The organism is Serratia sp. M24T3 (assembly GCF_000257645.1).
In the GTDB taxonomy this organism is placed as follows: Bacteria; Pseudomonadota; Gammaproteobacteria; order Enterobacterales; family Enterobacteriaceae; genus Rouxiella.
Genome location: NZ_AJHJ01000001.1, coordinates 288,357 through 403,031, shown reverse-complemented (window position 1 = coordinate 403,031; position 114,675 = coordinate 288,357). Strand labels below are relative to the sequence as shown.

General features: G+C 49.9%; 110 protein-coding genes and 1 pseudogene (2 of these 111 running past the window's edge). 60 read left to right on the top strand and 51 right to left on the bottom strand.

Annotation, left to right across the window (positions count from 1 at the left end; genetic code table 11):
* From SPM24T3_RS01680 to SPM24T3_RS01670, 3 genes are all read right to left on the bottom strand, one after another.
* Nucleotides 1-280 carry the 5' portion of a hypothetical protein gene (locus SPM24T3_RS01680; RefSeq protein WP_037377328.1) on the bottom strand. The gene continues 218 nt to the left of window position 1, outside the view, so the window shows 280 of its 498 coding nt (coding positions 1-280); it begins with the start codon at nucleotides 278-280; its stop codon lies beyond the left edge, outside the window.
* Between the two features lie 153 nt (nucleotides 281-433).
* Nucleotides 434-2,152 (bottom strand): nitrilase-related carbon-nitrogen hydrolase, encoded by a 1,719-nt coding sequence (locus SPM24T3_RS01675; RefSeq protein WP_009634947.1) that lies wholly within the window; start codon nucleotides 2,150-2,152, stop codon nucleotides 434-436.
* Between the two features lie 199 nt (nucleotides 2,153-2,351).
* Complete coding sequence (locus tag SPM24T3_RS01670; protein WP_009634946.1) at nucleotides 2,352-3,254, bottom strand: LysR family transcriptional regulator; 903 nt, start codon at nucleotides 3,252-3,254, stop codon at nucleotides 2,352-2,354.
* 139 nt (nucleotides 3,255-3,393) lie between these two features.
* On the opposite strand from SPM24T3_RS01670, the gene SPM24T3_RS01665 reads away from it, so the two are divergent.
* Nucleotides 3,394-4,140 carry an SDR family oxidoreductase gene (locus SPM24T3_RS01665; RefSeq protein ID WP_009634945.1) on the top strand — a complete coding sequence of 249 codons (747 nt, stop codon included), beginning with the start codon at nucleotides 3,394-3,396 and terminating at the stop codon, nucleotides 4,138-4,140.
* A 38-nt stretch (nucleotides 4,141-4,178) separates the two neighbouring features.
* Here the strand turns inward: SPM24T3_RS01665 and SPM24T3_RS01660 are convergent, their stop codons facing one another.
* Complete coding sequence (locus tag SPM24T3_RS01660) at nucleotides 4,179-5,105, bottom strand: carbon-nitrogen hydrolase family protein (RefSeq protein ID WP_009634944.1); 927 nt, start codon at nucleotides 5,103-5,105, stop codon at nucleotides 4,179-4,181.
* 74 nt (nucleotides 5,106-5,179) lie between these two features.
* Here SPM24T3_RS01660 and SPM24T3_RS01655 point away from each other — a divergent pair, with 74 nt between their 5' ends.
* Complete coding sequence (locus SPM24T3_RS01655; RefSeq protein ID WP_037377327.1) at nucleotides 5,180-6,145, top strand: LysR family transcriptional regulator; 966 nt, start codon at nucleotides 5,180-5,182, stop codon at nucleotides 6,143-6,145.
* Nucleotides 6,146-6,148: 3 nt separating this feature from the next.
* Here the strand turns inward: SPM24T3_RS01655 and SPM24T3_RS01650 are convergent, their stop codons facing one another.
* On the bottom strand, nucleotides 6,149-7,057 hold the full coding sequence (locus SPM24T3_RS01650) for a DMT family transporter (protein WP_009634942.1): 909 nt from the start codon (nucleotides 7,055-7,057) through the stop codon (nucleotides 6,149-6,151).
* Between the two features lie 186 nt (nucleotides 7,058-7,243).
* Here SPM24T3_RS01650 and SPM24T3_RS01645 point away from each other — a divergent pair, with 186 nt between their 5' ends.
* The 3 genes from SPM24T3_RS01645 to SPM24T3_RS01635 all read left to right on the top strand — a co-directional run bounded on the left by SPM24T3_RS01645 (nucleotide 7,244) and on the right by SPM24T3_RS01635 (nucleotide 9,397).
* Nucleotides 7,244-8,128 (top strand): helix-turn-helix domain-containing protein, encoded by an 885-nt coding sequence (locus SPM24T3_RS01645; RefSeq protein WP_009634941.1) that lies wholly within the window; start codon nucleotides 7,244-7,246, stop codon nucleotides 8,126-8,128.
* Nucleotides 8,129-8,207: 79 nt separating this feature from the next.
* Entirely contained in the window at nucleotides 8,208-8,780 is a 573-nt protein-coding gene (locus SPM24T3_RS01640) for a GNAT family N-acetyltransferase (protein WP_009634940.1), read from the top strand.
* Nucleotides 8,774-9,397, top strand: coding sequence for a glutathione S-transferase family protein (locus SPM24T3_RS01635; RefSeq protein WP_009634939.1), 624 nt, complete (start codon nucleotides 8,774-8,776; stop codon nucleotides 9,395-9,397). Before SPM24T3_RS01640 ends, SPM24T3_RS01635 begins: the two co-directional genes overlap by 7 nt.
* 60 nt (nucleotides 9,398-9,457) lie before the next feature.
* On the opposite strand, the gene SPM24T3_RS01630 is transcribed toward SPM24T3_RS01635, so the two are convergent.
* Nucleotides 9,458-10,573, bottom strand: coding sequence for an SDR family oxidoreductase (locus SPM24T3_RS01630; RefSeq protein WP_009634938.1), 1,116 nt, complete (start codon nucleotides 10,571-10,573; stop codon nucleotides 9,458-9,460).
* Between the two features lie 473 nt (nucleotides 10,574-11,046).
* Between SPM24T3_RS01630 and SPM24T3_RS01625 the strand changes: the two genes are divergently transcribed.
* Complete coding sequence (locus SPM24T3_RS01625) at nucleotides 11,047-11,895, top strand: PA4780 family RIO1-like protein kinase (RefSeq protein WP_009634937.1); 849 nt, start codon at nucleotides 11,047-11,049, stop codon at nucleotides 11,893-11,895.
* Here SPM24T3_RS01625 and SPM24T3_RS01620 read toward each other — a convergent pair.
* From SPM24T3_RS01620 to SPM24T3_RS01610, 3 genes are all read right to left on the bottom strand, one after another.
* Nucleotides 11,892-12,620 (bottom strand): substrate-binding domain-containing protein, encoded by a 729-nt coding sequence (locus SPM24T3_RS01620; protein WP_009634936.1) that lies wholly within the window; start codon nucleotides 12,618-12,620, stop codon nucleotides 11,892-11,894. The genes SPM24T3_RS01625 and SPM24T3_RS01620 overlap by 4 nt on opposite strands.
* Nucleotides 12,620-13,684: an ABC transporter substrate-binding protein gene (locus SPM24T3_RS01615; protein WP_086013206.1), complete on the bottom strand. Its 1,065-nt coding sequence runs from the start codon at nucleotides 13,682-13,684 to the stop codon at nucleotides 12,620-12,622. Before SPM24T3_RS01615 ends, SPM24T3_RS01620 begins: the two co-directional genes overlap by 1 nt.
* A 116-nt stretch (nucleotides 13,685-13,800) precedes the next feature.
* Nucleotides 13,801-14,433 (bottom strand): LysE family translocator, encoded by a 633-nt coding sequence (locus SPM24T3_RS01610; protein ID WP_009634934.1) that lies wholly within the window; start codon nucleotides 14,431-14,433, stop codon nucleotides 13,801-13,803.
* 167 nt (nucleotides 14,434-14,600) lie between these two features.
* Between SPM24T3_RS01610 and SPM24T3_RS01605 the strand changes: the two genes are divergently transcribed.
* Nucleotides 14,601-15,437, top strand: coding sequence for a glycerophosphodiester phosphodiesterase family protein (locus SPM24T3_RS01605; protein ID WP_009634933.1), 837 nt, complete (start codon nucleotides 14,601-14,603; stop codon nucleotides 15,435-15,437).
* A gap of 1 nt (nucleotide 15,438) precedes the next feature.
* Entirely contained in the window at nucleotides 15,439-16,224 is a 786-nt protein-coding gene (locus tag SPM24T3_RS01600) for an inositol monophosphatase family protein (protein ID WP_009634932.1), read from the top strand.
* Between the two features lie 54 nt (nucleotides 16,225-16,278).
* Here the strand turns inward: SPM24T3_RS01600 and SPM24T3_RS01595 are convergent.
* Nucleotides 16,279-16,617 (bottom strand): annotated as a pseudogene (locus SPM24T3_RS01595) (nuclear transport factor 2 family protein).
* A gap of 170 nt (nucleotides 16,618-16,787) precedes the next feature.
* On the opposite strand from SPM24T3_RS01595, the gene SPM24T3_RS01590 reads away from it, so the two are divergent.
* The 3 genes from SPM24T3_RS01590 (at nucleotide 16,788) to SPM24T3_RS01580 (ending at nucleotide 21,088) form a co-directional block, all read left to right on the top strand.
* Nucleotides 16,788-17,456, top strand: a complete 669-nt coding sequence (locus SPM24T3_RS01590; RefSeq protein ID WP_009634931.1) for a glutathione S-transferase family protein — start codon at nucleotides 16,788-16,790, stop codon at nucleotides 17,454-17,456.
* A 405-nt stretch (nucleotides 17,457-17,861) separates the two neighbouring features.
* A complete protein-coding gene (locus tag SPM24T3_RS01585) occupies nucleotides 17,862-19,229 on the top strand; it encodes an NCS2 family permease (RefSeq protein ID WP_009634930.1) in 1,368 nt (455 codons plus the stop codon).
* 212 nt (nucleotides 19,230-19,441) lie between these two features.
* Nucleotides 19,442-21,088 carry a Na+/H+ antiporter gene (locus tag SPM24T3_RS01580; RefSeq protein WP_009634929.1) on the top strand — a complete coding sequence of 549 codons (1,647 nt, stop codon included), beginning with the start codon at nucleotides 19,442-19,444 and terminating at the stop codon, nucleotides 21,086-21,088.
* Nucleotides 21,089-21,151: 63 nt separating this feature from the next.
* Here SPM24T3_RS01580 and SPM24T3_RS01575 read toward each other — a convergent pair whose 3' ends face one another.
* Complete coding sequence (locus SPM24T3_RS01575; RefSeq protein WP_009634928.1) at nucleotides 21,152-22,063, bottom strand: LysR family transcriptional regulator; 912 nt, start codon at nucleotides 22,061-22,063, stop codon at nucleotides 21,152-21,154.
* A 125-nt stretch (nucleotides 22,064-22,188) separates the two neighbouring features.
* On the opposite strand from SPM24T3_RS01575, the gene SPM24T3_RS01570 reads away from it, so the two are divergent.
* On the top strand, nucleotides 22,189-22,632 hold the full coding sequence (locus SPM24T3_RS01570) for a CidA/LrgA family protein (RefSeq protein ID WP_009634927.1): 444 nt from the start codon (nucleotides 22,189-22,191) through the stop codon (nucleotides 22,630-22,632).
* Nucleotides 22,625-23,314: an LrgB family protein gene (locus SPM24T3_RS01565; protein WP_009634926.1), complete on the top strand. Its 690-nt coding sequence runs from the start codon at nucleotides 22,625-22,627 to the stop codon at nucleotides 23,312-23,314. The genes SPM24T3_RS01570 and SPM24T3_RS01565 overlap by 8 nt, the downstream gene beginning before the upstream one ends.
* A gap of 92 nt (nucleotides 23,315-23,406) precedes the next feature.
* Here the strand turns inward: SPM24T3_RS01565 and SPM24T3_RS01560 are convergent, their stop codons facing one another.
* The 5 genes from SPM24T3_RS01560 to lpxP all read right to left on the bottom strand — a co-directional run bounded on the left by SPM24T3_RS01560 (nucleotide 23,407) and on the right by lpxP (nucleotide 28,985).
* Nucleotides 23,407-24,168, bottom strand: a complete 762-nt coding sequence (locus SPM24T3_RS01560) for an amino acid ABC transporter ATP-binding protein (RefSeq protein WP_009634925.1) — start codon at nucleotides 24,166-24,168, stop codon at nucleotides 23,407-23,409.
* 8 nt (nucleotides 24,169-24,176) lie between these two features.
* Nucleotides 24,177-25,286, bottom strand: coding sequence for an amino acid ABC transporter permease (locus SPM24T3_RS01555; protein ID WP_037377299.1), 1,110 nt, complete (start codon nucleotides 25,284-25,286; stop codon nucleotides 24,177-24,179).
* 9 nt (nucleotides 25,287-25,295) lie between these two features.
* Nucleotides 25,296-26,474 (bottom strand): amino acid ABC transporter permease, encoded by a 1,179-nt coding sequence (locus tag SPM24T3_RS01550; RefSeq protein ID WP_009634923.1) that lies wholly within the window; start codon nucleotides 26,472-26,474, stop codon nucleotides 25,296-25,298.
* A 92-nt stretch (nucleotides 26,475-26,566) separates the two neighbouring features.
* Complete coding sequence (locus SPM24T3_RS01545; protein WP_009634922.1) at nucleotides 26,567-27,592, bottom strand: amino acid ABC transporter substrate-binding protein; 1,026 nt, start codon at nucleotides 27,590-27,592, stop codon at nucleotides 26,567-26,569.
* A 469-nt stretch (nucleotides 27,593-28,061) separates the two neighbouring features.
* Nucleotides 28,062-28,985 (bottom strand): kdo(2)-lipid IV(A) palmitoleoyltransferase, encoded by a 924-nt coding sequence (gene lpxP, locus SPM24T3_RS01540; RefSeq protein ID WP_009634921.1) that lies wholly within the window; start codon nucleotides 28,983-28,985, stop codon nucleotides 28,062-28,064.
* A gap of 510 nt (nucleotides 28,986-29,495) precedes the next feature.
* On the opposite strand from lpxP, the gene SPM24T3_RS01535 reads away from it, so the two are divergent.
* On the top strand, nucleotides 29,496-29,696 hold the full coding sequence (locus SPM24T3_RS01535) for a hypothetical protein (protein ID WP_009634920.1): 201 nt from the start codon (nucleotides 29,496-29,498) through the stop codon (nucleotides 29,694-29,696).
* Between the two features lie 142 nt (nucleotides 29,697-29,838).
* Here the strand turns inward: SPM24T3_RS01535 and fis are convergent, their stop codons facing one another.
* The 10 genes from fis to msrP form a co-directional block, all read right to left on the bottom strand.
* Nucleotides 29,839-30,135, bottom strand: a complete 297-nt coding sequence (gene fis, locus SPM24T3_RS01530) for a DNA-binding transcriptional regulator Fis (RefSeq protein WP_004097144.1) — start codon at nucleotides 30,133-30,135, stop codon at nucleotides 29,839-29,841.
* A 21-nt stretch (nucleotides 30,136-30,156) separates the two neighbouring features.
* On the bottom strand, nucleotides 30,157-31,122 hold the full coding sequence (gene dusB / locus SPM24T3_RS01525) for a tRNA dihydrouridine synthase DusB (RefSeq protein WP_009634919.1): 966 nt from the start codon (nucleotides 31,120-31,122) through the stop codon (nucleotides 30,157-30,159).
* A 426-nt stretch (nucleotides 31,123-31,548) separates the two neighbouring features.
* Nucleotides 31,549-32,433 carry a 50S ribosomal protein L11 methyltransferase gene (gene prmA / locus SPM24T3_RS01520; protein ID WP_009634918.1) on the bottom strand — a complete coding sequence of 295 codons (885 nt, stop codon included), beginning with the start codon at nucleotides 32,431-32,433 and terminating at the stop codon, nucleotides 31,549-31,551.
* Entirely contained in the window at nucleotides 32,408-33,880 is a 1,473-nt protein-coding gene (gene panF, locus SPM24T3_RS01515) for a sodium/pantothenate symporter (RefSeq protein WP_009634917.1), read from the bottom strand. Before panF ends, prmA begins: the two co-directional genes overlap by 26 nt.
* Nucleotides 33,870-34,118 (bottom strand): YhdT family protein, encoded by a 249-nt coding sequence (locus SPM24T3_RS01510; RefSeq protein ID WP_009634916.1) that lies wholly within the window; start codon nucleotides 34,116-34,118, stop codon nucleotides 33,870-33,872. Before SPM24T3_RS01510 ends, panF begins: the two co-directional genes overlap by 11 nt.
* A gap of 113 nt (nucleotides 34,119-34,231) precedes the next feature.
* Nucleotides 34,232-35,575, bottom strand: a complete 1,344-nt coding sequence (gene accC / locus SPM24T3_RS01505) for an acetyl-CoA carboxylase biotin carboxylase subunit (RefSeq protein ID WP_009634915.1) — start codon at nucleotides 35,573-35,575, stop codon at nucleotides 34,232-34,234.
* An 11-nt stretch (nucleotides 35,576-35,586) separates the two neighbouring features.
* Complete coding sequence (accB, locus tag SPM24T3_RS01500; RefSeq protein WP_009634914.1) at nucleotides 35,587-36,048, bottom strand: acetyl-CoA carboxylase biotin carboxyl carrier protein; 462 nt, start codon at nucleotides 36,046-36,048, stop codon at nucleotides 35,587-35,589.
* Between the two features lie 30 nt (nucleotides 36,049-36,078).
* The gene (gene aroQ / locus SPM24T3_RS01495) at nucleotides 36,079-36,531 is read right to left on the bottom strand and encodes a type II 3-dehydroquinate dehydratase (RefSeq protein WP_009634913.1); all 453 of its coding nucleotides are present in this window, start codon (nucleotides 36,529-36,531) and stop codon (nucleotides 36,079-36,081) included.
* A gap of 238 nt (nucleotides 36,532-36,769) precedes the next feature.
* Complete coding sequence (gene msrQ / locus SPM24T3_RS01490) at nucleotides 36,770-37,378, bottom strand: protein-methionine-sulfoxide reductase heme-binding subunit MsrQ (RefSeq protein WP_009634912.1); 609 nt, start codon at nucleotides 37,376-37,378, stop codon at nucleotides 36,770-36,772.
* Nucleotides 37,378-38,379, bottom strand: coding sequence for a protein-methionine-sulfoxide reductase catalytic subunit MsrP (msrP, locus tag SPM24T3_RS01485; protein ID WP_009634911.1), 1,002 nt, complete (start codon nucleotides 38,377-38,379; stop codon nucleotides 37,378-37,380). The genes msrQ and msrP overlap by 1 nt, the downstream gene beginning before the upstream one ends.
* Before the next feature lie 307 nt (nucleotides 38,380-38,686).
* Between msrP and csrD the strand changes: the two genes are divergently transcribed.
* The 8 genes from csrD (at nucleotide 38,687) to tldD (ending at nucleotide 51,242) form a co-directional block, all read left to right on the top strand.
* The gene (gene csrD, locus SPM24T3_RS01480; RefSeq protein ID WP_009634910.1) at nucleotides 38,687-40,624 is read left to right on the top strand and encodes an RNase E specificity factor CsrD; all 1,938 of its coding nucleotides are present in this window, start codon (nucleotides 38,687-38,689) and stop codon (nucleotides 40,622-40,624) included.
* A gap of 347 nt (nucleotides 40,625-40,971) precedes the next feature.
* Nucleotides 40,972-42,015 (top strand): rod shape-determining protein MreB, encoded by a 1,044-nt coding sequence (gene mreB, locus SPM24T3_RS01475; RefSeq protein WP_007891976.1) that lies wholly within the window; start codon nucleotides 40,972-40,974, stop codon nucleotides 42,013-42,015.
* 222 nt (nucleotides 42,016-42,237) lie between these two features.
* The gene (gene mreC / locus SPM24T3_RS01470) at nucleotides 42,238-43,236 is read left to right on the top strand and encodes a rod shape-determining protein MreC (protein ID WP_009634909.1); all 999 of its coding nucleotides are present in this window, start codon (nucleotides 42,238-42,240) and stop codon (nucleotides 43,234-43,236) included.
* Nucleotides 43,233-43,721, top strand: coding sequence for a rod shape-determining protein MreD (gene mreD / locus SPM24T3_RS01465; protein WP_009634908.1), 489 nt, complete (start codon nucleotides 43,233-43,235; stop codon nucleotides 43,719-43,721). The genes mreC and mreD overlap by 4 nt, the downstream gene beginning before the upstream one ends.
* 7 nt (nucleotides 43,722-43,728) lie before the next feature.
* A complete protein-coding gene (locus tag SPM24T3_RS01460; protein WP_009634907.1) occupies nucleotides 43,729-44,322 on the top strand; it encodes a nucleoside triphosphate pyrophosphatase in 594 nt (197 codons plus the stop codon).
* The gene (rng, locus tag SPM24T3_RS01455; protein ID WP_009634906.1) at nucleotides 44,312-45,781 is read left to right on the top strand and encodes a ribonuclease G; all 1,470 of its coding nucleotides are present in this window, start codon (nucleotides 44,312-44,314) and stop codon (nucleotides 45,779-45,781) included. The genes SPM24T3_RS01460 and rng overlap by 11 nt, the downstream gene beginning before the upstream one ends.
* A 96-nt stretch (nucleotides 45,782-45,877) precedes the next feature.
* Nucleotides 45,878-49,714: an AsmA2 domain-containing protein YhdP gene (gene yhdP / locus SPM24T3_RS01450; protein ID WP_009634905.1), complete on the top strand. Its 3,837-nt coding sequence runs from the start codon at nucleotides 45,878-45,880 to the stop codon at nucleotides 49,712-49,714.
* A gap of 82 nt (nucleotides 49,715-49,796) precedes the next feature.
* Nucleotides 49,797-51,242, top strand: coding sequence for a metalloprotease TldD (tldD, locus tag SPM24T3_RS01445; protein ID WP_009634904.1), 1,446 nt, complete (start codon nucleotides 49,797-49,799; stop codon nucleotides 51,240-51,242).
* A gap of 300 nt (nucleotides 51,243-51,542) precedes the next feature.
* On the opposite strand, the gene aaeR is transcribed toward tldD, so the two are convergent.
* Complete coding sequence (aaeR, locus tag SPM24T3_RS01440) at nucleotides 51,543-52,475, bottom strand: HTH-type transcriptional activator AaeR (RefSeq protein ID WP_009634903.1); 933 nt, start codon at nucleotides 52,473-52,475, stop codon at nucleotides 51,543-51,545.
* 150 nt (nucleotides 52,476-52,625) lie between these two features.
* Nucleotides 52,626-52,871 carry a hypothetical protein gene (locus tag SPM24T3_RS25685; RefSeq protein WP_192807925.1) on the bottom strand — a complete coding sequence of 82 codons (246 nt, stop codon included), beginning with the start codon at nucleotides 52,869-52,871 and terminating at the stop codon, nucleotides 52,626-52,628.
* On the opposite strand from SPM24T3_RS25685, the gene aaeX reads away from it, so the two are divergent.
* From aaeX to aaeB, 3 genes are read left to right on the top strand one after another with little or no spacing between them, the layout of a single operon-like run.
* Entirely contained in the window at nucleotides 52,783-52,986 is a 204-nt protein-coding gene (gene aaeX / locus SPM24T3_RS24450; protein ID WP_009634902.1) for a p-hydroxybenzoic acid efflux pump operon protein AaeX, read from the top strand. The two genes, SPM24T3_RS25685 and aaeX, sit on opposite strands and share 89 nt — an antisense overlap.
* 7 nt (nucleotides 52,987-52,993) lie before the next feature.
* Nucleotides 52,994-53,926: a p-hydroxybenzoic acid efflux pump subunit AaeA gene (aaeA, locus tag SPM24T3_RS01435; RefSeq protein ID WP_009634901.1), complete on the top strand. Its 933-nt coding sequence runs from the start codon at nucleotides 52,994-52,996 to the stop codon at nucleotides 53,924-53,926.
* 10 nt (nucleotides 53,927-53,936) lie between these two features.
* Nucleotides 53,937-55,895 carry a p-hydroxybenzoic acid efflux pump subunit AaeB gene (gene aaeB / locus SPM24T3_RS01430; protein ID WP_009634900.1) on the top strand — a complete coding sequence of 653 codons (1,959 nt, stop codon included), beginning with the start codon at nucleotides 53,937-53,939 and terminating at the stop codon, nucleotides 55,893-55,895.
* A gap of 67 nt (nucleotides 55,896-55,962) precedes the next feature.
* Here the strand turns inward: aaeB and SPM24T3_RS01425 are convergent, their stop codons facing one another.
* Nucleotides 55,963-57,609: an APC family permease gene (locus SPM24T3_RS01425; protein ID WP_050956128.1), complete on the bottom strand. Its 1,647-nt coding sequence runs from the start codon at nucleotides 57,607-57,609 to the stop codon at nucleotides 55,963-55,965.
* 376 nt (nucleotides 57,610-57,985) lie between these two features.
* On the opposite strand from SPM24T3_RS01425, the gene SPM24T3_RS01420 reads away from it, so the two are divergent.
* From SPM24T3_RS01420 to SPM24T3_RS01410, 3 genes are all read left to right on the top strand, one after another.
* Complete coding sequence (locus tag SPM24T3_RS01420; protein ID WP_009634898.1) at nucleotides 57,986-59,446, top strand: NAD-dependent succinate-semialdehyde dehydrogenase; 1,461 nt, start codon at nucleotides 57,986-57,988, stop codon at nucleotides 59,444-59,446.
* An 89-nt stretch (nucleotides 59,447-59,535) separates the two neighbouring features.
* Nucleotides 59,536-59,925: a ribonuclease domain-containing protein gene (locus tag SPM24T3_RS01415; protein WP_237712955.1), complete on the top strand. Its 390-nt coding sequence runs from the start codon at nucleotides 59,536-59,538 to the stop codon at nucleotides 59,923-59,925.
* A 5-nt stretch (nucleotides 59,926-59,930) separates the two neighbouring features.
* Entirely contained in the window at nucleotides 59,931-60,209 is a 279-nt protein-coding gene (locus tag SPM24T3_RS01410; protein ID WP_009634896.1) for a barstar family protein, read from the top strand.
* Between the two features lie 206 nt (nucleotides 60,210-60,415).
* Here SPM24T3_RS01410 and yjgA read toward each other — a convergent pair whose 3' ends face one another.
* Nucleotides 60,416-60,964 carry a ribosome biogenesis factor YjgA gene (gene yjgA / locus SPM24T3_RS01405; protein WP_009634895.1) on the bottom strand — a complete coding sequence of 183 codons (549 nt, stop codon included), beginning with the start codon at nucleotides 60,962-60,964 and terminating at the stop codon, nucleotides 60,416-60,418.
* 161 nt (nucleotides 60,965-61,125) lie between these two features.
* Between yjgA and pmbA the strand changes: the two genes are divergently transcribed.
* From pmbA to SPM24T3_RS01345, 12 genes are all read left to right on the top strand, one after another.
* Entirely contained in the window at nucleotides 61,126-62,466 is a 1,341-nt protein-coding gene (pmbA, locus tag SPM24T3_RS01400; protein ID WP_009634894.1) for a metalloprotease PmbA, read from the top strand.
* Nucleotides 62,467-62,652: 186 nt separating this feature from the next.
* A complete protein-coding gene (gene cybC / locus SPM24T3_RS01395) occupies nucleotides 62,653-63,039 on the top strand; it encodes a cytochrome b562 (RefSeq protein WP_009634893.1) in 387 nt (128 codons plus the stop codon).
* Between the two features lie 297 nt (nucleotides 63,040-63,336).
* Complete coding sequence (locus SPM24T3_RS01390; RefSeq protein ID WP_009634892.1) at nucleotides 63,337-63,657, top strand: PRD domain-containing protein; 321 nt, start codon at nucleotides 63,337-63,339, stop codon at nucleotides 63,655-63,657.
* 57 nt (nucleotides 63,658-63,714) lie between these two features.
* Nucleotides 63,715-64,080, top strand: coding sequence for an SFCGS family glycine-rich protein (locus SPM24T3_RS01385; protein WP_009634891.1), 366 nt, complete (start codon nucleotides 63,715-63,717; stop codon nucleotides 64,078-64,080).
* Nucleotides 64,080-64,376, top strand: a complete 297-nt coding sequence (locus tag SPM24T3_RS01380; RefSeq protein ID WP_009634890.1) for a DUF4312 family protein — start codon at nucleotides 64,080-64,082, stop codon at nucleotides 64,374-64,376. The genes SPM24T3_RS01385 and SPM24T3_RS01380 overlap by 1 nt, the downstream gene beginning before the upstream one ends.
* A gap of 80 nt (nucleotides 64,377-64,456) precedes the next feature.
* On the top strand, nucleotides 64,457-65,233 hold the full coding sequence (locus tag SPM24T3_RS01375) for a DUF4311 domain-containing protein (protein WP_009634889.1): 777 nt from the start codon (nucleotides 64,457-64,459) through the stop codon (nucleotides 65,231-65,233).
* 13 nt (nucleotides 65,234-65,246) lie between these two features.
* The gene (locus tag SPM24T3_RS01370) at nucleotides 65,247-65,894 is read left to right on the top strand and encodes a DUF4310 family protein (RefSeq protein WP_009634888.1); all 648 of its coding nucleotides are present in this window, start codon (nucleotides 65,247-65,249) and stop codon (nucleotides 65,892-65,894) included.
* Nucleotides 65,895-65,932: 38 nt separating this feature from the next.
* Nucleotides 65,933-67,072 (top strand): amidohydrolase/deacetylase family metallohydrolase, encoded by a 1,140-nt coding sequence (locus tag SPM24T3_RS01365; protein ID WP_009634887.1) that lies wholly within the window; start codon nucleotides 65,933-65,935, stop codon nucleotides 67,070-67,072.
* Nucleotides 67,056-68,174 (top strand): DgaE family pyridoxal phosphate-dependent ammonia lyase, encoded by a 1,119-nt coding sequence (locus tag SPM24T3_RS01360; protein WP_009634886.1) that lies wholly within the window; start codon nucleotides 67,056-67,058, stop codon nucleotides 68,172-68,174. The genes SPM24T3_RS01365 and SPM24T3_RS01360 overlap by 17 nt, the downstream gene beginning before the upstream one ends.
* Nucleotides 68,171-68,911: a KDGP aldolase family protein gene (locus SPM24T3_RS01355; protein WP_009634885.1), complete on the top strand. Its 741-nt coding sequence runs from the start codon at nucleotides 68,171-68,173 to the stop codon at nucleotides 68,909-68,911. The genes SPM24T3_RS01360 and SPM24T3_RS01355 overlap by 4 nt, the downstream gene beginning before the upstream one ends.
* 56 nt (nucleotides 68,912-68,967) lie before the next feature.
* Nucleotides 68,968-70,167: a lactonase family protein gene (locus tag SPM24T3_RS01350; protein WP_009634884.1), complete on the top strand. Its 1,200-nt coding sequence runs from the start codon at nucleotides 68,968-68,970 to the stop codon at nucleotides 70,165-70,167.
* Nucleotides 70,168-70,180: 13 nt separating this feature from the next.
* The gene (locus tag SPM24T3_RS01345) at nucleotides 70,181-72,097 is read left to right on the top strand and encodes a transcription antiterminator (RefSeq protein WP_037377295.1); all 1,917 of its coding nucleotides are present in this window, start codon (nucleotides 70,181-70,183) and stop codon (nucleotides 72,095-72,097) included.
* A 47-nt stretch (nucleotides 72,098-72,144) separates the two neighbouring features.
* On the opposite strand, the gene npr is transcribed toward SPM24T3_RS01345, so the two are convergent.
* From npr to SPM24T3_RS01290, 11 genes are all read right to left on the bottom strand, one after another.
* A complete protein-coding gene (gene npr / locus SPM24T3_RS01340) occupies nucleotides 72,145-72,417 on the bottom strand; it encodes a PTS phosphocarrier protein NPr (RefSeq protein ID WP_009634882.1) in 273 nt (90 codons plus the stop codon).
* A 27-nt stretch (nucleotides 72,418-72,444) separates the two neighbouring features.
* On the bottom strand, nucleotides 72,445-73,299 hold the full coding sequence (gene rapZ, locus SPM24T3_RS01335; protein WP_009634881.1) for an RNase adapter RapZ: 855 nt from the start codon (nucleotides 73,297-73,299) through the stop codon (nucleotides 72,445-72,447).
* Nucleotides 73,300-73,345: 46 nt separating this feature from the next.
* A complete protein-coding gene (gene ptsN / locus SPM24T3_RS01330) occupies nucleotides 73,346-73,816 on the bottom strand; it encodes a PTS IIA-like nitrogen regulatory protein PtsN (RefSeq protein WP_009634880.1) in 471 nt (156 codons plus the stop codon).
* Between the two features lie 132 nt (nucleotides 73,817-73,948).
* A complete protein-coding gene (hpf, locus tag SPM24T3_RS01325) occupies nucleotides 73,949-74,236 on the bottom strand; it encodes a ribosome hibernation promoting factor (protein WP_009634879.1) in 288 nt (95 codons plus the stop codon).
* A gap of 23 nt (nucleotides 74,237-74,259) precedes the next feature.
* Complete coding sequence (rpoN, locus tag SPM24T3_RS01320) at nucleotides 74,260-75,693, bottom strand: RNA polymerase factor sigma-54 (protein WP_009634878.1); 1,434 nt, start codon at nucleotides 75,691-75,693, stop codon at nucleotides 74,260-74,262.
* Nucleotides 75,694-75,740: 47 nt separating this feature from the next.
* Entirely contained in the window at nucleotides 75,741-76,466 is a 726-nt protein-coding gene (gene lptB / locus SPM24T3_RS01315; protein WP_009634877.1) for an LPS export ABC transporter ATP-binding protein, read from the bottom strand.
* A 3-nt stretch (nucleotides 76,467-76,469) separates the two neighbouring features.
* Nucleotides 76,470-77,036: a lipopolysaccharide ABC transporter substrate-binding protein LptA gene (lptA, locus tag SPM24T3_RS01310; RefSeq protein WP_009634876.1), complete on the bottom strand. Its 567-nt coding sequence runs from the start codon at nucleotides 77,034-77,036 to the stop codon at nucleotides 76,470-76,472.
* Nucleotides 77,014-77,589, bottom strand: a complete 576-nt coding sequence (lptC, locus tag SPM24T3_RS01305) for an LPS export ABC transporter periplasmic protein LptC (RefSeq protein ID WP_009634875.1) — start codon at nucleotides 77,587-77,589, stop codon at nucleotides 77,014-77,016. The genes lptA and lptC overlap by 23 nt, the downstream gene beginning before the upstream one ends.
* Nucleotides 77,586-78,152: a 3-deoxy-manno-octulosonate-8-phosphatase KdsC gene (gene kdsC / locus SPM24T3_RS01300; protein ID WP_009634874.1), complete on the bottom strand. Its 567-nt coding sequence runs from the start codon at nucleotides 78,150-78,152 to the stop codon at nucleotides 77,586-77,588. Before kdsC ends, lptC begins: the two co-directional genes overlap by 4 nt.
* A gap of 44 nt (nucleotides 78,153-78,196) precedes the next feature.
* Complete coding sequence (gene kdsD / locus SPM24T3_RS01295; protein WP_009634873.1) at nucleotides 78,197-79,180, bottom strand: arabinose-5-phosphate isomerase KdsD; 984 nt, start codon at nucleotides 79,178-79,180, stop codon at nucleotides 78,197-78,199.
* Between the two features lie 57 nt (nucleotides 79,181-79,237).
* On the bottom strand, nucleotides 79,238-80,215 hold the full coding sequence (locus SPM24T3_RS01290; RefSeq protein ID WP_009634872.1) for a calcium/sodium antiporter: 978 nt from the start codon (nucleotides 80,213-80,215) through the stop codon (nucleotides 79,238-79,240).
* A 362-nt stretch (nucleotides 80,216-80,577) separates the two neighbouring features.
* On the opposite strand from SPM24T3_RS01290, the gene mlaF reads away from it, so the two are divergent.
* The 10 genes from mlaF (at nucleotide 80,578) to SPM24T3_RS01240 (ending at nucleotide 88,345) form a co-directional block, all read left to right on the top strand.
* Entirely contained in the window at nucleotides 80,578-81,381 is an 804-nt protein-coding gene (gene mlaF, locus SPM24T3_RS01285) for a phospholipid ABC transporter ATP-binding protein MlaF (protein ID WP_009634871.1), read from the top strand.
* A 15-nt stretch (nucleotides 81,382-81,396) separates the two neighbouring features.
* A complete protein-coding gene (mlaE, locus tag SPM24T3_RS01280; RefSeq protein ID WP_009634870.1) occupies nucleotides 81,397-82,179 on the top strand; it encodes a lipid asymmetry maintenance ABC transporter permease subunit MlaE in 783 nt (260 codons plus the stop codon).
* 3 nt (nucleotides 82,180-82,182) lie between these two features.
* A complete protein-coding gene (mlaD, locus tag SPM24T3_RS01275; RefSeq protein ID WP_009634869.1) occupies nucleotides 82,183-82,791 on the top strand; it encodes an outer membrane lipid asymmetry maintenance protein MlaD in 609 nt (202 codons plus the stop codon).
* Between the two features lie 11 nt (nucleotides 82,792-82,802).
* Nucleotides 82,803-83,450, top strand: coding sequence for a phospholipid-binding protein MlaC (gene mlaC, locus SPM24T3_RS01270; RefSeq protein ID WP_009634868.1), 648 nt, complete (start codon nucleotides 82,803-82,805; stop codon nucleotides 83,448-83,450).
* Nucleotides 83,447-83,749 carry a lipid asymmetry maintenance protein MlaB gene (gene mlaB / locus SPM24T3_RS01265; RefSeq protein ID WP_009634867.1) on the top strand — a complete coding sequence of 101 codons (303 nt, stop codon included), beginning with the start codon at nucleotides 83,447-83,449 and terminating at the stop codon, nucleotides 83,747-83,749. The genes mlaC and mlaB overlap by 4 nt, the downstream gene beginning before the upstream one ends.
* Nucleotides 83,750-83,910: 161 nt before the next feature.
* Complete coding sequence (gene ibaG, locus SPM24T3_RS01260) at nucleotides 83,911-84,165, top strand: BolA family iron metabolism protein IbaG (RefSeq protein ID WP_009634866.1); 255 nt, start codon at nucleotides 83,911-83,913, stop codon at nucleotides 84,163-84,165.
* Nucleotides 84,166-84,239: 74 nt separating this feature from the next.
* Nucleotides 84,240-85,502 (top strand): UDP-N-acetylglucosamine 1-carboxyvinyltransferase, encoded by a 1,263-nt coding sequence (gene murA / locus SPM24T3_RS01255; protein WP_009634865.1) that lies wholly within the window; start codon nucleotides 84,240-84,242, stop codon nucleotides 85,500-85,502.
* Between the two features lie 422 nt (nucleotides 85,503-85,924).
* A complete protein-coding gene (locus tag SPM24T3_RS01250; protein WP_009634864.1) occupies nucleotides 85,925-86,389 on the top strand; it encodes an N-acetyltransferase in 465 nt (154 codons plus the stop codon).
* Complete coding sequence (locus SPM24T3_RS01245; protein ID WP_009634863.1) at nucleotides 86,379-87,056, top strand: LuxR family transcriptional regulator; 678 nt, start codon at nucleotides 86,379-86,381, stop codon at nucleotides 87,054-87,056. The genes SPM24T3_RS01250 and SPM24T3_RS01245 overlap by 11 nt, the downstream gene beginning before the upstream one ends.
* A gap of 14 nt (nucleotides 87,057-87,070) precedes the next feature.
* Nucleotides 87,071-88,345, top strand: coding sequence for a cytosine permease (locus SPM24T3_RS01240; RefSeq protein ID WP_009634862.1), 1,275 nt, complete (start codon nucleotides 87,071-87,073; stop codon nucleotides 88,343-88,345).
* Between the two features lie 62 nt (nucleotides 88,346-88,407).
* Here the strand turns inward: SPM24T3_RS01240 and degS are convergent, their stop codons facing one another.
* From degS to zapG, 3 genes are all read right to left on the bottom strand, one after another.
* On the bottom strand, nucleotides 88,408-89,475 hold the full coding sequence (gene degS / locus SPM24T3_RS01235; RefSeq protein WP_009634861.1) for an outer membrane-stress sensor serine endopeptidase DegS: 1,068 nt from the start codon (nucleotides 89,473-89,475) through the stop codon (nucleotides 88,408-88,410).
* Between the two features lie 82 nt (nucleotides 89,476-89,557).
* Complete coding sequence (locus SPM24T3_RS01230) at nucleotides 89,558-90,922, bottom strand: Do family serine endopeptidase (protein ID WP_009634860.1); 1,365 nt, start codon at nucleotides 90,920-90,922, stop codon at nucleotides 89,558-89,560.
* A 77-nt stretch (nucleotides 90,923-90,999) separates the two neighbouring features.
* A complete protein-coding gene (zapG, locus tag SPM24T3_RS01225) occupies nucleotides 91,000-91,404 on the bottom strand; it encodes a Z-ring associated protein ZapG (protein ID WP_009634859.1) in 405 nt (134 codons plus the stop codon).
* Nucleotides 91,405-91,694: 290 nt separating this feature from the next.
* Here zapG and zapE point away from each other — a divergent pair, with 290 nt between their 5' ends.
* The 5 genes from zapE (at nucleotide 91,695) to sspB (ending at nucleotide 95,501) form a co-directional block, all read left to right on the top strand.
* On the top strand, nucleotides 91,695-92,825 hold the full coding sequence (gene zapE, locus SPM24T3_RS01220; RefSeq protein ID WP_009634858.1) for a cell division protein ZapE: 1,131 nt from the start codon (nucleotides 91,695-91,697) through the stop codon (nucleotides 92,823-92,825).
* Nucleotides 92,826-93,143: 318 nt separating this feature from the next.
* Entirely contained in the window at nucleotides 93,144-93,572 is a 429-nt protein-coding gene (gene rplM, locus SPM24T3_RS01215) for a 50S ribosomal protein L13 (RefSeq protein WP_009634857.1), read from the top strand.
* A gap of 15 nt (nucleotides 93,573-93,587) precedes the next feature.
* The gene (gene rpsI / locus SPM24T3_RS01210; RefSeq protein WP_009634856.1) at nucleotides 93,588-93,980 is read left to right on the top strand and encodes a 30S ribosomal protein S9; all 393 of its coding nucleotides are present in this window, start codon (nucleotides 93,588-93,590) and stop codon (nucleotides 93,978-93,980) included.
* A 387-nt stretch (nucleotides 93,981-94,367) separates the two neighbouring features.
* Nucleotides 94,368-95,012 carry a stringent starvation protein SspA gene (sspA, locus tag SPM24T3_RS01205; protein ID WP_009634855.1) on the top strand — a complete coding sequence of 215 codons (645 nt, stop codon included), beginning with the start codon at nucleotides 94,368-94,370 and terminating at the stop codon, nucleotides 95,010-95,012.
* Between the two features lie 3 nt (nucleotides 95,013-95,015).
* Nucleotides 95,016-95,501: a ClpXP protease specificity-enhancing factor gene (gene sspB / locus SPM24T3_RS01200; protein WP_009634854.1), complete on the top strand. Its 486-nt coding sequence runs from the start codon at nucleotides 95,016-95,018 to the stop codon at nucleotides 95,499-95,501.
* Nucleotides 95,502-95,577: 76 nt separating this feature from the next.
* Here sspB and SPM24T3_RS01195 read toward each other — a convergent pair whose 3' ends face one another.
* From SPM24T3_RS01195 to SPM24T3_RS25350, 3 genes are all read right to left on the bottom strand, one after another.
* Nucleotides 95,578-96,996 carry a glutamate synthase small subunit gene (locus SPM24T3_RS01195; RefSeq protein ID WP_009634853.1) on the bottom strand — a complete coding sequence of 473 codons (1,419 nt, stop codon included), beginning with the start codon at nucleotides 96,994-96,996 and terminating at the stop codon, nucleotides 95,578-95,580.
* 9 nt (nucleotides 96,997-97,005) lie between these two features.
* Nucleotides 97,006-101,478, bottom strand: coding sequence for a glutamate synthase large subunit (gene gltB / locus SPM24T3_RS01190; RefSeq protein WP_009634852.1), 4,473 nt, complete (start codon nucleotides 101,476-101,478; stop codon nucleotides 97,006-97,008).
* Nucleotides 101,479-102,077: 599 nt separating this feature from the next.
* On the bottom strand, nucleotides 102,078-102,311 hold the full coding sequence (locus tag SPM24T3_RS25350; protein WP_157135218.1) for a hypothetical protein: 234 nt from the start codon (nucleotides 102,309-102,311) through the stop codon (nucleotides 102,078-102,080).
* Between the two features lie 77 nt (nucleotides 102,312-102,388).
* Between SPM24T3_RS25350 and arcB the strand changes: the two genes are divergently transcribed.
* The 5 genes from arcB to SPM24T3_RS01165 all read left to right on the top strand — a co-directional run bounded on the left by arcB (nucleotide 102,389) and on the right by SPM24T3_RS01165 (nucleotide 112,823).
* Nucleotides 102,389-104,782 (top strand): aerobic respiration two-component sensor histidine kinase ArcB, encoded by a 2,394-nt coding sequence (arcB, locus tag SPM24T3_RS01185; protein WP_009634851.1) that lies wholly within the window; start codon nucleotides 102,389-102,391, stop codon nucleotides 104,780-104,782.
* Between the two features lie 845 nt (nucleotides 104,783-105,627).
* Nucleotides 105,628-106,359, top strand: a complete 732-nt coding sequence (gene mtgA / locus SPM24T3_RS01180) for a monofunctional biosynthetic peptidoglycan transglycosylase (protein WP_009634850.1) — start codon at nucleotides 105,628-105,630, stop codon at nucleotides 106,357-106,359.
* A 1,022-nt stretch (nucleotides 106,360-107,381) separates the two neighbouring features.
* The gene (locus SPM24T3_RS01175) at nucleotides 107,382-109,562 is read left to right on the top strand and encodes a polysaccharide biosynthesis tyrosine autokinase (RefSeq protein ID WP_009634849.1); all 2,181 of its coding nucleotides are present in this window, start codon (nucleotides 107,382-107,384) and stop codon (nucleotides 109,560-109,562) included.
* 337 nt (nucleotides 109,563-109,899) lie between these two features.
* On the top strand, nucleotides 109,900-111,117 hold the full coding sequence (locus SPM24T3_RS01170; RefSeq protein ID WP_009634848.1) for a hypothetical protein: 1,218 nt from the start codon (nucleotides 109,900-109,902) through the stop codon (nucleotides 111,115-111,117).
* 320 nt (nucleotides 111,118-111,437) lie between these two features.
* Nucleotides 111,438-112,823, top strand: a complete 1,386-nt coding sequence (locus tag SPM24T3_RS01165; RefSeq protein WP_009634847.1) for a hypothetical protein — start codon at nucleotides 111,438-111,440, stop codon at nucleotides 112,821-112,823.
* 120 nt (nucleotides 112,824-112,943) lie between these two features.
* On the opposite strand, the gene dolP is transcribed toward SPM24T3_RS01165, so the two are convergent.
* From dolP to SPM24T3_RS01145, 4 genes are all read right to left on the bottom strand, one after another.
* Nucleotides 112,944-113,519, bottom strand: a complete 576-nt coding sequence (gene dolP / locus SPM24T3_RS01160) for a division/outer membrane stress-associated lipid-binding lipoprotein (RefSeq protein ID WP_009634846.1) — start codon at nucleotides 113,517-113,519, stop codon at nucleotides 112,944-112,946.
* Between the two features lie 9 nt (nucleotides 113,520-113,528).
* Nucleotides 113,529-114,119, bottom strand: coding sequence for a DnaA initiator-associating protein DiaA (gene diaA, locus SPM24T3_RS01155; protein ID WP_009634845.1), 591 nt, complete (start codon nucleotides 114,117-114,119; stop codon nucleotides 113,529-113,531).
* 70 nt (nucleotides 114,120-114,189) lie between these two features.
* Nucleotides 114,190-114,561: a YraN family protein gene (locus tag SPM24T3_RS01150; protein ID WP_009634844.1), complete on the bottom strand. Its 372-nt coding sequence runs from the start codon at nucleotides 114,559-114,561 to the stop codon at nucleotides 114,190-114,192.
* A 93-nt stretch (nucleotides 114,562-114,654) separates the two neighbouring features.
* Nucleotides 114,655-114,675, bottom strand: the 3' end of a protein-coding gene (locus SPM24T3_RS01145; RefSeq protein ID WP_009634843.1) for a penicillin-binding protein activator. Its footprint extends 2,049 nt past the window's final position; only the last 21 of its 2,070 coding nucleotides appear in the window; the start codon falls outside the window, past its right edge; the stop codon is at nucleotides 114,655-114,657.

Below are 114,675 nucleotides of genomic sequence, written 5' to 3'. Positions count from 1 at the left end.
CATTTTCAGCTACGCCCGAAAGGCGTGCAATGGCACGGATATTATTGTCTTCACTGTATAATGTCGCACCCGGTAATATGTCATGACGCAGACGATACACTTCATCTTCCACCATCATAATCGCGTTTTCCATTTCATCTGGCGTTGGCGGCTGATGGCGAAAATATCCCAGCGAAGTCAGCTGTGAACCCAACGTAAGCAATTGTAGGTCACCATCAATAAGAACCTGCGTTTCTTCACTGCCAATATGTAGATAAATAGATGAAGAGGTTGATGCCATTCCTTTTTTCTCTCGTAAAGAACTGCCTATAAAAAGCATCGTGCCGCGTGATATCGCGTCTTGAAATAAGGTCAGCTTGCGCATAAATAACTCTATAAAGAAAGATTAAGCAATCTGGCAGAATCTGCCAATTTATCGTGAACCTATTTTCGTTTATTGCGTGCTCGGCAAGCTGGCAATCAGCGGCAAATAACCGTGAGTCTGGCGCATTAATACCAGGTCTTTGCGTCGCACCACGTTGGTTGGATAAGGCGTATCGAGATTACAGGTATCGACAGTTAAAGAAATATCACCCTGTGATTCCACCAACAGACTTTCGTGGCGAGGAAAGGCAAAGGTGTCTGGGCCAAATATCCCGCTTAGCCCCTGATATTTACCTTCTTCATAGACATTGGCGTAAGCCAGATAACAGTTGTTTTCGCCGGCACGAACGCGCGGCAATAGCCAATGGTAGGCGTCAGGCCCGGTTGGGATCGGGTAGTTTTGCGGGCTGATGCTGCCCGCGTGCGCTCCCGGCGTCGGGCCTGCAAGCGCCGCCGGGCAAGCGATAATGTCGCAGCCGCGCAAGGCCAGAATGCGGCCGGATTCGGGGAAGACAAGATCCTCGCCGATCAATAATCCCATTCTGCCACAGGGAAGATCGACAGTGGCCCAATGATCCCCGGCTGTCGCCCATGTCCTTTCCTGTTGATTTAAATGGATCTTTCGATAACTGCCAAGCAAACCAGCAGGGCCAATGGCAACGGCCGTGTTGTAAAGATTGCCTTTGGCCGCCTCGATTATCCCGATTACCAACGTCATTTGCAGAGTGATTGCCAGCTTTGTCACTGCCGCTAATTCCGCGCCATCTAAATGCAAAGCCTGATCGGCATGCTGGAATGCGCCGGTCAGTGACAGCTCGGGAAATACCATCAGTTCGCTGCCATTTTGTCGCGCAGCAGTCGCTAATCGTCTGATTTCAAGAAGATTACTCTGCACGTCATTCAGCGGTTGAAACTGGCCAACCGACACGGTTGACTGTTTTCCTACAGGCAATGGCGAGCGCTGATAAAGGCCGAAGAAGTCCAGCGGATTCCAGGTAAAGCTGTCGTTCATCAGTTCCAGATAGGTTTCTGGACGTCGCTGAGTCACGCGCGAGGCTTTTTCTCCTCGCTGTAGCAGAATTTCGCCTCTCACCACACCATTGCCACTGTCTATGCTGGACTGCACGCTGCCGTCAGGATTAATGATGCAACTACCGCCGCTAAACTGCACGCCTCGCTCCAGCCCCCAGCGATTGCTTTCAACGAGATAACAGTCATTTTCCCAGGCGCGATTGATCCAGTAAGGCGCCGGAGTTCGCTCTGCCAGCCAGTTGCTGATATGGCAGATAATTTCGGCATTCTGCACTCCGGCCAAACGAGCAGTTTCAACAAAGTGGATATCCATGCAAATAAGCATTGCGATTCTGCCGACTGGCGTGTCGAATACCGCATGTCCTTTATCGCCATTGGCTGCCCATTTCGGCTCTGAAATATACGGATGCGTTTTGCGGTGGGTGCCTATTACCCCTTCAGGCCCAATCAGCACCGCCGAGTTGTAATAGAGATGAGTGGTGGCATCGACCTCGGGCATGCCAACCACCAAATAACACTGGTGACGCGCCGCCAGCTCGGCAAAGCGCCGCGTCGTCGCGCCAGGAATGGTGTCTACATAGGGAGCGACCTCTTCGCGGCTTTGCCAGCAATAACCGCTGACCGCCATCTCAGGCATCACCAGCAGTTTCGCGCCTTGTTCGGCGGCCTGCTCGCAAAGTTTCAGCAGAGCCGCGATGTTCTCTTCCTGGCGAAACATCTTAGGTTCGAACTGTATCGCAGCAACGTTCAATGTCATGGTTGATCTCCAGCATGGGGCAGTGGGTTTCATGTCGATAATGAATTGATATCTAATGAATTAGCCATGCGGAGAATTAAGCAATTGTGATGCCAAACAAAAGAGTACGTTTAACTCTATGAATATAAAGTGTTTTTCAAGATAAGGCGCCAGTCAACGCGTTCAGCCAAGAGCAACCTGCTTCAAAACAGAGCAGGCTTTAGGCAGGATAAGTATTAAGCCTGGCAAACTCTTTAATCATCCAGTCGATGAATACGCGTACGCGTGGAGAAAGTTGGCGATTCTGCGGATACAGCACTGAAACTTGCAGCGAACCTGCGGGGAATTGCGGCAAAATATGCACTAAAAGACCTTGTGCCAGATCGGCCTCCACGCCGTAATGTGGAACCTGAATAATGCCTAATCCTCGCCGCGCCGCTTCTTTCAAACTTTCAGAACCACTAACGGAAATACTGGTCAGCAGGCTGATAACTTTTTCTTTTCCTTCAATATAAAAGCTCAACGGCAGAATATTGCCTGAGGCGCTTGAACGGAAACCCACCATTTTATGTTGCTGCAACGATGCCAAATCCTGCGGAAAACCAAATTTTTCAAGATATTGCGGACTAGCACAGGTCACTTCCTGAAAACGGCCAAGCGGTCGGGCTACCATATCACTGTCTTTTGGCTCACCCACCCGGATCACGCAGTCGATGCCTTCGCGTACCAAATCTACCAGCCTGTCGCCCTCACTGACTGCCATTTCAATATCTGGATACAGCGCTAAAAAATCTGTTAGCCCGGGGAAAACAAAATGACGGGCCAGTGCGGGATTGACATCAATACGCAGCAGCCCCTTGGGTTTAGCATCGGCAAAGGCCATTTCAGCGTCTTCGACATCGGCCAGAATACGCAGGCAACGCTGGTAATAGGCTTCGCCATCCAGGGTTGGGCTCACGTGGCGGGTCGTTCGTTGCAGCAAGCGGACCTTCAGGCGAGTTTCCAACTGTTTAATCGCATCGGTCACTGTCGATCGCTTTAAATCCAAACCCTCTGCCGCCTGAGTAAAGCTTCGCAACTCAACGACTCGGGTGAACAGCCGCATGCTGTCGAGTTTATCCATCAGTATGGCCTTTATTGTTCATTATTTTCGGATAGTGAAAACGAATATTGGGGGATTATTCGCCGTAGTTCATAGTGCATGATTTGTTCACCGGCCAGCAAGCCTGGCTTTATCCAATAGCGGCTAGAGGAAAAACATTATGACCATTCAACACGCAGAAAATAAAGTCGCGTTAATAACCGGCGCATCACGCGGTATCGGCGCAGCGATAGCGCAACGTCTGGCCGCAGACGGTTTTAACGTGATTGTTAATTACGCTCGCGGTGCGGCGGAGGCTGAAGCTTTGGTGCAGAAAATTGTTTGGGCAGGCGGAAAGGCGATTAGCGCGCAGGCGGATGTCAGCGATGCTGCTGCGGTGCGTAAAATGTTCGACAGCGCCGAGCAGGCCTTTGGTGGCATTGATGTGTTAGTCAACAACGCCGGGATCATGTCACTTTCCTCGATTGCCGACTTTGATGATTCGGCTTTCGACCGGCTGATCGACATTAATCTGAAAGGCACCTTTAATACCCTGCGAGAAGCGGCAAAACGCCTGCGCCACGGCGGTCGAGTCATTAACTTTTCTTCCAGCGTAGTCGGTTTGTACCAGCCGACGTATGGCGTCTATGCCGCGACCAAAGCAGCAGTAGAGGCGATGAGCAAAGTGTTGACCAAAGAGCTTCGTGGCCGGGAAATTACCGTTAATGTGATAGCTCCCGGACCGACGGCAACTGAACTGTTTCTGGACGGAAAATCACCGCAGCTGGTGGAGCATATCGCCAAACTTGCGCCGCTCGAGCGCCTCGGTCAGCCGCAGGACATTGCCGCCAGCGTGGCCTTCCTGGCTGGCCCCGATGGCGCATGGGTCAATGGACAGACGATCAAAGTTAACGGCGGTATAATCTAGCCGCCAGTCTGTAGATACTCTCTCTGGGGATATCTTTTTTAATCCTCAATATAGCGCAGGTTCTTTTTTGCTCGTTGATCAACCTCAAGACTGAAAATATCGGGGCGAGAATAGTGACCAACCGGGTCGAAATCGTAGCGCGCGCCAACCAAATCATCGGTGTTGATCTCGGCAGTCAGTAGCCCTGATTCGCCTTTAAATGGACCCGCCAGCACATCGCCCAGCGGGCCGACAATCACCGAGCCACCGTTGATCAACGGGCGTTGGTCGTCCCAGTGTTTAACCTTGATGCCAAGCTGAGCCGGCGAGGACTGAAACTGGCAGGCGCCGACGACAAACATTCGCCCTTCGTGAGCGATATGGCGCATCGAGCATTGCCAAATATCACGCTCATCTACTGTCGGCGCACACCACACCTCAACGCCTTTGCCGTACATCGCCATGCGCAGCAGCGGCATATGATTTTCCCAGCAAATAGCGCTGCCGAGGCGGCCCACCTTGGCGTCAACAACCGGCAAAGTAGATCCGTCGCCCTGGCCCCAAATCAGTCTTTCAGTTCCTGTTGGCATCAGTTTGCGATGTTTGGCGACCACGCCTTTACCGGGTTCAATAAATAACGAAGAGCAGTAGAGTGTTGAGCCGCTGCGTTCAATCACGCCAATCACCAGGCTGGCTTGCGTTCGAGTAGATAATTCTGCCAGCGCCTCTGTTTCTGCACCGGGTACGTCGACGGCATTATGAAAATAGCGTGTAAAATCCTCACGGCCTTCCGGAAGGCGATAACCCAGTCGAGTACCAAAGATTTCACCTTTCGGATAACCTCCGAGCAGGGCTTCGGGCATCACCACCAGACTGGCACCAGAATTGATAATTTGTTGTTCATAAGACAGAATTTCTTCCAGCGTCGCGGCTTTTCCTGCCGGAGAGGAACCAATTTGCAGGGCAGCAATAATTGAAGCAGGCATAAAATTATCTCGACTCGAAGAGGATGAATTTCTATTCTGCTCAATTCCTGACATTAATCTATGCCGATTCATTTATGACTGATATTGATAAAATTAATATCGAGGCTATCGATCTCAATCTGCTGAAAGTGCTCGAAGCTTTGCATGAAGAGGGCAGTGCCAGCCGTGCAGCTGTGCGTCTCGGACTGACCCAGTCAGCGGTGAGCGCCGCGCTCGGACGATTACGCCGTCTGTATGACGACCATCTTTTTGTCCGTACCGGACGTGGATTAGCCCCGACGCTGCGCGCCAATGAGCTAAAACCGCTGGTCAGTGAGGCGCTCGATAAGTGCCGGCAAAGTCTGCAACTGGTATCGGGCGTGCGTGCCGGTTATGCCGGACGTTCCCTGTCTCTAGGCCTTTCAGACGATTTCGAACTGGCGTTGGGCAGGCAGTTAATTGACCGCCTGGAGCAGGAAATGCCCGGCTTGCGCATTGTGTTTCGCCAAACGCACAGTCGTATCGTCGGTGAGATGCTGATGAATCGAGAGGTAGATTTAGCCATTGCCTCAGGGGGATTTACCTCGGCGGCGGTGGGCAGTGAAACTCTGGGGGAAGGTCGCTATGCCTGTTTAATCGACTCTCGCCAACCGCTGATGGCCGGAGAAATCGATAACAATAATCATCTGAGTCTACAGGCTTTTTTGCGCCGCCAGCATTTGCTGATCTCATCGGGTGGCTTTATCGGTATGGTAGATGAAGTGTTGATTCCACAGGGTTTAAAGCGTTCTATCAGGGCTTCGACCACCCATTTTGCAGCATTGCCGTATTTATTGCTGGGCAGTGACGCGCTGGCAACAATCCCTCTGCATGCAGCCAGAACATTAGCGGCGTTCCACCCCTTGAAATTACTCTTTCCGCCAGTATCTATGCCTGCCTATTCGGTTAATCTTGGCTGGCGACGCGATGCGTTGCGCGATCCGGCGGTGGTAAAGATGAAGCAGATTATCAGTGAGATTTTTTCCGGCTTCGACTGGCAAAGCGAAGCCGGTGGGCAATGATGGCTAGCTCAGCACGGGCCTGGTTTTCATTCTTTCACTAAGCCAGCGCGGACGGTAGAACATCACCAGATTACCCAGCAGAATCAACGCCAGACCAATAACCGCATTGGTATGCCATTGATAACCTTCATAGAAGGTGGATACAGTCAAGGCAACCAGCGGGAATAGCAGCGTACTGTAGGCCGCCTGACTGGCTCCGATGCGGGCCACGAGTGTGAAATAAAAACCAAATGCGACTACAGAACCAAATACCGCCAGATAGACCAGCGATCCGGTGTAGCTTGCAGTCAAGTGAACGGCAAAAGAATCTCCCTGAGCCAGACTTAGCAGCAACATTACTGCGGCGCCGTAACTCATGGCGTAAGCATTGGTACTGAGCATATCCAACCCATGTTTTTTGTGTCTGGTACTGATCATATTGCCCAGAGAAAACCCGTAAGTGCCGAGCATGCTGAGGCCAATGCCTTTAAGCAGCTCCGGGGCAATGTGTGCCGCGCTAAGGTCATGCCAGAACAACATCACAATGCCGACCAACCCCAAAATAGTGGCCGGGATCAGCGCGGGTGACATTTTTTGGCGGAAGAAAAGCATGCCATTGAAGGCATTAAACAATACCGCCATTGAGAAAATAACTGATTCCAGGCCACTGCTTATATAGGCTGCCGCGTGATAAAAACAGTAAAAATTAAAGGCAAAAACACAGCACCCCTGTGCGACACAAAAAAGATGATCTTTAATCGCAATTTTACGTAAACGACGCGTGACCAGCAGAAAAATCATTAATACCGCTGCGGCCATTAAAAAACGGTAAAAAATAGAAACGGTGACCGGCACGACACCTTGTTGAAGATAGATGGCAAACCAGGTGGTGCCCCAAATCAATATTACGGAAATATACAGCAGCGCATTCATAGAGTTATCCGGCCTGAAGAGAAATAATTTTCGTTGATTATCCTTTCAGGCAATGACAGTTGCCTTTCTGTGATTGCGGTCAGTTGCATATTCTTGCGGTTTATTTTCTAAAAAGGCGGTCAATGCTCGCGCTCGACCCTGCCAAAACAGTAAACTAACGCTATTCATTCACCAGGGAGTCAGACTATGCCACGCCGCTATCAGTCGTTCGAAACGCTGACCAAGCATCATGCCACCCTGCACGACACCGTGCATTTAGGGTCTGGCATACAGTTGGCTGCCTGGTCGAATAAAAATGACTGCGTTACTCAGGAGGATCCTGATCACCACACGCTGAGTTTATACATTGCGGACGGCTATGAGTGCTATCACAAAACGCGCTCTGGCTGGCAAAATGGCGGCGGCCCGGATCGGTTTTGTCTGATGCCGAAACATAACGTTTCGAGTTGGGACGTGCGCGGTGATCTATCGTTTGTACATATGTATTTCACTGATGATCATTTGCGTAATGTGATTGAACAAACCTGGGATCGCAGTCCGGCGAATATTCTCGTAGACGAGCATGTTTTCAGCGAAGATCAGCAAATAACCCAGCTTTATCGACACTTTTTATTGAGTTGTCAGTGGCAGGAAAACAGCAATCAGCTGATGCTGAGCACCGCCACCAATCTGCTGGTAACCCATCTTGCCCGCAGTTATACCCATCTGCAGTGGGCGCTGCCAACCGTGCGCGGAGGCCTGTCACCTTCAGTGCTAAATCGCGTTAAGGAGTATATTCACGGCCATCTTGGCTCCTCGTTGCAACTGTCAGAACTGGCTGATATCGCAGGCCTTAGCGAATATCATTTTGCTCGCATGTTCAAACAATCAATGGGCGTCGCACCGCATCAGTATGTAATGAATGCGCGGTTGATCCGCGCCGAAAGTTTGTTGCGTAATACCCAGTTAGATATTACGACCATCGCGCTGGACTGCGGATTCAGTTCCCCGAGTCATTTCAGTAATCGTTATAAGTCATTGCGTGGTATTGCCCCTTCCTCACTGCGCCAGAATTCGTTGCGCAAACTCTAAATATTGTTTTCTTGCTGTCCCATTACACCCTTTTCAGTGATAGGTTATTTCAGTTTGATAAAGAAGGGTTATAACTCAAATGCCAAAATCCGCTCCGCAAATTGAAACCTCAAGATTAATCCTGCGCGGTCATGTCATTGATGACTTTAATACTATTGCCGACCTGTGGGCAGACCCGGAAATGGTACGCTTTATTGGCGGGGTGCCTTCTAGTCGCGAGGCGAGCTGGACCCGGCTTCTGCGCTATGTTGGGCACTGGCAGCTAATGGGATTTGGCTATTGGGTGATTATCCATAAAGATTCGGGCCAATTTGTTGGCGAAATCGGTTTTGCAGACTTTCAGCGAGAAATGCAGCCTTCGATGGATAACAAAGCCGAAATGGGATGGGTGCTAAGTCCGAAGTTTCACGGCAAGGGTTACGCCAGCGAAGCCGCTATGGCGGTACTGGACTGGGCCGACACCCATATTCCACGTCAGGTTTGCTGCATCATTAATCCAGAAAACGGGCCGTCTATTCGCCTGGCCGAGAAGAATGGTTTTACCCTCCAGGCAGAAACGTCTTATCAGGGCGCCAAAGTCCGTCTGTTTACCCGCCCCGTGGTTGTAAAACTAACAGCGAACATCGCTGATGGAGAAAACCGGTTATGTTGAAAATATTGGGAAAATCGACGTCGATAAATGTTCGTAAAGTGTTGTGGACCTGCCATGAACTCGGATTGGACTATAGCCATGAAGAATATGGCGGGGATTTTAAATCGACGACGACAGAAGAATTTAAGGCGCTGAATCCTAATTCTCTGGTGCCGGTAATTATTGATGACGAATATGTGTTGTGGGAATCCAATACTATTTGCCGTTATCTTGCGGGCAGAGAAGGGCGCGACGATTTGCTACCGCAGTCGCCACGCGAAAGAGCCAAAGTCGAGCAGTGGATGGACTGGCAGCTAGGCGATCTTAATAACGCGTGGCGCTATGCCTTTATGTCTCTTGCCCGGCATAGCCCGGCACACAGCGATCCCGACTTGCTTGCGGGGAGTATCAGCGAATGGAATCGTTTGATGGAAATTGTCGAGCTTCAATTGCAAAGAAGTGGAAACTATATTCTCGGCGAACGTTTTACCCTGGCAGACGTGGTGATTGGCATGTCTGTGAATCGTTGGGTTATGACTCCGATGGCTCGGCCAACCCTTTCTGCGGTGTTTTCTTACTATGAACGCCTAAATCAACGCGAGGGATATCAACTGTTTGGCCGTAATGGCAGCGTTTGATTTTAGATAATTTGCCCCTGACCGAGGCTTCGGCAGGGGCAGTAAATTAATTTTAAATAATTACTTAAAATCAACCATCATTAGCTCTGGAATAGAATAGCCACGAGTTGAACTAACGCATTTATCAATATATTGAGTAAACGGCATTGGGCGTGGAATACCTAAATCCAGCAGGCGTTTATTATCAAATTTCACATTCAACTGTGCAAAGCCGCCGTATAACTTAATGGCGCGAAGAATTATTTTATCATTACACGGACCGAGAACATCTTTGAATTGCTTCCGAATGCCGGTAAATTCTTGATAACTTATTGTCTCATACTCTTTAATAATTGCCGGCGCGTTATTCGCCTTGGCAATATATTCATCTATGGCGTAGAAAGGTGTACAAAGTTCTTCGCCAGACGAAATATGATAAAAGTCGTGTTTAATATCTTCATTCAGGCAAAGATTAACCAACGCCATTGCGCAATAATCTACCGGAATAATGTCAACTTTATCCTGAATCTGGCAGGTGAACTTTTTAAGTTTAACCGCCATTAGGAATACCCAGAAAATGCTGCTCGATGGAGCGCAACCATATTGCGTGTGGCCAACAATAATTGAAGGACGTGCCACCACGAAAGGCAGTTCCGGGCACAGTTCGCGCACGCGATTTTCCAGCTCTCGCTTGGACGCGGTATACTGCACCAAGTCTTCATTATGCGTATTATCAGGCATATTTTCATAGAAAACGCTGTCTTTGTCTGGCATCGAGGCCATAGCGGTTCCTACGTGGACAAAACGCTTCAGGCTTTTTACTTTTGCCATCCGTTGAGCAAAAGCTAAAGAGCCGTCGACATTAACGCGCCACAGTGCCGGGTTATTACCGAAAGATGCAATCGCTGCGCAGTTAATAACGTACGAAACTAATTCAATACGAGGATCTTGAACAAAATCCTCAGGTTCTCCCAGATCGCCAATTAAAATGTTTTCTTCTTTTATCGTGGCTAGCTGTGAAGGAGTTAATCCAAACTTTTCTAAATTATTTCTTATTCTTAATAATCCAGCTGCAGAGTTTTCAGCACGGACTAAAAGTAATAGGTTAAATGGATTATTTTGGTATTGGCGTAATAAATTTTCTACAACAGCACCACCAACAAAGCCGGAGGCGCCTGTAATGAGAATGCTTTGCATTTTTTAAATCTCAACGGGAGGACACACAGCTCACACTATCACCTATTTGTTAAACCATTCTTATACTGAACCTCGTGGAAAATAAACGGAGGTTAAACGGATGGTGGGAAATATGTTAGTTTAGTATTAACCTTAGTTTTACATTAATAAATATTTTTATTTAATTTTTAATATGTCCGAATTGATAGATATTAGTGATGTCGTTGCTCACTTTATTATCTTCATTGTCTTTTGCAAATTTTTCTTTATGAGCTGAAAGTCGGAATGCGGGCTCTTGACGTCGAAGTAAAATTGTCAGCTATTTTCTGTGTTCAAAAATTGCGGTAAAGATCTCTGCCTTCAACGTATGCAGTGAGGTATGACTACGATAAACTGAGGGCAACAGGCTATCCTGAAGGGTAGCAATAGCGAAGGATTAAAGGAATTTTGTGCGGGGAGATTCCCACGCGCGCATAAATAAGGTACAAGGCTGCATGAAAATCCCAAATAGAATCCAACCTCTGGTGGATGACGGCCTGATCGATGATGTGGTCCGTCGACTGAAAAGTGGCAAAGAGGCCGACGTGTACACCGTTTTATGCGGTGAGGAAATCCGCTGCGCCAAGGTTTATAAAGAAGCCACTCAGCGCAGCTTCAAGCAGGCCGTTCAGTACCAGGAAGGGCGTAAAGTCCGCAACAGCCGCAGTGCGCGCGCCATGCAAAAGGGTTCTAAGTTTGGTCGCAAACAGCAGGAAGAAACCTGGCAGACGGCTGAAGTCGATGCGCTATTCCGACTGGCCAACGCCGGTGTGCGCGTCCCACAGCCCTATATCTGCCTCGATGGTGTGCTGTTGATGGAACTTATCACCGATGGCGAGGGCTTGGTTGCACCACGTTTAAGTGATGTCACTTTTACCGAACAGGAAGCGGTAACAGGGCACGACATTATGATCCGTAATATCGTACGTATGTTATGCGCCGGAATCGTGCACGGCGATCTGTCAGAATTCAACGTGCTGCTGGACGCGCAAGGTCCGGTGATTATCGATCTGCCTCAGGCCGTGGATGCCTCTGCCAATAACCATGCAGAATCCATGTTCGAGCGCGACGTAAACAATATGACCGATTTTTACGGCCAATTTGCCCCTGAGTTGCTGAAAACGCGTTACGCCAAAGAGATTTGGGCGCTGTATGAAGAAGGCAAACTCACACCACAAAGCGTATTGACCGGCCAGTTTGCCGAAGATACTCACGCAGCCGATGTCGATTCTTTGCTGGATGAAATCACTGCTGCAGAAGACGAATACTATGATCGCCAACGTGCTCTGAAAGAAAGAGACTAAAGGTTCCTCGCAAATCCTTCCCGAAATAATATTTCCTGCGCCGCTGTGGATAACAAAAAATCTGACAGCGGGTTAGCCGCCTCGTAGCACTGCGCAAAAGCATAATCCGCCTGAATATTATAATTCTCCGGTATGTCTATCACGGCTAGGTCCTTGCACAACCTCAAACGACGCGCATAGCTGGCATAGCCGACGAACAGGTCACACTGGCCGCCACGAATCAACCACGCAGCAGCGAGCTCTCCATTTGGAACACTTTGGCTCGCCGGGCCGCCTACCAGTTTGAGTGACGATTGCTGTAAATATTCGCCCAAACCAGCATGGTGCCTTTCAAGAGTGTCGAACAGCTGCCAGGTATAATCTCCAGAAGGATCGGCAAGCGGGGTGGAAGTGCCGACTTTCAGCGCACGGTTGCCCAACAATGCCAGCCACGAGGGTTGAGCAGCGAGCAATTCTTTGCGTGCCGTCAGGCATAGGCGGTTACGGGTAAAAACCTCGACGCGAGAAGCCAGCCCGAGTGCTTTCAGGCGCTGGGGATGGGCAATATTGGCAGAAGCGAACAGATCAGGGCGCTCACCTTGCTCAATGGATTCTCTTAGCAATCCGGCAGGACCAAATCGAGTATCGACCTCAATACCGCTTTGCAGGGTAAAAGATGCCATCAGAGGTTGCCAGACTGCACGCAGGCTTCCAGCCGCCAGTACTTTAAGCGACAATCCGCTCATCAGGATTTGTTTCCGGCTTTGGTTGTAGCAGCTTCTGGGGCCACATAGTTGGTGCGATAAAATTTCTGATAATACGCATTTGCCTGTTTCTGCATATCAATGTCGCTAAACTTCTGCGGATAAAGCTTTTTCGCCATCCACAGTTCACCGATTGCCAGCGCTTCGGGCATTGGATAACCCCACGCCTTGGCGTACTCGGGCATTAAATAGACGCGATGATTTTTTACTGCATCTATGACCTGCCATTTGGGATCGCGCTCGATCTCGCCGACAACCTTTGGATAACGGTCCTGTACGAAAATAACCTGCGGATCCCAGGCGATCACCTGCTCGAGACTGACCTGTTTGAATCCTTTGACTGTTGATTCTGCGACATTAAAAGCTCCGGCATGATTCATCATCAATCCGGTATATTTGCCGGAACCATAAGTGGTGAGGTCGGGGTTAGCCATATAGACCCGAACGCGCTGCCGGGGTGAAATGGATTGCAGCCTGTCGCTGACCATTTTACGTTGCGCAAAGGTGTATTTTATCAGCTCATCAGCCTGATGCTGGCGATTAACGACTTCACCAATCAAGCGTATACCGTTTTTTAGTCCCTGGTTATAGGCCTGCTCTTCGTTGTCCATCACCGGGTTCATTTTAGCTTCCTCACCCGGTTTATCCTGACGTAAAGAGATAGCCACCACCGCGATGCCAGCCTTGGAAATCTGCTCGATCATCTCCTTTGGCGCGTAGTTGGTGACGAAAACCACCTGCGGATGCAGCGCAACCAGACTTTCTAAATCGACGTGCGTCAAATCCCCTAGAGCCGGGGTTTTAAGCAAAGCCGGATCGAGCCGCGCGTAGCCATCACCGAGCTGTTGTTTCCAATTTGCGAGCACGCCAACAATCTTGCTGCTGGCGTCTAATTGAACCAGCAAGTTAAGGGTCTGGTGTTGAAGCACGACAACCCTGTCAACCTGATCGGGAATCGTCACCTGACGCCCAAGCTGGTCAGTAACCTGTCGTGACGCCAAGGCTGAAAATGAACACCAACTCAGCGCGCCGGCGAGTACGACTATTTTGAAAGTATTAGCCCTGGTATTGGAAAGTTTTTGCAAAGTGCTCACCGAGAAACCTCAATATACGTTGTGTTTTTCAGTATATAGCGGTGAGCGCTTTATGAACATCGCAACGCTTATTTACGCCCTTCAACGAGCATTCTTACCGCCAGGCCGCTGAGCACGGTGGCCATCAGCCAGCGCTGAATCAGGGTCCACAGCGGGCGGCCAGCCAGAAATGCGGCGATATAACCGGCGGAAAGGGCGATCAGCGCATTCACACAAAAGCTAATCATAATTTGTGCGCTGCCAAGTACCATCGACTGCATTAACACATGGCCTTGTGCGGGCACGATAAACTGCGGCAGCAGGGAGAGATAAAGCACGGCCGCTTTTGGGTTCAACAAATTAGTAAACAACCCCATGGTGAAAAGTTTACGCGGGCTATCTTTTGCTAATTCGCGGACCTGAAAAGGCGAGCGGCCTCCGGGGCGAATCGCCTGCCATGCCATATACAGCAGGTAGACTGCGCCACAAAAACGCAGGGTATCGTAGGCAAAAGGCACGGCCATCAATAGCGCGGTGATGCCGAGCGCCGAGAACACCATATAAAAAACAAACCCCAACACCACGCCGCCCAGCGAGATAAGCCCGGCTTTTGGGCCTTGGCAGATAGAGCGTGAGATCAGATAAATCATATTTGGACCTGGGGTCAGGACCAGTCCAAGGGCGATGAGCATAAAAGGCAACAGGTGGGCGGCATCAGGCATGGCATTCTCCAGAAAGGTTTTAGAAAACTCACTCCGCTAGATATAGAGGTTTTGCTCAACTTTTAGCAAGCGCTTGTCATACTTTGTTCATCGTTTTTGGGTCAAACTGTCATAAAGCCGTGCAATGTTACTTTCCGGACAGGTAAAAATCGTTAACCGGAGAGGCCATGTACAGCGATACCCGAAAACTGATTTCACTGCAAAATCCCGCGGTGCTGGTTGTGGCGCATCGTGGCGTATGGACGCGCGCTCCTGAAAATTCTCTTTCCGCCCTGGAAGAAGCCATCAGCGTAGGGGCAGATATTATTGAGATCGATACCCAGACCACCGCCGATCATCAGTTAGTGGTAATGCATGACGCCTGGCTAGACAGAACCTGCGACCATCAGGGCGAGGTAGTACATATGCCGTTCTCCGAGGTGCGCCGAGCACGTCTTCGTGGCAGTGATGGCCGTGCAGGAATGGTGGTCAGCGAAGAGCGAGTGCCTCTGCTGGAAGAACTGCTCGAGGAAGCCCGTGGACGCATCATTGTCAATATTGATATCAAATTCGAGCGCGATCGTCAGCGAGTCATGGACCTGATACTGGACATGAATATTGCCGACGGCGTGCTGCTTAAAAGCAAAATCGATCTCGCGACCCAGACTTTCCCACTGGATATGACCGACAGTCAACGCCGTATTCCCTTCATGCCAATAGTTACTGCCAATTCTGGAAGCTTTGCCGAAGATTTACGAAAAATCGAGGACTTTGGCGCGCAAATAGTGGAGCTTAACTTCTCTGATTTGACGGATGTGACGGCGGCAAAAGAAGAATTAAGGCGTCTGGGGATCCGTCTGTGGGTGAATACGCTGGATGAGTCTCACCCGCTGGATTATTGTGATAGCCGCGCTCACCAGCATCCGGGAGACGTCTGGGGTACGGTGATTGAGGCGGGTTTTGGCGCAATTCAAACTGACAGCGTCAGCCAATTGCGTCGTTGGTTAAAGGATAAAGGACGTTAAAATGAAAACCGAAATTTCCGATCGCTTGCAGATTGCCAGCAAGATTGCCGCGCAGGCGGCCGAACTGGCGCTGAGCTTCTTTCACCGCCGTAGCGAGATTGACGTCAGCAGCAAACGAACCCAGGATTTTGTTTCTGAGGCTGACGTGGCGGTCGAAGAGTTTATCCGCCAACAGTTACATGAAAACTTTCCAGGCGACCCCATCATTGGTGAAGAGATGGGCGGCCATTTAAGCGATGCGGCCTGTTGGGTGATCGATCCGATTGATGGAACGTCCAATTTTTTGCGCGGCTCGCCGCTGTGGGGCGTTTCGTTGGGGCTGGTGGAGCGTCATCGGCCGGTGATAGGCGTCGTGGTGCTGCCCGTGCTTAACGAACTATTTGCAGCAGAAAGCGGCAAAGGGATCTTTCTCAACGGCAAACCTTTTACTCGAGACGATCGTTTTGCGGATATTCAAGTGCTGTCGCTGGGCGATAGTGCCGACGATCAGCTAGGCGAGGCTTCGGCATTTTATCGCGGGTTGCGCGAGGCTGACTGGTCGGTACACTGCTACCGGTGTACCACGGTGGGCATGGTGTTTGCTGCGAAAGGCGTAATAGACGGACATCTGCAACGCCGCACCACGCTGTGGGATATTGCTGGTGGCGCGGTGCTATGTCAGGAAGCTGGACTGGAAACGGTAGTTAATTTCGGTAGCGAAGGGATCCGTCATTTGTCGGTTGCCGCCGGAACACCAGCTTTGATGGCTGCCGTCAGGCCGCTTTGGCCTGACCTGGCGCCACGTTAACTTGAGCCGGGTTGGATTGAGATGTCGCAACGAAACAACCCGCCGCAAGTCTGTTTAGGCAAAGTAAAACCATGCGGTTTCAATCAAACCCTCATTCACTTCAAACACGGCAATGCTTTCAATGGGCAAATCGCCCAACCCGTGGATTTTCTCCAGGTCAAAGACTTTATTGCCTAACACGGTGCGCGAGACCAGCTCGGCCTTTAGTTTGGGATTATTGAATCTATGAGCGGCGTAGAATTCGCTAAGTTGCTGTTTCCCTTACATTGCCGGCTCGAGAGAGGGCATGCGAAAGGCAGTAAATGATTCACTAAAGCAGGAGACAAAGGTCTCAAGATCGTGTTGATTATAGGCGGCGAACTGTTTTTCAATGACGGCAGTAACATTATCCATTATCAATCCTTATTGAATTTTAATCCTATTTAAATGAATTTTTATTCAATTTGGTATTTTTGTACTTTCTTGTCAACATCATTGTGCGATAACTCCTGAATAGCTCTTGGGAGATGATCAGTAGTCTATAGTTAACAATTAATTATGATCATAACTCTGGAGTGGAATGCATGATAATCCTACATCACCTGAACAACTCGCGTTCGCAGCGAATTTTGTGGATGCTAGAAGAGTTGCAGCTGCCTTATACGATTGAGCGCTATCAGCGTGACGAGAAAACCATGCTGGCACCCGCCTCGTTAAAAAAAATTCACCCGCTGGGTAAGTCGCCGGTGTTGCAGGATGGTGACCTGATTATTGCTGAGTCGGGCGCGATTATTGAATATCTGCAAGAAACCTACGACCCGCAAAATACCCTGAAACCAGACGATGCCGCCGAGCGCCTGCAGTATCGTTACTGGCTGCATTATGCCGAAGGTTCGCTGATGCCGTTGCTGGTCATGAAGCTGATTTTTGGACGTCTGGGCAAGCCGCCGATGCCGTGGCTGATCCGCCCGATTGCGGGTGCGATCGGCAAGGGCGTACAGCAGAATTATATTGATAAGCAACTCGCTACTCATGCGACTTATCTCGAAGACCATCTCAGTAAAAATGCCTGGTTTGCTGGCGATGAATTTAGCGCAGCGGATATCCAGATGAGCTTCCCGATAGAAGCATTCGAAACCCGTGGCCCGATGGATAAATGTCCACATCTGCAACGTTGGCTGGATACCATCAAGGCCCGACCCGCTTATCAGCAGGCATTGAAGCAGGGTGGCCCCTACCAGATCGGCCGTTGATCCTGCCAATAAAGATCCTCCTCGCGGGGATCTCTAAAAAGGGATCTTTTAACGCCATGCAGCCGGGTTTTGCGCAGTAAGGAGCGTTTTAAAGTTAACCTTTCGCAACTTTTTAGTTTGAATGCCTTTAAAGTGAGCGAAAATCCGAAAAACATCGCCAAACGCAGTTGAAACTGGAGCATTAAAGGCTGGATAATCGTTTGCTTGGTCGTATCTACGATTTTTACAACCGCCGTACGCGATGAGAGTTAACCGTTTGCCCCGACTTTATGTTGATTATTCGACGATGTCTAACGCCGTTGAACAACTTCATGCATCCTTTAGTCGGGTAGGGAAGCGAACGACAAGAAACGATTTCATAATGACCACGCAGGCATTTCAGTAGCACATTCAGAGGACTCCATCATGTCTCAACACCAGTCTCAAGCGGGCGGCAGCGTGACGCCTAAAGGATCGCTTGATGCTTTCTTCTCGATAAGCGCGCGCGGCAGCAATGTTCGACAAGAGCTTATCGCAGGCCTCACGACTTTTCTGGCGATGGTTTACTCGGTCATCGTTGTTCCCTCGATGCTGGGTAAGGCCGGATTTTCTCCAACCGCCGTTTTTGTGGCTACCTGCCTGGTCGCCGGTTTTGGTTCGCTGCTAATGGGGCTGTGGGCCAATCTGCCATTGGCGATCGGCTGCGCGATTTCTCTGACCGCCTTTACCGCCTTCAGCCTGGTTATTGGCCAGCACATCAGTGTGCCAGTCGCGCTCGGTGCGGTGTTTCTGATGGGCGTGCTGTTCACTGTTATCTCCGTTACCGGTATTCGCTCGTGGATTTTGCGCAACTTGCCGACCGGCGTTGCGCACGGCACCGGGATTGGTATTGGTCTGTTTTTGCTGCTGGTAGCCGCCAACGGCGTGGGTCTGGTTATCAAGAACCCGCTGGATGGTTTACCGGTCACGCTCGGCGCTTTTACCTCATTTCCAGTGGTCATGACATTATTGGGACTGGCCGTGATTTTTGGTCTGGAAAAGCTGCGCGTGCCGGGTGGTATCCTGCTGGTGATCATTGCAATTTCTGTTATTGGCCTGATTTTCGACCCAGCGGTGAAGTATCACGGCCTGTTTGCCATGCCCTCTCTGTCGGATGCCGGGGGGCACTCGCTGTTCTTTAATCTCGATATTTTGGGCGCTATGAAAGCCGCCGTATTACCGAGCGTACTGGCTTTGGTCATGACCGCAGTGTTTGATGCAACGGGCACGATTCGCGCTGTCGCAGGTCAGGCTGACTTGCTGGATAAAGACGGGCAGATTATCAATGCCGGTAAAGCGTTGACCGCCGATTCAATGAGCAGCATTTTTGCCGGTTTGGTTGGCGCGTCACCGGCGGCAGTCTATATCGAGTCCGCGGCGGGCACGGCGGCAGGCGGTAAAACGGGTTTAACCGCTACCGTGGTCGGCGTCCTTTTCCTGCTGATGCTATTCTTGTCGCCGCTGTCTTATCTTGTTCCGGCCTATGCTACGGCCCCTGCGCTGATGTACGTTGGACTGCTGATGCTGAGCAATGTTACCAAGCTGGACTTCAGCGATTTTGTCGACGCAATGTCGGGTCTGCTGTGCGCCGTGTTTATCGTACTGACCTGTAATATCGTCACCGGCATTATGCTGGGCTTTAGCTCACTGGTGGTGGGGCGCATTTGTTCGGGAGAATGGCGTAAGTTAAATCTCGGCACCGTGATCATTGCCGTGGCGTTGGTAGTGTTTTACGCCGGAGGTTGGGCGCTTTAAATGATTTTTCACCCTTCCTCAATCAGCGAGGAAGGGTTTTTCACTCAGTCGCATTCATAATCCAACAAAATTTGTTAACAACATTTACACTTCAATTTTAAGACGTCTGCAAATTCTCTCCGCTACAAAAATGTTTTACTATCAAACTGTCGTGCAGGTTTAGCCTGCGTCCAGCTTTAAGCATTAACTAAAAACAAGAGTCTAAGGAAAGCATGGAAATATTTTTTACCATTCTGATTTTGATTCTGGTGGTGTCGCTCTCCGGTGTCGTTACCAGGATGTTACCGTTCCAGGTCCCACTTCCTCTGATGCAAATCCTCGTGGGGGCTTTGCTGGCCTGGCCTAACTTTGGTCTTCACGTCAATTTTGATCCCGATCTGTTCCTGGTGCTGTTTATCCCGCCATTGCTGTTTGCCGATGGCTGGAAAACGCCGATGCGCGAATTTTTGCACAAAGGGCGAGAAATCCTGGGCTTAGCGCTGGCATTGGTGCTGGTGACCGTCGTTGGGATTGGGTATCTGATTTATATGATGGTGCCGAATATCCCACTGGTCGCCGCTTTTGCGCTGGCTGCCGTGCTGTCACCGACCGATGCCGTGGCGCTGTCCGGTATTGTCGGTAAAGGCCGCATTCCAAAATCTATTATGGGCATCCTCGAAGGCGAGGCGCTGATGAACGATGCGTCGGGCCTGGTCGCGCTGAAATTTGCCATCGCGGTTGCTTTGGGAACGATGGTGTTTACAGTACAGGGCGCAACTGTTGAATTCCTTAAAGTGGCGGTTGGCGGCATTCTGGCGGGCGTTGCAGTCACCTGGTTGTACAGTAAATCACTGCGCATCATGAGCCGCTTGAGCGGGGATGACCCGGCTACGCAAATTGTTCTGCTGCTGTTGCTGCCTTTTGCCTCTTACCTTATTGCCGAACATATTGGTGTGTCGGGAATTTTAGCCGCCGTGGCCGCCGGGATGACCATCAGCCAGTCGGGGATTATCCGTAACGCACCGCTGGCGATGCGCCTTCGCGCCAACAGCGTCTGGGCGATGCTGGAGTTTGTTTTCAACGGCATGGTATTTATTCTGTTGGGCCTGCAGCTGCCGGGGATTCTTAAAACCTCGCTGGAATTGGCCACTCACGATACCAGCATTGAGACCTGGCACCTGTTTGCCGATGTCGGCATCATCTATTTTGCGCTATTGCTGCTGCGATTTGCCTGGTTGTGGCTGATGAAGAATTTCAGCAATCAACTGCTCAAGAAAAGGCCACTGAAATTCGGCAGTTTTTCGACGCGTGAACTGTGGGTTGCATCATTTGCCGGCGTACGCGGCGCGATTACTTTGGCCGGTGTATTGTCGATTCCTTACAGCCTGGCCGACGGTTCCGATTTCCCCTCTCGCTATCAGCTGGTATTCCTGGCAACGGGGGTGATTTTGTTCTCACTGATTGCCGGTGTGATTGCGCTGCCATTACTGCTGCGCGGGGTCGTGGTCGACAAATCATCCTATCGTGAAGAAGAACGCATGGCGCGATCGGTGGCTGCAGAAGTTGCAATCGAAAGTCTGCACAAGATGGAAGAACGCCTTGCCGCTGATTCGGAAGAGAATATCGATGAGCAAACGCTGAAAGAAATCAGCTCGCGCGTGGTGGGGAATTTGCGGCGTCGAACGGTGGGTAAAGATGATATCGAACAGGCCCTGATGCTTGAAAATCTCGAACGTCGCTTCCGTTTAACGGCACTGCGGGCCGAGCGTGGTGAGCTTTATCATCTTCGCGCGACGCAGCGAATCAGCAATGAAACGCTGCAAAAATTGCTGCACGATCTCGATCTGCTGGAAGCATTGCTGGTCGAAAAAGAAGTGTAATTTAACGCGATTAATGTGAAATCAAGATGCCCGCCGGTTGATTCCTGCGGGCATTTTTTATGCTTAACCGTTGCGGCTGGTTGGCGGCAAAATACTCTCGGGCCAGAATTCACGACTGCGTGCGATCCATGCCTGCGCGCTTTGAGACAGATAACTGCCCTGACGCCAAATCAGGCCCAACTGCCACAACAAGGTCGGCGCCAGCGGCAAGCAAAGCAGCTTCGCGTCATCCAGACGCTGGCAAATCGGCTCGGGCAGAATAGCAATCCCCATTCCCGCTTCGACCATCGCCGCAAGGAAATCCCACTGACCGCTGCGTGCGGCAATCTTTGGCGTGAATCCGTGGGCGCTAAAGGCATCCAGTAACTGGCGATAAAGCGCAAAGTCTTCGTTATAGATGAGGATACTTTCTTCGGCTAATTCGGCAATGGCAACCGCGCTGCGATCAAGCCAGCAAGAGGTCCGAGGAACTACCACGTAAAGCGGGTGGCTGAATAAAAGTTGAGAGGTGATGGGTAAACCGGGCTCGATCGGCAGGGCGGTGAGTGCCAAATCCAGCTCACCGTTCAATACCGCCTGCTGTACCGTCAGTCCGCCAAACTCTGAAATAATCAGTTCAATACCCGGATAGCGCTGACGAAATTCGCCAATCAGCGGTGCCATCTGCGTGCCGACCATCGGTGGAACGCCAAGGCGTAGCAATCCACGCTTTACGTCGTTGATGTCTTCCAGTTCAGCTTCTAGTTGGCGAAACTCTTCCAGAATGTTCAATCCACGCTGGTACAGCGCCTGTCCACTGTCGGTTAACCGCAGTCGCCGCCCTTCGCGGATCAGTAACGTGCATTCAAGCTCCTCCTCAAGATTACGCAACATTTTGCTAATTGTCGGCTGAGTCACAAACAGTTTTTCTGCCGCACGAGTAAAACTCTGCTGGCGTACGACTTCAACAAAATAGCGCAGGGTGCGAACGTCCATAAAGCTCCAGGTAACAAAACATTCCAATTTGGAATCATTTGGATAATTTTAATTCATTTCTTAACCTATTTCTCCAGGCCGTATACTGCAAGCTCTTAATTCTTCGTCCTTTGAGGTCATCCCCGATGATGTTGGCGTTGCGCATGAAAGCGCCGTCGTTGCTCACTCGCTTTCAGGTCCCGATTCAGGTCGTGCTTTATGCGCTACTTTTTATGCTGGCCGATCGTCTGGTGATTTTGCTGCACCTGCCACTGCCGGCCAATATTGTCGGTATGTTGATGCTTTTGCTGCTTATTGCATTCCGAATACTGCCTGTTGGCTGGGTTAAAGCCGGGTCAACCTGGCTGTTGGCCGAGATGCTGCTGTTTTTTGTGCCCGCCGTGGTGGCAGTGGTTAATTACGCCCAATTGCTGATGGTCGAAGGCTGGAAAATTTTTCTGGTGATTGGCATCAGTACGCTGTTAACCCTTGCAGCAACCTCGTTAGTGGTGGACCGGGTTTACCAGTTCGAGCTCAGAATGGCAGAAAAGAAAAATGCCGCCGCGATGGAAAAGGCTGAGCATGACTGATCTGATATTAAGTGTTCTGTGCTTCGCTGTGACGCTGGGGCTGTATTACGCCAATAAACGACTTTACCGCTGGCGAAGAACACTGCTTTTTATGCCGTTGGTGTTTACCCCGATTGTGCTGGTCGTGCTGCTGGTGGTGACTCGGGTTTCCTATCAGGATTATATCGGTGAGACCCATTGGCTGCTGTGGCTGCTTGGGCCATCGACTATTGCCTTTGCGGTACCGGTCTATGAAAACATGGCGATTATTCGCCGTCATTGGATTTCATTATCAGCAGGTGTGTTGACGGCCGTTACCGTGGCGGTATTTAGCTCGGTGTGGCTGGCGCGTATGTTGACTCTGCCGGAAGAGATTCAGCGCAGTCTGGCCGTGCGATCCATTACTACGCCATTTGCATTGGCTGCGGCTAAACAAGAGGGCGGTCAGCCTGATTTAGTCGCGCTATTTGTCGTTATAACTGGCGTATTTGGCATGGCGGTTGGCGATCTGTTGTTCCTGCGTCTGGCAGTGCGTAGCGCGCTGGCGAAAGGGGCTGGTTTAGGGGCCGCGTCTCACGGAGCGGGCACGGCAAAAGCCTATCTATTGGGTCCACAGGAAGGCGTCGTCTCTAGCCTGGTAATGATGCTGGCGGGTGTGTTGACTGTAGTAATAGCACCGCTGATTGGGCGATATATGTGGTAACTCCAGCGCTGGCATATCTTGTTACGCCGGCGAACATCATAATATTGGTAAAACCGGCAGCACCTGCCACCGGTTTTGTCATGTGCTAAAAATCAGTGAATAATCTGCGCCAGGAATTCACGAGTTCTTGCCGATTTTGGATTGGCAAAGAACTCTTCCGGCGGTGCCTGCTCGACAATTTCTCCACGGTCCATAAAGATAACCCGGTCTGCCACCGTGCGCGCAAAGCCCATCTCGTGGGTCACACACAGCATGGTCATACCTTCGTCTGCCAGACCAATCATGGTATCCAGCACTTCCTTCACCATCTCCGGGTCCAGCGCCGAGGTGGGTTCATCAAACAGCATTATTTTCGGCTTCATACACAGAGAACGGGCGATCGCCACGCGCTGCTGCTGTCCGCCTGAAAGCTGGCCGGGAAACTTGTGCGCATGCTCGGCGATACGCACGCGGTGAAGGTATTTCATGGCCAGTTCTTCCGCTTCTTTCTTCGGCATTTTGCGCACCCAGCAAGGCGCCAGAGTACAGTTCTGCAATACCGTCAGGTGCGGGAACAGGTTGAAGTGCTGAAACACCATGCCGACTTCGGTTCTGATGCGCTCAATGTTGCGCAAATCATCATTTAGCTCTGTACCGTCTACCACGATGCGACCCTGCTGATGTTCTTCAAGATGATTAATGCAGCGAATAGTCGTCGATTTACCGGAACCCGAAGGCCCGCACAGGACGATACGCTCGCCCGAAGTGACGTTTAGGTTGATGCCTTTTAATACGTGGAACTGCCCGTACCACTTATTAACGTCTTCCAGCGTGATCATCATTTTTTTAGTTTCAATGACGTTATGTTCGGTCATGGTGTACCTCAGTGTGCGGAGTGCCCGGTGTGAAAGCGTCTTTCCAAATGTTGGCTATAACGCGACATGCTAAAACAGAAAATCCAGTAAACGGCAGCGGCAAAGACGTAGCCTTCGGTCGACATTCCCAGCCATTCAGGGGCGACGGTCGCCTGCTGAACGCTGCTGAAAAAGTCCATCAGACCAATGATGATTACCAGACTGGTATCTTTGAACAACGCGATAATGGTGTTGACCAAACCGGGTATTACCATCTTCAAAGCCTGCGGCAAGATAACCAGCATCTGGGTTCTCCAGTAGCCCAAAGCCAATGACTGTGCGGCCTCGGTCTGACCTTTTGGCAGTGCCTGCAGGCCGCCGCGCACCACTTCGGCAACATACGCCGACTGGAACAGCACCACGCCAACCAGCGCACGCACCAGCTTGTCGATGCTGGTGCCTTCACTCATAAACAGCGGTAGCATCACCGACGACATAAACAGCACAGTGATCAGCGGCACGCCGCGCCAGAACTCGATAAAGATCACCGACAGGATGCGCACAATCGGCAGACTCGAGCGGCGCGCCAGGGCTAGCAGGATCCCCAGCGGAAGTGCTCCGGCAATGCCCACGGCGGCGATCACCAGCGTCAGGGTGAGTCCGCCCCATTGATAGGTCTCAACGCGGCTGAGGCCGAAATAACCGCCATACAGCATGAACCAGGTAAACACCGGGAAGGCCACTGCCCAGCAGGCAATATACAAACCCCGGCGCGGCATGGCCGAAAGGAACATCGGCACCAGCGACAGCAGCCCAAAGATTAACGTGGTATTAATGCGCCAGCGTTGATCGGGCGGGTAAAGTCCATACATAAACTGGCCGAAACGGGCGTGGATAAACACCCAGCAGGCACCGTCTTTGGTACAGTCTGCACGGGTGCTGCCGACCCAGTTGGCCTTAAAAATCACCCAGTTCAACAGCGGCGGGACCAGCTCCCACAGCAGCCAAAAGAACAACAGGGTCAGCAAGCTGTTAAACCAGCTGGAAAACAGGTTCTTACGTGCCCAGAGCACGGCGTTGCCTATTGGAGTACCGGGCTTGGTACCTCTGACGGAGTGAGGGACAGTTGTCATCGTCATTCGTTTCCCTTAACGCTCAACCAGCGCGATGCGGCGGTTATAAATGTTCATCAAGAACGAAATCACCAGACTGATAATCAGGTAAACCGACATCGTGATGGCGATAGTTTCGATTGCCTGACCGGTCTGATTCAGCACCGTACCGGCAAACAGCGACACCATGTCTGGATAACCGATGGCCGCAGCCAGCGAGGAGTTTTTGACAATATTGAGATATTGGCTGGTCAACGGTGGGATGATCACTCGCATCGCCTGCGGCAAGATAACCTGTCGCAGGGTGACCGGATTTGGCAGTCCCAGCGAGCGAGCCGCTTCGTGTTGTCCATAAGAAACAGACTGAATACCAGAACGGATCACTTCGGCGATAAACGTCGAGGTATACACCGACAGCGCCAGCGTTAACGCGCCGAGTTCGGGGATAAGCACCACGCCGCCGCCAAAGTTAAAACCTTTAAGTTTTGGAATATCCCAGTGCAGTGCGGGTCCGAAAATCAGATGAGAGATGGCCGGAAACAGCACCAGCATTAGCACGCACCACGGCCAGATACGCCATACCAGCCCGGTGTGAACCTGGCGGAAATGGTTATAGCGTTTCAGGAACAGGATCCCGCCAACGGCCAGCACTAACGCAATAACGGCTGCCCAAAAACCTGTCGCCATCTCCGGTGAAGGCATGTACAGGCCACGATTGCTGGCAAAAATGGTATTGAACGCATTCAGGCTCTGGCGCGGTCCCGGTAAATTGCGCAACACGGCGAAATACCAGAAGAAGATTTGCAGCAGAGGCGGAATGTTGCGGAATGTCTCAATGTAGACGGTACACAGTTTGCGGATAAGCCAGTTGTCGGAGAGTCTTCCCAACCCCACGATAAAGCCGAGAATGGACGCAAAAACTATACACAGCGCCGACACCAGTAAGGTATTCAGCAGGCCGATAAAAAAGACGCGCCCGTAGGTATCGCCTTCGTCATAACTTATCAGGTGTTGGACGATGCCAAAACCGGCACCGCGGCTCAAGAATTCAAATCCCGAGGTGATCCCTCGCGTCGTTAGATTGGTAATCGTGTTGTGTAACAGGTAGCCAAAAAAGGCCACCAGCAACACCACCGCGAGAATTTGGTACAACCAGGCGCGAACTGCAGGATTACGCAGTGTAAACGCGACTTTTTCGGATGGGCGTTGCGACATAAGAGCCAGCCTCAGTATGCGGTAATTCGAGTGTTACAAGGTCTTGGTGGAAGCGGCATGCCAAGAGCTGGCATGCCAACATCCGGCAGGAATTAACGAACCGGTGGTGCGTACTGGATACCGCCTTTGTTCCACAGCGCATTCTGGCCACGAGCAATTTTCAGCGGGCTGCCCATACCGACGTTGCGGTCGAAGCTTTCACCATAGTTACCCACCTGTTTAACGATTTTCACCACGAAATCGTTAGGCAGTTTCAGGTCTGCGCCGTAAGTACCGGTTTTACCCAGCAGGTTGCCCATGTCTGGCGTAGTTGGATTGGCTGCCATCGCTTCAACATTTTGCGAGGTTACGCCCATCTCTTCGGCATTCAGCATGGCAAACAGTGACCAGCGCACGATTTCCAGCCAGTCTTCGTCACCGCGACGCACCACAGGGCCGAGAGGTTCTTTGGAAATGACTTCTGGCAGTACGATGTAGTCATCGGGTTTGCCCAGAGACTGGCGCAATGCATACAGTTGAGACTGATCAGAAGACAGCGTATCGCAACGGCCAGATTCCAGCGCTTTGGCGCTGTCGCTCGAACGGTCGAAGGTGACCGGGGTGAAGGTCATTTTGTTGGCTTTGAAGTAGTCGGCTACGTTCAACTCAGTGTCAGTACCGGCCTGCAGGCAGACCGTTGCGCCGTCCAGCTCTTTCGCGCTCTTTAGGTCGGCTTTCTTGTGCGTCAGGAAGCCGATGCCGTCGTAATAGTTTACGCCAGCGAAAATCATGCCCATGCCGCCATCGCGGGATGAGGTCCAGGTAGTGTTACGGGAGAGGATGTCTACTTCACCTGACTGTAACGCGGTAAAGCGCTCTTTCGCCGTCAGTGGGGTGTATTTCACTTTGGTCGCATCGCCGAATAGCGCAGCCGCGACTGCACGGCAAACGTCAACGTCGAGACCGGTGATATTTCCCTTGTCGTCCTTGGAAGAGAAACCAGGCAAACCGTCGCTGATACCGCATTTGATAAAGCCGTTTTTCTTAATTGCGTCCAGAGTCGTTCCGGCGTGAGCCTGTCCAGCCAGGGTAACGAAACTTGCGGCGGCAATCAGCGTTGAGAGCAGTATTTTTTTCATAAATCGTCCTGTGAGGCGAGAGCGAAAATTATTATTTTATGAGTGCCGGAGCACCCTGTCTGTTTATGGGGCAAAGCCCTTTGCTCTGAATCGTACGAGCAAAACGGCTAAAGCAAAGGGAGTGCCAACATTGAAAATGCTTAGCAATCAAGTACCGTTACGTAATTGAACAGTAACATTGATATGCATCAGGAGATTTATTGACCTAATTTAGGGCGCTGTAAACATCTTTGCTGCAAAATGGTGCGCACCATTGCAAAATTTCGGGGAGTTAGATACCTAATCGATGATTTTAATAACATACGGTAATATTTTTACGATGAATGAATCATAAGTGTGACAGGGTTTATCTGATGAGAAGTAATGAGAGACATTGTGAAAAATTTGCACACAACATTGAAAGGGGGGTGGAAAAGGAAATAAAAAAACCCGACACGATGGCCGGGTTGATAGCTTGCTAGGTTTTCAATCAATAGAGCGAAGGTGCGCCTTCAGGACGAGTTTTGAAGCGGCGGTGTAGCCAAAGGTATTGCTCCGGCGCACGCATGATTTCTTTTTCGACAACGCGGTTCATATACGCCGCTGCCGCCAACTCATCATCGATTGGATAACCGGTGAGGGCAGGCTGGATAACCAGGTCATAACCCGCGCCTTTGTCTTTGCGGATCAGAACAACTGAAACGAGCGCCGGTTTTGCCAGACGGGCCAGCATAAACGTTCCACTGGTCGTTGCGGCTTGATCGACAGCAAACAGCGGAGCAAATACGCTGCCGCGCGGGCCGTAGTCCTGATCTGGGGCAAACCAGACCGCTTCACCCTTTTTAAGCGCGTGAACCATTCCGCGTAAGTCTTTGCGATCCAGCATCGCTTTGTTCGAGCGCAGACGACCCCAGGTTTGAACAAACTCCATCGCTTTGTTGTTGTGTGGTCGATACATCGCCATCATCGGCTGGCAGAGGCCCATAGCGCGGCCACCAAGTTCAAGCGACATAAAGTGAACGCCGATAACCAAAACGCCCTGATTGTCTTGCTGAGCCATTTTCAGATGGTTTAGGCCGCTGACTTCAAACCAGCGTTTGACGCGGGTATCGGACCAGAACCAGGCCATACCCGTTTCTAGCAGACCCATGCCGAGAGACTCGAAATTTTTAACTATTTTTTGCTCAATGACATCGCTGGGCATATCGGGAAAGCACAGCTCTAAATTGCGGCGCGTAATAGAAACGCGGCGTTTAAGGAAACGCATGGACGTGCGGCCGAGCCAGACGCCAAGACGATATAAAACCGGATAGGGTAGCTGAACCAGCAAAAACAGTACGCCCAGGCCAAACCAGGTCAGCCAGTAGCGGGGACGTAAAAAAGACTTTTTAAAACTTTGGGTTGGAGCGGTCATGTAATTTCAATCATCAATATGAGTGAATTTAGGTAACGCGTACGGAAAAGCTTAATCGCGATACGTGCTTGGTTTGCAAATATTCGGACTACCGAATGCAATATAAGTTGTGCAAAGAGCACAAATTCTCGAATCTTTACATTAAAAGGCGGGATCGCGGGGCTAAAAGGCTATGCGTAGGCGATTGGCGGGCGAATTCGACTCTTGTAGAACAGTATAACACGTCTTTAGCCGCCGATAGGTGAGGGAATAATGCTAATTTGAGCGAATTTTGCGCGATGATTATGTCTGTTTGTAAATAGAAACGAGGGCTGAAAGGCTAACGATTAATCATTAAAAATAGCGTTGCTGTAAAAGATCTTTCTATCTGGTAATGAAATTATCTTCTAAAGGTAAATAAACCGTAAGGTCTGATTTTTTAGGATATTTCAGGGTATGAGTTCTTCACGCTGTCGTTGATATTCCTCGCTGTAGATGTTGCAACAACAAAATAACTCAAAGGATAACCCCATGAAGAAGACAACTTTAGCCATGATTTTTACTGTGCTGGCCAGCAATGCCGTGTTAGCTACCGCTCATGCCGAAGGCCCTGAAGGTCATCGTCCACCGCCACCGCGCCATATTGTTCATCACCCGGTGCATCGTGTGATCCACCACCCGGCGCCGCGTCACCAAATGCCAGTACGTCACGAACCTGTTCGTCACGATTAGTTTTTTATATTCCTGTAAATAAATCATTACCGGGGCATCGTTATTATACGTTGCCCCTTTCTTTTTTATGCTCAAACAAAAACAAAAAGGCGCCCTATCTTTCGATAAAGGCGCCTTTTTTCAAACACTTAACTGATTAGTATCAGTTCATGCCGTATTTTTTCAGTTTCTTACGCAGAGTACCGCGGTTGATACCCATCATCAGGGCTGCACGAGTCTGGTTGCCACGGGTGTACTGCATCACCATGTCCAGCAGTGGCTGTTCAACTTCAGCCAATACCAGCTCATACAGGTCATTGACGTCTTGACCGTTCAGTTGAGCAAAATAGCCCTTAAGTGCTTGTTTTACCGAGTCACGCAGGGGTTTTTGGGTTACCTGATCCTGAGAATTAACGGTAGAAACGGTCAGTACATCAGAATTCACGCGTTGTTCGAACATAGTTCTGTCAGCTCTTTTTTGTTACGCAAGATTTTCGAAATATGCTTCCAACGCCTCCAGCTGTTCGCTGGCATCCTCTATGGCGTTGAAGGAGCGCCGAAACTGGTCATTCGGGGCATGTTCCTGTAAATACCAGGAGACGTGCTTACGGGCGATACGGAATCCTTTGCCTTGACCATAAAAGTCGTGCAGTTCCCGTACGTGCCCTATCATCAAGCGCTGTACTTCCCCAAGTGGTGGCGGCGGTAACAGCTCCCCTGTGTCCAGATAATGCTGGATTTCCCGGAAGATCCAGGGTCTCCCCTGAGCGGCACGTCCTATCATCAGAGCATCAGCTCCAGTGTAGTCGAGCACCGCTCTGGCTTTATGCGGGTCAGTTATGTCGCCATTCGCGATAATCGGAATGGAAACACTCTGCTTAACTGTCCGAATACTGTTGTACTCTGCTTCTCCATTGAAGAGGCAGGCACGGGTTCGGCCATGAATCGTCAAGGCCTGAATACCACAGTCTTCAGCCAATTGGGCAATCTTTACACAATTCCGGTTTTCCGGATCCCAACCAGTACGAATTTTCAACGTGACCGGCACATCAACCGCGTTAACCACTGACCGGAGGATCTGTTCGACCAGATCCGGGTACTGTAGCAACGCAGAGCCTGCCAGTTTGCGGTTCACTTTCTTGGCTGGGCAACCCATATTGATGTCAATGATCTGAGCACCGGCCTCCACGTTAATACGGGCGGCGGCGGCCATATCTTCAGGGTCACAACCGGCAATCTGCACGGCGCGTATCCCTGACTCATCACTATGTACCATACGCAAACGCGACTTATCCGTACGCCAGACCTCTGGATTAGAGGACAGCATTTCGGATACTGCCATTCCAGCACCCATTGAATGACATAAGGCACGAAACGGTCGGTCTGTAATACCGGCCATTGGGGCGGCAATCAGGCAATTTGTAAGCTGGTGGTGTCCAATGCGCATACTAGGAAAGACCATACTGAAGTCCGCAAGGGCGCGTATATTACGCATTTTTCGCGGGATATGAAAGGCCAAACTTTAACCAATTAGCCGTGAAAAAGCACCTTTGCATCAATATTATGATGTTAATAATTATTTTTTATAGGAAAAACAATAATTTATGAGCTAATGCTCAAATTGTGCGCTTCAATAATTTACTTACTTATCGCTGATTAAAGGCAATATAACAGCGGATTCTAAGGGGAATATTGCGCTTTTAAGTAGCAATAACCGGGTCAATTCCGTGATACGTACCGCATTTTTGTTAAAAAACAACCAATGTCTGGTCAAAATTGTTAACGGTCAGAGATGCATAATTGGTTAAAGAGGGTATGAAGATAGCGATGTAACAGCAAGGGGGACCGGCTCCCCTTGCTGCCAGGCAGAAAATCAGGCTTTTTTAACGCCGGTAATACGGCACCATTCTTCTTTCTCGGCCACCGGGTCCAGAGTGAATGTATCCTGGTAGGCTTCAGCCACGCCCGCTGCCTGACTCGCCAGAACGCCGGAAAGGCCAAGATGACCTCCGGTTACCGGAAGCACGCTGATTAGCGGTGCCAGCTCGCGCAGAGGGCCAGCAAGGATGTTGGCCACCACCACATCGGCGGAAAGATTGTCGGGCTGGTCCTGAGGCAGATACAGTGACAAACGCTCTGAGACACCGTTACGTTGCGCGTTGTCGCGACTTGCCTGAATAGCCTGCGGATCGATATCGATACCGATAGCCTGAGCAGCGCCGAGCTTCAGTGCGGCAATTGCCAAAATGCCTGAACCACAGCCGAAGTCGATTACCGTTTTGCCTTCGAGGTCCAGTCCGTCGAGCCATTGCAGGCACATCGCGGTAGTCGGATGCGTGCCGGTACCAAAGGCCAGACCAGGGTCGAGCATTACGTTAACCGCGGTTGGATCCGGCACGTCGCGCCAGCTTGGGCAAATCCACAGGCGCTCGCCAAAACGCATCGGGTGGAAGTTATCCATCCACTCGCGTTCCCAATCTTTGTCTTCCAGCTGTTCGATTTTGTGCGCGAAGCCTTTACCCAGCAGCGGTTCGTTTTCCAGAATCGCTACCACCATTTCCATATCTGTTTCGGCATCATACAGGCCGATGGCATCGGTATCGCCCCACAGCAAGGTTTCGCCCGGCAGCGGTTCGAATACCGGATTGTCATGGGTATCGAGGAAAGTCACAGACACCGCGCCGCTTTCGATCAGGGCATCGCTGAGCGTTTCTGCGTCCTGAGCGTTGGTATTAATTTTCAGTTGGATCCAAGGCATAGCCATTCTCTTCTAACAATTTGTTTTGTCTGATTTCGCCCAGTCGATTGCCGATGAAAAATGCCAGCAGGCTGAGCAGCAATGACGGAACAATCGGATGTAAACCTGCGATGTGCAGGTCAATAGTGGCCAATAGGGTATAACAAACCGCGCCAGTGATCATTGAGGACAGCGCACCGACAGCGTTGGCACGCTCCCAGTAAAGCCCCAGTACCAGCGGCCAGAGGAAGACCGCTTCTAATCCACCAAAGGCCAGCAGATTAAGCCAGATAATCATCTGTGGCGGATGCCAGGCGGCAAAAACTACCAGCAGGCCAATGACTAGCGTCGCCAGGCTTGAGAAGCGTTTTAGCCGGCGCTCATTGCGCAACTGAGCCGGTCGCACGCCAAGGTAGAGGTCTTTAACGATGGTAGCCGAAGACTGTAACAGCTGCGCATTGATGGTCGACATAATGGCGGCCATTGGCGCGGCGAGGAAGATCCCTGCGGCAAAAGGTGGCAGCACGGTGATCATCAGGGTCGGGATCACTTGATCGGGGATCTTAAGGTCCGGGAGGATCGCGCGACCTAGCGCACCCGCCAGATGCATGCCAAACATCAGCACTGCAATCACCAGAGTACCGATCACGATGCCACGGTGCACCGCCTTGCTGTCGCGATAAGAAATACAGCGCACGGCAGTGTGCGGCAGGCCAATTACACCAAAGCACACCAGCACCCAGAATGAGGCCATAAACGGCAGTGACAGCACGTTATCTGCGCCCGTAACCGATACCAGTTTGGGGTCAATATGTTGCAGTTTGTCCACCGCCGCGTGCAAACCGCCTGCAGTGTGGATAACCGCCACCAGCAGCAAAACGGTGCCGAGCAGCATGACCAAACCCTGCATTGCATCGTTGAGCACGCTGGCCCGGAAGCCGCCAAACGAAGTATACAGCGCAATACTGACGCCAAAAATCAGCAGGCCGGTATCGTATGGAATGCCCGCCACTGTTTCAAGCAGGCGCGCACCGCCAACGAACTGTACGGTCATAGCCCCAAGGAAAGCCACCAGCAGGCTCAGGCTGGCGAACCATACCAGCAGGCGGCTTTTGTAGCGCGCATAGAGCATGTCGTTGAGAGTAACCGCATTATAGCGGCGGGCCAGAATCGCAAACTTTTTGCCTAGTACGCCCAGCGACAGCCACATCGCCGGCAGCTGGATCATCGCCAGCAATACCCAGCCCAGACCGTATTTATAGGCTGCACCCGGTCCGCCGATAAACGAGCTGGCGCTGATGTAGGTCGCCGTCAGCGTCATGGCGAGCACGAAACCGCCCATTGAGCGATTACCGAGGAAATATTCGGTCAGAAAATTACCCTGCTGGCGGCGAGTATAGGCAAATACCGACAGGCCAAATACCAGCAATAAATAAGCCACCAGCGGCAGCAGAACTTCAGTCCGCATGATTATCCTCCAACGGGATATCACGATAAATAACGCGCACCATCAACCAGCTAAGCAAGATAAAAATCAGCGGGATAAGCAGGCATGCCATTTCAAACCAGTGGGGAAGGCCAGTGATGCCCTGAGTATCGTTGGGCAGATAGGCGGCCAGCGACCAGGCAATCATATAGGCAATGGTCAGGCCGAAAGCCCAGCGTGCCTCTCGATTGGCCTGTAAGAAGCGTTTATCGACATGCATTCACATGCACTCCTCAGAAACGAAAAAAGGCCGGATTATCCGGCCTTGTCACCTTACACCCTTGCTGCATTGCTACAAGGTCAAGGGTTCAGGATTTTATAGTTGCAGAATGCTTATTCCTGCAAGCCGAGTTTCTTCTCGAGATAGTGGATGTTGGTGCCACCGTTCTGGAAGTTCTCGTCGTTCATAATGCGCAGTTGCAGATCAACGTTGGTTTTGATGCCATCAATGATCAGCTCGGCCAGCGCATTTTTCATACGGGAAATCGCCACATCGCGGTTTTCGCCGTAAGTGATCAGTTTACCGATCATGGAATCATAGTACGGAGGCACGGTATAGCCAGCGTAGATATGAGATTCCCAGCGCACGCCGAAACCACCAGGAGCATGGAAACGAGTGATTTTACCCGGGCTTGGCAAGAAAGTATTCGGGTCTTCGGCGTTGATACGACACTCAACCGCATGTCCCTGAATACGCACTTCGTCCTGCTTGATTGACAAAGGTTGGCCAGCGGCAATGCGCAGCTGTTCTTTGATCAAATCAACGCCGGTGATCATCTCGGTAACCGGATGCTCAACCTGAATACGGGTGTTCATTTCGATGAAATAAAACTCGCCGTTTTCGTACAGGAATTCGAAAGTCCCTGCGCCACGGTAGCCGATGTCTACACAGGCTTTAGAACAACGTTCGCCGATGTAGCGACGCATTTCGGCAGTGATGCCTGGCGCTGGCGCTTCTTCGACAACTTTCTGGTGACGACGCTGCATGGAGCAGTCACGTTCAGCCAGATAGATTGCGCTGCCCTGACCGTCAGCCAATACCTGAATTTCGATATGGCGTGGGTTTTCCAGGTATTTTTCCATGTAAACCATGTCGTTGTTGAAAGCCGCTTTGGCTTCGGCACGCGTCATGTTGATGGACTGTTCCAGATCTTTCTCTGCGCGAACAACGCGCATACCGCGACCGCCGCCGCCGCCGGACGCTTTGATGATGACCGGATAACCGATGCGCTTACCGAAAGCACGGTTTTTTTCCATATCATCGGTCAAAGGACCGTCGGAGCCGGGAACGCAAGGTACGCCAGCTTTTTTCATCGCGTTGATTGCAGAAACTTTGTCACCCATCAGGCGAATAGTTTCAGCTCTCGGGCCGATGAAGATAAAGCCTGAACGCTCGACTTGTTCAGCAAAATCAGCATTTTCGGACAGGAAGCCGTATCCGGGATGGATAGCCACTGCGCCAGTGATTTCAGCCGCAGAGATGATCGCCGGGATATTCAAATAGCTTTTGACTGAAGGTGCAGGCCCGATACAGACAGTTTCGTCTGCCAGCAGCACGTGTTTCAGGTCGCGGTCGGCGGTAGAGTGCACAGCAACGGTTTTGATGCCCAGTTCTTTACAGGCACGCAAAATGCGCAGGGCAATCTCGCCGCGGTTAGCGATTACAATTTTATCCATGGTACGCCTCGTTATTCGATGACGACCAGCGGCTCGTCGAACTCAACCGGTTGGCCGCTTTCAATCAGAATGGCTTTAACCACGCCAGATTTGTCAGCTTCGATCTGGTTCATCATTTTCATTGCTTCAACGATGCACAGAGTGTCGCCCACGTTGACGCGCTGACCCACTTCGATGAATGCTTTGGCATCTGGGCTTGGCGTGCGGTAGAAAGTCCCTACCATTGGCGAACGAACGATGTGACCGCTGATAGCAGCAGGTGCAGCTGCTTCAGCCGCTGCCGCAGGGGCAACAGCAGCAGCCAGAGGCTGCTGTGGAGCAGGCATGGCGTAAGCCTGTTGCATCATTGGGTAAGCTTGTTGTGGTGCTGCGCGGCTGATGCGTACTGATTCTTCACCTTCAGAAATTTCCAGTTCAGAAATGCCTGATTCTTCAACCAGTTCGATCAGTTTTTTGATTTTACGAATATCCATGGGTGTGATTCCGTACTCTATGCGAAGTAATTAATTGGATTTTGACAAGCGGTTAACCGCTGCCTGTAAAGCAAAATGGTAGCCATCTGCGCCAAGTCCACAGATAACGCCCACCGCGATATCGGAAAGATATGAATGGTGTCTAAAAGCCTCGCGAGCATGCACGTTGGACAGGTGGATCTCGATGAACGGGATCTGTACTGCCAGCAATGCATCACGAAGCGCCACGCTGGTATGGGTAAAGGCTGCGGGATTGATCAAAATAAAATCAGTATTTCCCCGGGCCTGATGGATCCTGTCAATCAGGAGGTGCTCTGCGTTGGATTGCAGATGGCTTAATGCAACGTTCGCTGCGGCAGCCTGCTGTTCCAAACCTTTAACAATATCGTTAAGCGTGGTACTTCCGTAGGTTTCTGGCTCACGCGTTCCCAATAAATTCAGGTTGGGACCGTTGAGAAGCAAAATGTCAAACTTATGCGCCATTGTGAGCCTATCTCCTGCGATTAGTACGAGGTCGAAGAAAATACCTTGCCGAAGCCAATTTGTCACCTATTTCATAACAAATCAACCCAGACTTTTCTTAGGAAAGGCTGCATTATATTCATATCGAGGGAAATAGCCGCCAAATACTGGTCTTATCAGCGAAGATTATCAACCCTCAGTTTGAAACTGAGGGTTACAGAAGGGGAGTTTGGCGGAATAACCTGCGTGTTTTCGGCGATTACCGAAACCACTGACGAAATTTCTTGTAGCGAAGTGCCAGCAAAATCGCTGCAATTAGCGCGTAAATGAACGGTTGTGGCGAAAAAGTCTTAACTGACCATAAATAGTGAATCGGGGCCAAAATCGCAACAATATAGATACCGTTATGCAGGGTCTGCCATTTTCTACCCAACTTACGCTGTGACCAAAGCGTCGACGTTGCGGCTAAAACTAACAAAATTATCCAGCTAATGATACCCAGTGTCAGATAAGGACGAGAAATCAGCTCGCTGCCCAACAGCCTCAGATTATCAATCCCTAGCTCAAGGAATGAATAACTCAGCAGGTGAATTGTTGCCCAGGCAAAGCACCACAGGCCCACCAGTCGCCTGACGCGAATTAAGAGCGGCTGTTTGCCGTAGCGGATAATCGGTGTGATAAGCAGGGTCGCCAGCAGCAGTTTTAATGTCATTCTGCCAGTGAAATGCTGAATATCTTTTGCCGGATCGGCGCTGAACCATCCTTGGTTAATAGAAAGGAAGATCCATAAGAGCGGCAAAAAGGCTGCCAGATGAATGATCACCTTGAGCCAGAAAATTTGTTTTAACGATAGACGCGGTATCTTCATTAATAGTTCGCTCGCAAATCCAGTCCTCGATACAAATGCCCGACCTCTTTCTCATAGCCGTTAAATAGCAGTGTCGGCTGGCGTTTCACGTCAAGAATGCCGCCAGAGCCGATAAAGCGCTCTGTTGCCTGTGACCAGCGAGGATGATCGACGTGCGGATTCACGTTGGCATAGAAACCGTATTCGTTCGAAGCAATCTGGTTCCAGGTCGTCGGCGGCTGCTCTTTTACCAGCCGAATATGCACGATTGACTTGATACCTTTAAAGCCGTATTTCCAGGGAATGGTCAGGCGGATTGGCGCACCGTTTTGCGGCGGCATACTTTTGCCGTAAACGCCCACCGACATGAACGCCAGCGGGTTCATTGCTTCATCCAGTCGCAATCCTTCAACATATGGATAATTCAGGCCGCCGCCGATAAAACGGTCTTTTTGTCCTGGCATATGTTCAGGATCATACAACGTAGTGAAGGCGACAAATTTTGCATCGCTGGTGGGCTCAACCATTTTAAGCAGCGCGGAAAGCGGGAAACCGACCCACGGCACGACCATCGACCAGGCTTCGACACAGCGCATACGATAAATACGTTGCTCAAGTGGAAAACGTTTGAAGAAGTCGTCCATATCCAGCGTGACCGGCTTGGTCACTTCCCCATCAATGGTGACTTTCCACGGAGATGTCGGCAACTGACCGGCATTGGCGGCCGGATCGGCCTTATCCAGCCCGAATTCGTAAAAGTTATTGTAGCCGGTGACTTTATCTTCCGGCGTCAGCGGCAAATCGGCCTGATACTCTGCCGGCCTGGTGAAATCCAGCGGTTTGCCTGCGGGCGCTTTAGGGCGATCGTGACCTTTAAACCATGACAGCACATCTGCCTGTGAGGTTGAAGGAAGTGCCATTGTCGCGGCGCTAAGCCCCAAGGCTTGCAGCACTTTGCGGCGGTCATAGAAAATACTTTCTGGGGTAACGTCTGCTTCGGTTAAGACTTTTTTATGGCTCATAACATGCTCCGGGAGAATGACCCTCGGTCTTTAACGGCTCCGGGTAAGTTAAAATTATTTTCATAATAAGAATTATAGTTAGAGCATGGCGTTAAATGCCTACTTTAACCAGAGCTCAGGGGAAAATACGAAATTTCGCAGGTCAGGATTTTACGGTCTAAACGGCGCAAAACTGTCAATACATAAGAAATCTGAATTAAATAAATGATCGCTGTCTATGCTATTTATATAGGCTGGCCGCCAAGCAGCAAGACCGGCCGCATCAATTAGTGAAAAACACACCACATAAACTGAGTAAGGCACAGGGATGCGATTTACTACCAGATTATATGCGATGATCTCAATGCTGGTCGCGCTCACCGTTTTCCTTATGCTGGTGGGCGTTACGTTCAGCTTCGTTTACTTGAACAAGCAAAGTTCTGAACAGCATTTACGTGCGCTCTCGACCTCGGTCGATCAGACCCTGCTTGCCAACCCGCCTTCATCATTGCAAAACTGGCTGCCGCTGGTGATGAATCAGCTGGATATCAGCAGCCTTGAAGTCGTGGCCAATCACGGCGCGGTTTACAGTCACGATACTGAAGCCAGTAACGGCAACGTATGGGACAACCACGCGCCTGACTTTATTACCCAGCATCTCCCTTTGCTCCATCATCCTGACCTGAGCCTGAAAGTCGTTTATCTCGATCCGGTCAGCAACTATGCCCGTTCAATGCGCACCACTCTTTATATCAGCCTGGCAATATTACTGATCATTGCTGCCACCCTGGCCACGTTTCGCTGGGTGCGCCTGCAAACCAGCGGCGTTGAACGATTAGAAGACCGTTCCACGAGAATCTTGCGCGGCGAGCGCGATAATCTCCCGCTGGGTGATGTTACCGAGTGGCCGCTGAATTCCAGTGCCGCTATCGATAAGCTGCTGGTCGATCTTGGCGAAGCGCGCGAACAGCGTAGCCGCGTTGACACCTTAATCCGCGCTTTCGCTCAGCAGGATGCTAAAACCGGCTTGAGCAATCGATTGTTTTTTGACAACCAGCTGACTACCGAGCTGGAAGAAGAGGGTGCTTACGGCATTCTGATGCTAATCCGCCTGCCTGATTTCGATACCCTGCGAGATACGCACGGGCAGACGCCGGTAAAAGAGCTGATGTCGTCGATCGTCAATTTGTTGTCGACTTTTGTAATGCGCTATTCGTCGGCGCTGCTGGCCCGCTATTACCACAGTGATTTTGCCGTTCTACTGCCGCACAGCACCTTGAAAGAGGCAGAAGTGATGGCTGCACAATTAGTGAATGCGGTGGGCGCATTGCCGTCAACTTCGATTATCGACCGCGATGCGCTTCTATATATAGGCATCAGTTCTTATCGATTTGGACAGACTCTGGAGCAGGTGATGGATTACGCCGAGCAGGCAACCCGTCACGCGGCCTTCCAGGGCAGCAATAGTTGGTCAGTTTATGACAGTAACGTGCCGGAAAAAGGGCGCGGTAGCGTTAGATGGCGCACGTTACTGGAAGACACTCTTGCGCGCGGTGGGCCACGGCTCTACCAGAAACCGGCGTTGAACAAGGCCGGAGTGCTGGATCACCGCGAAGTGCAGCGGCGTATCTTCGACGGAACGCGTGAGCTGCTGGCCGCCGAGTTTATTCCGCTGGTGACCCAATTTGGCATGTCGCAAAGTTTTGATCGTCGAATGATCAGTCAGATAATTCCGTTACTTGCACAATGGCCGGACGAGACGCTGGCATTTCACCTTACGGTTGATTCATTATTGCAACGCACTTTTGTTCGCTGGTTAAGAGATGTACTGCTCCAGTGTGAAAAAATGCAGAGAAATCGAATTCTTATTGAACTTGCAGAGGCCGATCTCTGTCAACATACCGACCGTCTTCGTCCTGCCCTGCGATTGTTGCAAGGATTAGGGTGCAGACTGGCGGTTTCACAAGCGGGTCTGACAGTGGTCAGCACCTCTTATCTGAAATCTTTCCAGGTTGAAAGGGTTAAACTTCATCCGGGATTGGTTCGCGATATCGATAAGCGGGTTGAAAATCAGCTGTTTGTGAAAAGTTTGCTAAGCGCATGCAAAGGCACGCAGGCCAAGGTTTACGCCTCGGGTGTTCGCACAATTGATGAATGGCTTGCTCTGTTGGAAACAGGTATTCACGGCGGTCAGGGTGATTTTTTTGCTACGCCACAGGTCATCGACCCGGTCAGTAAAAAATATTCACACAACCACGGACTTTAAACTGATCCCAACGGTAAAATTTAACGTAGAATGGCGCACCCCTGCCATTTACACAGAGGGGCAGCCTGTATCAGCGCGTTAATTAATCCCTTGGTGCTGAGTAATTTCAGGTAAAGTGTAAGAATTCATGTGCGATGTTTGTGACTTGACGGGTGCCTGATTGAGTTAAGCTGAGTCTGTGATTCAGGTTTCCGCCGCAGTGTATTAAATCACCACGTTAAGTGACGAACGTCGCTGACAATTTTCACCGAAGCAGAACGTTTTTGCGCCTTGTCGCTGCTTCGTGTGGTTGGTAAAGTAGGCGGATTTTATTTTCCGCCCCCAGCTAGCAGGATTATCCTTTCGTTATGTTTAAGAAATTTCGCGGCATGTTTTCCAACGACTTGTCCATCGACCTGGGTACTGCCAATACCCTTATTTATGTAAAAGGACAAGGCATCGTGCTGAATGAGCCATCAGTGGTGGCTATTCGTCAGGATCGTGCTGGTTCACCTAAAAGCGTTGCGGCCGTAGGCCACGATGCTAAACAGATGCTTGGTCGTACTCCAGGCAACATTGCAGCTATTCGCCCAATGAAAGACGGTGTTATTGCCGACTTCTTCGTGACCGAAAAAATGCTGCAGCACTTTATTAAACAGGTTCACAGCAACAGCTTTATGCGCCCAAGTCCGCGCGTATTGGTATGTGTGCCAGTTGGCGCGACTCAGGTTGAGCGTCGTGCAATCCGCGAATCTGCACAAGGTGCAGGCGCGCGTGAAGTATTCCTGATTGAAGAGCCAATGGCTGCGGCTATCGGCGCAGGCCTGCCAGTTTCTGAAGCTACCGGTTCAATGGTAGTGGATATCGGTGGTGGTACGACCGAAGTGGCCGTTATCTCCCTGAATGGCGTGGTTTATTCTTCTTCCGTACGTATCGGTGGTGACCGCTTTGATGAAGCCATCATTAATTACGTGCGTCGTAACTACGGTTCACTGATTGGTGAAGCCACCGCCGAGCGTATCAAGCACGGTATCGGTTCTGCTTATCCGGGTGACGAAGTTCACGAAATCGAAGTTCGCGGCCGTAACCTTGCCGAAGGTGTGCCACGCGGCTTCACCTTGAATTCCAACGAAATCCTGGAAGCTCTGCAGGAGCCTCTGACCGGTATCGTTAGCGCGGTGATGGTTGCTCTGGAACAGTGTCCTCCAGAATTGGCGTCTGATATCTCTGAGCGCGGCATGGTACTGACCGGCGGTGGCGCACTGTTGCGTAACCTCGATCGCCTGCTGATGGAAGAAACCGGTATTCCGGTAGTGGTAGCAGAAGATCCACTGACCTGCGTTGCTCGCGGTGGTGGTAAAGCGCTGGAAATGATCGACATGCACGGCGGCGACCTGTTCAGCGAAGAGTAATTTCACTGAATAATCAGTCACTGGCAAGACGTGTATGCCCGAGTATTTGAAGCTGCAGCGGATAACATCATCCCCGTGCAGCTTCAGGTACTATTGGGATAGGGAAAACTAGCCTGCCGCGGAAGAGGGCTGCCCCCCTTTATATCCTGCTACTATTCCTGTTAGGGTAATGTTTCGCTCAGATCGGCTAAATTTTCTGCTGCCGAGGAACTCGCATATTTTATGAAGCCTATTTTTAGCAGAGGTCCGTCTCTGCAGTTGCGACTTTTTTTGGCTATTCTTACGGCCATCGTACTGATTTTTGCCGACAGTAAGGTAGGTACGTTCGTCAAGATCCGCACCTACATGGATACTGCCGTCAGCCCTTTCTATTTCTTGTCCAATGCGCCAAGAGAATTTCTGGATAACGTCTCTCAGACCTTTGCGTCTCGCCAACAGCTCGAACTCGAAAACCGCGCCCTGCGCCAGGAATTGCTGCTAAAAAACAGCGATCTGCTGCTACTTGGTCAATTCAAGCAGGAAAATGCCCGTTTGCGCGAGCTGCTGGGATCGCCACTGCGTCAGGACGAGCATAAAATGGTCGCGCAGGTGCTGTCGACCAGCAACGATCCTTACAGCGATCAGGTGGTCATTGATAAAGGCAGCAACCGTGGCGTTTATGTCGGTCAGCCAGTGATCAGTGACAAAGGCGTGGTCGGTCAGGTTATTGCCGTGGCCGCCGCAACCAGCCGCGTGCTGCTGATTTGCGATGCTTCCCACGCTATTCCAATCCAGGTTCTGCGTAACGATATTCGCGTTATCGCTGCCGGTAGCGGCTGTGCTGACGATCTTCAGCTCGAACATTTGCCGGCCAATACTGACATTCGCGTCGGTGACGTCTTGGTGACCTCAGGCTTGGGCGGTCGCTTCCCTGAAGGTTATCCGGTTGCGGTGGTGTCTTCCGTCAAGGTCGATAATCAGCGTGCCTACACCGTTATTCAGGCGCGTCCAACCGCCGGTCTGCAACGCCTGCGTTATCTGCTGCTGTTATGGGGCGCGGATCAAAATGGTGACAAACCAATGTCGCCGGAAGACGTGCACCGCATTGCCAGCGAGCGTTTGATGCAAATGATGCCTCAGGTTCTGCCACCTCCAAATGAAATGGGCCCACCGGCTCCGGTTCCCGCGCCGGCAACGGGAACGATAACCGCACCAGTGACGACTTCGGGCGGCAGGCAATGAACGGCTACCGCAGCCACGGCCGCTGGATAATTTGGCTATCCTTTGTGGTAGCCATGATGTTGCAGGTCATGCCGTGGCCTGACGAAATCTATATGTTCCGACCTTCATGGCTGATGCTGATCCTGATTTACTGGGTGATGGCGTTGCCGCATCGGGTTAACGTCGGCACCGGTTTTCTGGTCGGTTTTTTCATGGATCTGGTTTTAGGATCTACACTGGGAGTGCGCGCGCTGGCGCTGGCCATTACCGCTTATCTGGTTGCCTTCAAGTTTCAGCTGTTCCGAAACATGGCACTTTGGCAGCAGGCGCTGATCGTGATGCTGTTGTCGATGGCGGTTAACGTCATTGTTTTTTGGGCCGAATTCCTGGTAGTTAACGTGACTTTCCGACCACAGATTTTCTGGAGCAGCGTCGTGGACGGCGTGCTCTGGCCTTGGCTGTTCTTGCTGATGCGTAAAATTCGTCGCCAATTCGCCGTACAATAAGGGCATTATGACTTTACTTTATCTCGCATCGGGTTCACCGCGTCGCCGTGAGTTATTAACGATGCTGGAGTTGCCCTTTGAACGCCTGACCACCGACGTGGCCGAACAGCGTCAGCCGGGCGAAGATCCCGAGGACTACGTTCAACGTTTGGCACTAGATAAAGCCCGTGCCGGGGTTATTGTTGCTCCGCAGGACTTGCCCGTTTTAGGCGCAGACACTATTGTGGTACTTGATGGACGTGTTTTGGAAAAACCCGCCGATATTCAGCAGGCTGCTGAAATGCTGGCGGCGCTTTCAGGACGTCAACATCAGGTGATGACCGCCATTGCCTTCGCTGACTCTGAGCACCACCTCACTGCGATGGTTGTGACCGATGTCACCTTCCGAACGCTTTCTTCGGAGGATATTCAGCACTATATTTCCAGCGGCGAGCCCATGGATAAAGCGGGGGCCTACGGTATTCAAGGAAAGGGCGGATGTTTCGTCCGTGAGATCCGCGGCAGTTACTATGCAGTAGTGGGACTCCCTCTGGTTGAGACTCAGGAACTGTACAGTAATTTTGTTGCACTACGCGTTCTTAGGAGAAAGCATGACGGCTGAATTACTGGTCAATGTCACCCCATCGGAAACGCGGGTGGCTTACATCGACGGGGGCATCCTGCAAGAGATCCACGTTGAGCGAGAAGCAAAACGTGGTATTGCAGGGAATATTTACAAAGGTCGCGTCAGCCGTGTCCTGCCCGGAATGCAGGCGGCTTTTGTTGATATTGGTCTGGAAAAAGCCGCCTTCCTTCACGCTTCTGACATCATGCCGCACACTGAGTGCGTGGCTCGTGACGAGCAGAAAAACTTTAACGTGCGCGATATTGTCGAGCTGGTGCATCAAGGCCAGGATTTGATGGTCCAGGTGGTGAAAGATCCGCTGGGCACCAAAGGCGCGCGTCTGACCACCGACATTACTCTGCCTTCGCGTTACCTGGTATTTATGCCCGGCGCTTCACACGTGGGTGTTTCCCAGCGAATTGCCAGCGAAGCCGAGCGCGATCGCCTGAAAAGAATCGTTTCTGCCTACTGCGACGAGCACGGTGGTTATATTATTCGCACCGCAGCCGAAGGGGTCCGCGAAGAGGAACTGGCACAGGATGCTGCTTACTTAAAACGCCTGTGGACTAAAGTGATGGAGCGCAAACGCCGCAACGTCACCAAATGCAAACTTTACGGCGAGCTGGCACTGGCTCACCGCGTGCTGCGCGATTTTACCGGTCAGGAGCTGAATCGCATTCGTGTCGATTCGCGTCTAACTTATGAACTGCTGATCGAGTTTACCAGCGAATATATGCCTGAGCTGACCGACAAGCTCGAGCATTACAGCGGCAAACAGCCAATTTTCGATCTTTATGACGTAGAAAATGAAATCCAGCGCGCGCTGGAACGCAAGGTTGAACTGAAATCTGGCGGCTATCTGATCATTGATCAGACTGAGGCAATGACCACCATCGATATCAACACCGGTGCGTTTGTCGGCCATCGCAATCTCGAAGAAACCATTTTTAATACCAATACGGAAGCGACGCAGGCTATTGCCCGCCAACTTCGACTGCGTAATCTCGGCGGCATTATCATTATCGATTTCATTGACATGGCCAATGACGAGCACCGCCGTCGCGTGTTGCATTCGCTGGAGCAGGCGCTGTCGAAAGACCGCGTTAAAACCGGTATTCACGGTTTCTCTGCGCTGGGGCTGGTAGAGATGACCCGCAAAAGAACCCGTGAAAGTGTGGAACATGTGCTGTGCAGCGACTGTCCAACTTGCCATGGCCGCGGCACGGTTAAAACGGTCGAGACAGTTTGCTACGAAATTTTGCGCGAAATCGTGCGCGTTCATCATGCTTATGATGCAGACAGATTTTTGGTTTACGCCTCGGTCGCCGTTGGCGATGCCCTGAAAGGCGAAGAGTCTCACGCTCTTGCCGAAGTCGAAATTTTCGTTGGCAAACAGGTCAAAGTTCAGATTGAACCGTTATACAGTCAGGAACAATTTGACGTTGTCATGATGTGATTATAAGAATTGACGGATTAATTTAGGCATTTTTTTTATGTAGGATCAAAGAGCGTCGTCGATTTCAGCGCTGATTGTAAGACAAGGAGATTAAGTGTGAGGCGACTGCCCGGGATACTGCTAACCAGCTTCGCGACGATTGTTGTTATCGTCGCGTTGGCGATCAGTGGGCTTCGTTTGGCGCTGCCTCAGCTTGATCGATTCAAACAGCCTATTGTCGACAAGATTCAGGCGGTTACTGGTGTGCCGATTAGCCTCTCTCAGGTTAACGGCAGCTGGAAGACTTTTGGCCCAACGCTTGAAATTCGAGATCTGGCCATCTCTCTTCCGGAATCTTCCTCTAAGGTGCAACGTATCACCATGGCGCTGGATGTCTGGCAATCCTTGCTGCATCTGCGCTGGCAGTTCCGCGATCTGACTTTCTATAACCTGCAGCTCGATTTCAATTCAACCCTGGGCGGTGACGGCGACAAGCACAAAAGCCCGGTAGGTGCCGATCGAATCAGCGAAATCTTCCTAAAGCAGGTTGACCACTTCGACCTGCGCAATAGCCGCATTAGCTTCAAAACGCCTTCCGGCCCACGGGCAGAATTCGACATCCAGCAGATGACCTGGCTGAACTCCAAGAATCGCCACCGCGCCGAAGGGCAGCTTGGTTTATCGAGCTTCAACGGCCAGCACGGTATTGTGCAGGTTCGTATGGATCTCAACGATAACGACGGTTTGCTGAATGACGGTAAAATCTATCTGCAAGCCGATGATATCGACATGAAGCCGTGGTTCAGCCGCTGGCTGCGCAGCAATACTGGTTTAGACAGTGCCAATTTCAGTCTCGCCGCGTGGTTAACCCTGCGCGATGGTCAAGTCTATGCCGGTGATATTCATGTAAAAGATGGCGAGGCCGTCTGGCATACCGACGGCCAGTCGCATCGTTTGGATGTGGATGATCTGACCCTGCATGGCAATCGTCAGGGGAGCGGCTGGCAAGTGGGTACGCCGCAGCTGAATCTGAAAACTGACGGGCAGGCTTGGCCGCAAGGCTCATTGACCGCGCTTTATCTACCCGAAAATGGTGTAAGCGATAACAGCCAGTTCCTTGGGCCGGATCATCAAGAGCAGCTGCGGCTTCGCGGCAATAATATTCAGCTCGAAAGGATCGGGCCGATTATCCCGACCATTTCGTTTTTAACTCCGGCGCTGCTGGAGCGCTGGAAAGATCTCAAGCCAACCGGCATGGTCGACCAGCTGGCGTTAGACATTCCGCTCAAGCAGCCCGAGCAAACTCGATTTGATATGAAATGGCATGATGTCAGCTGGACCCGCTGGGAGTTGCTGCCAGGGGTGAATAATTTTAGCGGCACCTTGAGCGGTAGCGTGCCTCGCGGGCGAATGACGATAGGTTTGCAAAACAGTCAGCTGCCTTTTGGAGACGTGTTCCGCGCGCCGCTGGAAGTCAGTCAGGCTAGCGGTACCTTCGATTGGAGCAACAATGATCAAGGTTGGTCGTTGTGGTCAAAAGACTTGGATGTTAAGGCCAAAGGGTTGTGGGCTACCGGCGGTTTTAGCTATGAACAGCCGAGCAAAGGCCAGCCATGGCTGAAAATTTTATCTGGCGTTCGCGTTTATGACGGCGGACAGGCGTGGCGCTATTTCCCGCAAAACCTGATGAGTAAAAATCTGGTGGATTATCTTGGTTCAGCCATTTTGGCCGGGCAGGTTGATAACGCCACGCTGAGCTTTAACGGTAATCCACATGATTTCCCGTTCAAAAATAATGAAGGGCAGTTTGAGGTCTGGGTACCGCTGCGCAACTCGACCTTTAAATTCCAGCCTGAATGGCCTGCGCTGACTAACCTTGATATCGATCTCGACTTCTTGGACAACGGGCTGTTCATGAAAGCGGCACACACACAGCTCGGTAATGCAGTGGGGAAAAATGTTGTCGCCAGCATTCCAGATTATGAAAAAGAAAAACTGTTAATCGACGCCGATGTTAGCGGAGAGGGCAAGGACGTTGGCGAGTACTTCATGCAAACTCCGCTCAAAGATTCGCTCGGTGCGGCACTAAAAGAGATTCAGATTGGCGGCAATGTCAGTGGGCGCTTACATCTCGACATCCCATTGAATGGTAAACAAGTTCGTGCGACCGGAGGTATTAATCTCAACAATAACAGCCTGTTTGTTGCGCCTCTGGAAAGCAAAATCAAAAACCTGACTGGCCAGTTCAGCTTTGATAATGGCAATCTGGACAGTAATTCAATGACAGCGACCTGGTTTGGTCAGCCGGTAAATATTAACTTCAAAACGTTCGATCAGCCTGATAACTATGAGATTAATATTGGTTTAGACGGCAACTGGCAGCCTGCAAAATTGCCGGGCTTGCCTAAAGCCATTGCAGCCAAGATTTCAGGCGGTGCCAACTGGAACAGTGCGGTCGACATTTTGCTGCCACATAAAGGCACACCAACCTATAAAGTCACGGCTGACGCGGACTTGAGGAATGTGAGTAGTCACTTACCCAATCCCTTAAACAAAGCGCCGGGCAAAGCTTTGCCGCTGAATGTTAACGTTCAGGGTGATTTACACAGCTTTAATTTAAACGGCGTGCTGGCCGGTAAAGATCGCTTTAACAGCCGCTGGTTGCTGGGTAAACAATTGACTCTTGACCGCGCAGCGTGGGCGATCAATACCACTAAAACTCCCGCGTTGCCTGCAACCAGCAGCCTGACACTGAATTTGCCAGCCTTGGACGGAGAAAACTGGCTGGGGCTATTATCACCGGATAAAGCGACGCAAAGTCAAAATACCAAAACGGTCGGCTTCGGTTTCCCTAACCAAATTACCGTGACAACACCGCGCCTGACCTTGGCCGGACAGGGTTGGAATGATTTAACCTTGGTCTCGACTCATAACGACGATGGCATGCATATCAATGTCAAAGGCAAAGAGATTGATGGTACGCTGGATATGAACAATCGCGGCCCGTGGCTGGCGAATCTGCGCTACCTTTACTTCAATCCTCAATGGGCAACCAGCGGCAGCAGCGGGCAAAATCTGTTTGGCAGCCATCTTTCATTCAGCAACTGGCCTGCGCTCAATATTCGCTGCGAAGCCTGTTGGTTTATGGGGCAGAGCCTGCGCAAAGTTAACGCCGATCTGGCTCCGCAGGGTAATCAACTGACCTTGCGCAATGGCCTGATTGATACCGGCGAAGGGCGGCTCGATATACAGGGCGAGTGGAAACAGGATGCACAAAATCAGGACAGCACCGCGCTGAGAGGCAATCTGAGCGGCAAAAATATTGATCGCTTTAATTCGTTCCTCGGCGTGGCTACTCCGCTTAAAGGCGCACCTTTCAAAGTCGATTTTGATTTGCATTGGAAAGATGCGCCGTGGAAGCCAGATGTGAAAACCCTTAACGGCACGCTAAAAACCTATCTCGGCAAAGGTGAGATAATCAACATGGGCGGCGGCCGTGCGGGGCAAATACTGCGTCTGGTCAGTTTCGACGCACTGTTGCGCAAACTTCAGCTTGATTTCCGCGATACCTTCGGTAAAGGCTTCTACTTTGATTCAATCAAATCTGACGCCTGGATTAAAGATGGCGTGCTTCACACCAATGATCTGCTGGTCGACGGTTTAGCCGCGGATATAGCCATCAATGGCAACGTGAATCTGGTCAGCCAGCGTCTGGATCTCGAAGCGGTGATTGCTCCCGAGATTTCAGCGACCGTCGGGGTTGCCACTGCTTTCGTGATTAACCCGATTGTCGGCGCTGCGGTGTTCGCCGCCAGTCAGGCGCTCGCCCCGCTGTGGAATAAGATTTCGCTAATTCGCTATCAGATTGACGGCACCATTGAACAGCCAACAATTCATGAAATCTTGCGCCAATCAAAGGCAGATAAAAAAGCGCTTAAGGTTCCAGCACCTTAAGTCTGGTCTCGCAGTGTTGAGCAACTGCATACTGTGTTAGGCTGTACATTGACTTTTTATGACCAAAGAGAGTGAAGAAATTATGAGTCTGGCCCTAGTCAGTGAGCGTTTACTAACCGCTAATAATCTGAGTCAACAAGACCTGTTTACGGTATTAGGCCAGTTGGCTGAGCGCCGTCTCGATTATGCCGATCTCTTTTTCCAATCCAGTTTCCATGAAGCCTGGGTCATTGAAGACAGCATTATTAAAGACGGTTCATACAATATCGACCAAGGTGTCGGCGTTCGTGCCGTAAGCGGCGAGAAAACCGGTTTTGCCTATGCCGATCAGATTACCCTCAATGCGCTTAACCAAAGCGCTCAGGCCGCGCGCAGCATCGTGCGCGAACAGGGTAACGGCAAAAGCCATACTTTGGGCGCAATCCAGCATGCAGCACTGTATTCGCTGGCCGATCCGCTGCAAAGCCTGCCGCGTGAAGAGAAAATTGCCCTGCTGCACCGTGTCGACAAAGCCGCTCGAGCTGCCGACAAGCGGGTAGTTGAAGTCTCCGCCAGCATCACCGGCGTATATGAAAGCATTTTAGTTGCCGCGACTGACGGCACTCTCGCAACAGATATTCGCCCACTGGTGCGCTTGTCTGTTAGCGTGCTGGTTGAACAAGATGGTCTTCGCGAACGCGGTTCCAGTGGCGGCGGCGGTCGTAGCGGCTACGAATATTTCCTCGAAACCGTAGATGGCGAAGTTCGTGCCGAAGCCTTTGCCCACGAAGCCGTGCGCATGGCGTTGGTTAATCTTGGCGCTGTTGCTGCCCCGGCTGGCGCGATGCCAGTTGTCCTGGGCGCAGGCTGGCCGGGCGTTTTACTGCACGAAGCGGTCGGGCACGGACTGGAAGGCGACTTTAATCGCCGCGGTACCTCAATGTTCAGCGGGCAAATGGGCAAACTGGTGGCTTCCGAGCTTTGTACCGTTGTTGATGATGGCACTATGCAAGGCCGTCGTGGTTCAATCTCGGTAGATGATGAAGGCGTACCGGGGCAGTACAACGTGCTGATTGAAAACGGTATTTTGAAAGGTTACATGCAGGACAAGCTCAATGCGCGCCTGATGGGCGTGGCTCCGACGGGTAACGGTCGCCGCGAGTCCTATGCACATCTGCCAATGCCGCGCATGACCAATACCTATCTGCTGGGCGGTCAATCTACCCCGGAAGATATTATCAGCAGCGTCGAGTATGGTCTTTATGCACCCAACTTTGGCGGCGGCCAGGTGGATATCACTTCTGGAAAATTTGTCTTCTCAACCTCAGAAGCCTATCTGATTGAGAAAGGTCGTATCACCAAGCCAGTGAAGGGCGCGACCCTGATCGGTTCAGGTATCGAGGCAATGCAGCAGATTTCCATGGTCGGTAACGATCTGGCGCTTGATAAAGGCGTCGGCGTTTGTGGCAAAGAAGGTCAAAGCGTCCCGGTCGGCGTGGGCCAACCTACGTTGAAACTTGATTCCTTAACCGTTGGCGGCACTGCCTAAAAATAATCTTCTTACTTGAAGCCAGTGCTGCGTTAGCTACTTTCGCAAACCCCAGTCACTTACCTGTGTAAGCTCCTGGGGATTTGCTCTCTTGCTGCCTTGCTCTGACTCCAATTACTTGATTATTTGGTATAATCTTCTTACTTGAAGCCAGTACTGCGTTAGCTGCGTTCGCAAACCCCGGTCACTTACCTGTGTAAGCTCCTGGGGATTTGCTCTCTTGCTGCCGAATGGCAACACCAAGGCCTCGTTTATTAAACTTTATGTTGTTCAGTAAAATCCTTTTAAGTGGAAAGGTTCTTATTTCGCCCCCGGCTCTCGTTTGCGGTGCTTGCGGTAAACCTTGCTCACCTCTTTGAAATATTCCGTCAGATAATTAATGCACACCTGCACTTTCAACGGCAGCTTGTCCTTTTCCGTATGCAAGGCGTAAACCGGGCGCGGCTCCGACTGATAATTACCAAACAGAATCTCGACCTCTCCTGAGTTAATCTCATCAATCACCCACATCAGCGGAATATAGGCGATACCCACGCCCGACGTTAGCCAGCGGATGATGGTTTGCGGATCGTTGGAGACAAAACGCCCCTCCGGCCTGATACGAATCGGTTGACCCTCAGGTGAAACCAGATCAAATTCACTGTCAGGGCGAATGCTGTATTCCAGCCACGAAAAATTTACCATGTCTGTCGGAGCTTCAGGCTTACCGTTCTCGGTCAAATAATTTTTCGCCGCACAAACCACCATCGGCATTGAGCCAAGGTGCTTTGAGAACAAACTCGAGTCTTGCAATTTACCGACGCGAATCACAATATCCAGCCCGTCAGAAATTAAATCCGGCGCAGGAATCCCCGTTACCAGATTCACGGTCAGGCCTGGATACTCGCTGAGCATCTTGACCGTCATTGCTGCAAGGACATTTTGTGCCATTGTCGAGGAGCTGCCGATGCGTAATGTACCCGTTGGTGTGTTGTTAAACGCATACAATTGTTCATGAACTTCATGAACGTTATGCAGCATTTTATGGCAGCCCTGGTAGTAAATCTTACCCGCTTCAGTTAAGCCGAGACTGCGAGTGCTTCTGTTTAACAACTTGATTTGTAATTCATTTTCAAGCTTGGAGATGCTTTGGCTAATGGCGGAAACGCTCATTTGTAGACGAGGCGCTGCAGCGGTATAAGAGCCGCTTTCAACCACTTGAGCAAAGATTGACATGCGTTTTAATCGGTCCATTGTTAAGCCCAGCTTAAAAGTGATTGTGATCACAGAATGTTGATGTCTTGATAATAAGCAGGCTAATATACTGGTCGAGATAAAAGCCTCAAGTTCGGATGCAGTAAAATTAAGTATCTTACCTCCGCCGACTTTTCTGGCAATCCTACATTACCCCTCTGCGCAACCTTTAGAGATTTTTCTCTCGAAGTGCGCTGGTATTGTTGAAAATTTTGAATCAAAAACGCGCGCTAATGTTAAAATTAATAAATAATATGAGGGTTGCTGTGCGTCACTACCTTTGTGGTAAGAGTCTAAGGAAATATCCATGAGTTTGCTTCCGGTAATGGTGATTTTCGGATTGTCGTTTCCCCCGGTGTTCTTTGAAATACTTTTGGCGCTAGCGATATTTTTCATACTGCGCCGAATTTTGACACCTACCGGGATTTATGATTTTGTCTGGCATCCGGCATTATTTAATACGGCATTGTATTGCTGTCTCTTCTATCTAATATCCTGCATTTTCGTCTGAGGCTGTCGTGAAAAACATTTCAATAAAAATAATACGTTACGCAATAACGTTTATCATTGTGGTCCTGGCCGCCATCGCGATTTTCCGTGCCTGGGTCTTTTATACAGAATCACCTTGGACGCGTGACGCAAAATTTACCGCTGACGTTGTAGCCATGGCTCCAGACGTTGCCGGGCTGGTCACCTCCGTTCCTGTTGAAGATAACCAATTAGTGAGCAAGGGCCAGGTGCTGTTCACGATTGACCAGCCGCGTTATCAGGTGGCATTGGCTCAGGCAAATGCCGACGTATCCTATTATCAGGCGCTGGCAGACGAGAAAAAACGCGAAGCGACTCGTCGTGTAAAACTTGGTACTCAGGCAATGTCTATCGAAGCTATCGAACAGGCAACCAACGACCTGCAAACTACCATGCAACAGCTGGCGAAAGCCAAGGCAACAGCAGCAGGAGCGGCGCTGGATCTGCAGCGTACTACCGTGGTTGCTCCGGCTGATGGCTGGGTCACTAACCTGACCGTTCACCCAGGCGACTTCGTGACTCGCGGCCAGACTACTATCGCGCTGGTTAAAGAGCACACCTTCTATGTACTGGCGTATATGGAAGAGACCAAGCTGGCTCGCGTTAAACTTGGCGATCGTGTCGAAATCACCCCGCTGGGCAGCAATAAAGTTCTGCACGGTACTGTGAACAGCGTTGCGGCAGCGGTGACAGACAGCAGCAGCACCGATTCCAGTGATGGCCTGGCAAGTATCGACAGCAACCTCGAGTGGGTTCGTCTGGCGCAGCGCGTACCGGTAAAAATCACTTTGAATGATATGGACGAAAAACACCCGTACCCGGCAGGCACCACGGCGACAGTTGTAGTGGCTGGTGAGCACGACCGAGCAGAAAATGGCTCATGGTTTACCAAATTCCTGCACCGCCTGCGCGAGTTTGGCTAAGAGAAAATAAATGATTAGCCCATCTCTGTTGCGCATGCGATTTGCCTGCAAGTTGACTTTTGCTATCCTGGGCGCATTGGTGTTTGGGTTTTATCTGAATCTGGAAACCCCTCGATGGTCGGCGATGACCGCTGCCATCGTAGCCGCCGGACCCGCCATGGTCGCCGGCGGCGAGCCGTTTGCCGGGGCAATTCGGCATCGTGGGATATTACGTGTTATCGGCACTTTTATTGGCTGTATCGCCGCAATTACTATCGTAATGACCTTTGCTCGTGCACCAGCACTGATGCTGCTGGTGTGCTGCCTGTGGGCAGGCTTTTGCACCTGGTGGTCTTCAATCGTTCGCGTTGAAAACTCCTATGCTTTAGGACTGGCCGGTTATACCGCGTTAATCATTGTGGTGCTCGCCTCATCTAACCTTACCGAAACTCCGCAGTTTGCCGTTGAACGCTGTAGCGAAATTGTCGTCGGCATCGTTGCCGCGATCGTGGCCGATCTGTTGTTCTCTCCTCGTTCGATCAAAAAAGATATCGATCGTGCCGTAGACCAGCTGATGCTCGACCATTTTAAATTGCTCAAACTCAGCCTGAATCAGGCCGAAAAAGAAGATATCGACAAGGCGTGGAATACCCTGGTTAAAAGCTCCACTGCAATCAATGGGATGCGAACCAGCCTGATGATGGAGTCTTCCCGCTGGCAGCGCGTAAATCGGCGCATAAAGGCGTTACATAGCCTGTCGCTGAGCATGATCACTCAAGCCTGCGAAACCTTCATTATTATGCAGACCACGCCAGAGCTGGTGCCTTCCGAGATTGTTCTACTGGTCAATGAACCTATCGAAAATCAGGATGACGTGCGTAAAATCCTTAAGCGACTGCGCAAGATTGGTAATGATCTGACAGAGGAAAACGTCGCACTACCTCTTTATTCGTGGATTGGTTCCGCCAGCCGCGCATTGTTGATGATCAAAGGCATACATACCAACGGCAGTATCAGCAGTACAGAAAGCAACGTGCTAAACAGTGAAGTGGTGATCAAGCCTGCCTCAGCTGAAATGCACCACGCGCTGATTAACGGGCTGCGTACTTTTGTTGCCAGCGCCGCGGGCTGTTTACTGTGGTTATGGACCGGCTGGACTTCCGGCTCAGGCGCGGTGGTCATTATTGCGGTTATCACCTCGCTGGCGATGCGCACTCCGAACCCGAAAATGATGGCGATGGACTTTTTGATCGGCATGATGGCCGCCATTCCTATCGGTGGGCTTTTATATTCCGTGGTTATGCCCGCGACTCAGCAAAGCCTGTTCCTGCTGTTGCTGGCGCTGGGGATTTGTATTTTTATCTGCGGAATAGAGGTGCAAAAACGTCGTCTGGGGATTTTGGGCCTGCTGGTCGGTAGCATCAATATTCTGGTGCTCAGCAATCCAATGAAATTCAATATTTCGACATTTTTGGACAATGCCACCGGTCAGGCGATCGGCTGCGTAATTGCATTGCTGGTACTGATGCTAATTCGCGATAAATCGCGTGATAAAACCGGGCGTACGCTGCTTAACCGCTTCGTGAGCAGTGCTGTTTCCGCGTTGACCACCAAAGCCTATCGCCGTCGTGAGAACCATCTTCCTGCGCTTTATCACCAGTTGAATCAGCTGTTGGTTCTGTTCCCGAACGACATGGGGAAATACCGTCTGGCGTTGCAACTGATTATTGCCCATCAACGTTTAAAGATTGCCGAAGTCCCGGTTAATGAAGAATTGTCGGCGTTTCATAAACGAATTCGTAATACTGCCGATCGCGTGGTTTCATCTCAGAGTGAGGGCAAACGCGAATATTATTATCAGCGTTTGTTGAGTGAAATGAGTGAGTATCAGCAGAAGCTGGTGGAATACGATGCGCCGCTCAAAGTGACTGAGCCGGTCAGGCGTTTATGCGATTTGTTAAATAATTATCAGCGCGCGTTCTTGCAGTAATCACTGAACAGCGACCAATAAAAAAGGCTGACTCCTCGCGGTGTCAGCCTTTTCTTTTACTTGATGATTACTGATAGGCAGACTTTACCTTCACCGGAGTGACATCATCCTCTGGTTCATCTTCATCGTGCGGAATCACCAGCGTTTCATGACCTGAAGCAACGCCCCAGTAGTAGCAGACCAGCGTTACTATGATCAGCAGCACCATATCCATCGGGCTGGAAATCGCGTTGATACCGCCGTATGTGCCCAGATAAGACAGCACCAGCACTACCAGGTAGTACACCAGCAGCCAGATTGAGCTCTTAACATCGCGTCCGAAGTTCTCATCTTTTTTGCCGAACACTACGTAAGCAACCCAGGCAATCAGCAGAATCGGGATCAACAGAATGTTCACTGACCAGCCGCTCCAGTAAATCAGCAGACTACTGGCGATGAACGCCAATGGGCTGATCAGGCCAAAGACCGGCAGTTTGAACGGACGTTTCAGACCTGGCAGACGAGCGCGCAGCACGCCAGCATTGACCGGACCCGGCAAATAGGTAAACACCGTTGCCGACGTTACCGCACCAATCAGTCCACCCCAAACCTGGAACTCGGAAGGCAGAGTCCAGGCAATGGCCAGAACCAGCGACAGCCACAGCGCACCGCGCGGAACGCCGGACTTAGGATCAACTTTTGCAAAGATGTTGAACAGGTGTCCATTCTTCGCCCAGGCAAACAGCACGCGCGAAGCACCCGCGAGATAAATGTTACCGGTACCTGCTGGAGAGATGACCGCATCGATCAAGATCAGGTTAATCAACCAGGTAATGCCCAGACTGCGTGCCAGATCGGCATAAGGAGACTGGAAGACGCTTTTCAGGCCAACCCAGCCGTGCGTGCTCAGCAGGTCGGTTGGCACCGCGCCCATGAACGCAAATTGCAGCAGGATATAAACCACAAAGCTGATGGCGATTGCCAAAACGATAGCAATAGGAATGTTGCGCTGCGGATTTTTCGCCTCGCTGGCAAAGTCCACGGCCTGACGGAATCCGAGGTAGGCAAACACGATGCCTGCGCCGGTCAGAGAAGAGAATACGCCGTGCGCGCCGCCAGGATTGGTGCCGGGAACCTCAAGGTTAGCGCCGTGGTAGTAACCAAACAGCGTGATGATCACCATTACCGGAACGATAAATTTGAAGGTAGTAATGATGGTATTGATACGGCCAAAGAACTTGACGCTCCAGTAGTTCAGCAGGAAAAAGCCTACCAGCAGGAGAATCTGCATAATGAAACCGAGAGTCGTCGGGCTGCTGTCGGTGTTACCCAACGCCGGCCACCAGTACATTGCGTACTGACGCACAGCCTCAACCTCAACCCCTGCTGTGGAGGTGTAGGCCAGCAGCGAGCTGACGCCGATAACAAATCCCACCACGTTGCCGTGAGTGTACTGCGGATAACGCACAAAGCCGCCAGCGCGAGGAATTGCCGCAGCGAGTTCAGCAAACACCAAACCAATCAACAACACCATTACGGCGCCAAGTAACCACGCCCAACCGGTTAAACCTCCTGCATACCCAGAACTTGTCAGTGCCGCGTAGAGCCACCCTGAGCCAATCATTGAACCCACACCCAATAGGGTAAGATCCACCAGGCCTAATTTTTTTTCAATGTCCCCTGAGTCATAGCGGTCCTCTTTAGGGTATAGAATTTGATGAATGACAGAAACCATCTCTGTTAACGTTTTAAGAAACATCAACCATCCCTTTTTGATGCATAAAACTAATGAGCAGGAACCGTGCCAGACTGTTAAACAGCCGATAGAATTGTACTAATAGCCTGCATATAGAGGTTATTCGCATTATTTGCGTGCTATTTATAAGCCGCATTGCACCGAAATAGTGCGCAAGGACTCCGGCAAGCGATGGGGGATATAGCAGAAATTGGTTAAAAAGTAGCATGAAAGACTGGGGTTAAGCTTTCTGAAAAGCACAGTGCGCTGAGTAGATACGCCTACAGTGAGGGTTTTAATGACTATACTTAATCATTAATTATCTTTGGTTTTACGGCCAGAAACCGACGGCCCTCGTTCAGGAGAAACACTCATTATGTCTGCTCAACAGAAGAAAATTTCCGAACACAATTTGTTTAAAACTGGCTATTTTGTTGCTGGCCAGTGGAAAACTGCCAGTGAAACTTTCGATGTCGACAACCCTGCAACGGGTGAAGTTGTCGCGAAAGTCGCGCGGGCGGGCAAAGCCGAAACTGAAGCGGCGATTAAGGCGGCCAGCGACGCATTCCCGGCCTGGCGTAAAAAAACGGGAAAACAGCGTTCCGAGATCCTCAATCGCTGGTATCAACTGATGCTGGAGAATAAACAGTTTCTCGGCGAACTGATGGTTGCCGAGCAAGGCAAGCCACTGAAGGAAGCGCTGGGTGAAGTCGAATACGCCGCGAGCTTCCTGCAATGGTTTGGCGAGGAGGCAAAACGCGCCAACGGTGAAATCATCCCGCCGGTAAAAGCAGGATCCCGGATTCTGGCAACTCGCGAGCCGGTTGGGGTTGTAGCGGCTATCACGCCGTGGAATTTCCCGCTGGCGATGCTGACTCGTAAGCTTGGCCCTGCATTGGCCGCCGGTTGTACCGGATTAATCAAACCGGCCAACAATACGCCGCTGTCAGCCTTTGCTCTGCTGGAGCTGGCTAAGCAGGCAGGCGTGCCGGACGGCGTGCTCAATGGTGTTGCCGGAGACACTTCAGCCATCAGTGACGCCATTATGGCCAGTAGCGCGGTGCGCAAAATTTCTTTCACAGGCTCGACTGCGGTAGGTAAAACCCTGGTGCGTAACAGCGCCGACACCATGAAAAAAGTGTCGATGGAGCTGGGCGGCAATGCTCCTTATATCGTCTTTGACGATGCCGATATTGATGCCGCACTGGAAGGCGTCCTAGCCTGTAAATTCCGTAATTCCGGCCAGGTTTGTGTCTCGATTAACCGAATTTACGTGCAGGACGGTATCTATGACACCTTTGTCAGTCGTCTGGCCGAGGAAGTTGGCAAACTTAAAGTAGGTAATGGCATGGACGAAGGAGTTATCGTCGGTCCGTTAATTAATATTAAAGGTCTTGAAAAGGTCGAAGAACACGTTAAAGATGCTCTAGAACACGGCGGAAAACTGCTGGTGGGTGGCGAACGTCACAAGCTGGGGGGGAATTTTTTCCAACCTACGGTGATTGGCCTCGCCAATGACCAGATGAAAGTCGCCGCCGAAGAGACCTTTGGCCCGCTGGCTGCCTGTTTCCGTTTCAAAACGGAGGAAGAAGTGATTGAGCGAGCCAACAATACCGAGTTTGGTCTGGCCGCATATTTCTATTCGCAAAACCTCCAGCGAGTGTTCCGCGTTGCCGAAGCCATCGAGAGCGGCATGATCGGCATTAACGAATGCTCTCTTTCAACGGAAGTGGCCCCGTTTGGCGGGGTGAAAGAGTCCGGGCTGGGCCGTGAAGGTTCAGTGTTGGGGCTGGAAGAGTATTTACAGGTTAAAACTCTGCATCTGGGTAATCTGTAACGTAAATGGTTTAATTTAGAAAGTAGGTGACAATGAGAGCAGTAAACACGTGGGTTCGGGCTCATTTGCTATTGGCGGGGCTGCTGGTCATGTTCTGCGGCAGTGCATCGGCGAAAATGAGTTTTTTCCATCCTGCGCAAGGGAATATTGAATCGCTGACGGCGGAGAATACCGTGGTCAGCTATTTGCAGCAGAATCACCGTCTACCAGACTATTTTGTCACCAAGAAACAGGCACGCCAGGCTGGATGGGACGCGCGATCCGGCAATCTTTGTCAGGTATTGCCGGGCAAGGCAATCGGTGGCGATCGTTTCTCCAATCGCGAGAAAACGCTGCCGTCTGCGCCCGGTCGAGTTTGGCGTGAAGCGGATATTAATTATCACTGCGGACGACGCGGTGCCGATCGCATATTATTTGCCAATGATGGCCTGATTTATGTCAGTCGCGATCACTACAAGAATGTTGTGCGGGTGGAGTAAATCAAATGAAAAAAGTGGTCTTCGATTTCAATCATATCCCCGACTTGGCAGCCTTCTATGCCGATTTTGCCCGCCAGTTCGGTATCGGCGATCATTTCGGTGCCAATCTTGATGCCTTATGGGATGAGGTTACAGGTAGCATTGAGCTGCCGGTCGAAATTGATTTCACAAATCTGAATGCTGCCCGTAAACGCAAGTTCGGTTCACTGGTGCTGTTGTTTGAAGAGGCGGAGGAGGAGTTAGACGGTGCCTTCACCTTCAATCTTTTTCCCCTGCGTAATTGAAGCTGTAGCTGTGTTAGCGTACCTGAATGTTGAACTATGATTTTTCAGAAACTAACCATTATTCAATCATTTAGTCATCCAATGGAATAACCCAGTAATTGACGCTGTAGCAAGGCGGCAAGCAAACGAATCCCGATGAGCTGACACAGGTCAGTGATTCGGGTGAGTGAGCGCGGCCAACACAGCTACAGCTTCAATAACGCAGGTTAGTCCCGGGCTTCGGCAAGCTCACGAAGATACTGGAAGATCTGGCGATAAGCCTTGGGTGGCTTGTTCGCAGCTTTCTCTTTTTGCGCGTTACGCACCAGAGCACGCAGCTGTTGGCGGTCGGCTTCAGGATAGAGATCCAGAACGGTCGGGATCACATCGTCGCCTTCTTCAACCAGACGGTCACGCAGTACTTCAAGCTTGTGGAACAGCGAAACCTGTTGGTTGTGGCGGTTTTTAAGCTTGTCGAGCGCAGTCTGAATCGGGTCTATGTCGCGCGAACGCAGCATTTTACCGATAAGTTGCAGCTGACGACGGCGGCCTTCTTTTTTAATTTTCTGAGCTAAATCAATCGCTGCGCGCAGATCTTCATCAAGTGGCAGTTTGTCGAGTGAGTTTTTACCCAGATCAACCATCTCGGCACCGAGATCTTTCAGTGCTTCGGCATCGCGTTTAATTTCACTTTTGCTGACCCAGATGATCTCTTCATCTTCTTCGTTGTCCTCTTCAGGAACATCGTCGAGCCAGTCTTCTATTTTCTTAGTCATTATGGATCCTTAAAATTCTTGGCCGCATTATCGCACGGTTGGCAACAAAAGACCCAGCCGGAATGCGAAATTGTACTAAGTCTCTGTTAGACTCTGAAGAATATGGAACTAATTAACTCCAACTTTTTACTTAAAACCTTATTCAAAAGAAGGGCGGGCTGATGAACGTAACCACTCAAGTGGCAGAGCAACGTAAAACGCTGGAACAGGCCGTAGCGCAGGCCCTGGAGTTAGCGAAAGCCGGTTCTGACGGTGCGGAAGTGGCGGTCAGTAAAACTACCGGTATCGGGATTAGCACCCGTTTTGGCGAAGTTGAAAACGTTGAATTCAATAGCGATGGTGCACTGGGCATTACTGTCTATTATCAGCAGCGCAAGGGCAGCGCGTCCTCGACCGATTTGAGCCCCGATGCTATCGCACGTACCGTGCAGGCGGCGCTGGATATCGCACGCTACACCTCTCCAGATCCTTTTGCAGGCGTGGCCGATAAAGAGCTGCTGGCTTTCGAAGCACCGGATCTCGACCTTTTCCATCCTACCGAACTGGACGCCGATCGCGGGATTGAGCTGGCCGCACGCGCTGAACAAGCGGCTTTGGCTGCGGATAAACGCATCACTAACACCGAAGGCGGCAGCTTTAACAGTCACTATGGTCTTCGCGTATTTGGCAACAGTCACGGGATGCTACAAAGCTACTGCTCGACGCGCCATTCGCTTTCGGCATCGGTCATTGCAGAAGCGGCCGGCGATATGGAACGCGATTACGCTTATACCATTGCTCGTTCAATCAATGACTTGAAAAGTCCTGAGTGGGTGGGTGCCGAATGCGCACGCCGCACCCTGTCACGCTTGAGTCCTCGCAAGTTGCCGACCATGAAAGCACCGGTGATGTTTGCAGCCGAAGTCGCGACAGGCCTGTTTGGTCATCTGGTCGGGGCCATTAGCGGTGGCAGTATTTACCGTAAATCGTCCTACCTGCTCGATAGCCTGGGCAAACAGATTCTGCCAGACTGGATTACCGTTGAAGAGCATCCGCATTTGCTGCAAGGGCTGGCGTCTACGCCGTTCGACAGTGAAGGTGTACGCACTCACCGTCGTAATATCGTCGAAGACGGCGTTCTGCAAACCTGGCTGTTGACCTCTTATTCGGCGCGTAAACTGGGTCTGCAAACTACGGGTCATGCGGGCGGCATCCATAACTGGCGCATTGCGGGTCAGGGTGATGACTTTAACGCGATGCTGCGCAAGCTGGATAAAGGCCTGCTGGTGACTGAATTGATGGGGCAGGCGGTAAGCGGCATTACTGGAGATTATTCCCGTGGCGCAGCCGGTTTCTGGGTTGAAAACGGTGAGATTCAGTACCCGGTAAGTGAAATCACTATCGCCGGTAATCTGAAAGATATGCTGCGTAATATGGTCAGCATCGGCAGCGACATTGAAACCCGCAGCAATATCCAGTGTGGTTCGATTATCCTGCCAGAGATGAAAATAGCCGGCGAATAATTTTCCAGGATCTTCAAACAGCGGCGTGCCATTCGTCGCTGTTCTCCCCTCTGCACGACTTCACGTTCTGAATATTCTTTACAAAAAACTGATGCCACTTTGCCGCTGTTACATCTATGTTAATAACAGCAATAGTCACACAAATAATGTCGTTATTTCCTATAAAAATACAAATGGAAGGTGAGCATGCACAAACATGTGATTGCAATAGCTACAGTGGCACTGCTGGGTTGGAGCGTACAGACGCTGGCGGCAGATTTAGAAACGGATATGGACACCATTTCCGATAACTACAGTAAAGTCATGAAAACCGATAATAAAGCCGACTTTATTGCCGGTCTGGCGAAAATGAAAGCCGCGGCGGAAGATGCCAAAAAATCCAAGCCACCAAAACTGGACTCGAAACCCGATAACAGCCCAGAGATTCAGGATTACCACAAAGGTCTGGATAATCTGATTAGCCACATTGACAAGGCGTCTGAGCTGGCTAATGCCGGTAAGATGGCCGATGCCAAGAAAGAGGCCGATGGTCTTAAAGCTATTCGCAACGAAAACCATAAGAAATTCAAATAACCTACGAAATGATTTAGGGTGGGAGGCCAGCGTCTCCCATCCAGTATTTTCCAGTCATTTACACTGCCAAATCCGATCCAGCCAGCTCATCTAACTCAGGTATTCTATTTTTGAGAAATAGATCTACTTGATGCCCGCTATTTCCAGTTTGAACTGGAAAAAAACAGTCTACACAGGTCTTGTCCCTGCGAGTAGGGTAAGAACAGATGAAAGGTTATTGCCATAACATCATTTTAGAGCACGCATTTTGTCAGTAAAAATAGGATCGCATCTGTAAAAGGGGCAGAGCAGATTGTTATGAATAATGCACTTGAATTAAAAGATGCGCCAGAAAGAACCGAGCAGTTATTAGCAGATATTCAACGAATGTTGAATGCCGAGAATATATTTACTAATGACGTTCAGCAGCAGATGTTGACCTCTCATGTAAAAGCGATGGTGTTACGCTCAATTACCGGCGAACCTTTACCCGAGGTTGAAAAGGAACTTTTTGATGAAATTTCGCCAGAGTCAATGAAGATGGCCGAAGAGGTGGTCAATTGGCTAGGAAATTTACCGATTGAGGAAGCGTATTTACTCTCGGTACATTTTGAAGTGGCGAAAGACAATAATCACTGATCGACTTTTATTTTTAACCTTACAAATTAATAAACAACTTATCTGGAGATTCAAATAATGGGACAAGTCATCGTAGTAATTGGAGATCGCTTAGGTAAAGGCCAGAAAGTTGCTGCAGGTGTGGAAGCCGCGGGCGGGAAAGCCATTGTTATTCCTGGCGTTGCAGCTGATATGAAACTGGGCGACGTGATGAACGCGGAAGGAGCCAGCTTTGGTATCTCTTTCTGCGGCAGCGGCGGCGCGGGTGCTATCACGGCACAAAATAAATATAAATATAAAGCAAAACACGGCATGCGTTCAGTGGATGAAGGCGTGACGGCAATTAACGAAGGCTGCACTGTATTGGGTTTTGGCTTTATGGATAAAGAAGAGCTGGGTCAGAGATTAGTTGAAACTTACATTAAGAAAAATGGCCAATCGTAATGAAGCAACAATTAACCACGACGGTAAGAGTTGAGGGCAAAGGCGAAACCAAGGCTGCGGCTTTTTCGTCGGCGTTGAGTCAGGTACAACGAACCGTTCTTAAATCTACTGATAATATTTTGCTGCGCATTGAGCCGCAGGACGTCAAAGTCATTACAGCAGAAGAGAAGATCACTCACGAAAAGTTTTTATTCTTTTTTCTGCCAAGAGAAAGGAAGAGTTATCACGTGGCGTTAGATATTACCGTCAACATGACAGTAATTAATACTGAGCAGGTCATATTCACCAAGAAATAAAGGCTCGACAGGTTTAATGCTGCCTCTGCAAAGAATGCAACCTTGCCCGCACGAGTCAATATAATCACAAGGATAACCTGATGTTTCTAATTATCTTATTTAAGTCGCTTATTATCGGCGGACTGGTAGGGGTTGGCGTAGGTGCAGGTGCTGCACGTATGTTCCATGCTCCGACCGTGCAAGGAATGGGGGCTTTTCGTACGCTTGGGGAACTCAACTCCTGTGAAGGCGATCCTGCCTCACACTTCTCTTTCGGACTGGGCTTCTTCTTCAACGCCTGGGCGTCCTCAGTGGCGGCCGGTTCCTTCACGCAGGATGTCGACCACCGCATTATTCCAAACTGGGCCGCGGCCGTGTTGATGATGAAAAATCGCAACGTGGCCGAAACCCTGCACGATCCGCGCAAAATGGCGATCGCGGGTGGCATCATCGGCATGATCGTGGTGGCTTTCCTGAACACCACGGCCTCTGCCGTACCGCCTGCATTGCAGGTTACCGCCATCAAGGTGCTGGTGCCTGCGGCCAACCTGCTGGTTAACACCGTAATGCCGGTAATTTTCTGGCTTGCGGCTATCGATGCAGGCCGTCGCTCCGGCTTCTGGGGCACCATTTTTGGTGGGCTGGCTCAGTTGATCATGGGCAATGCTGTGCCGGGTCTGGTACTGGGGATCCTGATCGGCAAAGGCGTAGAAGAGGGCGGCTGGAACCACGTCACTAAAGTCATGATGGGCGCTATTATCGCGCTGTTCGTGCTTAGCGGCTTCTTCCGTGGCTTCGACGTCAAACTGTTGCAGTCCTTCATGCTCAACGTGCCGACCTGGCTGAACGGCATTCACAACTCACTCAGCGGCAAATAAGGGGTTCATGACAATGGAAGAACAAGCCAAAACCGGTTTCTGGTACGCCGAGTGGTCATTCCCGATCTTTGTCGGGCTACTTTCCGCCGGGGTATTTGCCGGTACACACATGTATTACCTATACGGCATCGGTGCCTTCAACGAAGTGGCGTTTGTGTCAATGTTGCGTTCGGGCATGGACACCGGCGTATATGGCGCGGTAGCCGCTTTCGGTGCCAGCTTCCTGTTTGCGCGCATCATTGAAGGCTCGCTGGTGGGGATTCTGGACATCGGCGGCGCCATTCAAACCGGCATCGGCCTCGGCGTTCCCGCGCTGCTGCTAGGCTCGGGGATCCTGTTCCCGGTGACCAACTTCGCGGCTTCACTGGTAACGGGTTTAGTCCTCGGACTGGCCGTGGGTTACATCATTATTTTGGCACGTAAGTTCACCATCAATCAGGGTAACTCGACTTACGGCGCTGACGTGATGATGGGCGCAGGCAATACCACGGGGCGTTTTCTCGGGCCACTGATTATCCTGTCTGCAATTTCGGCCTCGATACCGATCGGTTTGGGATCACTGCTGGGCGCGCTGGTGTTCTATCTCTGGAAGAAACCGCTGACTGGCGGCGCGATCCTCGGTGCAATGATCCTTGGGGCCATCTTCCCGATTTCACTGTAATGGTCTAAAAATGCACAGGTTTCAAGGAGAAATGCCGTATGTATGATTTGATTGTCAGACAAGCCAAAAAAACAGACGGCAGCCTGATTGATATTGCGATTCTGGACGGCAAGCTGGCGGCAATTGGCCAACTTGCTACCACAGAAAGCGCCAGGAGAATCCTCGATTTAGAGGGCAAATGTTGGGTCAGCGCAGGGTGGATCGATTCCCACGTGCATTGCTATCCAAAATCGCCGATTTATCACGATGAACCTGATTTGATCGGAGTCGCCAGCGGTGTGACCACGGTTATCGATGCCGGTAGCACTGGTGCGAACGATGTCGATGATTTCTATCGTATTACTCGCGATGCCAAAACTAACGTCTACGCCTTTTTGAACATTGCCCGCACCGGTATTGTCACGCAAAACGAACTGGCCGACATGACACAGATAGACAAGGTGGGTGTCCGTCAGGCGATTGCCAACAATCCTGGTTTTATCATTGGCCTCAAAGCGCGGATGAGCAGCAGCGTCGTGGGCAAAAATGGTATTCAACCTCTGGTGCGCGCCAAAGAAATTCAGAAGGAAAACAATCAGCTGCCGTTGATGGTACACATTGGTAACAACCCACCCAATTTGGATGAGATCGCCGACCTGCTGGCATCAGGCGACATTATCACCCACTGCTTTAACGGTAAGCCTAATCGCATTCTGACCCCGGAAGGACAGCTGCGCGACGCGATCAAACGCGCACTCGAACGCGGCGTAAGGTTGGACGTCGGGCATGGTTCAGCGAGCTTCAGTTTTGCGGTTGCCGAAGTGGCGATCAAGCAGGGCATTATTCCGCACACCATCAGCTCGGATATTTACTGCCGCAATCGGATCAACGGCCCGGTGCATAGTCTTGCGACGGTGATGTCTAAATTCTTTAGCGTTGGCCTCACGCTGGCGCAAGTTATTGATTGTGTTACCAGTCATGCCGCGCAAGCGCTGCGCCTGCCCAATAAAGGTCGCCTTGAAGTGGGCGGTGATGCCGATCTGACACTGTTTGCCGTTGAGCATGCACCGCAGATATTTGTCGATTCAGAAGGTCAGTCGGTCAAGGGCGACCGCATTCTGGTGCCACTGGCGGCGGTTGTTGCCGGTGAGCCGATATTAACGGATGAAGGGAAGTCAAAAAATGTCTTCAATCTATGAAAAGTATGATTTAAAACAAGTGATTAATGCCTCTGGCCGCATGACGATTCTCGGCGTGTCCACTCCGCGTGCGGACGTGGCTGAAGTCGTAAATTATGGTCTGAATCATTTTTTCGAAATGAAAGATCTGGTCAATAAGACCGGCGCCTATATTGCCAAACTGTTGAACGTTGAAAACGCGGTTGTGGTTTCCTGTGCCTCGGCGGGCATCGCGCAATCCGTGGCGGCCATCATTATTAAAGACGATGCCTGGTTACTGGAAAATCTGCATGCCGTACCACTGACCGTGGCCAATGAAATCGTACTGCCTAAAGGTCACAACGTTAACTACGGCGCGCCGGTTGCGACCATGGTCAGCATGGGTGGCGGTAAAGTGATCGAGGCCGGTTATGCCAACGAATGTTCTGCTGCACAGCTGGCTGCGTCCATCACAGCGCGTACCGCAGCCATCTTGTATATCAAATCCCATCACTCGGTACAGAAAAGCATTCTGTCGGTGGCCGAAGCCGCTGAAGTGGCTCGCGAACACCAACTCCCGCTGATCGTTGATGCAGCGGCAGAAGAAGATCTGACCTGCTACTACCAGATGGGCGCAGACCTGGTGATTTACAGCGGTGCAAAAGCATTGGAAGGCCCGACCAGTGGATTGGTGTTGGGCAAAAAGCAGTACGTTGAATGGGTGAAGCTGCAATCCAACGGGATTGGCCGTGCCATGAAGGTCGGCAAAGAGGGCATTCTTGGGCTAACTCAGGCGATCGAAAGTTACATCAGCCAGCCAAAAACTACCGGCCAGGAAATGGTCGATAAAATGACGCCGTTTATCAACAGCCTTAACGATTTGGACGGAGTTTCGGCCAAAGTAGTGTGGGACAGTGCCGGGCGTGATATTGCGCGTACAGAAATCACCTTTGACGAAGCGCAGCTAGGGTGGAAAACCAAGGCCATTGTCGATGCGATGAAGACGGGCGAAATTGCGATTTATTTCCGTGGCTATCGCGCCAATGAAGGAAAGATTGACGTCGATGTCCGTAGTGTAACGCCGTCGCAACTGGTTACCGTAGCCGAGTGTTTTAAAGCCTTGTTTAGTGGAGAGAAAGCATGAAGCTGACCCCGAATTTTTATCGCGATCGCGTTTGCCTCAACGTGCTCGCCGGTTCGAAAGATAATGCCCGTGAAATTTATCAGGCGGCTGAAGGTCACGTGCTGGTTGGCGTGCTGTCAAAGAATTACGCCGACGTCGAGAGTGCCGTGGCAGACATGAAAGAGTATGCCGCGCTAATTGAAAACGCGCTTTCCGTTGGACTGGGGGCGGGCGATCCGCGTCAGTCTCTAATGGTCAGTCAAATTTCTCGGCAGGTTCAACCACAGCACGTAAATCAGGTATTTACCGGCGTCGGCACCAGCCGCGCGTTGCTGGGCCAAAACGACAGCGTGGTCAATGGACTGATTTCCCCGACCGGCAAAGTGGGTCTGGTAAAAATTTCCACTGGCCCACTGAGTTCAACTGCCAGCGACGGCATTGTACCTGTCGACACGGCAATCGCGCTGCTGAAAGACATGGGTGGCAGCTCGGTGAAATATTTCCCGATGGGCGGCCTGAAAACTCGTGAAGAGTTTGCCTGTGTGGCCCGCGCCTGCGCGGAGCAGGATTTCTGGCTGGAACCGACCGGCGGTATCGATTTGGAAAATTTCGAAGCGATTATGGAAATCGCTCTTGAAGCCGGAGTCAGCAAAATCATTCCACATATTTATAGCTCGATTATCGACAGTGCCAGCGGCAACACCCGCCCTGAAGATGTCAGAACCTTGCTGGCGAGTGTGAAAAGGCTTTTGGCCTGATCGGATTTTTCGGGTTGTAAGCGGTTGTTCTTTCCATTAAAAGCATAAGAGGAACTATGAGAAACTGGCTACGTATTTCAGGTTTAACCTCAGCGTTGCTGGCAGCTTCTGCCACCCCGCTGTATGCAGCAGAGAAGGCAATGACTCCCGAGACATCTCATTATGCCTATGTAGGCACTTACAACCCGAACGGCGAAGGCGTTTATCGCTTTAAGGTTGATGCCAAATCTGGGGCGCTGAGCGACAAGACCTTGGTCAGCCAACTGCCGAACCAGTCGCAGATGGTGGTGGGGCATCAGGGCAAAACTCTGTATGTCGGCAGTGAAGTCGACAATTACAACGGCGGCAAGCACGGTTCAGTCGCCGCCTATCATATTAATCCCGAAGATGGCAGCCTGAGCCTGATTAATCAGGTCGATTCCCAGGGTGCGGGTCCGGTATATCTTTCACTGACTCCGTCAGGGGATCATCTGCTGGTCGCGAACTATATAAGCGGTGTCGTGGCGGCCTTCCCCATTGACAGCAGCGGCAAGCTGAGTGATGCCAGTTCGGTGCATCAGGATTCTGGTCCTGCGGGCGCGGGAAAACCCGCTGCGGCAGCCGAGGGCAGCTTTGCCATCAGCGATCATAATGGTCCTCATGCCCACATGATTGCCACCGCTCCTGGCGGCAAGTTTGTTTTCTCAACCGATCTTGGTTTGGACAGAATTTATCAGTGGAAGCTTAATCCGGCAGATGGTCAGCTGGTGGCAAACGATCCGCCGTTTATCAATGCCTCATCTGCGGGAGCAGGTCCACGCCACTTCGTGTTCCATCCCAACGGAAATATTGTATTTTTGGTCAATGAAGAAGCCTCGATTCTGACCAGTTATCGATTCGACAAGAGCAAAGGCACGCTCACCCAGCTGCAGAGTCTTTCCACGCTACCGCCCAACTTCAAAGGGACCAACTTTGCAGCCGGGATAGTACTCAGTAAAGACGGCAAGCATTTATATGTCGCGAATCGCCTGCACAACAGCATTGCGCAAATTAACGTCACCGGCAGCGGTGACATGCACTGGGCCGATGAGTTCTGGACGCGAGGCGATTATCCGCGCACGCTGACGTTATCCGCCGACGGCAAATACGTTTATGCCATGAATCAGCGCAGCGATAACATCACTCGATTCAAAGTTGAGAGCAGTACTGGAAAATTAATTTTTGTCGACGATTATACTGCGGTTGGCAGTCCGTCGCAGATGGTCATGGTGCCTTGATAACAGAAGGTTTATGGTGAGATTTCCCTATCAACGATTAGCCGTATTGTTTGATGCCTTGCAGTCGGAAACGCTGCCTCAGGATGAGCTGGCGAAACGCCTGGCCGTTTCGACGCGCACGGTGCGCGCCGATGTCACCGCGTTGAACGAAATCATGCAGCAATACGGCGCGTGCTTTGTGCATAATCGCGGCAGCGGCTATCAGCTGAAAGTGGACGATGCTGCGCTGTTTTCCATGCTGCAGCAGCCCGCGCGGCCTGCTAACCCGACGCCGCGCAGTGCTGCCGAGCGGGTAAACCGGTTGCTTATCCGCTTTCTCACCTCCTCCTTTTCCTTAAAACTGGAAGATCTGGCCGACGAATGGTTTGTCAGCCGGGGAACCCTGCAAAATGACATGCCCGATGTCCGTGAGCATCTGGCGCGTTACCATTTGAATATCGAGGCCAAACCGCGTTACGGCATGAAGCTGTTTGGCTCCGAACTGGCTATCCGCGCCTGCCTTACCGATTTGCTGTTTCAGCTTAACAGCGATGATCAAATCAGCCCGTTCCTCAAGGCTGAAAGCCTCGAACCCGAGGCACTCCAGCCACTGACCGATTTTATGCATCAGCTACTGTTGCAGTCGTCGATTCAACTGACCGACGAAGGCGAAAAGTATCTGATTCTTTATTGCGCAGTGGCGGTGAAGCGCATTGCCGGTGGGTATCCGCTGACTGATTTCGATGCGGAAGAGCAAGAGCCGGGCGTGAAGAATATCTCGGTTATGCTAGCCGCCGAGCTGAAAAGAATGGTCGGTAAAGAAATTCCTGCTGCCGAAGAGGCTTATTTGCGGGTAAATATTGCGGCCAGAAGGGTACAAAGTATTCTACCCACTGATATTAACGCTGACGACGAGGAGTCGCTGGTCGATTATATCTTGTCGTATATCAATGCTCACTATAACTATGATCTGCAAGGTGATAAGCAGCTTCGATCAGATTTGCTGACTCACATCAAAGCGATGATCACTCGGGTTAAATACCAGATCAATATTCCTAATCCGCTGCTGAATAACATCAAACAGCATTATCCGATGGCTTACGACGTTACGCTGGCTGCCGTTTCAAGCTGGGGAAAATATACCCCTTATAGTCTGAGCGAAAATGAAATTGGCTTCCTGGTGCTGCATATCGGTGTCGGACTTGAGCGGCATTACAATATCGGCTATCAGCGCCATCCACAGGCGATGCTGGTGTGCGACACCGGTAATTCCACCATTCGGATGATCCAGGCTCAGATTAGCCGAAAATTCCCACAAATTGTTATTACTCGCGTTATTTCGCTGCGAGATTACGAAAAGCTTCAGCATATCGACGAAGATTTCATCATCGCCAATGCGCGCGTTGCAGAGCGTAATAAGCCGGTGGTGGTCCTTTCTCCATTCCCGACTGAGTTCCAGATGGAGCAATTGGGAAAACTGGTGCTAGTGGACCGTACGCGGCCATATATGCTGGAAAAATTTTTCGACCAGCGCCACTTTATGCGCCTTGATGAACCTATGACTCAGGCGCAGTTGTTCCGTAAAGTGTGCAGCCAGCTTGAGGAAGAGGGGTATGTTGATGAGGAGTTTCACCCTTCGGTGGTTGAACGCGAAGAGATTGTTTCGACCATGCTGGGTGAAGGGATCGCGCTGCCGCACTCGTTAGGACTGTTGGCCAAAAAAACGGTGGTAATTACCGTGCTCTCACCCCAAGGCATCAAATGGGGGGATGGCGAAACGGCGCATGTCATCTTCCTGCTGGCGATAAGCAAGGCCGATTATGAAGAAGCAATGGCGATTTATGATCTGTTTGTCACTTTCGTGCGCGAGAGATCGATGAGCCGCCTGTTAACCAGCAAGAGCTTCGATAGCTTCAAGGAGATTGCGATAGATTGTTTGAGCCGAATTTAAAAGGATTTTTCTCAAACAGGGCGGCGTCTGCGGCCCTGTCAAAAGGCTTAGTCTTCATCAAACCCTGAATTTATCAGGTTGATGACAGCCTCCAGCGCTTCTGCTTCATCGGGACCGGTGGCTTCGATTTCAATTTCTTGACCTTTAGGGGAATCGAGCATCAGCAACGCAATAACGCTGCTTGCTTCGGCCTCAATACCCGCGTCGTTACGCAGCATCACTTCCGATTCAAAACTTTGTACCAACTCGAACAGCTTCATGGCCGGTCTTGCGTGCATTCCCAGCCTGTTTTTAATCTCAACCTTTTGTTTTATCGACATAACTTTTACCGTTATAAAGAGAAACTGTCACGATTTGCGCTTTTCAAGCGTGCGGTGGCGGGACTGTACGTTCTTGCCACGGGAACGAAAATAGTCCGCGAGCTGCTCGGCCACGTAAACCGATCGATGCTTACCCCCCGTACAACCGATTGCTACCGTTAGATAGCTACGGTTATTGGTTTCCAGCATCGGTAGCCATTGCTCGAGATAGCTGCGCGTTTGATAGATAAAATTATGAACTTCAGTATGGCGATCGAGGAAGGCGGCAACGGGTTTGTCCAGGCCGGTCATCGGGCGCAACTTCGGGTCCCAATGTGGATTTGGCAGGAAACGAACGTCGAACACGTAATCTGCATCGATAGGAAGGCCATGTTTGAAACCAAAGGATTCAAACACCATCGTCAATTCGCGCTCGCGTTTGCCCAACAAACGGGTGCGCAGCATTTCAGCCAGTTCATGCACTGACATCTCGGAAGTATCGATAATCAGGTCAGCGCTTGAACGCAATGGCTCAAGCAGCTCGGCTTCTTGATCAATCGCGCTTTCAAGAGACAGATTCTTGCTGGAAAGAGGGTGCAGACGCCGAGTATCGCTATAGCGACGGATCAGCGTGTTGCGATCGGCATCCAAAAACAGCAGCTGTGGCGAGAAGCTGTCCGGAAGCTGAGTCATGGCATGTTCGTAAACTTCAGGCGTCTCTGGCATATTGCGCACGTCGATACTTACTGCGGCTGAAGTATTACGTTCGGCCAACTCTCTGGCGAGCTGAGGCAGTAAAACGACCGGCAAATTATCAACGCAATAAAAGCCCATATCTTCCAGCGCACGGAGGGCAACGGACTTCCCGGAACCAGAACGGCCGCTGACAATCATCAGCACCATTATATTCTCTCCCAAAAATACTTTTGTCTTTCAAGTTATAGGGGTGCTACTCGTCTTCGGTAATAATCTGGAATAACTCTTCGTCGCTTTGTGCCCCGCGCAGACGTCGACACACTGCTTTATCAGCCAGCTTTTTGGCGACCAGAGACAGAGTATGTAAATGGGTTTTACATTGATCTGCAGGAACCAACAAGGCAAAAAGCAGGTCCACCGGCTGATTATCCACTGCGTCGAAAGCAATCGGCTGTTCGAGTTGGATGAATACGCCAACGGCTCGCAACGTGTCTTCTTCGAGTTTTCCATGAGGGATCGCGATCCCAGCACCAATCCCGGTACTGCCCATGCGTTCACGGGTCAGAATGGCATCGAAAATCACCTGTGGCGAGAGGTTCAGCTGTTTGGCTGCCAGTTCGCTAATGATTTCCAGTGCGCGTTTTTTACTGGCGCAGTGAACGTTGCTCTTGGTGCATTCGGCATTTAATACCGAGGTCAACTGCAGTGCTGTATCGTTAATCATCTCATTTTCACTTAGACTGATCCCAAAGATTTATCGGCTCGCACTTTACCCTCTTAACTTGAATTTGCACCTGTTTTAGTAGCAATTTCAAGTACCAAAGATAAAAATAGCGAACCGATATAAAGTTAAGGATCAGTGCTGTTTCAGTTTGTCTTTATGCTTATTAAGCTGTCGGGCCAGTTTATCTACCAGTCCATCGATAGCGGCATACATATCCTGATGTTCCGAGGTTGCATGCAACTCACCCCCGTTCACGTGCAACGTAGCTTCCGCCACTTTTTGCACTCTCTCAACGCTCAATATTACGTAGACCTGGTTAATACGGTCAAAATACTGCTCAAGTTTTGCAAACTTTGCGTTCACAAACTCTCGCAGAGGTTCGGTAATTTCTACGTGATGCCCGGTAATATTGAGTTGCATGATGTCTTCCTTCTCTGTTGAGGTCAAACCAACTGTTTACGCTGGTTTGATGGCGGGATTGACAAAGACTCTCGGTATTTCGCTACAGTGCGTCGTGCCACCATAATGCCTTGATCCGATAGCATAGTGGCTAACTTGCTGTCGCTCAGAGGTTTGACGGGGTTTTCCGCCGCGATTAATTTTCTCACCAGTGCGCGGATTGCCGTGGAAGAGGCTTCACCACCGCTATCCGTACTTACATGACTGGAGAAGAAATATTTTAATTCGAAAATGCCTCGCGGACTGTGCAGGAACTTTTGCGTAGTCACACGGGAGATTGTCGATTCGTGCATATCCACGGCACTGGCGATATCTGCCAACACCATGGGTTTCATAAACTCTTCACCGAGATCAAAGAATGCCTGCTGCTGCTCAACAATACAACGTGTCACTTTCAATAATGTGTCATTGCGACTTTCAAGACTTTTAATCAACCACTTGGCTTCTTGCAGGTTACTGCGAATAAATTGTCCGTCGCTATCGTTACGCACTGAATTACCCATCGCGGCGTACTGTTGATTGATCTTCAGGCGTGGAATGCTGTCTGAGTTTAATTCTACCGTCCAGATTTTGCCTACTTTACGTACCAGCACGTCTGGAATGACATATTCGGATTCACCGGTGTTGATCGACTGTCCAGGCCTTGGGTCCAGAGACTGGATCAGCTGCATGGCACCTTTAAGTGTATCTTCTTTTAAACGTGTTGAACGCATCAGCGCACGAAAATCGTGATTTGCCAGCAGATCGAGATGTTCGCTGACAATCAGGCGTGCTTCGGTCAAAAACACGGTTTCAGAAACATACTGCGATAGCTGAATCAGCAAACAATCACGCAAATCTTTCGCCGCTACGCCGACCGGGTCAAAACGCTGTACGCGCTTGAGCACCGCCTCTACCTCGTCCATGCTGACTTCTTCATCGCCAATACTTTCGAGGATGTCGTCCAAAGATATGGTGAGATAGCCGGTGTCATCGACAGCGTCAACAATCGAGGTTGCAATAGCGCGATCGGTATCGGTGAAGGGGGTCAGTTCGACCTGCCACATCAGATAGTCTTGCAGAGTCTGAGTAGTTTCACCCTGATAGACCGGCAGCTCGTCGTCGCTGTAATCATTGCCGGTGCCCGAAGGCGTACCTGCGGTGTAGATTTCGTCCCAGGTGGCGTCGAGTGGAAGTTCCTCGGGCATGTCTTTCTGCTCGAGGGCTTCGCGGGTATCAAGCGCTTCGTTTTCAGGGGTTTCTACTGAGTCTATTTCATCGTGCAGATCGGATTGTTCCAACAGCGGATTGCTTTCCAGCGCCAATTGTATCTCTTGCTGGAGTTCAAGCGTGGACAGCTGCAACAGGCGAATTGCCTGCTGTAGCTGCGGTGTCATTGCCAATTGTTGGCTGAGCCTGAGTTGCAAACCTTGCTTCATATCTTGGATTCTTTCCGTTTTTAAAAATTCGCCGATAACTTAGATGATTAAAGACGGAACGCTTCGCCCAGATAAACGCGTTTAACTTGCTCATCCTGCAGGATTTCTGCAGGGGTGCCGTGAGCAATAAGATGCCCCTGGCTTACAATATAAGCACGCTCGCACACATCGAGCGTTTCACGGACGTTGTGGTCGGTAATCAACACACCAAGCCCGCTGTCACGCAGGTGTTCAATTATTTTTTTGATATCGATAACTGAAATTGGGTCAACACCCGCAAACGGTTCATCCAGCAGGATAAATTTCGGATTGGCGGCCAATGCACGAGCGATTTCTACACGACGACGTTCACCGCCTGACAGTGATTGCCCAAGGCTGTCGCGCAGATGGGAAATATGAAACTCTTCCATCAGCTCATTGGCACGAGCAACGCGCTGTTCTTTGTTGAGATCCTCACGAATCTCCAGCACCGCCATCAGGTTTTTGAACACGCTCAGACGACGGAAAATTGAGGCTTCCTGTGGCAGATAGCCAATCCCGCGACGGGCACGAGTATGGAGTGGAAGCAGGCTGATATCTTCGTCATCAACCACAATCCGCCCTGCATCGCGTTGAACGATACCGACCACCATATAAAAGGTGGTGGTTTTACCTGCGCCGTTTGGCCCCAGCAAGCCGACGATTTCGCCTGACTTGACTGACAGACTCACGTCTTCAACAACTTTGCGGCCTTTATAGGCTTTAGCCAGGTTTTCTGCAATTAATGTTGCCATAAGTTAGTATTTACTCTTTTTCGGTGCTGCAGCCGGTGCGCCAGGAGCTGGGGTTTTTTCCTGAAGCTGAGAAGGTATCAGCACGGTGGTTACACGGTTGCCCTTGTCGCTAAATGCCTGCATCTGCTGCTGCTGCACCAGATAGGTAATGCGGTCGCCTGTAACGTTGCTGTCCAGCTGTTGCAAATAAGCTTTGCCTGTCAGCGTAATCAGATCTTTGTCAACTTCATAGCGGACTTTCAGGGAGTGCCCTTGAATCGGCTTGCCGTTGTCCTGCATCTGGTAGAAAGTCACCGGGTTACCGAAGCCTTCGACGATTTCTTTGCCAGATTGACCGCCAGGGCGAACAATGGTCGCGCGATCGGCATGAACCAGAATACTACCTTGCTTGACCACAACGTTGCCCGTAAGGGTCACGGTATTGGTATTGATATCCACAGCCTGATTGTCAGAAGTGACCGTCATTGGCTGCTGCGTGTCGGTTTTCAACGCCAGCGCCGGGATGCTTACCGCTAACAGCGAGGTGGTAATCAACAGGTTACGGATTTTATTTTTTGCTTGGAATTTCATAATTAGTATTTACCTTCTCGATCAACTGTGCGGTTTTATTCCTCAAATTTCCACGCATTCGCATGCCGTTAGAGGTGAAACCTGTACCGTAAATGTAGACTTCGTCGTCTGACGCTACGTCCTGTGTGACCAGGTTAACCTGGGCATTGTCTGTTTTTATTCTTTGCAGCTGTGACGTTGTTGGCGTCAGACTATCAATTTGCACGTGACCATAAAGATACAACATTTTATCGTTGGTCAATTTTGCGCGATCGGAGCGGATAGTCCAGGTCGCGACGCTGGTGTCTGGATCATACGTCGTCACGACCGGGTTGGTGAACCATGACACGAGATCGGTCGTATAATATTTAACTTGCTCGGACACCAGTCTGTAATTCAGTTTGCCGGTCGGATCGTACACCACTGTTACGCTGTGCTGGCTCTGATAAGTTGGATCCTGTGTATTCAGCGGAGGTGCAGGCGCTTTATTATCGTTATCCGATATCGTCCAGCCAATCAGCACCAAAACCAGCAGGCCCAGCAACAGAGTCATCCAAAGTCTTGTTTTGCTCATATCGACAGCCCTTTGGCGTCCTCCAGCTTGCCCTGTGCCATTAAAATCAAATCGCACAGTTCACGAACTGCACCGCGTCCACCTGCGATGCGCGTAATATAATCAGCTTTGGGTAGCAGGATCGGGTGGGCATCGTTAACAGCAACGGAGAGACCGACTTTCTCCATCACCGGCCAGTCGATCAAGTCATCACCAATATAGGCAACCTGCTCAGGTTGCAGCGATAGTGTATCTAACAGTTCGCGGAAGGCCAAAAGCTTATCAGACTGTCCTTGATAAAGATGGCGGATGCCCAGCGTTTTAGCACGATCTTCCAATAATTTGGCCTTGCGCCCAGTAATGATTGCCACTTCAATATCTGAAGTCAGCAGGCAACGGATCCCATAGCCATCGCGCACGTTGAAGCTTTTCAATTCTTCGCCATTATTTCCCATGAAAATCAGGCCGTCAGACATTACGCCATCAACGTCACAAATCAGCAAGCGGACAGCTTTGGCTCGCTCCAGCACTTCTGCGCTAACGGGACCATAACAGGTATCCACATTGGCTGCGCTATTACTCATTCGGGCAGTTCCTTACGTTACAGGCCAGGTTCAAATTTTCTAAATTAAACAACACCGGCACGCAGCATGTCATGCATATGTACCACACCCAGCAGACGGTCGCCATCGGCCACCATGACGCAGGTAATGTTCTTTTCCTGCATCAGATTCAGGGCATCGACTGCCAGCAGCACCGGGCGAACGCGAATGCCGCCAGGGGTCATCACGTCGGTAATTTTTGCTTCATTGACGTTAACACCCATATCAAAGATACGGCGTAAATCACCATCGGTGAATATGCCTTCGATTTTCATCAAATCGTCGGTGATCACCGTCATACCAAGGTTTTTACGGGTGATTTCGAGCAGGGCATCACGCAGTGAGGCATCGCGGCTAACCTGCGGGATTTCACTGCCGGTATGCATGATATCGCTGACTCGTAAAAGAAGTTTGCGACCCAGTGCGCCGCCCGGATGGGACAGGGCAAAATCCTCGGCGGTAAAACCGCGCGCTTCAAGCAGTGCGACGGCAAGGGCATCGCCCATCACCATTACCGCAGTGGTGCTGGTGGTGGGCGCAAGGCCTAACGGACAGGCCTCTTTCGGCACTTTGACACAAATGTGCACGTCTGCTGCTTTACCCATCGAACTTTCGGGATTGGCAGTCAGGCAAATCAAGCGAATATCCAGACGTTTCAGCACCGGGATCAGCGCCAGAATTTCGTGCGACTCTCCCGAGTTGGAAATAAGGATAACGATATCCTGCGTCGATACCATCCCGAGATCGCCGTGGCTGGCTTCAGCCGGATGGACGAAGAAAGCTGGCGTGCCGGTGCTGGCAAATGTCGCGGCCATCTTGCGGGCTACGTGTCCGGATTTGCCCATACCCATCACGATAATTTTGCCGCTGCACTGGAACATCATCTCACAGGCGCGGGTAAAATCGTCGTTGATGTATTGGTCGAGCTGTTCAAGTCCTTCCCTTTCGGTTAACAACACCTGTTTACCGACCTGGACGAAATTAAATTTTTCGTTATCAAATGTTGTCATCGTCAATTCCTGTGACTTTGCCTGAATCGTTCGTTATTTAAACAAATTCTATCAGATCTAAAAGGCAACGCTGGTGGGCATGTAGAAAAGCACCGCCAGATAAGCGATAAAGCCGAACAGCAGCAGCGCGCCTGCCAAATGACCAATCCGATGTTTACGCATCAGGCAAAGTCCGGTGAGCACGACGCTGACAACCAGCATCACCCAATAATCCCGATGGAATGCATCGGGATTAAAATGTCCCGGTGCTACCAGAGCGGGCAGCCCCAACACCAGGCACATATTAAATATATTCGCGCCAATAATATTGCCCAGTGCAATATCGTCTTCGCCTTTTATTGCTCCGGCAATAAAGGTTGCCAGCTCAGGCAGGCTAGTGCCTATTGCTATGACCGTCAGGCCGATGACCAGTTCACTGACGCCAAAATAGCGCGCTATGACCGAGGCGTTATCGACAATCATGTTCGACGCCAGCGGCATGATAATAAAACCCAGGGCCAGCCACAAAAATGCTACTGTGTTGCTTCCGTCCTGGGGTAACTCCGCCATTTGTTCACTAGTCAGTGTGTCCTGGCCGATTTTTTGCGAGATCCTGGCAATCTTCACCATTAGCATCAGGAACACCGCTGCAGCAATAATCAGCAACACGCCGTCCCATCGACTAAGCTCACTGTCGCTAAGCACAAAACCACACAGCACAGTAACGACTAACATTAGCGGCAGTTCGCGTCGCAAGATATCAGAACGAACGGAAAGTGGATGAATTAGCGCGGCACCGCCCAAAATCAGAAGAATATTAGTGATATTGGAACCAATGACATTGCCTACTGCCAAATCCATCTGGCCATTTATTGCTGCTGTCGTCGAGACAACCAGCTCGGGCAAGGAAATTCCCACGCCGACGACCGTCATACCAATTATTAGAGGGGGAATGCCGATTGAGGCTGCCAGAACTGAAGCTCCGTACACCAAACGATCGGCGGCATACACTAACAGAAACAAGCCGACAATCATTAGTACACTAGCGAGAAGCATGAAAAATCCTTTATTGGGTATAATGCAATGTTCGTAAGTCTGGCAAGGAACCAAAATAAGTTTGATCAATCTGGTTTCAGGCAAAAGACCCGAGCAGAATTGAATAGGGTTCCATAATAGCGATTACCTTGGCTTCTGACTTTCTGTTTTGACAATTTAATGCTTCCCGATATCTATCCGGCCGCAAAGCATGATTTTGACCGTCTGAGGCTTAAAAGTAAATCAATGGCAACTTTGGTAACGCAATCGCGGTAAGTTTTTGTAAAATGTCGGGTGTTGGCAAGCTCGTTTAGGCCAAATTTATAGATAGAGTTCTACCCTTAATGGGATCACATCTTGCGTTCGCCCAGAGGAAGAGACAAATGAGTCAGAGCGAAGCGAATTTGGTGGTCATCAAAGGCATGAGTTTCATGCGCGGTGACCGTCCCATTTTCGAAGAGATAAACATGACCGTGCCCAAAGGCAAAGTGACCGCAATCATGGGGCCATCGGGGATCGGTAAAACAACCTTGCTACGATTAATCGGCGGACAACTTACGCCGGACAGTGGGGAAATTTGGTTTGATGGTGAAAATATTCCTGCGCTGTCTCGCCGTAAGTTGTACGAATCTCGCAAGAAAATGAGCATGCTGTTCCAGTCTGGTGCGCTATTCACTGACCTGACTGTGTTCGAAAATGTTGCCTTTCCGCTGCGCGAGCACAGCAAGCTGCCGGAAGAACTGCTCCGAACTACTGTGCTGATGAAGCTCGAGGCAGTAGGGTTGCGCGGTGCGGCTGAACTGATGCCTGCGGAACTTTCTGGTGGTATGGCGCGTCGTGTGGCGTTGGCGCGTTCAATTGCCCTGGATCCCGAACTGATTATGTTCGATGAGCCTTTCGTCGGCCAGGATCCGATCACCATGGGCGTGCTGGTCAAGCTTATCGACGAGCTTAACCATGCGCTGGGGGTCACCTGCATCGTTGTTTCGCACGATGTGCCTGAAGTCCTCAGTATTGCTGACTATGCTTATATCGTTGCTGCTCAGCATGTTATCGCTGAAGGGACGACCGAGGAATTGCAAAATAATCCAGATCCACGCGTTCGCCAGTTTCTCGACGGTATCGCCGATGGACCGGTGCCTTTCCGTTTCCCTGCCGGTGATTACAAGACCGAGCTGCTTGGATGATGGAGTTGTAAATCAATGTTAATTAGGGCGTTAGCGTCAATAGGCCGCAGCGGTTTGGCAACCTGTGCGTCATTCGGGCGGGCGGGGCAGTTGCTGTTCCGTGCGCTGGTAGGGCGGCCACAGTTTGCCAAACAATGGCCATTATTAGTCAAACAGTTATACAGTGTTGGGGTATTGTCACTGCTGATTATCGTGGTATCTGGCCTGTTTATTGGCATGGTACTGGGTTTGCAGGGCTACCTGGTATTGACCACTTACAGTGCCGAAGCCAGCCTGGGCATGATGGTGGCGCTTTCGCTGCTGCGTGAACTCGGACCGGTTGTTACCGCGCTGCTGTTCGCCGGTCGTGCAGGTTCGGCACTGACTGCCGAAATCGGCCTGATGAAAGCCACAGAGCAGATTTCAAGCCTCGAAATGATGGCAATCGATCCGCTGCGTCGCGTCGTTGCTCCGCGCTTCTGGGCCGGTTTGATCACGATGCCTTTACTTACGGCTATTTTCGTTGCAGTGGGTATCTGGGGCGGATCGCTGGTCGGTGTTGACTGGAAAGGTATCGACAGCGGCTTTTTCTGGTCAGCGATGCAAAATGCCGTAGAGTGGCGTCAGGATTTGCTCAACTGTCTGATTAAAAGCGTTGTTTTTGCCATTACCGTGACCTGGATAGCGCTTTTCAATGGTTATGATGCAATCCCGACCTCCGAAGGGATTAGCCGGGCTACAACTCGTACCGTCGTGCACTCGTCACTGGCGGTGCTGGGTTTGGATTTTGTGCTGACAGCACTGATGTTTGGGAATTGATCCATGAAAACTAAAAAGAGTGAAGTCTGGGTTGGGGCATTTATGCTTATCGCATTCTGTGCCGTGTTGTTCATCTGTCTGAAAGTCGCTGACATTCAGTCATTTGGCTCCGATCCGACCTACCGTATTTATGCTGATTTCGATAACATCGGCGGACTTAAAACTGATTCACCGGTCAAGATTGGCGGCGTGGTCATTGGTCGTGTCAACAAAATCACTCTGGATAAAAATATGTCCCCGCGCGTAGCGATGGATATCGACCAGAAATATAACCAGATCCCAGATACCAGTTCGCTGGCCATCCGAACTTCAGGCCTGCTGGGTGAACAGTTCCTGGCACTGAATATTGGCTTCCAGGATCCGGATATGGGCACCACTATCTTGAAAAATGGCGGCACCATTCAGGACACGAAATCGGCTATGGTTCTGGAAGACTTGATCGGCCAGTTCCTTTACAAAAGCGGCGGTAAAGACGACGCCGCGAAATCGGGTGATGCTTCAGCTACGCCGGATAGTGCTGCTGCGCCTGGTTCAGCCGGGGCTTCACAAGATAGTTCTGCTGCGCCAGATACTGCGCCTGCTCCATCCGCTCCTGCGGCCAAAGGTAATTAAGAGGATTTTTTATGTTTAAACGTTTAATGGTGGTTGCTTTACTGATGATCGCGCCCCTGGCTGCCAATGCGGCTGCTACGGTGGATAAAACTAATCCCTACAGCGTGATGAATGCCGCCGCCAATGCGACCTTTACTGCACTGAAGGCCGATCAGCCACAGATTCAAAAGGACCCAAATTATCTGCGTACCGTAGTGCGTGAACAGCTCCTGCCTTATGTGCAGGTTAAATACGCCGGTGCGCTGGTATTGGGTCGCTATTACAATTCAGCCACTCCAGCTCAGCGTGAAGCCTACTTCAGCGCGTTTAGCGATTACCTGCAACAGGCTTACGGACAGGCGCTGGCGATGTATACCAACCAGTCCTATCAGGTTCAGCCTGCTCAGCCTATTGCCGCGGGCACCAATATCGTTGCCATTCGCGTGACTATTACCGATCCAGGTGGCCGTCCTCCTATTCGTCTTGATTTCCAATGGCGTAAAAACAGCCGTACCAACGAATGGCAGGCTTACGACATGATCGCTGAAGGCGTCAGCATGATCACTACCAAGCAGAACGAGTGGGCAGACATCCTGCGTCAGAAAGGCATCGATGGTCTGACTGAACGTCTGAAATCAGCAGCAGCTCAGCCGATCACTCTGCAGCAGAACAAAAAATGATTAACGGACTGCACTTTGAATCATTGCAGCAATGCCTGATCCTCAGTGGCTGCCTGGACCGAGAAACGCTGCTTCCTCTTTGGGAGCAGCGAGAAAGTCTGCTTAAAGGCGTTACCTGCATTGATGTGGCTCAGCTTGAGCGCGTTGACTCATCAGGTCTGGCGCTGCTGGTGCACCTGCGCGATCTGGCGGGCAAGCACGGTGTTGAATTGCAGATTTCTGGTATCACCGATCGTTTACGTACATTGGTCGAGTTATACAATTTGCAGGGGATAATTCCTCTCGAATCGGAGGGTTAGCAATACCCCTGCGAAAATTTTTCTGCGATAAATCGCTATTCAAAACAGGGCCCCTGTCTGAAACTCTCATGCAGGGGCTTTTTGATGGTTTAAGAGTTGGCCGGATCCCTATAATATGTTCGGCTATTACTTCCCATACGATTAAAGATTAAACGGGTTTTATGGAAACTAACGAAATTAAAGACGTGCTGATGGCTGCACTGGCCCTCGATGAAGCACACGTAACCGGTGATGGCAGCCACTTCCAGGCTATCGTTGTTGGCGCAATGTTTGACGGCATGAGCCGCGTTAAAAAACAGCAGGCCGTATACGCGCCGCTGATGGAATACATTGCCGATAACCGCATCCACGCACTCTCTATCAAGGCTTATACCCCGCAAGAGTGGCAGCGCGATCGCAAGCTCAACGGCTTTTAAGGGTGACGGGCAAGCGTTGCTGCCGGCCATTTTGTTATACCTAAAGAATTTCGATAACAGATAAGAGAGCAATAATGGATAAGTTTCGTGTACAGGGCGGAACCCGCCTGAGTGGAGAAGTCACGATCTCTGGTGCGAAAAATGCCGCACTGCCTATTTTGTTCGCCGCACTGCTCGCTGAAGAACCGGTAGAACTGCAAAACGTTCCGCATTTGAAAGACATTGATACCACCATCAAACTTCTGAACCAGCTGGGTACTAAAATCGAGCGCAACGGTTCTGTGTGGGTTGATGCAAGCGGTGTTAATGAGTTTCGTGCGCCGTATGATCTGGTGAAAACCATGCGTGCCTCTATCTGGGCGCTGGGTCCTCTGGTTGCGCGTTTTGGCCATGGTGAGGTTTCCCTGCCAGGCGGCTGTGCGATTGGCGCGCGTCCTGTTGACCTGCACATTACCGGTCTTGAACAGCTTGGCGCGAAAATCGTGCTTGAAGAAGGCTATGTCAAAGCTACAGTTGATGGACGCCTGAAAGGCGCGCACATTGTGATGGATAAAGTCAGCGTGGGCGCGACGATTACCATCATGACTGCGGCAACGTTGGCAGAAGGCACCACTGTTATCGAGAATGCAGCCCGTGAGCCGGAAATTGCCGACACCGCTGCGTTCCTCAATGCAATTGGCGCCAAAATCTCTGGCGCGGGTACCGATCAAATCACTATCGAAGGCGTTGCTCGTCTCGGCGGCGGCGTTCACCGTATCGTGCCAGACCGTATCGAAACCGGCACTTTCCTGGTCGCTGCAGCGATTTCAGGCGGTAAAGTTGTTTGTCGCGAAACCCGTCCAGATACTCTGGATGCGGTATTGGCCAAACTGCGCGAAGCGGGTGCCGATATTGAAACCGGTGAAGACTGGATTAGCCTGGATATGCACGGCAAGCGTGCGAAGGCCGTTACCCTGCGTACCGCGCCACATCCGGGCTTCCCGACCGATATGCAAGCCCAGTTCAGCCTGCTGAATCTGGTTGCTGAAGGTACGGGTGTGATAACCGAAACTATCTTCGAAAACCGCTTTATGCACGTACCAGAATTGATTCGCATGGGCGCACACGCTGAAATTGAAAGCCACACTCTGATCTGCCACGGCGTTGAAAAACTGTCTGGCGCTCAGGTAATGGCCACCGACCTGCGCGCCTCTGCCAGCCTGGTGCTGGCCGGATGTATTGCAGACGGCGTGACTATCGTTGACCGCATCTATCACATTGACCGTGGTTATGAACGCATTGAAGATAAGCTGCGTTTGTTAGGTGCCAAGATCGAACGTGTGAGTGGCGCAGAATAATCTGCAATATTTGCCGTTAAAACTGTTGTTTTAAGATCAATAAAAAGCCGGCTAGGGAAACCTTACCGGCTTTTTTATATGTTTAATTAACAAATTATAATTCTTATTAATGGATAGTTATTTTAGCGTAATAAGCCAGAAAAATATCGCTTGCACGATAATCTAATGTTAATGTCTTGGGTTTTATAAACATTCAAAAAATTGGCATGCCATTGCCTAACGTTCAGAACTTAATATACCTTCCTTTGCCTATTAACTGGCATTGGATCACCCTGGTGAAGGCATCGGTATGGATTAATTAATCTTAAGGTTATAGCATCAAAGTGAATAGATAAACCGTAATTACTACGCTATCGCCAATTATCAATATAAGGTAATTGGGTGGCTGATTTACATGAACTCTAATCAGGATGGATAATTAAATGGAATTAATCGTTAGCGATATATCAAGTATTAAAGAAGAGCAAACTATCATTGATAACCTGTGGGAATATAATTCTCACGTAACGCCTGTCGATATAAAGCCTTTACGCGTAGTAGCGAAAAATGAAAGCGGCGATATAGTTGGCGGGTTACTCTCCAGGACCTGGTGGGGTGGGCTGGACATTCAGTATCTTTGGGTCGCGCAAGAGAATCGCAAAATGGGGCTAGGAAAAAGGCTTATGCAAACCGCGCAGCTTGAGGCAATTGGTCGAGGCTGCCATATGGCTTATGTCGACACTTTCAGTTTTCAGGCGCTGGGATTTTATCAACGTTTGGGGTTCAGGCAGTATGGTGAATTGGCAGAGTTCGCTCATCAGCATACTCGATTTTATTTATCTAAAAGATTGAGTTTAGATAATTTAAATGAATTATTAGTTCAGTGGCATGACGAAAATGATAAGTAATCATCAGGTTATTGAAAATACGATCGCGATGATCGAACGCTTGGATGAACCCTGGGGCATAAAAGATAGTACTTCAAATCATCTTTATATGAACATGGCAGCGCTTCGTTATACCAATACTCCAGACACTTTTGACGTCGAAGGAAAGCTTGATAACGAGTTTCCGACAGAATGGAGCGAGCTTGCAGATGATCTGCAAGAACATGACAGGCTCACGGCAGAAATGTTTCGGCGGGTTACAGTTATAGAAACGCATTATTGGAATGGAAACTCCTTCATAGCACCTTACATTAGCGAGAAGATCCCGCTTTTTGGTCAATCAGATAAATGTATTGGGACTTTATGGAATGCGCGGGAAGTTCACACGCACTCCCCGTTAATTTATATCAATCAACAAAAGCCATCTATTTTAACCACTCAGGCTTCTGTTGAGTTATTTAAAACTAAAGAGTTACATGTAATTTTCCTGTTATTACAAAATTTATCCTGTAAAGATATGGCAAAGATATTAAATGTTTCCCACAGAACCATCGAAGCTAGATTAAATATCCTTTATCAGAAGTCTCACGTTCACTCTATGCACCAGCTTAAAGAGTTTTGCAGGAGCCTTGGATTAGATAAATATATCCCCGAGTCTCTGTTATCAAAAGGTATTCAATTTATTTAGGGAATAAGATAACGATGAGTTTAATAGAAAATTATCCAGTAAGCCGTGTGCCTATCGGAGAAAGACTATCATTTTTAAGTGTGACATTAGTTCATGCTGGCATGTTGACTGCTTTAGATCAATTTATGTTGGGTGCCGTACTCGGCCATTCAATGACACTGACCGATGCTTTTTTAGCGATCTTTATTGCCAGTGTTATCTTCGGCATCGTGACCTTCGCAGTGGGTTATGCAGGAATGAAAGAGGGGCTTTCAAGCAGCTTGTTGTCACGCTGGTGTGGTTTTGGGCGAGTCGGTTCACTGTTTGTTAGCCTGGTGATTGCTGTAAGCCTATTAGGCTGGTTCGGCGTGCAAAATGCAGTATTTGCCAAGGGTTTAAATTACGCCTTAAACGACAGATTTGGTTTCGCCTGGTCTGCGACTTTCTCCGGCCTGTTTCTTACTATTTTGGTCGCCTTTGGTTTCAAAGCGCTAAGGTTTACCGCACGGATCGCCGTGCCGCTTTTTATTGCTGTCATTGTAACGGTCTCTATTCTTATTCTAAGCGGGCACAAAAGTAGTGAGCTTGTTAGCGCAATACCCGCCGGGGTTTCCATGTCCGTGCCTGCAGGCATCACCATGATTATTGGTGGATGCATTGTTGCCAGCCTGATTACGCCGGATATGAGCCGCTATTCAAAAAGCGGACGGCATGTTTTCTGGATGACGATTGTTTCGATTATTATTGGCGAATTTATAATTAATGGTCTGGCGATATTATTGGCGAGGGCTGTCAAAAGCGCCGATGTGGTGAGCATTATGGCTGAAACAGCAGGGGGAATAGGCCTTCTGGTTGTGGTGTTTTCTACGTTGCGGGTTAACGATATCAATCTCTATTCTTCATCACTCGGCATTGCTAATTCAATTTTTGCGATTACAGGTAGAAAAGTTAACTTCACTGCAATTATTTTAACTGTCGGCTGTATAGGAACCGGCCTTTCGGTCGCTGGCATTTTAGACCGATTCATAGACTTCCTTACCTTGCTTGGTGTGGTCTTCCCACCATTGTTAGGTGTGATGATAGTCGATTATTACTTTCTTAAATCCAGTAGGGCATTGTTAAAAGCTAGCCGCCTTCAGGGAAAGCTGCCTGAAGATGAACACATTCCCACAATCGGTTGGACGGCGATTGTATGCTGCGTCATAGGCGGAGCTGTAGGTTTTACAACGTCCTGGGGCATTCCGGCTCTTAATTCGCTTTTAGCAGCGAGCCTCCTTTACTGGGTTATAGGTATTTTCTTTAAAAAGTAAAAAGCCGGAAGAGTTTCCTCTTGCCGGCTTTTTAATGGCTTTTATCTGAGAATATCGGCGGTTTAGTGCTCCGGATATTCCTGGATAGTAACCTGTAGGGTGATTTGCTTGCCGTTGCGGTTTATTACCACCGGGATCACCGCGCCCGGGCGGATCTCGGCTACCTGGTCCATGGTTTCAATCGCCGAAATGGCTGGTCGATTATTGACGCTGACAATGACGTCTTGTACCTGGATACCGGCGTTGGCCGCTGGGCCATTTGGTGTAACTTCATTCACCACAATACCCTGTAAATGATCGACATTGGCAGTCGGGCCATGCAGGGGAGAAGCTTCACGCCCAGTAATACCGATATAGCCGCGAATAACGCGACCATCGCGGATCAGCTTGTCCATGACTTTGGTTGCCAATGCGGTCGGGATGGCAAATCCGATGCCTTCTGGCGCTGGACCATCTTTATTTTGATCAAACGACAGGGTGTTGATACCCATCAGCTCGCCAAGAGAGTTCACCAGCGCACCGCCAGAGTTGCCCTGGTTAATGGCTGCATCAGTCTGCAAGAAATTCTGACGGCCAGAAGGGCTAAGGCCAATTCTACCCGTGGCGCTGATAATGCCCTGCGTCACAGTTTGCCCGATATTGAAAGGGTTACCAATTGCCATCACCACGTCACCGACGCGAGGCATGCGTTTGGCGTTAATCGGGATCACTGGTAGATTGGTGGCATCAATTTTCAGTACTGCCAAATCAGTCAGGCTATCCGAACCGACCAGAAGTGCATCGAAAACGCGGCCATCCTGCAGGGCGACAATGATTTGGTCGGCGTTATTGATCACGTGTTTGTTAGTCAGTATGTACCCTTTATCGTTCATGATAACGCCTGAACCCAGAGTACGTATCTGTAACTGATTTTGCGTGGAATCGCCCATGTTACGGTTATAAACGTTGACTACCGCAGGCGCAGCAAGGCGAACCCCCTCGTTATAACTGGCAGGCTGTTCACTATGATGGCTAAAATCATGCTCAAACATCGGTTCTACGATGGTTTTACGCAGCTTTGGCACGACGGCCAGCAAAATGGCGGCAACAATAAGACCGATGAGTGCGGATCGCAATAGCTTAACAAACATGAGGTTTTTGGGGTCGTAAGAAAATGTACTTGAAGGATAGCATGAAGTGTTTGGGCGTAGTCTACACTACGCCCAAATTATGTTACGGCATCAACAAATAAATGCTCTGGCCTTTACGCATCACGCTAATGGCGATGAGGTCCGGTTTGCTTTCCAGAACTTTACGGAAAGCATCGAGGTTGTCGATTGGTCCACGATTGACCGCCACAATGACGTCACCCGCCTGGAATCCAACCTGATCCGCCGGTGAACCTTTGACGACATCATCAACCTGCACGCCTTTGCCCGTTTTGCTATCAACATTGCTTAGCGTAGCACCGGTCAGCGCCGGATTGATTTTTGCCAACTCCACGACAACTTCAGGACTTGCGCCCAAGGTAACGTTGACGTCCATTGCTTTGCCGTCGCGCAGAACACCCAACTTCACAACAGCACCCGGGCCGAGGGATCCTACTTTTGCGCGCAGCTCGGCAAAGCTGCTCAGAGCCTGGCCGTCGAGAGTCACCACCACATCACCGGATTTAATTCCGGCTTTGGCAGCGCCAGAATCTGGTAACACTTCATTGACGAACGCACCGCGCTGGCTGTCGAGCTTGAATGCCTTGGCCAGATCCGAGGTCATCTCGCTACCGCGGATACCCAGCAGACCGCGCTTCACCTGACCAGACTCAATCAGCTGCTTGCTGAGATTCTTGGCCATGTTGATAGGGATAGCAAAGCCAATCCCCATGCTGCCACCTTGAGATGAAAGGATGGCGGTATTGATGCCAATCAGCTCGCCGTTGAGGTTAAGCAGCGCGCCACCCGAGTTGCCGCGGTTAATTGAAGCATCGGTCTGAATAAAGTTTTCCAGACCTTCGAGATTCAAACCGCTGCGGCCCAGCGCAGAAATAATGCCAGAGGTTACGGTTTGCCCCAATCCGAAAGGATTACCAACGGCCACGGCGAAGTCACCAACGCGCAGTTTATCCGAGTCTGCCATCGGGATTTGAGTCAGGTTTTTAGCGTCTTTCAGCTGAATGATGGCGATGTCGGACTGGTCATCTTTGCCAATCAACTTGGCGTCATACTCACGGCCATCATTAATTTGTACGGTAATTTTGTCGGCGTTGCTGACGACGTGATTATTGGTCAGCACATAGCCCTTGGCGGCGTCGATAATCACGCCCGATCCCAAGCCTTCAAATTTCTGGCCGCCCTGCTGCTGAGCGGGGGCATCCGGGCCAAAGAAGAATTTAAACTGTGGTGGTACCTGATCGCTCGGCGGCTGGGTACCAGATACTTGCACGCTGACCACTCCCGGCAGCACTTTTTGCAGCATTGGGGCCAGGCTGGGCAGAGTTTGTCCCTCAACGGCAACGGGCAGGGCAGCGTTAGCTATCTGAAAAGAAGAGAGGCTTAATCCAAGGCTGATAGCCAGTGCACTGAGTAGAAATGATTTTTTCATTTGGATCACTCTCCGAGAATTACTGCAGATGACGTGCCAAAAAGAGCCAGTGACTGAGGCCACTGGCTTGATGCTACTTATTTGCGGATTGGGCGATCGCCAGTACGCAGCAGGCCTGAAGCACCGTCGGAGTAGTCGCGAGGCATTTCAACCGGAGCCTGGTCGTTATCGGCCTCAGAGCCGGTCAGGCGATAGTTGAACGGATTGTCCTGCACAGGCTGGTCTGGTAACAGGTTGTTGGAACTTTTCGCCATGTGCTGGTAAAGCTGACGATAGTCTGTCGCCATATTATCAAGCAGCTCGGCGCTGCGAGCAAAGTGCCCCACCAACTCCTGGCGGTACTCTTCAAGCTCGGCCTTGCTCTTGTCGATCTCGTTTTGCATCACTTGCTGATCGCGTAATTTACGATTGCCAAAGCGCATCGCTACCGCCCCAATGACGATACCGACCACTAATCCAATGAGCGCGTACTCCCAAGTCATAATAACTCCTATTATTGACAACATTGTCCTGTAGGGCTTTTTGGCGTAACTTTCTTACCAATCTTTTTAAACAAAACTTTTACATGGCAAGCTTTACGTCAAACAGATAACCACTATAACCGTTAACCTTGGGTTAGTGGAATCCTGTGGTAACTTTCGCAGCGGCTCGGTGTGGCTTCAGATGTGCCAAGTGCAGCAAAAGCGGCGAAATAGTGGAAAAATCTGTGTTAAACGTCATGAAAACATCGCCACGAATAACTGAAAATATTTTCTCAGGGACGTTCAATATCATGCAATCAAAAACACCGCTTACCTCTTATCAGACTGCACTTGATGCCGGAGAGTTCCAGCCGGATGCTGTACAAAAGCAGGCTGTGACTCGTCTTGACGCCATTTATCAGGAATTGGTAGCGAAAAAACCAGCAGAATTGCCCGAAAGCAGCGGCTGGTTAGGTAAGTTATTTAAAAAGAATTCGGCCAAGGCGACGATTCGCCCGGTGCAGGGTCTCTACATGTGGGGCGGAGTGGGGCGCGGTAAAACCTGGCTGATGGACATGTTTTTCCATAGCTTGCCGGGCGATCGTAAAATGCGGTTACACTTTCACCGCTTTATGCTGCGTGTGCATGAGGAGCTGACCGAGCTGCAAGGCCATTCGGATCCGCTGGAACTGATTGCCGACCGTTTCAAACAGGAAACGGACGTGCTGTGCTTCGACGAATTCTTTGTTTCGGATATTACCGACGCGATGCTGCTGGCTACGCTTTTGCAGGCGTTGTTCGCCCGGGGGATCACGTTGGTCGCAACCTCTAACATCCCACCGGATAATCTTTATCGCAATGGGCTGCAACGAGCGCGCTTCCTGCCTGCCATCGCGCTGATTAATGAGTTCTGTGATGTGATGAATGTCGATGCCGGCATCGACTATCGGCTGCGGACGCTGACCCAGGCCAATCTTTGGCTGACACCGCAAGCAGGTCAGACGTTGAATGATCTTGCAGCATCGATGCAGCAGATGTTTGGCAAGCTGGCGGGTAAATCTGGTGAACCAGCCGTTTTGCAGGTTAATCATCGCCCTCTCAAGGCTATTTCCTCTGCGGATGGCGTACTCGCGGTTGATTTCCATACCTTGTGTGAAGAAGCGCGCAGCCAGCTCGACTACATTGCCCTTTCAAAGCTCTATCACAGCGTGATATTGCATAATGTGCCGGTGATGAACGCCGATCAGGAAAATGCCGCACGTCGCTTCCTGGCGCTGGTGGACGAGTTTTACGAACGTCACGTCAAGCTGGTGGTTTCAGCAGAAATGCCAATGTACGAGATTTATCGTGGCGAGCGTCTGAAGTTTGAATATCAGCGCTGTTTGTCACGTTTGCAGGAAATGCAAAGTGAAGAATATCTTGCTCGCGAGCATCTCCCTTGAGGCTGGCGAAATAGTGCGCAATAAATGTTCATCTTCGATACAATGGAGAAAGCAAAAAACTTCACTTTTTTCCAAAAAAGGGTTCGATTTTTGCTGGGGACTTCTCTATAATCTTGCGACCCCACGTTACAACAAAGTTTTTTTCCCGAAACTTTATAGTGCCGGCAATGGCTATTCGAAGGGGTAGGTTTGCTGGACTGATGGTCGTGTGAACCTCCAATACTTATTTTGTAAACTGTGTTTGAAAAAATGTAGTTTATAAAACATATAGGCGTTTGGGTGTTCGCCAACGTGTAACTTAAATTGGGTAAGCTTTTAATGAAAACTTTTACAGCTAAACCGGAAACAGTACAGCGTGACTGGTTCGTAGTTGACGCAAGCGGCAAGACCTTAGGTCGCCTGGCCACTGAACTGGCTCGCCGTCTGCGTGGCAAGCATAAAGCGGAATACACTCCGCACGTTGATACTGGTGATTACATCATCGTTCTGAACGCAGAAAAAGTTGCTGTAACCGGTAACAAGCGTAACGACAAGATTTATTACCATCACACCGGCCACATCGGTGGTATCAAACAAGCGACCTTTGAAGAGATGATTGCTCGCCGTCCTGAGCGTGTGATTGAGCTCGCGGTTAAAGGCATGCTGCCGAAGGGTCCGTTGGGTCGTGCAATGTACCGTAAACTTAAAGTTTACGCGGGCAATGAGCACACTCATGCGGCACAGCAACCGCAAGTTCTTGACATTTAATCGGGATTATAGGCAATGGCTGAAAATCAATACTACGGCACTGGTCGCCGCAAAAGCTCCGCAGCTCGCGTTTTCATCAAACCGGGTAGCGGTAACATCGTAATCAACCAGCGTAGCCTGGAACAGTACTTTGGTCGTGAAACTGCCCGCATGGTAGTTCGTCAACCTCTGGAACTGGTCGACATGGTTACCAAATTTGACCTGTACATCACTGTTAAAGGTGGTGGTATTTCTGGTCAGGCTGGTGCTATCCGTCACGGTATCACCCGTGCACTGATGGAATATGACGAAACTCTGCGTGGCGAACTGCGTAAAGCAGGCTTCGTTACTCGCGATGCTCGTCAGGTTGAACGTAAGAAAGTCGGTCTGCGTAAAGCACGTCGTCGTCCTCAGTTCTCCAAGCGTTAATTTGCCTCCTGCTTCGGCAGAGGGTTGGGATTTCGGTCCCTTCCAGGCATTACGCTACAAAAACCCGGTCTTGTACCGGGTTTTTTTTCGTCTCAAAATCCTTGTTTTATGCTGCTAATTAGCGCCTGAAAAACATTTCCATACGAAATCGCATCTGACATCCCCACAGAACGAGCAAAATCTGGTAAACTATCACACACTTTTGCGCCTGTTCGCCGAGCCGTGAACCTTGCTGAACTTGCTGGCTCTGTTCCCCCGCTTTGGCTTATCTACGAAACTGTGGGTTACAGGTGAAATGTGCCCGAACTACGATGGGCATGATTATTCAGGATAGCAGCCTGATAGTGGCTATTCGCAGTATAATTCTAGATAAACTTGGAGGTTTTCATGGCTGTCGCTGCCAACAAACGTTCGGTAATGACGCTGTTTTCTGGCCCGACCGACATTTTTAGCCATCAAGTACGTATCGTACTGGCGGAAAAAGGTGTCAGTGTCGAGATAGAGCAGGTAGAAATGGATCACCTGCCACAGGATCTTATTGACCTCAACCCGTACCGCACTGTGCCTACGTTGGTCGATCGTGAGCTGACTCTTTTCGAATCCCGCATCATCATGGAATACCTTGATGAGCGTTTCCCGCACCCACCGCTGATGCCGGTTTATCCGGTTGCCCGTGGTGAGAGCCGTCTGATGATGCACCGCATCGAAAACGACTGGTATTCTCTGCTGCGTCAAATCGAGCAGGGTTCTGCTGCCGAAGCCGATGCTGCTCGCAAGCAACTGCGTGAAGAGCTGCTGGCTATCGCGCCAATCTTCTCTTACATGCCTTACTTTAAGAGCGAAGAGTTTAGCCTGGTCGATTGCTACCTGGCTCCGCTGCTTTGGCGTTTGCCAGAGTTGGGCATTGAGTTGTCTGGTGCCGGTTCTAAAGAGCTTAAGGTCTATATGACTCGCGTATTCGAGCGTGATGCATTCCTGGCGTCTTTGACTGAGCCAGAGCGTGAAATGCGTCTGAACGGTGGCCGGGGTTAAGTTATGGAGATGACAGAGATGTCTCCTCGCCGTCCCTTCCTGCTGCGTGCGTTCTATGACTGGTTGCTCGACAACCAGTTAACGCCGCATCTGGTGGTCGACGTCACCCAGCCGGGTGTGAGTGTGCCGATGGAATTTGCTCGTGATGGGCAAATTGTTCTCAATATTGCGCCGCGTGCGGTTGGCAGCCTTGAACTTGGCAACGCCGATGTCCGTTTTAATGCACGTTTTGGTGGCGTTCCGCGCGAGGTTTTCGTACCTATCGCTGCGGTATTGGCTATCTACGCGCGCGAGAACGGCGCAGGCACTATGTTTGAACCTGAGCCGGGTCTTGGTGGCGAGGGTGAATTCGAGCACCTCGAAGAGCAAAATACTGAACCGACTATGTCAGTGATCGACGGCGATCTGCCCGATAACGCTGAAGACGGTGATGATGAGCCGCCAACGCCGCCACGCGGTGGGCGTCCATCGCTGCGCGTCGTTAAATAAACAACGTCGCAGTTCAGAGCATAAAAAAAAGAGACCGCATTTGCGGTCTCTTTTCACATCTACAGTTCGCGAAGTTTTAGACTTCCAGGAAGCACATAATACCGTCAGCGGCTTTACGGCCTTCTGCGATCGCTGTGACTACAAGGTCTGAACCACGAACCGCATCGCCACCAGCGAAGATTTTCGGGTTGCTGGTCTGGAAGGCGTTTTCGCTGCCTTCTGGTGCCAAAATACGGCCCTGATTATCCAGCTCAACGTCGTGAGCGGCCAGCCATTCCATCTTGTGTGGACGGAAGCCAAACGCCATTACAACGGCATCGGCATCCATTACATGCTCAGAACCTGCAACGATTTCAGCACGGCGACGGCCCTGAGCATCTGGAGCACCCAGTTCGGTACGCGCCATGCGAACACCCGATACGCGGCCAGAGTCGTTCAGCTCAATGCTCAGCGGTTGCAGGTTGAATTTGAATTCAACACCTTCTTCACGGGCATTTTTCACTTCGCGGCGTGAGCCTGGCATGTTTTCTTCGTCACGACGATAAGCACAGGTTACTTCGGTCGCACCTTGGCGAATCGAGGTACGCACGCAGTCCATCGCGGTATCGCCACCGCCCAGAACTACCACGCGTTTGTGCTCCATGCTGACGTAAGGCTCGTCTGGCTGGGCTTCAAATTTCATCAGCTGTTTAGTATTGGCAATCAGGAATGGCAGAGCGTCGTACACGCCCGGCGCATCTTCATTCTCCAATCCACCGCGCATAGACTGATAAGTCCCCACGCCCAAGAATACGGCGTCGTATTCTTCCAGCAGTGCATCCATGGTCACGTCTCTGCCGACTTCAGTATTGAGTTGGAACTCGATACCCATTTCGGTGAAGATTTCGCGCCGCGTGGTCATCACTGATTTTTCCAGCTTGAACGAAGGAATGCCGAAGGTCAGCAGCCCACCGATTTCAGGATGACGATCGTAAACTACCGCCTTGACGCCGTTACGGGTCAGCACGTCTGCACAGGCCAAACCTGCCGGACCTGCACCGATAATCGCTACACGTTTACCGGTAGGGTGCACATGAGACATATCAGGACGCCAGCCCATCTCGATCGCTTTATCATTGATATAGCGCTCAATGTTACCGATGGTGACGGCACCAAATTCGTCGTTCAGCGTACATGAACCTTCGCATAGGCGATCCTGCGGACAAACGCGCCCGCAGACTTCTGGCAGACTGTTAGTCTGATGCGCAAGATCTGCCGCTTCCATGATACGCCCCTCATTGGCCAGCTTCAGCCAGTTAGGGATGTAGTTATGGACCGGGCACTTCCACTCGCAATAAGGGTTACCACAAGACAGACAGCGGTCCGCCTGTGATGCAGCCTGGGTTGCCGAGAACGGCTCATAAATTTCGACAAACTCAATTTTACGGATCTTAAGCGGTTTCTTTGGCGGATCAACGCGCTGTAAGTCGACAAATTGATAAACGTTTTGACTCATCTTAACCTCTTACTGCGCTTGAACCCGCAGCTCGGCTGCGGAACGACTACGGTGACCCAACAATGCTTTAACATCACTGGACTTTGGTTTTACCAGGGCAAATTTAGGCGCCCATTCAGGCCAGTTCGCCAAAATCTCTTCACCACGGGTCGACGCGGTCAACTGTACGTGTTCGGTAATCAAACCACGCAAGTGTTCTTCATGGATTGCCAAATCTTCAACCTCGAGCACTTCGACCAGCTCAGGGTTAACGCGCTTGCGGAACTCGCCGTCTTCATCGAGAACGTAAGCGAAACCGCCGGTCATGCCTGCACCGAAGTTCACGCCGGTACGACCCAGAACGCAGACGATGCCGCCCGTCATATATTCACAGCCGTTATCGCCAATACCTTCAACCACGGTGATAGCGCCGGAGTTACGCACTGCAAAACGCTCACCTGCACGACCCGCTGCAAACATCTTGCCGCCGGTTGCACCATACAGGCAGGTATTGCCGACAATGCTGGCTTCGTGACTGCGGAATGCCGACCCAATTGGAGGACGAATTGCAATACGTCCGCCGGCCATGCCTTTACCCACATAGTCGTTCGCATCGCCGGTCAGCATCAGGTCAACGCCGCCTGCGTTCCAGACGCCGAAGCTCTGGCCAGCCGTGCCGTTAAAGTTGATGCGCACTGGATCTGCCGACATTCCCTGATCGCCGTGCTTCTCGGCGATAGCGCCAGAAAGCAGCGCGCCAACAGAACGGTCGGTGTTGCGAATATCAAAGTAGAACGCCTTGCTCTGCTTCGCTTCAATGTGCGGTGCAGCCTGCTCCAGAATATCTTTGTTCAACTGACCTTTATCAAAGGCCGGGTTGCTCTCGGTGCAGTACACCGCCTTGCCCGGATGCGGGGTCGCGGTAACCAGCAGAGGAGACAGGTCCAGCTTGTTCTGTTTGGCGGTAAAACCGTCCAGCTCGACCAGTAAATCAGTACGACCAATCAAGTCTACCAGCTGGCTGACACCCAGCTCGGCCATGATTTCGCGGGTTTCCTGTGTAATGAACTTGAAGTAGTTCACCACGCGCTCAGGCAAGCCGTGATAATGGTTGCGGCGCAGTTTTTCGTCCTGGGTTGCCACACCGGTTGCGCAGTTGTTCAGATGACAAATACGCAGGTATTTACAACCCAGAGCCACCATCGGGCCTGTACCGAAGCCGAAGCTTTCCGCACCGAGGATTGCGGCTTTAATTATGTCGGCACCGGTTTTCAGACCGCCATCAACCTGCAGACGGATCTTGTGACGCAGGCCGTTGGCAACCAGCGCCTGTTGAGTCTCAACCAGACCCAACTCCCAAGGGCTGCCTGCATATTTCACCGAGGACAGCGGGCTTGCACCGGTACCGCCGTCGTAGCCGGAAATGGTGATCAAATCAGCATAGGCTTTCGCCACACCGGTCGCGATGGTGCCAACGCCTGGTTCAGAAACCAGTTTGACGGAAATCATCGCCTTCGGGTTCACCTGTTTCAGGTCGAAAATCAGCTGTGCCAAGTCCTCGATTGAGTAGATATCGTGGTGCGGCGGAGGTGAAATCAGCGTCACGCCTGGTACGGAATAACGCAACTTGGCGATATAAGGGGTAACTTTATCACCCGGCAACTGACCGCCTTCGCCCGGTTTTGCACCTTGCGCAACTTTGATCTGAATAACGTCAGCATTGACCAGATATGCCGGGGTCACGCCGAAGCGGCCCGAAGCAACCTGCTTGATGCGCGATACTTTATTTGTTCCGTAACGCGCCGGATCTTCGCCGCCTTCGCCCGAGTTGGAACGACCGCCGATGCTGTTCATCGCTTCAGCCAGTGATTCGTGGGCTTCAGGGCTCAGAGCACCGATAGACATCGCCGCCGAGTCGAAACGGGTAAACAGACCTTCAGCCGGCTCAACCTGATCGACAGGAATTGGCGCGCCATTCGGCGTGATTTTCAGCATGTCACGCAGCATGGAGGCCGGACGTTCGTTGACCAGCTTGGCATACTTTTTATAGTCGTCGTAATCGCCGCTGTTCACTGCCGTTTGCAAAGTCTGCACTACGTCAGGGTTATAAGCGTGATATTCGCCGTCATGCATGTATTTCAACAGACCGCCATTGTCCAGCGTCTTGCGTTTCAGCCAGGCGCGTTTGGACAGATTTTGCAGGTCCATCTGGAAATCACTGTAGCTGGCACCGCCGATACGGCTGACAACGCCAGGGAAGCAGAAGTTGCTCAACTCTTTATGCAGACCCACGGCTTCAAACAAGCGTGCGCAGCGATACGAGGCGATGGTCGAAATGCCCATTTTGGACATGATCTTGTACAGACCTTTGTTGATGCCGTTACGGTAGTTCAGCATCACTTCACGATAATTTTTATCGATGACGTTTGCGTCAACCATCTTGGCCAGTGTTTCATAGGCCAGATAGGGATAAACGGCGGTCGCACCGAAGCCGAGCAACACGGCAAAATGGTGCGGATCGCGGGCGCTGGCGGTTTCAACAATGATGTTGGCGTCGCAACGCAGGCTCTTCTCGACCAGACGGTATTGCAGCGCACCCACGGCCATTGGCGCAGGCAGCGGCAAACGGTTCTGGGCAATATTACGGTCGGACAGCACCAGCAACACGGCACCCTCACGCACTTTGCGCTCGCCTTCGTCACACAGCTGCTTAACAAACTGCTCCATATCCATTTCGGCTGGATCGTAAGTCAAATCCAGAGTCTCGGCGCGGTAGTACTTGCTGTCGAGCGTGGTTAACTGAGTAAAGTCGGAGTAAAGCAGGATCGGCGATTTAAAGCTCAGACGGTGTGCCTGACCTTCGGCTTCGCAGAACACGTTCATCTCGCGGCCAATGCTGGTCGCCAGTGACATGACGTGCGCTTCACGCAGCGGGTCGATTGGCGGGTTGGTAACCTGCGCAAACTGCTGACGGAAATAGTCATAAATGATGCGCGGACGACTGGACAGCACGGCGAACGGCGTATCATCGCCCATGGATCCGACCGCTTCCTGACCATTCTCACCCAGCACGCGCAGGATGGAGTCCAGCTCTTCGCTGCTGTAGCCAAACTGCTTCTGATAAGTTTCCAGCAGTGAATCATCAAGCTCGCGCTTGCCTACCTGATCGTCAGGCAAATCTTCGAACGGCACCAGACGCTGAACGTTTTTTTCCATCCACTGCCTGTAAGGGTGACGACCTTTCAGATCGTTGTCCGTTTCTGCAGAATGGTGAATCTTGCCGCTGCGGGTGTCGATAACCATCAGCTCGCCAGGTCCAACGCGGCCTTTTTCAACCACTTCATCCGGCTGGTAATCCCAGATACCGACTTCAGAGGCGCAGGTAATCAGCTTGTCCTTGGTGATAACGTAGCGCGCAGGGCGCAGGCCGTTACGGTCAAGGTTACAGGCTGCATAACGACCATCAGACATTACGATGCCTGCAGGGCCGTCCCACGGCTCCATATGCATGGAGTTGAAGTCGAAGAATGAACGCAGATCCTGATCCATATCCGGGTTCTGCTGCCAGGCTGGCGGTACCAGCAAACGCATGGCGCGCAGCAGGTCCATACCACCGGCCAGGAACAGCTCCAGCATGTTATCTAATGAACTGGAGTCGGAACCCGTTTCATTGACAAACGGAGATGCATCCTGCAGATCGGGGATCAACGGGGTTTTGAATTTGTAAGCACGGGCGCGCGCCCATTGACGGTTACCCGTAATGGTATTGATTTCGCCGTTGTGCGCCAGATAGCGGAACGGCTGGGCCAGCGGCCAGCGTGGAACGGTATTGGTAGAGAAACGCTGGTGGAACAGGCAAATGGCCGATTCCAGACGCAGGTCTGCCAGGTCAAGATAAAAGCGCGGCAAGTCTATCGGCATGCACAGGCCTTTATAGATATTCACCGCATTGGAGAAGCTACAGATATAGAACTCTTTATCTGGGGTCTCAGTCTCGCTAATGCGTTTTTCAATGCGGCGGCGCGCCATGTACAGGCGACGCTCCATATCACGCGGACGCCAACCGGCAGGCGCGTTGATAAAAATCTGTTCGATGCGCGGCATTGAAGACAGTGCGATCGAGCCGAGAACGTCAGGGTTCGTCGGGACATCACGCCAGCCTACAACCGACAGCGTTTCATTCAGAATTTCTTCTTCGATGATGCGGCGGCTTTCGGCTGCGAGCTCATCATCGTTATTGAGGAAGATCATGCCAACGGCATAGTTTTTCGCCAGGCGCCAGCCGCGCTCTTCGGCGATCATCCGGAAGAAACGATCCGGTTTTTGTAATGACAGACCACAACCGTCGCCAGTCTTTCCGTCAGAAAGAATTGCGCCACGGTGTTGCATACGTGCCAGGCCGTGAATGGCCGTGCGGACGACCTTATGGCTAGGTTCGCCTTCAATATGGGCGATCAGGCCAAAGCCACAGTTATCCTTCTCATGGGATGCATCATATAACATAACGTGAACCTCCCCAGGCTCTGCGAGACTCTCACACCTACTGCGAGGGAGCAAAATAACGGCTGACTCAGCGTTTAACGCACTCTAATGGTGCGATTTTGGCTGACATCCTCCGTCAGTAGCCCCTCGTGACGGTTCTCACAAGTGGAATATGACTTGTTTTAATGAGGGAGTCTTCAATTACTGCATAAATATGACGAGTTGTTTGCTCATCGATTTTTAACTGATAAAGAGTGCTTCCAGCGGACTTCCAACTTAGCGAGAAAGCGTTCTTAGGTCAAATATCGGTTGACGCATTGCCAAAAAGGTCGTTTTATCAATTAAGATATTGAATTATATGATTTAAGTTGTTTTTTAGTAGCCATATTAACAGTGTGGAGCAGTGGATGAAGTGTGAGCTGTCTCACTGTAGTGTATGCTGCATATCTGTTCACCATGCTGGAACGGAATGTTTTGCCAGCGTTTTATTCTGTCAAATGCCCTTGAGGTGTGCTTTATTGCTGTTTTTAATCATACGGTAATAATGTACTAATAAGAGTCGCATAATAAGAATTATTCATAGCGACAGGAATGACTTTATTTGCAGTAATACTGCATAGTTATTCTTTGTGATTGGCGGTTGGGTTTAAAAACGCTAATAAAGAAAAGATAAAAGCCTTTAGGGGCTTGGCCTTGGAACATTCAGGCGGGGCGCTATTTATAATCTGCGGGTCGGGAATAGTCAATAAACACCATTTTGAATCATTGCACCATTGCTCGTTCATCCACGGTGCAGAGTTGGCAATGTCAGCGTTAAAAGTCTCTTCTGAACTAATATCTGCGTCATTTTTCACCCCATTTGCGGTATCATTTGTCTCTACTTTATTCCAGTCGGGTTGGGGTATTGACGATTTTTTCTCAAGGAAAGGCTATGAAGCAAATCAGATTACTTGCTCAGTACTATGTTGACCTGATGGTCAAGCTCGGGCTAGTCCGTTTTTCGCTGTTGCTTGCCTCGGCGCTGGTAGTATTGGCAATGATTGTGCAAATGGCCGTAACCATGCTGTTGCGCGGTCAGGTTGAAAGTATCGATGTAGTGCGTTCGATATTTTTCGGCCTGATCATTACTCCGTGGGCGGTTTATTTCCTCTCGGTGGTGGTCGAACAACTGGAGGAATCCCGTCAACGCCTGTCGAGGCTGGTCGATAAACTTGAAGAAATGCGTCATCGTGATTTGACACTTAACGAGCAGCTTACAGAAAATATTAACCAGCTGAACCAGGAAATCGCCGATCGTATCAAAGCCGAAGAGGCGCGACTGGCGGTAGTCGACAAACTCAAGCTGGAAATGCAGCATCGCGAGCAGGCACAAATTGAGCTTAGCCAGCAGTCAGCTTTGCTGCGCTCATTCCTCGATGCCTCACCCGATTTAGTTTACTACCGTAACGAAGATAAAGAGTTCTCTGGCTGTAACCGTGCCATGGAATTACTGACCGGATTAAGCGAAAAGCAGCTAATCGGCCTGACTCCAAATGACGTTTATTCCCCTGATATTGCAGAAAAAGTCATCGAAACCGATGAAAAAGTGTTCCGCCATAACGTGGCTCTGACCTATGAACAGTGGCTGGTTTATCCCGATGGAAGAAAAGCCTGCTTTGAGTTGCGTAAAGTTCCGTTTTACGACCGTATTGGGAAACGCCATGGCTTGATGGGCTTTGGACGCGATATAACAGAGCGTAAGCGCTATCAGGACGCGTTAGAGAATGCCAGCAGGGAAAAGACCACCTTTATCTCAACGATCAGTCATGAGCTTCGTACGCCGCTTAACGGAATCGTGGGCCTCAGCCGCATTTTGCTGGACACCGAGTTGGACAGCGAGCAGCACAATTATCTGAAAACCATCCACGTCAGCGCCATTACGCTGGGTAATATTTTCAATGACATTATCGAGATGGATAAACTCGAGCGCCGCAAAGTGCAGCTCGACAACAATCCGGTCAACTTTACCGATTTCCTCTCCGAGCTGGAAAACCTTACCGGTCTGCTGGTGCAGCCGAAGGGGCTGAAATTTGTGATGCAGCCAGATATCCCGCTGCCGCACACCGTGCTCACAGATGGCACCCGTCTGCGCCAGATCCTCTGGAACCTGATTGGTAATGCGGTGAAATTTACCCATCAGGGAGAAATTGTCGTGCGCGTCCATCATCAGGAAAACGACCAGCTGTGCTTCGAAGTACAGGATTCCGGAATGGGTATTCCGCAGGACGAGCAGGACAAGATTTTTGCCATGTACTATCAGGTCAAAGATCAGAACGGCGGTAAACCAGCGACTGGCACAGGTATTGGTCTGGCGGTTTCCAAACGACTGGCGCAGAGCATGGGTGGCGACATTCTGGTCAATAGCAGTCCTGGCAAAGGATCGTGCTTTACCCTGACGGTCTGTGCGCCATCGCTGGATTTGCCTGAAAAAGAAATTGATGAGGATGACATCCTGCCGCTGCCGGCATTGAATATTCTGCTGGTGGAAGATATTGAACTCAACGTGATTGTTGCGCGTTCCGTTCTTGAGAAGCTGGGAAGCAGTGTCGAGGTGGCGATGACTGGCCAGGCGGCGCTGGAGATGTTCGATCCTCACGAATTTGATTTGGTACTGCTGGATATCCAGTTGCCAGATATGACCGGCCTCGACGTGGCTCGGATCCTGCGCGAAAAATATGCCGGACAGTCGCTGCCGCCATTGGTTGCACTCACTGCCAACGTGCTGAAAGATAAAAAAGAGTATCTCGAAGCGGGTATTGATGACGTGCTGAGCAAGCCTCTGTCTGTACCGGCGCTGACTGCTATGATTCAGTTGTTTTGGGATCATCAGCCAGATCACGAGCCTTCTCCTGCAGAGGGAAAACCAGGGAAGAGCAATGAAGAACTGCTTGATATCGCCATGCTTGAGCAATACATGGAATTGGTAGGGCCCGGATTAATTCATCAAAGTCTGGAGATGTTCGAGCAGATGATGCCGAGCTATCTTGAAGTGCTTGATTCCAATATGACCGCGCGTGACCAGGCAGGGATTGCCGATGAAGGGCATAAAATTAAAGGAGCCGCAGGGTCTGTGGGCCTCAAGCATTTACAACAGCTTGCACAACAAATTCAGACTCCTTCACTACCCGCGTGGTGGGATAACGTTCAGGATTGGATTGAAGAGTTGAAACTTGAATGGCGCAATGACGTTAAAACGTTGCGTGAGTGGACGACAAAAGCGGAAAAAAATAACCCCAGCCTAAGCCGGGGTGCGCGAATACTGCGCCAACACCAGGGAAATGGGTAACCCGCGTATCGTTCTACTAAGGGTAATTATTCGCAGGCCTTGGTTAATCAGATGTATAAGTGTAATACAACTTTAGGTAATCAACATAACAAATATCAGTGAAGCTGTTACGAGAATCATTAAAAACTGTGATGTAGATTAATCTTTGTGTGTACAAAAGTTCAAGCGCTAATCTCAGTAAATTTTGGACGGGGCTATTTTAACCGCTCAATGAACTAATCATTGTGAGGTAATTTGAAGAGCGTTTGCTGATTCATAAGCCCGTTGCGGCATGGTTTCCGCTGAAAAAATGTACTTTAAAAGCACAATGTATGGTTGGTGGGGTGATGCAACTTGCTGTAATAAATAACTTATCTGAAAATGGCAGACAGACAGGCAGCGATTTATAATAGACATAAAGAAAATAGCCAGGTGTGAAAAAATTTCACTTTAAAGCCTAGGTAGGAACCGGTTCCTTTCAGGCGTTATTTATTCGGCAAACAGCAAAATTTTCACCGATAACTGTCTGGTAATACTGTCGGGCTTGTTAAGTAAAAGTAAACGTTTACACGATTTTTATCCAAAATTGATAAGAAATGCAAACCAATTAGATTTGAGTTATTTCCAACTGTACTAATTGCGAAAGAAATTATTTCTATCAGGTATTATGTTTGGGAACTCGGGATTTTAAATTCGGAACTCATTGATGCGTTGGGCGTAGATACCGTATGTTAAACGGCGATAGGTTCATTTTCTGCCTATGATAGCGACAGGGTTTGCATGCAAAGAATTACCTCAGCTTGCGTACAACGCGGCGTTGATGTGGGTATTGATAAGTTGATCGGAAGTGTCAGGGATTGTATTGAATGCGCAAGTCACTAAAAAAGACACCGTTATATAAGCCATTTTTGTGGCTTAAAAGAGCCATTATTTCCTTGCTTGGTATCTGGTTAGCCGGAATTGTATTTTTTTCGTTTTTACCTGTGCCTTTTTCGGCTGTAATGGTTGAAAGGCAGATTTCAGCTTGGTTGAGCGGTGATTTTGGTTACGTAGCTCACTCAGATTGGGTATCAATGAATGAAATTTCTTCACCTATGGCATTGGCTGTGATGGCAGGTGAAGATCAGAAGTTCCCGGAACATTGGGGATTCGACGTCGACGCCATTCAGTCCGCTTTGTCCCATAATGAGAATGATGACGCGAATATTCGTGGCGCTTCGACACTTTCGCAGCAAACTGCTAAAAATCTTTTTCTCTGGGATGGGCGCAGCTATTTACGTAAAGGACTGGAGGCTGGTTTAACTGTCGGGATTGAAACCGTTTGGACTAAACGGCGAATTCTTACTGTTTATCTGAACATTGTGGAATTTGGTGATGGCGTGTTCGGCGTTGAAGAAGCGGCTCAGCATTTCTTCCATAAACCCGCCAGCCGGTTGACTGCTTCACAGGCGGCATTATTAGCTGCCGTATTGCCTAATCCACATTTGTTTAAGGTCAATGCACCTTCAGCCTATGTGCTCAGGCGCCAGCAGTGGATCCTGAGACAAATGAGTCAACTGGGAGGCGATTCCTTCCTTGCAGAGCATAAGCTACACTGACTATAAGTTTTCAGGAAAAGTCCTAGGCACCAGTGAAAGCTTTTTAAAAACAGAATTAACTTTTTAATGCATTTGGATGATTAAAGTTATAAAGATAGGCATAAATAGCTTTAACTTGATGCTTACATGCAGAAATTTTTTTATCTAGAAAGACAATATTTTAGAAGTTTTTCAGCATTGTTATGGTGAAAATACCGGCTTTTCTAAGCGATATGTAGGGCTGGAAAAACTGAGAACTCGAATTGCGAGTTTTAGTAAGCTAAACTCGGTATCTTGAGATATTCTTCACGCTATTGTAATGATAATCTCTCATTTACAAGAACAAAAATTTATACGATTTTAAGAGTGATTATTGTTGCACCATAGTCCAATATGACCTTTTTTTGAGTCAAATTATTCCCAGCATGGCCATTAAAGATGATAAGTCAGTTGTTATGATCTCTAATATTTGGCACAAAAATTGCTTAATTTTTAGTCAGTAATTCAATCGGTTTCTACAAGTTCAGTCAGTATTTTGGTAGCTGTGGAGCCAAGGGCGGTAGCATATCGAGTGTAAGTGTGGAACTGATCGGGTTTTCCACCCAATTATTCTCCTAAGGGGAGGAGGGTAAGTAATTTTTTAAGGATTATTAATATTTAATCAGTGAGTAATCGTTGTATCAGCAATCAATGTTGTTCTTTTTTGGAAAAGTAACTATGGGAGGTTTTGTCCAAAATTGGCCCATCTACAGGAGGGGTTGCTTGCGAAGCATAAGCAGGTTTTAGATGTGGATAAATTATAGTTTTACTCTATAAAACCACCAGATAAAGTGCTTGGAATATCTTTTTAGAGAATTAACACATGATAACAGTGCTGATAAAAACGGTTTGGAAAGTAATTTTAGAGCGTAAGAATACTTAGGTATAAGTTCGATATATCGATACTTCCGAGCCTGTATCACAAGTGATAAACTTGCGACTAATGGACCTAGCTTGCCAGAGCTGGGCAAAAGCTTAAAGAATAACAATCAGGAAAATACCGCATGTCATCTGTAACTCAAAATATTCGATCAGTTTCAGAACCGGATGAGATAAATATAGGACGGTTAATTGGTGAAATGATTGATCACCGAAAACTCATTATCGGTATAACATCCCTCTTCACTGTAATAGCTGTATTATTCGCTTTATTCTCTACGCCAATATATCAGGCAGATGCATTGGTTCAAGTTGAACCGAGGCAGGCCAATGAACTTTTGGATAGTTTGAGCAAGATGCTTCCTCAAGCTCCAGAGACATCGTCTGCTCCAGAAATCGCCTTGTTAAAGTCGAGAATGATTCTTGGCAAAACCGTAAATGATTTCAATCTTGAGGCGAGTGTAAGGCAAAAATACTTCCCAGTGATTGGCCGTGGTTTCTCAGCCTTGATGGGAGAGGAACCGGGACATTTAGAAGTTACTCGCCTCTACTTGCCAGAAGCGGGTGGCAATGATTCGGCCATTACTGTAACTGTTAAAGATGCAACCCATTACCAGGTAAATGGTGATGGGTTTACTGCTCAAGGTGAAGTTGGTGTGCTACTTGAGGATAAAGGCATATCTTTAATGGTTAAAAGCATTGATGCTAAACCTGATACAAAGTTTACTGTCACTCAATTAACTCAGCTTGATGCAATCAATAATTTATTAGCATCATTCACTGTTTTAGATAAAGGAAATGACACTGGTATTCTTAATTTAACTTTGACTAACACTGATCCAGCACTTGCTGCACAGCTGTTAGACAATATTAGTCAAAATTACCTAGCACAGAATATTGCTCGCCAGGCCGCACATGATGAGAAAAGTTTAGATTTCCTAAATGTGCAGTTGCCAAAAGTTCGCAGTGATTTAGATGCATCTGAAGATAAATTAAATGATTATCGCAAAAAGATTAATTCGGTTGATTTGACTCTTGAAGCTAAGTCAATTCTTGAACAAATTGTGAATGTCGAAAATCAACTTAATGAACTGACATTCAGAGAAGCAGAAATCTCCCAGCTTTATACTAAAGATCACCCTACTTATAAGGCATTGCTCGAAAAGCGTCAGACATTGGAAGATGAGAGAGCACAGCTGAATAAAAAGGTATCTACGATGCCTACTGATCAGCAGGAAGTTCTTCGCCTCAGCCGTAATGTTGAATCTAGCCAGGCAGTTTATATGCAATTGCTTAATAGACAGCAGGAATTAAGCATTGCTAAATCAAGCGCTATTGGAAACGTTAGGATTATTGATAGTGCTGTAACTTCACCAGGTCCTATCAAGCCTAAAAGAGCGCTAATTGTTGTTATTGGTCTTATTTTAGGCTTATTCCTCTCAATGGGCCTAGTTCTTGTAAGAGTCTTCCTGCGTCGTGGTATTGACTCACCTGAGCAATTAGAAGAGCTTGGGATTAATGTTTATGCAAATATTCCAGAATCGGAATGGTTGAACAAGCGTACAAACTGGAACGATAGTAAAAAGTTAAAAAACAAGACAAAGAAAGAAGCTGCGAAATTCTTGGCACTTGAAAACCCTACGGACCTATCGATTGAAGCGATTCGAGGTCTACGAACAAGCTTGCATTTTGCTATGATGGAAGCTAGAAATAATATTCTTATGATTTCTGGTGCAAGTCCAAATGCGGGTAAAACCTTCATTAGTAGTAATTTGGCAGCAACCTTGGCTGTAACTGGTAGAAAAGTTCTGTTTATTGATGCCGATATTAGGCGTGGTTATGCACATACAATATTTGGGCAAAAGCCAGGCAAGGGCCTTTCTGATCATCTTTCAGGCAGAGCCTCAATTGATGAAATCATTCATCCTGTTGCCAATGCGGGCTTTGACTTTATATCCCGCGGTCACATAGCACCAAATCCTGCAGAGTTGTTGATGCATCCGCGCCTTGAGCAGCTTTTAGAATGGGCTAAAGAACACTATGATTTGGTTATTATCGATACTTCCCCAATCTTGGCAGTGACTGATGCTGCTATCGTTGGTCGTTATGCTGGAACGACTTTATTGGTAGCTCGCTTCGAAGCAAACAGCACTAAAGAAATTGAAGTAAGTATTAAAAGATTTGAACAGAGTGGCGTTGAAATTAAAGGCTGTATCCTGAATGGTGTAGTAAGAAAAGCTAGTAGCTATTATAGTAATGGCTATAGCAATTATGGCTACTCTTATTCTGATGGAAAGAACAAGTAACAAATAGTTGAGGGGCTGTAAGCTATTAATGCAGCCCTTATTTCAAGTAAGTAAGCCTACAGGAGGTGATTAGTGAAAATTACCTTTCCCGTAAGCATTAAAAAGCATTTTACTTATTAGAGTTATCTTTGCTGGGTAACATTGGCGGTAACTAATAGGTTTAAAAAACCTTTTATTTCTTATTGGTTTTGGCGTTAATCAATAACGGATTTTTAAGGGTTTATTAAAGCTGAAATAAAGTAAGCCGCACCATCATTGATTGTATTTTTGCTGGAAAATACACGCCATTCATGATGGTTTATAAAATTTTACTATCGATGAATTGCATGGGATTACCATGAAAAACTTTATATTAAATAACGATAAATTTTTAGATACTGAGTATATAATATCATATAGCAAACTTGGTAATATGGCGCATTTTTTCTTTATACTGTCCATATTGTTATATCCAATTACTCTTGCTAATCATACACTTTATGTTATTCCTCAGGTTTTAATGCTCGGAATCTCTGTAGCAAATTTAAATAAAAGACTTTATTTTGCCGACTACACCGCATTTTTCTGTGGCATTATTGCATTCAGTATTCCTATTGTTGTAGAGCTTACTGCTCAAAGTACTAATTTTGAGCTTGCTTCTAAATTATTCGTCAATGTTGTTTCAATCATAGTGATTGCAGGTGATGAGCGAATTAAGTTCTCTACTAAAACCCTGAGACATATTAGGTATATTCTTGTTATATGGTTTGTTGTTATTGTTTTGCTTTATTTAAGCCAAGGCATAACAAGCCTCGCATCACTAGCAGTAGTGTTAGACTCAGGTTCAAATATTGACAGCTCCAAGCTATACAATTTTGCTGAACCCTTACATGAAACATTCTTGACTAAAAACATATCTGCTATGTTTGTTGTGTCAGTATTTTCTTTTTATATATATGTGGCTTACAGGCTTGATAAAAAGGTTAGCTTTTTAGAATTCATCCTCTTTTTTGTAGTTTCAACTGCTTTCCTGTCTCGACAATCTATTCTAACTATAATTACTCTTTATGGATTCTACAGGTTTGTTATTGCCGGGTATGCAAATAAAGTAATTGTTATTACAATGTCAGCTGCTTTAGGGATGTTGTTCTTTACTACATTCTTTAATCTCCAAAATACTAATGATGGTGCTAATCAGCGCCTTGATTTATGGAGATATTTCTTTAACCATTTCCAAGACTTCTTTTATCTTGGCAATGGAGTTGATCAGCTAAACACTATACTAAGAGCAAATCTTGATATTGATAATTTTCATATGTTCTTTATGAACCAAATAGGTGCATATGGAATATTTCATTTTATAGCTTTTTCTTTGTTCCTTATATTTATTTATAATCATGTGGGTGATAAGAAGGGTCGAGTCTTTTTAGTTGTAGGTTATTTTCTTAATGTTTGCTTCCAGACTTATGGCTATGAATATGGCAATCTTTTCCTCTTTATGGTCATGTATCCACTTATAGACCACAGGCCTGAACGCTCGTGGATACGCATACCTAAAATAACTTTTCGGCGTTAACCGACTTTCTAAGTGATTTGTAAAGGTTAGGTTTGTTAATAAAGATGTCTATCTACTATAAAGTAGACATCTTTTTCCGTTTTTATCTTGCGGACTATTTACTTAATATCTGGTTTTATCTTTTTTAAATGTCAAACCTTCCTCATTTCATATCATTTATTCCAAGAATTTATACTCTATAAATTACTCTTGTTTAAAGCCCCTTTCTATTTTTCAAAAATATCTTTTTCTATAATAAAATTACGGAATGTAGTACGAGTAAAAGGTCGGGAAGCTTTCATTCCATTGCTGCATGTTTACAATTTAAAAGGAAATTTTTTATGAATAGATTCATTTTTGCCATGATTATTGCGGGGCAAGTGCCTTATGCAATGGCAGAAAGTGTTGTTCAAGAAAAGTCACCGGAAAATGATAAGGTTATAGTTACTCAGCAGGAAAAAAATAATTCCGTTTCTAATTCAAGTACTGAACGTTATATAATGGGCTCCTCTGCAGCTAATCCAAACGTTTCATTAAAACGGACAGCAAATACCGATAATACCAGTCCAAGGCAGTCTATTTTTCCTGGGCAAACTATAAAAGTATGGGACTGGTTAGATGGGTTTAAAGATAGAGGGGCGATTGTCTCAATCGCTAATTTAAACACTCCTGTTGAGCAAGAACCTACAACGCAGGTCCTGGGATTAACCAGCCCATCGGGTTTAGGTTCATATTCTGATCGAGACTTTGTCGGCCTTAATGTCCAGATTACAGGTCCTCCTGCATTGCTCTCGACTACAAACACAAGATTCACTCCCCACTCCGTAACAAGTAGTGATATTGGCTCTGTCCGACGTTACTTACGTGTTGGCCAGATTATAGATGTTGATGACCCCTCTAATACAAAAAAATCTTACAGTGCAATAATTACTCACGTATCCGGAGATACTGTTACGGTTGATACCGGCTGGTTTGTCAAAGGAGGAGGTGGAAGTCAAGGGCTACCGCTCGCCGGATCTAAAGCCATTTTTGTTCCTAATACTAAGGTATGGGGACAAAACACAAATGTTATTCTCAACCCAGACTCAGAGGCTGATTCATTTTCCGGCTATGAGCTAGGCCTTCTAAATAATAAAATTGAAGGTTATTCTGGTTACGGTTTTGACTCGGTTAATCTTGGTAAATTTGGAATAGGAAATGCTTTTCAGTCCAGAGGTAAGTTTAACGTTGGATTTTATTCCTACCCAGGCGCAAATTACGGGTTTGTATCTCAAAATGCTGGCCTGATTGGATTTTATTCAGGTGCTGATAATACCGGTGTATCACTGCAAAATAACCATTATGGCTTGCAGGTTAAAAATCCCTCTGATTATGCATTTATTCAGCAGCGCAATGATAACTCTTTCGTTACTGGGGTTAATGCAGGAGGAAGTTGGCAAGGATTACGCTTATCTACAGCGCCCGTTAAAATCGGAGCGACAATCGATGATTTCACTGTTGTTGCTTTTGTAAGGCCTGCTGCTGATAAGGATTTTGTAAACTTGCCCGCAGGGAATGCGAATTCTGAGAGAACTATATATATAAGGAATTTATCATCTTCGGCTTCTTTGACTGTCAAAGGCCCCTTAGAAGATGGCGGCGGCAGTTTTACCATTGCGCCAAAAACGACCGTACAATTGGTCTGCGACGGTAAATCATGGTATCCGCTTTCTAAATATTCTTCTTAATATGTTTAAGAATCGGATTACAATTTATTAAGTATCTTATACGTTAAATAAAAAAGCCCATAATTCTAGAATTATGGGCTTTTTTTACTTGGTCAGGCCTGGCTTTTGTATAGGCTCTACTTATTTAACGTAAGTAAATGCCGTAGTGACGTGCTTAACCCCGCTGACGGCTGCCGCAAGTTTGGCCGCTGCCTGGCCTTGCTCCTGCGTGACCAGTCCCAACAAGAATACTTCGCCGTTCTCGGTGGTGACTTTCACATTGGAGGATTTCACCTGATCGCTGGTTAACAGCTGCGAACGTATTTTTGTGGTGATCCAGGTATCTCCCGAAGCAGTCCCCAAACTCACAGGGGTGCCGAGACGGATTTCATTATAAACGTCCGTTGCGCCATCGACTTTCATTGCAATCTGTTTGGCATTGTTGGCCATGTCTGTAGTGGGCGCCTGGCCTGTCAGCAGCACTTTGCCTGAATACGCGGTAACGATAATGCGCGCTTTGTCTTTCAAATCCTTGTTGGCACTAATTGCGTTGGAAACGCGAGCCTCTAATGTGCTGTCATCAACCTGGGTTCCCACCGTGCGTGGGTCGGTGCCCGTTTTGGTTGCTACGCCTGCCGCTCCGACAACCGCAGCGGCAACACAGCCTTGTAACAATAGGGCGCTAAGCACTACAGCAAAGAGGTAACTTGCCTTCATTGGATCTCCTTAATCGTCCTGGTGTGGAAATAGCGTGTTATCTATCAAGTCACAGAGGCAATTAACGGTAAGCATGTGCATTTCCTGGATACGCGCGCTGCGATGAGAAGGGATGCGGATCTCAACGTCATGCGTACCCAGTAGTCCTGCCAGCTCGCCGCCGTCATAGCCAGTAAGAGCAACAATGGTCATATCCCGTGTCACAGCAGCTTCTACTGCTTTGACAATATCACGACTGTTACCACGAGTCGAAATCGCCAAAAGTACGTCACCTGCCTGACCTAAGGCCCTAACCTGCTTGGCATAAATCTCTTCATGCAGGCGATCGTTGGCGATTGCGGTTAAAACCACGGTATCTGCAGAGAGTGAGATTGCAGGAAGGCTAGGACGTTCAGTCTCAAAACGATTTATCAGACAAGCGGCAAAATGCTGGGCGTTTGCTGCCGAGGTTCCGTTCCCGCAGCAAAGGATTTTATTGCCGTTCAGCAGCGATTGCACCAGCGTCATCGCGGCTCTGGAAATCGCATCTGGCAGCGCTTCTGCTGCTGCTATTTGAGTTTGGATACTTTCGGTAAAGCAGGCTTTGATTCTTTCCAGCACGTTATTTTCTCGTCAGTCAAATGTGTTGGCACGCCGGGGAAGCGCCGGTGCGTGTCCATCAGTCTTGGTACTATCCTTGCGCATTGAATGCATCTGGCAGCCATTCTATCTGGCAACCCGTGATGGCTAAAACATCAAAACGGCAAGATGATGTGTCAAAGCTTGCATCGTGTTGCGCAAGCCAGAAGGCCGCAGCACGCAACAGGCGCTGCTGTTTGGGGTATGTCACACTGGCCGCCGCACCGCCGAAGTTGGCATTGCGGCGATATCTAACCTCGACAAATACCCAGGTTTGCTTATCTCGCATGATGAGATCCAACTCACCGGCACGGCAGGATACGTTTGCTGCTATAAAGCTCAGCCCCGCCCGTTCGAGATAACGTCTGGCCAACGCCTCATAGCTTGCGCCAATCTGGCGGCGAGTCGGTTTATCAGTATTCATTGTACGTCCTTGTACCCGATACCCTAAGCGTTAATGCCGCAGCGGCGTCGAGCACCAACCGCGGCATTAAAATTCAGAATATTGATGCAAAGACTATGATGATACAGGAACTAA

Coding starts and splice junctions, on each gene's coding strand:
- SPM24T3_RS01675 (WP_009634947.1), bottom strand. CDS start 2,152: ATGACATTGAACGTTGCTGCGATACAGTTCGAACCTAAGATGTTTCGC.
- SPM24T3_RS01670 (WP_009634946.1), bottom strand. CDS start 3,254: ATGGATAAACTCGACAGCATGCGGCTGTTCACCCGAGTCGTTGAGTTG.
- SPM24T3_RS01665 (WP_009634945.1), top strand. CDS start 3,394: ATGACCATTCAACACGCAGAAAATAAAGTCGCGTTAATAACCGGCGCA.
- SPM24T3_RS01660 (WP_009634944.1), bottom strand. CDS start 5,105: ATGCCTGCTTCAATTATTGCTGCCCTGCAAATTGGTTCCTCTCCGGCA.
- SPM24T3_RS01655 (WP_037377327.1), top strand. CDS start 5,180: ATGACTGATATTGATAAAATTAATATCGAGGCTATCGATCTCAATCTG.
- SPM24T3_RS01650 (WP_009634942.1), bottom strand. CDS start 7,057: ATGAATGCGCTGCTGTATATTTCCGTAATATTGATTTGGGGCACCACC.
- SPM24T3_RS01645 (WP_009634941.1), top strand. CDS start 7,244: ATGCCACGCCGCTATCAGTCGTTCGAAACGCTGACCAAGCATCATGCC.
- SPM24T3_RS01640 (WP_009634940.1), top strand. CDS start 8,208: ATGCCAAAATCCGCTCCGCAAATTGAAACCTCAAGATTAATCCTGCGC.
- SPM24T3_RS01635 (WP_009634939.1), top strand. CDS start 8,774: ATGTTGAAAATATTGGGAAAATCGACGTCGATAAATGTTCGTAAAGTG.
- SPM24T3_RS01630 (WP_009634938.1), bottom strand. CDS start 10,573: ATGCAAAGCATTCTCATTACAGGCGCCTCCGGCTTTGTTGGTGGTGCT.
- SPM24T3_RS01625 (WP_009634937.1), top strand. CDS start 11,047: ATGAAAATCCCAAATAGAATCCAACCTCTGGTGGATGACGGCCTGATC.
- SPM24T3_RS01620 (WP_009634936.1), bottom strand. CDS start 12,620: ATGAGCGGATTGTCGCTTAAAGTACTGGCGGCTGGAAGCCTGCGTGCA.
- SPM24T3_RS01610 (WP_009634934.1), bottom strand. CDS start 14,433: ATGCCTGATGCCGCCCACCTGTTGCCTTTTATGCTCATCGCCCTTGGA.
- SPM24T3_RS01605 (WP_009634933.1), top strand. CDS start 14,601: ATGTACAGCGATACCCGAAAACTGATTTCACTGCAAAATCCCGCGGTG.
- SPM24T3_RS01600 (WP_009634932.1), top strand. CDS start 15,439: ATGAAAACCGAAATTTCCGATCGCTTGCAGATTGCCAGCAAGATTGCC.
- SPM24T3_RS01590 (WP_009634931.1), top strand. CDS start 16,788: ATGATAATCCTACATCACCTGAACAACTCGCGTTCGCAGCGAATTTTG.
- SPM24T3_RS01585 (WP_009634930.1), top strand. CDS start 17,862: ATGTCTCAACACCAGTCTCAAGCGGGCGGCAGCGTGACGCCTAAAGGA.
- SPM24T3_RS01580 (WP_009634929.1), top strand. CDS start 19,442: ATGGAAATATTTTTTACCATTCTGATTTTGATTCTGGTGGTGTCGCTC.
- SPM24T3_RS01575 (WP_009634928.1), bottom strand. CDS start 22,063: ATGGACGTTCGCACCCTGCGCTATTTTGTTGAAGTCGTACGCCAGCAG.
- SPM24T3_RS01570 (WP_009634927.1), top strand. CDS start 22,189: ATGATGTTGGCGTTGCGCATGAAAGCGCCGTCGTTGCTCACTCGCTTT.
- SPM24T3_RS01565 (WP_009634926.1), top strand. CDS start 22,625: ATGACTGATCTGATATTAAGTGTTCTGTGCTTCGCTGTGACGCTGGGG.
- SPM24T3_RS01560 (WP_009634925.1), bottom strand. CDS start 24,168: ATGACCGAACATAACGTCATTGAAACTAAAAAAATGATGATCACGCTG.
- SPM24T3_RS01555 (WP_037377299.1), bottom strand. CDS start 25,286: ATGACGATGACAACTGTCCCTCACTCCGTCAGAGGTACCAAGCCCGGT.
- SPM24T3_RS01550 (WP_009634923.1), bottom strand. CDS start 26,474: ATGTCGCAACGCCCATCCGAAAAAGTCGCGTTTACACTGCGTAATCCT.
- SPM24T3_RS01545 (WP_009634922.1), bottom strand. CDS start 27,592: ATGAAAAAAATACTGCTCTCAACGCTGATTGCCGCCGCAAGTTTCGTT.
- lpxP (WP_009634921.1), bottom strand. CDS start 28,985: ATGACCGCTCCAACCCAAAGTTTTAAAAAGTCTTTTTTACGTCCCCGC.
- SPM24T3_RS01535 (WP_009634920.1), top strand. CDS start 29,496: ATGAAGAAGACAACTTTAGCCATGATTTTTACTGTGCTGGCCAGCAAT.
- fis (WP_004097144.1), bottom strand. CDS start 30,135: ATGTTCGAACAACGCGTGAATTCTGATGTACTGACCGTTTCTACCGTT.
- dusB (WP_009634919.1), bottom strand. CDS start 31,122: ATGCGCATTGGACACCACCAGCTTACAAATTGCCTGATTGCCGCCCCA.
- prmA (WP_009634918.1), bottom strand. CDS start 32,433: ATGCCTTGGATCCAACTGAAAATTAATACCAACGCTCAGGACGCAGAA.
- panF (WP_009634917.1), bottom strand. CDS start 33,880: ATGCGGACTGAAGTTCTGCTGCCGCTGGTGGCTTATTTATTGCTGGTA.
- SPM24T3_RS01510 (WP_009634916.1), bottom strand. CDS start 34,118: ATGCATGTCGATAAACGCTTCTTACAGGCCAATCGAGAGGCACGCTGG.
- accC (WP_009634915.1), bottom strand. CDS start 35,575: ATGGATAAAATTGTAATCGCTAACCGCGGCGAGATTGCCCTGCGCATT.
- accB (WP_009634914.1), bottom strand. CDS start 36,048: ATGGATATTCGTAAAATCAAAAAACTGATCGAACTGGTTGAAGAATCA.
- aroQ (WP_009634913.1), bottom strand. CDS start 36,531: ATGGCGCATAAGTTTGACATTTTGCTTCTCAACGGTCCCAACCTGAAT.
- msrQ (WP_009634912.1), bottom strand. CDS start 37,378: ATGAAGATACCGCGTCTATCGTTAAAACAAATTTTCTGGCTCAAGGTG.
- msrP (WP_009634911.1), bottom strand. CDS start 38,379: ATGAGCCATAAAAAAGTCTTAACCGAAGCAGACGTTACCCCAGAAAGT.
- csrD (WP_009634910.1), top strand. CDS start 38,687: ATGCGATTTACTACCAGATTATATGCGATGATCTCAATGCTGGTCGCG.
- mreB (WP_007891976.1), top strand. CDS start 40,972: ATGTTTAAGAAATTTCGCGGCATGTTTTCCAACGACTTGTCCATCGAC.
- mreC (WP_009634909.1), top strand. CDS start 42,238: ATGAAGCCTATTTTTAGCAGAGGTCCGTCTCTGCAGTTGCGACTTTTT.
- mreD (WP_009634908.1), top strand. CDS start 43,233: ATGAACGGCTACCGCAGCCACGGCCGCTGGATAATTTGGCTATCCTTT.
- SPM24T3_RS01460 (WP_009634907.1), top strand. CDS start 43,729: ATGACTTTACTTTATCTCGCATCGGGTTCACCGCGTCGCCGTGAGTTA.
- rng (WP_009634906.1), top strand. CDS start 44,312: ATGACGGCTGAATTACTGGTCAATGTCACCCCATCGGAAACGCGGGTG.
- tldD (WP_009634904.1), top strand. CDS start 49,797: ATGAGTCTGGCCCTAGTCAGTGAGCGTTTACTAACCGCTAATAATCTG.
- aaeR (WP_009634903.1), bottom strand. CDS start 52,475: ATGGACCGATTAAAACGCATGTCAATCTTTGCTCAAGTGGTTGAAAGC.
- aaeX (WP_009634902.1), top strand. CDS start 52,783: ATGAGTTTGCTTCCGGTAATGGTGATTTTCGGATTGTCGTTTCCCCCG.
- SPM24T3_RS25685 (WP_192807925.1), bottom strand. CDS start 52,871: ATGAAAAATATCGCTAGCGCCAAAAGTATTTCAAAGAACACCGGGGGA.
- aaeB (WP_009634900.1), top strand. CDS start 53,937: ATGATTAGCCCATCTCTGTTGCGCATGCGATTTGCCTGCAAGTTGACT.
- SPM24T3_RS01425 (WP_050956128.1), bottom strand. CDS start 57,609: ATGGTTTCTGTCATTCATCAAATTCTATACCCTAAAGAGGACCGCTAT.
- SPM24T3_RS01420 (WP_009634898.1), top strand. CDS start 57,986: ATGTCTGCTCAACAGAAGAAAATTTCCGAACACAATTTGTTTAAAACT.
- SPM24T3_RS01415 (WP_237712955.1), top strand. CDS start 59,536: ATGTTCTGCGGCAGTGCATCGGCGAAAATGAGTTTTTTCCATCCTGCG.
- SPM24T3_RS01410 (WP_009634896.1), top strand. CDS start 59,931: ATGAAAAAAGTGGTCTTCGATTTCAATCATATCCCCGACTTGGCAGCC.
- yjgA (WP_009634895.1), bottom strand. CDS start 60,964: ATGACTAAGAAAATAGAAGACTGGCTCGACGATGTTCCTGAAGAGGAC.
- pmbA (WP_009634894.1), top strand. CDS start 61,126: ATGAACGTAACCACTCAAGTGGCAGAGCAACGTAAAACGCTGGAACAG.
- cybC (WP_009634893.1), top strand. CDS start 62,653: ATGCACAAACATGTGATTGCAATAGCTACAGTGGCACTGCTGGGTTGG.
- SPM24T3_RS01390 (WP_009634892.1), top strand. CDS start 63,337: ATGAATAATGCACTTGAATTAAAAGATGCGCCAGAAAGAACCGAGCAG.
- SPM24T3_RS01385 (WP_009634891.1), top strand. CDS start 63,715: ATGGGACAAGTCATCGTAGTAATTGGAGATCGCTTAGGTAAAGGCCAG.
- SPM24T3_RS01380 (WP_009634890.1), top strand. CDS start 64,080: ATGAAGCAACAATTAACCACGACGGTAAGAGTTGAGGGCAAAGGCGAA.
- SPM24T3_RS01375 (WP_009634889.1), top strand. CDS start 64,457: ATGTTTCTAATTATCTTATTTAAGTCGCTTATTATCGGCGGACTGGTA.
- SPM24T3_RS01370 (WP_009634888.1), top strand. CDS start 65,247: ATGGAAGAACAAGCCAAAACCGGTTTCTGGTACGCCGAGTGGTCATTC.
- SPM24T3_RS01365 (WP_009634887.1), top strand. CDS start 65,933: ATGTATGATTTGATTGTCAGACAAGCCAAAAAAACAGACGGCAGCCTG.
- SPM24T3_RS01360 (WP_009634886.1), top strand. CDS start 67,056: ATGTCTTCAATCTATGAAAAGTATGATTTAAAACAAGTGATTAATGCC.
- SPM24T3_RS01355 (WP_009634885.1), top strand. CDS start 68,171: ATGAAGCTGACCCCGAATTTTTATCGCGATCGCGTTTGCCTCAACGTG.
- SPM24T3_RS01350 (WP_009634884.1), top strand. CDS start 68,968: ATGAGAAACTGGCTACGTATTTCAGGTTTAACCTCAGCGTTGCTGGCA.
- SPM24T3_RS01345 (WP_037377295.1), top strand. CDS start 70,181: ATGGTGAGATTTCCCTATCAACGATTAGCCGTATTGTTTGATGCCTTG.
- npr (WP_009634882.1), bottom strand. CDS start 72,417: ATGTCGATAAAACAAAAGGTTGAGATTAAAAACAGGCTGGGAATGCAC.
- rapZ (WP_009634881.1), bottom strand. CDS start 73,299: ATGGTGCTGATGATTGTCAGCGGCCGTTCTGGTTCCGGGAAGTCCGTT.
- ptsN (WP_009634880.1), bottom strand. CDS start 73,816: ATGATTAACGATACAGCACTGCAGTTGACCTCGGTATTAAATGCCGAA.
- hpf (WP_009634879.1), bottom strand. CDS start 74,236: ATGCAACTCAATATTACCGGGCATCACGTAGAAATTACCGAACCTCTG.
- rpoN (WP_009634878.1), bottom strand. CDS start 75,693: ATGAAGCAAGGTTTGCAACTCAGGCTCAGCCAACAATTGGCAATGACA.
- lptB (WP_009634877.1), bottom strand. CDS start 76,466: ATGGCAACATTAATTGCAGAAAACCTGGCTAAAGCCTATAAAGGCCGC.
- lptA (WP_009634876.1), bottom strand. CDS start 77,036: ATGAAATTCCAAGCAAAAAATAAAATCCGTAACCTGTTGATTACCACC.
- lptC (WP_009634875.1), bottom strand. CDS start 77,589: ATGAGCAAAACAAGACTTTGGATGACTCTGTTGCTGGGCCTGCTGGTT.
- kdsC (WP_009634874.1), bottom strand. CDS start 78,152: ATGAGTAATAGCGCAGCCAATGTGGATACCTGTTATGGTCCCGTTAGC.
- kdsD (WP_009634873.1), bottom strand. CDS start 79,180: ATGACAACATTTGATAACGAAAAATTTAATTTCGTCCAGGTCGGTAAA.
- SPM24T3_RS01290 (WP_009634872.1), bottom strand. CDS start 80,215: ATGCTTCTCGCTAGTGTACTAATGATTGTCGGCTTGTTTCTGTTAGTG.
- mlaF (WP_009634871.1), top strand. CDS start 80,578: ATGAGTCAGAGCGAAGCGAATTTGGTGGTCATCAAAGGCATGAGTTTC.
- mlaE (WP_009634870.1), top strand. CDS start 81,397: ATGTTAATTAGGGCGTTAGCGTCAATAGGCCGCAGCGGTTTGGCAACC.
- mlaD (WP_009634869.1), top strand. CDS start 82,183: ATGAAAACTAAAAAGAGTGAAGTCTGGGTTGGGGCATTTATGCTTATC.
- mlaC (WP_009634868.1), top strand. CDS start 82,803: ATGTTTAAACGTTTAATGGTGGTTGCTTTACTGATGATCGCGCCCCTG.
- mlaB (WP_009634867.1), top strand. CDS start 83,447: ATGATTAACGGACTGCACTTTGAATCATTGCAGCAATGCCTGATCCTC.
- ibaG (WP_009634866.1), top strand. CDS start 83,911: ATGGAAACTAACGAAATTAAAGACGTGCTGATGGCTGCACTGGCCCTC.
- murA (WP_009634865.1), top strand. CDS start 84,240: ATGGATAAGTTTCGTGTACAGGGCGGAACCCGCCTGAGTGGAGAAGTC.
- SPM24T3_RS01250 (WP_009634864.1), top strand. CDS start 85,925: ATGGAATTAATCGTTAGCGATATATCAAGTATTAAAGAAGAGCAAACT.
- SPM24T3_RS01245 (WP_009634863.1), top strand. CDS start 86,379: ATGATAAGTAATCATCAGGTTATTGAAAATACGATCGCGATGATCGAA.
- SPM24T3_RS01240 (WP_009634862.1), top strand. CDS start 87,071: ATGAGTTTAATAGAAAATTATCCAGTAAGCCGTGTGCCTATCGGAGAA.
- degS (WP_009634861.1), bottom strand. CDS start 89,475: ATGTTTGTTAAGCTATTGCGATCCGCACTCATCGGTCTTATTGTTGCC.
- SPM24T3_RS01230 (WP_009634860.1), bottom strand. CDS start 90,922: ATGAAAAAATCATTTCTACTCAGTGCACTGGCTATCAGCCTTGGATTA.
- zapG (WP_009634859.1), bottom strand. CDS start 91,404: ATGACTTGGGAGTACGCGCTCATTGGATTAGTGGTCGGTATCGTCATT.
- zapE (WP_009634858.1), top strand. CDS start 91,695: ATGCAATCAAAAACACCGCTTACCTCTTATCAGACTGCACTTGATGCC.
- rplM (WP_009634857.1), top strand. CDS start 93,144: ATGAAAACTTTTACAGCTAAACCGGAAACAGTACAGCGTGACTGGTTC.
- rpsI (WP_009634856.1), top strand. CDS start 93,588: ATGGCTGAAAATCAATACTACGGCACTGGTCGCCGCAAAAGCTCCGCA.
- sspA (WP_009634855.1), top strand. CDS start 94,368: ATGGCTGTCGCTGCCAACAAACGTTCGGTAATGACGCTGTTTTCTGGC.
- sspB (WP_009634854.1), top strand. CDS start 95,016: ATGGAGATGACAGAGATGTCTCCTCGCCGTCCCTTCCTGCTGCGTGCG.
- SPM24T3_RS01195 (WP_009634853.1), bottom strand. CDS start 96,996: ATGAGTCAAAACGTTTATCAATTTGTCGACTTACAGCGCGTTGATCCG.
- gltB (WP_009634852.1), bottom strand. CDS start 101,478: ATGTTATATGATGCATCCCATGAGAAGGATAACTGTGGCTTTGGCCTG.
- arcB (WP_009634851.1), top strand. CDS start 102,389: ATGAAGCAAATCAGATTACTTGCTCAGTACTATGTTGACCTGATGGTC.
- mtgA (WP_009634850.1), top strand. CDS start 105,628: ATGCGCAAGTCACTAAAAAAGACACCGTTATATAAGCCATTTTTGTGG.
- SPM24T3_RS01175 (WP_009634849.1), top strand. CDS start 107,382: ATGTCATCTGTAACTCAAAATATTCGATCAGTTTCAGAACCGGATGAG.
- SPM24T3_RS01170 (WP_009634848.1), top strand. CDS start 109,900: ATGAAAAACTTTATATTAAATAACGATAAATTTTTAGATACTGAGTAT.
- SPM24T3_RS01165 (WP_009634847.1), top strand. CDS start 111,438: ATGAATAGATTCATTTTTGCCATGATTATTGCGGGGCAAGTGCCTTAT.
- dolP (WP_009634846.1), bottom strand. CDS start 113,519: ATGAAGGCAAGTTACCTCTTTGCTGTAGTGCTTAGCGCCCTATTGTTA.
- SPM24T3_RS01150 (WP_009634844.1), bottom strand. CDS start 114,561: ATGAATACTGATAAACCGACTCGCCGCCAGATTGGCGCAAGCTATGAG.